Source organism: Pseudomonas sp. YeP6b (genome assembly GCF_025642995.1).
Classification (GTDB): domain Bacteria; phylum Pseudomonadota; class Gammaproteobacteria; order Pseudomonadales; family Pseudomonadaceae; genus Aquipseudomonas.
The window spans coordinates 1,064,846-1,177,962 of the sequence record NZ_CP080090.1; the positions used below are offsets into that span (position 1 = coordinate 1,064,846).

General features: G+C 59.6%; 103 protein-coding genes, 4 tRNA genes, 3 rRNA genes and 2 pseudogenes (1 of these 112 cut by a window edge). 50 read left to right on the forward strand and 62 right to left on the reverse strand.

Features of this window, described 5'->3' with window-relative positions:
• On the forward strand, window positions 1-851 hold the 3' portion of the coding sequence (locus KZH41_RS04665; RefSeq protein WP_263274451.1) for a multidrug effflux MFS transporter. Its footprint begins 343 nt before the window's first position; the window shows 851 of its 1,194 coding nt (coding positions 344-1,194); the start codon falls outside the window, past its left edge; its stop codon occupies window positions 849-851.
• Between the two features lie 9 nt (window positions 852-860).
• Here KZH41_RS04665 and KZH41_RS04670 read toward each other — a convergent pair whose 3' ends face one another.
• From KZH41_RS04670 to KZH41_RS04680, 3 genes are all read right to left on the reverse strand, one after another.
• Window positions 861-1,043: a hypothetical protein gene (locus tag KZH41_RS04670; RefSeq protein ID WP_094951762.1), complete on the reverse strand. Its 183-nt coding sequence runs from the start codon at window positions 1,041-1,043 to the stop codon at window positions 861-863.
• Window positions 1,044-1,189: 146 nt separating this feature from the next.
• Complete coding sequence (locus KZH41_RS04675; protein ID WP_263274452.1) at window positions 1,190-2,203, reverse strand: zinc-binding alcohol dehydrogenase family protein; 1,014 nt, start codon at window positions 2,201-2,203, stop codon at window positions 1,190-1,192.
• Between the two features lie 24 nt (window positions 2,204-2,227).
• Window positions 2,228-2,521 (reverse strand): putative quinol monooxygenase, encoded by a 294-nt coding sequence (locus KZH41_RS04680; RefSeq protein WP_094951764.1) that lies wholly within the window; start codon window positions 2,519-2,521, stop codon window positions 2,228-2,230.
• A 118-nt stretch (window positions 2,522-2,639) separates the two neighbouring features.
• On the opposite strand from KZH41_RS04680, the gene KZH41_RS04685 reads away from it, so the two are divergent.
• The 3 genes from KZH41_RS04685 to KZH41_RS04695 all read left to right on the forward strand — a co-directional run bounded on the left by KZH41_RS04685 (window position 2,640) and on the right by KZH41_RS04695 (window position 5,864).
• A complete protein-coding gene (locus KZH41_RS04685) occupies window positions 2,640-3,569 on the forward strand; it encodes a LysR family transcriptional regulator (protein WP_263274453.1) in 930 nt (309 codons plus the stop codon).
• 132 nt (window positions 3,570-3,701) lie between these two features.
• The gene (locus KZH41_RS04690; protein ID WP_263274454.1) at window positions 3,702-4,388 is read left to right on the forward strand and encodes an ArsR/SmtB family transcription factor; all 687 of its coding nucleotides are present in this window, start codon (window positions 3,702-3,704) and stop codon (window positions 4,386-4,388) included.
• 105 nt (window positions 4,389-4,493) lie between these two features.
• Entirely contained in the window at window positions 4,494-5,864 is a 1,371-nt protein-coding gene (locus tag KZH41_RS04695) for an MFS transporter (RefSeq protein WP_263274455.1), read from the forward strand.
• A gap of 130 nt (window positions 5,865-5,994) precedes the next feature.
• Here KZH41_RS04695 and KZH41_RS04700 read toward each other — a convergent pair whose 3' ends face one another.
• Window positions 5,995-6,948, reverse strand: coding sequence for an adenosine deaminase (locus KZH41_RS04700; RefSeq protein WP_263274456.1), 954 nt, complete (start codon window positions 6,946-6,948; stop codon window positions 5,995-5,997).
• A gap of 193 nt (window positions 6,949-7,141) precedes the next feature.
• Between KZH41_RS04700 and KZH41_RS04705 the strand changes: the two genes are divergently transcribed.
• A complete protein-coding gene (locus tag KZH41_RS04705; protein WP_263274457.1) occupies window positions 7,142-8,233 on the forward strand; it encodes a calcium:proton antiporter in 1,092 nt (363 codons plus the stop codon).
• A 153-nt stretch (window positions 8,234-8,386) separates the two neighbouring features.
• Here KZH41_RS04705 and KZH41_RS04710 read toward each other — a convergent pair whose 3' ends face one another.
• The 6 genes from KZH41_RS04710 to KZH41_RS04735 form a co-directional block, all read right to left on the reverse strand.
• Entirely contained in the window at window positions 8,387-9,745 is a 1,359-nt protein-coding gene (locus KZH41_RS04710) for an 8-oxoguanine deaminase (protein WP_242154222.1), read from the reverse strand.
• A 277-nt stretch (window positions 9,746-10,022) separates the two neighbouring features.
• Window positions 10,023-10,709, reverse strand: coding sequence for an SDR family oxidoreductase (locus KZH41_RS04715; RefSeq protein WP_242154225.1), 687 nt, complete (start codon window positions 10,707-10,709; stop codon window positions 10,023-10,025).
• A 57-nt stretch (window positions 10,710-10,766) separates the two neighbouring features.
• Window positions 10,767-11,348, reverse strand: a complete 582-nt coding sequence (locus KZH41_RS04720) for an IMPACT family protein (protein WP_094951771.1) — start codon at window positions 11,346-11,348, stop codon at window positions 10,767-10,769.
• A 12-nt stretch (window positions 11,349-11,360) separates the two neighbouring features.
• On the reverse strand, window positions 11,361-12,020 hold the full coding sequence (locus tag KZH41_RS04725) for a TetR/AcrR family transcriptional regulator (protein WP_094951772.1): 660 nt from the start codon (window positions 12,018-12,020) through the stop codon (window positions 11,361-11,363).
• An 87-nt stretch (window positions 12,021-12,107) separates the two neighbouring features.
• Window positions 12,108-13,502, reverse strand: a complete 1,395-nt coding sequence (locus KZH41_RS04730; protein WP_263274458.1) for a uracil-xanthine permease family protein — start codon at window positions 13,500-13,502, stop codon at window positions 12,108-12,110.
• A gap of 87 nt (window positions 13,503-13,589) precedes the next feature.
• The gene (locus tag KZH41_RS04735) at window positions 13,590-14,510 is read right to left on the reverse strand and encodes a LysR family transcriptional regulator (protein WP_094951774.1); all 921 of its coding nucleotides are present in this window, start codon (window positions 14,508-14,510) and stop codon (window positions 13,590-13,592) included.
• A 125-nt stretch (window positions 14,511-14,635) separates the two neighbouring features.
• Here KZH41_RS04735 and KZH41_RS04740 point away from each other — a divergent pair, with 125 nt between their 5' ends.
• The 10 genes from KZH41_RS04740 to KZH41_RS04785 all read left to right on the forward strand — a co-directional run bounded on the left by KZH41_RS04740 (window position 14,636) and on the right by KZH41_RS04785 (window position 27,192).
• Window positions 14,636-15,985 carry an aspartate aminotransferase family protein gene (locus KZH41_RS04740; protein WP_263274459.1) on the forward strand — a complete coding sequence of 450 codons (1,350 nt, stop codon included), beginning with the start codon at window positions 14,636-14,638 and terminating at the stop codon, window positions 15,983-15,985.
• A 39-nt stretch (window positions 15,986-16,024) separates the two neighbouring features.
• Window positions 16,025-17,518, forward strand: a complete 1,494-nt coding sequence (locus tag KZH41_RS04745; protein WP_094951776.1) for a CoA-acylating methylmalonate-semialdehyde dehydrogenase — start codon at window positions 16,025-16,027, stop codon at window positions 17,516-17,518.
• A 629-nt stretch (window positions 17,519-18,147) separates the two neighbouring features.
• Window positions 18,148-19,684 (forward strand): 16S ribosomal RNA (locus KZH41_RS04750).
• An 82-nt stretch (window positions 19,685-19,766) separates the two neighbouring features.
• Window positions 19,767-19,843 (forward strand) — tRNA-Ile (locus KZH41_RS04755).
• Window positions 19,844-19,873: 30 nt separating this feature from the next.
• Window positions 19,874-19,949, forward strand: a tRNA-Ala gene (locus KZH41_RS04760).
• Between the two features lie 251 nt (window positions 19,950-20,200).
• A 23S ribosomal RNA gene (locus tag KZH41_RS04765) occupies window positions 20,201-23,092 on the forward strand.
• A gap of 170 nt (window positions 23,093-23,262) precedes the next feature.
• Window positions 23,263-23,378 (forward strand): 5S ribosomal RNA (gene rrf, locus KZH41_RS04770).
• The 16S, 23S and 5S rRNA genes sit together here with 2 tRNA genes alongside, the layout of an rRNA operon.
• 248 nt (window positions 23,379-23,626) lie before the next feature.
• Complete coding sequence (locus KZH41_RS04775) at window positions 23,627-24,286, forward strand: paraquat-inducible protein A (RefSeq protein ID WP_094948839.1); 660 nt, start codon at window positions 23,627-23,629, stop codon at window positions 24,284-24,286.
• Window positions 24,273-24,896, forward strand: coding sequence for a paraquat-inducible protein A (locus KZH41_RS04780; protein ID WP_094948840.1), 624 nt, complete (start codon window positions 24,273-24,275; stop codon window positions 24,894-24,896). Before KZH41_RS04775 ends, KZH41_RS04780 begins: the two co-directional genes overlap by 14 nt.
• On the forward strand, window positions 24,889-27,192 hold the full coding sequence (locus KZH41_RS04785; protein ID WP_094948841.1) for a PqiB family protein: 2,304 nt from the start codon (window positions 24,889-24,891) through the stop codon (window positions 27,190-27,192). The genes KZH41_RS04780 and KZH41_RS04785 overlap by 8 nt, the downstream gene beginning before the upstream one ends.
• A 171-nt stretch (window positions 27,193-27,363) precedes the next feature.
• Here KZH41_RS04785 and mksF read toward each other — a convergent pair whose 3' ends face one another.
• Genes mksF through mksB form a run of 3 tightly spaced genes read right to left on the reverse strand, consistent with a single transcriptional unit; the run spans window position 27,364 to window position 32,175 of the window.
• Window positions 27,364-30,204 (reverse strand): Mks condensin complex protein MksF, encoded by a 2,841-nt coding sequence (mksF, locus tag KZH41_RS04790; protein WP_263274460.1) that lies wholly within the window; start codon window positions 30,202-30,204, stop codon window positions 27,364-27,366.
• Window positions 30,201-30,908, reverse strand: coding sequence for an Mks condensin complex protein MksE (gene mksE / locus KZH41_RS04795; protein WP_094948843.1), 708 nt, complete (start codon window positions 30,906-30,908; stop codon window positions 30,201-30,203). The genes mksF and mksE overlap by 4 nt, the downstream gene beginning before the upstream one ends.
• The gene (gene mksB / locus KZH41_RS04800) at window positions 30,898-32,175 is read right to left on the reverse strand and encodes an Mks condensin complex protein MksB (RefSeq protein ID WP_094948844.1); all 1,278 of its coding nucleotides are present in this window, start codon (window positions 32,173-32,175) and stop codon (window positions 30,898-30,900) included. Before mksB ends, mksE begins: the two co-directional genes overlap by 11 nt.
• 186 nt (window positions 32,176-32,361) lie before the next feature.
• Between mksB and KZH41_RS04805 the strand changes: the two genes are divergently transcribed.
• Both KZH41_RS04805 and rimI read left to right on the forward strand, forming a co-directional pair.
• Window positions 32,362-33,105, forward strand: a complete 744-nt coding sequence (locus KZH41_RS04805) for an energy transducer TonB (RefSeq protein ID WP_263275080.1) — start codon at window positions 32,362-32,364, stop codon at window positions 33,103-33,105.
• Complete coding sequence (gene rimI / locus KZH41_RS04810; protein WP_094948846.1) at window positions 33,098-33,550, forward strand: ribosomal protein S18-alanine N-acetyltransferase; 453 nt, start codon at window positions 33,098-33,100, stop codon at window positions 33,548-33,550. Before KZH41_RS04805 ends, rimI begins: the two co-directional genes overlap by 8 nt.
• Window positions 33,551-33,708: 158 nt before the next feature.
• On the opposite strand, the gene KZH41_RS04815 is transcribed toward rimI, so the two are convergent.
• Entirely contained in the window at window positions 33,709-34,113 is a 405-nt protein-coding gene (locus KZH41_RS04815) for a serine kinase/phosphatase (RefSeq protein WP_263274461.1), read from the reverse strand.
• A gap of 139 nt (window positions 34,114-34,252) precedes the next feature.
• Here KZH41_RS04815 and can point away from each other — a divergent pair, with 139 nt between their 5' ends.
• Entirely contained in the window at window positions 34,253-34,897 is a 645-nt protein-coding gene (can, locus tag KZH41_RS04820; protein ID WP_010213394.1) for a carbonate dehydratase, read from the forward strand.
• On the opposite strand, the gene KZH41_RS04825 is transcribed toward can, so the two are convergent.
• From KZH41_RS04825 to KZH41_RS04845, 5 genes are all read right to left on the reverse strand, one after another.
• A complete protein-coding gene (locus KZH41_RS04825) occupies window positions 34,894-35,418 on the reverse strand; it encodes an SET domain-containing protein-lysine N-methyltransferase (protein WP_263274462.1) in 525 nt (174 codons plus the stop codon). The two genes, can and KZH41_RS04825, sit on opposite strands and share 4 nt — an antisense overlap.
• 147 nt (window positions 35,419-35,565) lie before the next feature.
• The gene (locus KZH41_RS04830; protein WP_094948849.1) at window positions 35,566-36,735 is read right to left on the reverse strand and encodes a hypothetical protein; all 1,170 of its coding nucleotides are present in this window, start codon (window positions 36,733-36,735) and stop codon (window positions 35,566-35,568) included.
• A gap of 122 nt (window positions 36,736-36,857) precedes the next feature.
• The gene (gene acpA / locus KZH41_RS04835; protein ID WP_094948850.1) at window positions 36,858-38,558 is read right to left on the reverse strand and encodes an acid phosphatase; all 1,701 of its coding nucleotides are present in this window, start codon (window positions 38,556-38,558) and stop codon (window positions 36,858-36,860) included.
• Window positions 38,559-38,655: 97 nt separating this feature from the next.
• Complete coding sequence (locus tag KZH41_RS04840; protein WP_263274463.1) at window positions 38,656-38,946, reverse strand: hypothetical protein; 291 nt, start codon at window positions 38,944-38,946, stop codon at window positions 38,656-38,658.
• 221 nt (window positions 38,947-39,167) lie between these two features.
• The gene (locus KZH41_RS04845) at window positions 39,168-40,586 is read right to left on the reverse strand and encodes a short-chain fatty acid transporter (protein ID WP_122514145.1); all 1,419 of its coding nucleotides are present in this window, start codon (window positions 40,584-40,586) and stop codon (window positions 39,168-39,170) included.
• A 185-nt stretch (window positions 40,587-40,771) separates the two neighbouring features.
• Between KZH41_RS04845 and KZH41_RS04850 the strand changes: the two genes are divergently transcribed.
• The gene (locus tag KZH41_RS04850) at window positions 40,772-42,061 is read left to right on the forward strand and encodes an MFS transporter (protein ID WP_263274464.1); all 1,290 of its coding nucleotides are present in this window, start codon (window positions 40,772-40,774) and stop codon (window positions 42,059-42,061) included.
• A 3-nt stretch (window positions 42,062-42,064) separates the two neighbouring features.
• Here KZH41_RS04850 and KZH41_RS04855 read toward each other — a convergent pair whose 3' ends face one another.
• Entirely contained in the window at window positions 42,065-43,435 is a 1,371-nt protein-coding gene (locus tag KZH41_RS04855; protein ID WP_263274465.1) for a GntP family permease, read from the reverse strand.
• Between the two features lie 218 nt (window positions 43,436-43,653).
• Here KZH41_RS04855 and KZH41_RS04860 point away from each other — a divergent pair, with 218 nt between their 5' ends.
• The 4 genes from KZH41_RS04860 to KZH41_RS04875 all read left to right on the forward strand — a co-directional run bounded on the left by KZH41_RS04860 (window position 43,654) and on the right by KZH41_RS04875 (window position 50,188).
• Window positions 43,654-44,559, forward strand: a complete 906-nt coding sequence (locus KZH41_RS04860) for a cation diffusion facilitator family transporter (protein ID WP_094948855.1) — start codon at window positions 43,654-43,656, stop codon at window positions 44,557-44,559.
• Window positions 44,560-44,668: 109 nt separating this feature from the next.
• A complete protein-coding gene (locus tag KZH41_RS04865) occupies window positions 44,669-45,907 on the forward strand; it encodes a TolC family protein (protein ID WP_263274466.1) in 1,239 nt (412 codons plus the stop codon).
• A gap of 18 nt (window positions 45,908-45,925) precedes the next feature.
• Entirely contained in the window at window positions 45,926-47,035 is a 1,110-nt protein-coding gene (locus KZH41_RS04870) for an efflux RND transporter periplasmic adaptor subunit (RefSeq protein WP_263274467.1), read from the forward strand.
• Between the two features lie 18 nt (window positions 47,036-47,053).
• Window positions 47,054-50,188 carry a CusA/CzcA family heavy metal efflux RND transporter gene (locus tag KZH41_RS04875; protein WP_242154238.1) on the forward strand — a complete coding sequence of 1,045 codons (3,135 nt, stop codon included), beginning with the start codon at window positions 47,054-47,056 and terminating at the stop codon, window positions 50,186-50,188.
• Between the two features lie 126 nt (window positions 50,189-50,314).
• On the opposite strand, the gene KZH41_RS04880 is transcribed toward KZH41_RS04875, so the two are convergent.
• The 3 genes from KZH41_RS04880 to KZH41_RS04890 all read right to left on the reverse strand — a co-directional run bounded on the left by KZH41_RS04880 (window position 50,315) and on the right by KZH41_RS04890 (window position 54,051).
• Window positions 50,315-51,700, reverse strand: coding sequence for a heavy metal sensor histidine kinase (locus KZH41_RS04880; RefSeq protein WP_094948858.1), 1,386 nt, complete (start codon window positions 51,698-51,700; stop codon window positions 50,315-50,317).
• Window positions 51,697-52,371, reverse strand: coding sequence for a heavy metal response regulator transcription factor (locus KZH41_RS04885; protein ID WP_094948859.1), 675 nt, complete (start codon window positions 52,369-52,371; stop codon window positions 51,697-51,699). The genes KZH41_RS04880 and KZH41_RS04885 overlap by 4 nt, the downstream gene beginning before the upstream one ends.
• 360 nt (window positions 52,372-52,731) lie before the next feature.
• On the reverse strand, window positions 52,732-54,051 hold the full coding sequence (locus tag KZH41_RS04890; RefSeq protein WP_094948978.1) for an OprD family porin: 1,320 nt from the start codon (window positions 54,049-54,051) through the stop codon (window positions 52,732-52,734).
• Window positions 54,052-54,277: 226 nt separating this feature from the next.
• On the opposite strand from KZH41_RS04890, the gene KZH41_RS04895 reads away from it, so the two are divergent.
• The 4 genes and pseudogenes from KZH41_RS04895 to KZH41_RS04905 all read left to right on the forward strand — a co-directional run bounded on the left by KZH41_RS04895 (window position 54,278) and on the right by KZH41_RS04905 (window position 56,667).
• Window positions 54,278-54,610 carry a DUF2790 domain-containing protein gene (locus tag KZH41_RS04895; protein WP_094948860.1) on the forward strand — a complete coding sequence of 111 codons (333 nt, stop codon included), beginning with the start codon at window positions 54,278-54,280 and terminating at the stop codon, window positions 54,608-54,610.
• Window positions 54,611-54,804: 194 nt separating this feature from the next.
• Window positions 54,805-55,491: pseudogene (locus KZH41_RS30395) on the forward strand (PAS domain-containing protein); the annotation flags it as partial.
• Window positions 55,492-55,599: 108 nt separating this feature from the next.
• Window positions 55,600-56,031, forward strand: a pseudogene (locus KZH41_RS30400) (methyl-accepting chemotaxis protein); the annotation flags it as partial.
• Window positions 56,032-56,091: 60 nt separating this feature from the next.
• The gene (locus KZH41_RS04905) at window positions 56,092-56,667 is read left to right on the forward strand and encodes a flavin reductase family protein (protein WP_094948862.1); all 576 of its coding nucleotides are present in this window, start codon (window positions 56,092-56,094) and stop codon (window positions 56,665-56,667) included.
• A gap of 286 nt (window positions 56,668-56,953) precedes the next feature.
• Here KZH41_RS04905 and KZH41_RS04910 read toward each other — a convergent pair whose 3' ends face one another.
• Complete coding sequence (locus tag KZH41_RS04910) at window positions 56,954-57,763, reverse strand: AraC family transcriptional regulator (RefSeq protein WP_094948863.1); 810 nt, start codon at window positions 57,761-57,763, stop codon at window positions 56,954-56,956.
• Window positions 57,764-57,955: 192 nt separating this feature from the next.
• Here KZH41_RS04910 and KZH41_RS04915 point away from each other — a divergent pair, with 192 nt between their 5' ends.
• From KZH41_RS04915 to ddlA, 4 genes are read left to right on the forward strand one after another with little or no spacing between them, the layout of a single operon-like run.
• Entirely contained in the window at window positions 57,956-58,519 is a 564-nt protein-coding gene (locus KZH41_RS04915) for a DUF2975 domain-containing protein (RefSeq protein ID WP_094948864.1), read from the forward strand.
• A gap of 7 nt (window positions 58,520-58,526) precedes the next feature.
• Window positions 58,527-58,745, forward strand: a complete 219-nt coding sequence (locus tag KZH41_RS04920; RefSeq protein WP_094948865.1) for a helix-turn-helix domain-containing protein — start codon at window positions 58,527-58,529, stop codon at window positions 58,743-58,745.
• Between the two features lie 29 nt (window positions 58,746-58,774).
• On the forward strand, window positions 58,775-59,410 hold the full coding sequence (locus tag KZH41_RS04925) for a LysE family transporter (RefSeq protein WP_242154240.1): 636 nt from the start codon (window positions 58,775-58,777) through the stop codon (window positions 59,408-59,410).
• 44 nt (window positions 59,411-59,454) lie between these two features.
• The gene (ddlA, locus tag KZH41_RS04930; protein ID WP_094948867.1) at window positions 59,455-60,549 is read left to right on the forward strand and encodes a D-alanine--D-alanine ligase; all 1,095 of its coding nucleotides are present in this window, start codon (window positions 59,455-59,457) and stop codon (window positions 60,547-60,549) included.
• 101 nt (window positions 60,550-60,650) lie between these two features.
• Here the strand turns inward: ddlA and pgeF are convergent, their stop codons facing one another.
• The 7 genes from pgeF to KZH41_RS04965 form a co-directional block, all read right to left on the reverse strand.
• Window positions 60,651-61,373 carry a peptidoglycan editing factor PgeF gene (pgeF, locus tag KZH41_RS04935; protein ID WP_263274468.1) on the reverse strand — a complete coding sequence of 241 codons (723 nt, stop codon included), beginning with the start codon at window positions 61,371-61,373 and terminating at the stop codon, window positions 60,651-60,653.
• A gap of 23 nt (window positions 61,374-61,396) precedes the next feature.
• The gene (gene ggt / locus KZH41_RS04940) at window positions 61,397-63,226 is read right to left on the reverse strand and encodes a gamma-glutamyltransferase (RefSeq protein WP_263274469.1); all 1,830 of its coding nucleotides are present in this window, start codon (window positions 63,224-63,226) and stop codon (window positions 61,397-61,399) included.
• A gap of 36 nt (window positions 63,227-63,262) precedes the next feature.
• On the reverse strand, window positions 63,263-64,042 hold the full coding sequence (locus KZH41_RS04945) for a PhzF family phenazine biosynthesis protein (RefSeq protein WP_094948870.1): 780 nt from the start codon (window positions 64,040-64,042) through the stop codon (window positions 63,263-63,265).
• A gap of 101 nt (window positions 64,043-64,143) precedes the next feature.
• Window positions 64,144-64,977, reverse strand: a complete 834-nt coding sequence (locus KZH41_RS04950; RefSeq protein WP_263274470.1) for a DMT family transporter — start codon at window positions 64,975-64,977, stop codon at window positions 64,144-64,146.
• A complete protein-coding gene (locus KZH41_RS04955) occupies window positions 64,974-65,540 on the reverse strand; it encodes a GNAT family N-acetyltransferase (protein ID WP_263274471.1) in 567 nt (188 codons plus the stop codon). The genes KZH41_RS04950 and KZH41_RS04955 overlap by 4 nt, the downstream gene beginning before the upstream one ends.
• Window positions 65,541-65,635: 95 nt before the next feature.
• A tRNA-Met gene (locus tag KZH41_RS04960) sits at window positions 65,636-65,712 on the reverse strand.
• A 473-nt stretch (window positions 65,713-66,185) separates the two neighbouring features.
• Entirely contained in the window at window positions 66,186-66,737 is a 552-nt protein-coding gene (locus KZH41_RS04965; RefSeq protein WP_263274472.1) for an RNA polymerase sigma factor, read from the reverse strand.
• Window positions 66,738-66,999: 262 nt separating this feature from the next.
• On the opposite strand from KZH41_RS04965, the gene KZH41_RS04970 reads away from it, so the two are divergent.
• Genes KZH41_RS04970 through sctU form a run of 11 tightly spaced genes read left to right on the forward strand, consistent with a single transcriptional unit; the run spans window position 67,000 to window position 77,109 of the window.
• Window positions 67,000-68,055 carry a TyeA family type III secretion system gatekeeper subunit gene (locus tag KZH41_RS04970; protein ID WP_242154250.1) on the forward strand — a complete coding sequence of 352 codons (1,056 nt, stop codon included), beginning with the start codon at window positions 67,000-67,002 and terminating at the stop codon, window positions 68,053-68,055.
• Window positions 68,052-70,145: a type III secretion system export apparatus subunit SctV gene (sctV, locus tag KZH41_RS04975; RefSeq protein ID WP_263274473.1), complete on the forward strand. Its 2,094-nt coding sequence runs from the start codon at window positions 68,052-68,054 to the stop codon at window positions 70,143-70,145. Before KZH41_RS04970 ends, sctV begins: the two co-directional genes overlap by 4 nt.
• Before the next feature lie 37 nt (window positions 70,146-70,182).
• Entirely contained in the window at window positions 70,183-71,076 is an 894-nt protein-coding gene (locus KZH41_RS04980) for an FHA domain-containing protein (protein WP_263274474.1), read from the forward strand.
• Between the two features lie 8 nt (window positions 71,077-71,084).
• Window positions 71,085-72,431: a FliI/YscN family ATPase gene (locus KZH41_RS04985; RefSeq protein ID WP_218193652.1), complete on the forward strand. Its 1,347-nt coding sequence runs from the start codon at window positions 71,085-71,087 to the stop codon at window positions 72,429-72,431.
• Entirely contained in the window at window positions 72,418-72,855 is a 438-nt protein-coding gene (locus KZH41_RS04990; RefSeq protein WP_263274475.1) for a YscO family type III secretion system apparatus protein, read from the forward strand. Before KZH41_RS04985 ends, KZH41_RS04990 begins: the two co-directional genes overlap by 14 nt.
• Window positions 72,856-72,865: 10 nt before the next feature.
• Entirely contained in the window at window positions 72,866-73,285 is a 420-nt protein-coding gene (locus tag KZH41_RS04995; RefSeq protein WP_263274476.1) for a type III secretion system HrpP C-terminal domain-containing protein, read from the forward strand.
• Window positions 73,282-74,295, forward strand: coding sequence for a FliM/FliN family flagellar motor switch protein (locus tag KZH41_RS05000; protein ID WP_094948880.1), 1,014 nt, complete (start codon window positions 73,282-73,284; stop codon window positions 74,293-74,295). Before KZH41_RS04995 ends, KZH41_RS05000 begins: the two co-directional genes overlap by 4 nt.
• Window positions 74,292-74,945: a type III secretion system export apparatus subunit SctR gene (sctR, locus tag KZH41_RS05005; protein WP_242154258.1), complete on the forward strand. Its 654-nt coding sequence runs from the start codon at window positions 74,292-74,294 to the stop codon at window positions 74,943-74,945. The genes KZH41_RS05000 and sctR overlap by 4 nt, the downstream gene beginning before the upstream one ends.
• A 7-nt stretch (window positions 74,946-74,952) precedes the next feature.
• Window positions 74,953-75,216, forward strand: coding sequence for a type III secretion system export apparatus subunit SctS (gene sctS, locus KZH41_RS05010; RefSeq protein WP_003208363.1), 264 nt, complete (start codon window positions 74,953-74,955; stop codon window positions 75,214-75,216).
• Between the two features lie 10 nt (window positions 75,217-75,226).
• Window positions 75,227-76,015, forward strand: coding sequence for a type III secretion system export apparatus subunit SctT (gene sctT / locus KZH41_RS05015; protein WP_094948883.1), 789 nt, complete (start codon window positions 75,227-75,229; stop codon window positions 76,013-76,015).
• Window positions 76,012-77,109 (forward strand): type III secretion system export apparatus subunit SctU, encoded by a 1,098-nt coding sequence (gene sctU / locus KZH41_RS05020; RefSeq protein WP_263274477.1) that lies wholly within the window; start codon window positions 76,012-76,014, stop codon window positions 77,107-77,109. The genes sctT and sctU overlap by 4 nt, the downstream gene beginning before the upstream one ends.
• Window positions 77,110-77,213: 104 nt before the next feature.
• Here sctU and hrpT read toward each other — a convergent pair whose 3' ends face one another.
• From hrpT to KZH41_RS05100, 16 genes are all read right to left on the reverse strand, one after another.
• Complete coding sequence (gene hrpT / locus KZH41_RS05025) at window positions 77,214-77,417, reverse strand: HrpT family type III secretion system protein (RefSeq protein WP_094948885.1); 204 nt, start codon at window positions 77,415-77,417, stop codon at window positions 77,214-77,216.
• On the reverse strand, window positions 77,414-79,540 hold the full coding sequence (gene sctC, locus KZH41_RS05030) for a type III secretion system outer membrane ring subunit SctC (RefSeq protein ID WP_094948886.1): 2,127 nt from the start codon (window positions 79,538-79,540) through the stop codon (window positions 77,414-77,416). The genes hrpT and sctC overlap by 4 nt, the downstream gene beginning before the upstream one ends.
• Window positions 79,541-79,829: 289 nt before the next feature.
• The gene (locus tag KZH41_RS05035; protein WP_094948887.1) at window positions 79,830-80,063 is read right to left on the reverse strand and encodes a hypothetical protein; all 234 of its coding nucleotides are present in this window, start codon (window positions 80,061-80,063) and stop codon (window positions 79,830-79,832) included.
• A 90-nt stretch (window positions 80,064-80,153) separates the two neighbouring features.
• Complete coding sequence (gene sctL / locus KZH41_RS05040; protein ID WP_242154265.1) at window positions 80,154-80,759, reverse strand: type III secretion system stator protein SctL; 606 nt, start codon at window positions 80,757-80,759, stop codon at window positions 80,154-80,156.
• Window positions 80,737-81,318, reverse strand: a complete 582-nt coding sequence (locus KZH41_RS05045; protein ID WP_263274478.1) for a type III secretion protein — start codon at window positions 81,316-81,318, stop codon at window positions 80,737-80,739. Before KZH41_RS05045 ends, sctL begins: the two co-directional genes overlap by 23 nt.
• Entirely contained in the window at window positions 81,311-82,096 is a 786-nt protein-coding gene (sctJ, locus tag KZH41_RS05050; RefSeq protein WP_094948890.1) for a type III secretion system inner membrane ring lipoprotein SctJ, read from the reverse strand. The genes KZH41_RS05045 and sctJ overlap by 8 nt, the downstream gene beginning before the upstream one ends.
• Before the next feature lie 4 nt (window positions 82,097-82,100).
• A complete protein-coding gene (locus KZH41_RS05055; RefSeq protein WP_094948891.1) occupies window positions 82,101-82,466 on the reverse strand; it encodes a hypothetical protein in 366 nt (121 codons plus the stop codon).
• Between the two features lie 406 nt (window positions 82,467-82,872).
• The gene (locus tag KZH41_RS05060) at window positions 82,873-83,787 is read right to left on the reverse strand and encodes a sigma 54-interacting transcriptional regulator (RefSeq protein ID WP_094948892.1); all 915 of its coding nucleotides are present in this window, start codon (window positions 83,785-83,787) and stop codon (window positions 82,873-82,875) included.
• A gap of 300 nt (window positions 83,788-84,087) precedes the next feature.
• Entirely contained in the window at window positions 84,088-85,188 is a 1,101-nt protein-coding gene (ychF, locus tag KZH41_RS05065; RefSeq protein ID WP_094948893.1) for a redox-regulated ATPase YchF, read from the reverse strand.
• 21 nt (window positions 85,189-85,209) lie between these two features.
• Complete coding sequence (pth, locus tag KZH41_RS05070; protein ID WP_010213318.1) at window positions 85,210-85,794, reverse strand: aminoacyl-tRNA hydrolase; 585 nt, start codon at window positions 85,792-85,794, stop codon at window positions 85,210-85,212.
• Between the two features lie 168 nt (window positions 85,795-85,962).
• On the reverse strand, window positions 85,963-86,562 hold the full coding sequence (locus KZH41_RS05075) for a 50S ribosomal protein L25/general stress protein Ctc (RefSeq protein WP_094948894.1): 600 nt from the start codon (window positions 86,560-86,562) through the stop codon (window positions 85,963-85,965).
• Between the two features lie 139 nt (window positions 86,563-86,701).
• Complete coding sequence (locus tag KZH41_RS05080) at window positions 86,702-87,643, reverse strand: ribose-phosphate pyrophosphokinase (protein ID WP_003208392.1); 942 nt, start codon at window positions 87,641-87,643, stop codon at window positions 86,702-86,704.
• 46 nt (window positions 87,644-87,689) lie between these two features.
• Window positions 87,690-87,764 (reverse strand) — tRNA-Gln (locus KZH41_RS05085).
• A gap of 37 nt (window positions 87,765-87,801) precedes the next feature.
• The gene (gene ispE / locus KZH41_RS05090) at window positions 87,802-88,605 is read right to left on the reverse strand and encodes a 4-(cytidine 5'-diphospho)-2-C-methyl-D-erythritol kinase (RefSeq protein ID WP_263275081.1); all 804 of its coding nucleotides are present in this window, start codon (window positions 88,603-88,605) and stop codon (window positions 87,802-87,804) included.
• Between the two features lie 59 nt (window positions 88,606-88,664).
• Window positions 88,665-89,282 (reverse strand): lipoprotein insertase outer membrane protein LolB, encoded by a 618-nt coding sequence (lolB, locus tag KZH41_RS05095; protein ID WP_263274479.1) that lies wholly within the window; start codon window positions 89,280-89,282, stop codon window positions 88,665-88,667.
• Between the two features lie 4 nt (window positions 89,283-89,286).
• Entirely contained in the window at window positions 89,287-91,011 is a 1,725-nt protein-coding gene (locus KZH41_RS05100; protein ID WP_094948896.1) for a tetratricopeptide repeat protein, read from the reverse strand.
• Window positions 91,012-91,193: 182 nt separating this feature from the next.
• Between KZH41_RS05100 and hemA the strand changes: the two genes are divergently transcribed.
• The 6 genes from hemA (at window position 91,194) to KZH41_RS05130 (ending at window position 96,560) form a co-directional block, all read left to right on the forward strand.
• Window positions 91,194-92,483 carry a glutamyl-tRNA reductase gene (gene hemA, locus KZH41_RS05105; RefSeq protein ID WP_094948897.1) on the forward strand — a complete coding sequence of 430 codons (1,290 nt, stop codon included), beginning with the start codon at window positions 91,194-91,196 and terminating at the stop codon, window positions 92,481-92,483.
• A complete protein-coding gene (gene prfA, locus KZH41_RS05110) occupies window positions 92,480-93,562 on the forward strand; it encodes a peptide chain release factor 1 (RefSeq protein WP_094948898.1) in 1,083 nt (360 codons plus the stop codon). Before hemA ends, prfA begins: the two co-directional genes overlap by 4 nt.
• On the forward strand, window positions 93,563-94,393 hold the full coding sequence (prmC, locus tag KZH41_RS05115) for a peptide chain release factor N(5)-glutamine methyltransferase (protein ID WP_094948899.1): 831 nt from the start codon (window positions 93,563-93,565) through the stop codon (window positions 94,391-94,393).
• Window positions 94,387-95,142 carry a molybdopterin-synthase adenylyltransferase MoeB gene (locus tag KZH41_RS05120; RefSeq protein ID WP_242154271.1) on the forward strand — a complete coding sequence of 252 codons (756 nt, stop codon included), beginning with the start codon at window positions 94,387-94,389 and terminating at the stop codon, window positions 95,140-95,142. Before prmC ends, KZH41_RS05120 begins: the two co-directional genes overlap by 7 nt.
• On the forward strand, window positions 95,135-95,929 hold the full coding sequence (gene murI, locus KZH41_RS05125; protein WP_094948901.1) for a glutamate racemase: 795 nt from the start codon (window positions 95,135-95,137) through the stop codon (window positions 95,927-95,929). Before KZH41_RS05120 ends, murI begins: the two co-directional genes overlap by 8 nt.
• A 112-nt stretch (window positions 95,930-96,041) precedes the next feature.
• Window positions 96,042-96,560 (forward strand): acyloxyacyl hydrolase, encoded by a 519-nt coding sequence (locus KZH41_RS05130; protein WP_094948902.1) that lies wholly within the window; start codon window positions 96,042-96,044, stop codon window positions 96,558-96,560.
• A 133-nt stretch (window positions 96,561-96,693) separates the two neighbouring features.
• On the opposite strand, the gene KZH41_RS05135 is transcribed toward KZH41_RS05130, so the two are convergent.
• The 12 genes from KZH41_RS05135 to KZH41_RS05190 all read right to left on the reverse strand — a co-directional run bounded on the left by KZH41_RS05135 (window position 96,694) and on the right by KZH41_RS05190 (window position 106,700).
• Window positions 96,694-96,999 (reverse strand): YkgJ family cysteine cluster protein, encoded by a 306-nt coding sequence (locus tag KZH41_RS05135; protein WP_016977069.1) that lies wholly within the window; start codon window positions 96,997-96,999, stop codon window positions 96,694-96,696.
• 54 nt (window positions 97,000-97,053) lie between these two features.
• Window positions 97,054-97,545: a DUF2878 domain-containing protein gene (locus tag KZH41_RS05140; RefSeq protein WP_094948903.1), complete on the reverse strand. Its 492-nt coding sequence runs from the start codon at window positions 97,543-97,545 to the stop codon at window positions 97,054-97,056.
• Window positions 97,538-98,809 carry an SAM-dependent methyltransferase gene (locus KZH41_RS05145; RefSeq protein ID WP_094948904.1) on the reverse strand — a complete coding sequence of 424 codons (1,272 nt, stop codon included), beginning with the start codon at window positions 98,807-98,809 and terminating at the stop codon, window positions 97,538-97,540. Before KZH41_RS05145 ends, KZH41_RS05140 begins: the two co-directional genes overlap by 8 nt.
• Entirely contained in the window at window positions 98,796-99,605 is an 810-nt protein-coding gene (locus tag KZH41_RS05150) for a DUF1365 domain-containing protein (RefSeq protein ID WP_094948905.1), read from the reverse strand. Before KZH41_RS05150 ends, KZH41_RS05145 begins: the two co-directional genes overlap by 14 nt.
• On the reverse strand, window positions 99,602-100,849 hold the full coding sequence (locus tag KZH41_RS05155) for an NAD(P)/FAD-dependent oxidoreductase (RefSeq protein WP_094948906.1): 1,248 nt from the start codon (window positions 100,847-100,849) through the stop codon (window positions 99,602-99,604). The genes KZH41_RS05150 and KZH41_RS05155 overlap by 4 nt, the downstream gene beginning before the upstream one ends.
• Window positions 100,846-101,628, reverse strand: a complete 783-nt coding sequence (locus KZH41_RS05160) for an SDR family NAD(P)-dependent oxidoreductase (protein WP_094948907.1) — start codon at window positions 101,626-101,628, stop codon at window positions 100,846-100,848. Before KZH41_RS05160 ends, KZH41_RS05155 begins: the two co-directional genes overlap by 4 nt.
• A complete protein-coding gene (locus KZH41_RS05165) occupies window positions 101,625-102,047 on the reverse strand; it encodes a nuclear transport factor 2 family protein (protein WP_094948908.1) in 423 nt (140 codons plus the stop codon). The genes KZH41_RS05160 and KZH41_RS05165 overlap by 4 nt, the downstream gene beginning before the upstream one ends.
• A complete protein-coding gene (gene phrB / locus KZH41_RS05170; RefSeq protein ID WP_094948909.1) occupies window positions 102,040-103,482 on the reverse strand; it encodes a deoxyribodipyrimidine photo-lyase in 1,443 nt (480 codons plus the stop codon). The genes KZH41_RS05165 and phrB overlap by 8 nt, the downstream gene beginning before the upstream one ends.
• Window positions 103,483-104,412: a MerR family transcriptional regulator gene (locus tag KZH41_RS05175; RefSeq protein WP_242154275.1), complete on the reverse strand. Its 930-nt coding sequence runs from the start codon at window positions 104,410-104,412 to the stop codon at window positions 103,483-103,485. It abuts the gene before it with no gap.
• A gap of 17 nt (window positions 104,413-104,429) precedes the next feature.
• A complete protein-coding gene (locus tag KZH41_RS05180; protein WP_094948911.1) occupies window positions 104,430-105,389 on the reverse strand; it encodes a YbgA family protein in 960 nt (319 codons plus the stop codon).
• A 112-nt stretch (window positions 105,390-105,501) separates the two neighbouring features.
• A complete protein-coding gene (locus KZH41_RS05185) occupies window positions 105,502-105,717 on the reverse strand; it encodes a TIGR02450 family Trp-rich protein (protein WP_094948912.1) in 216 nt (71 codons plus the stop codon).
• On the reverse strand, window positions 105,714-106,700 hold the full coding sequence (locus tag KZH41_RS05190) for an NAD(P)/FAD-dependent oxidoreductase (protein WP_242154277.1): 987 nt from the start codon (window positions 106,698-106,700) through the stop codon (window positions 105,714-105,716). Before KZH41_RS05190 ends, KZH41_RS05185 begins: the two co-directional genes overlap by 4 nt.
• A gap of 212 nt (window positions 106,701-106,912) precedes the next feature.
• On the opposite strand from KZH41_RS05190, the gene KZH41_RS05195 reads away from it, so the two are divergent.
• A complete protein-coding gene (locus tag KZH41_RS05195) occupies window positions 106,913-107,812 on the forward strand; it encodes a TIGR01777 family oxidoreductase (protein WP_263274480.1) in 900 nt (299 codons plus the stop codon).
• Window positions 107,813-107,826: 14 nt separating this feature from the next.
• A complete protein-coding gene (gene hemH, locus KZH41_RS05200; RefSeq protein WP_263274481.1) occupies window positions 107,827-108,852 on the forward strand; it encodes a ferrochelatase in 1,026 nt (341 codons plus the stop codon).
• Window positions 108,853-108,991: 139 nt separating this feature from the next.
• Here the strand turns inward: hemH and KZH41_RS05205 are convergent, their stop codons facing one another.
• The 3 genes from KZH41_RS05205 to algW all read right to left on the reverse strand — a co-directional run bounded on the left by KZH41_RS05205 (window position 108,992) and on the right by algW (window position 113,083).
• Window positions 108,992-109,708, reverse strand: a complete 717-nt coding sequence (locus KZH41_RS05205) for a DUF4198 domain-containing protein (protein ID WP_263274482.1) — start codon at window positions 109,706-109,708, stop codon at window positions 108,992-108,994.
• Between the two features lie 12 nt (window positions 109,709-109,720).
• The gene (locus tag KZH41_RS05210; protein ID WP_263274483.1) at window positions 109,721-111,820 is read right to left on the reverse strand and encodes a TonB-dependent siderophore receptor; all 2,100 of its coding nucleotides are present in this window, start codon (window positions 111,818-111,820) and stop codon (window positions 109,721-109,723) included.
• A 108-nt stretch (window positions 111,821-111,928) separates the two neighbouring features.
• Complete coding sequence (gene algW / locus KZH41_RS05215) at window positions 111,929-113,083, reverse strand: Do family serine endopeptidase AlgW (RefSeq protein ID WP_094948918.1); 1,155 nt, start codon at window positions 113,081-113,083, stop codon at window positions 111,929-111,931.
• Between the last annotated feature and the right edge of the window lie 34 nt (window positions 113,084-113,117).

Consider the following 113,117-nt stretch of genomic DNA (forward strand, 5'->3'; position numbering starts at 1 on the left):
CAGTGGTCAGCGATAAATGCGACGCCGTGGGTTCGGCCAAGGTGTATTCGCAACTGATGCTGGTGACTGGCCTGGCGCCGATCCTCGCGCCGTTGGCGGGTGGGGTGATGGTCGGGTTGTGGGGCTGGCAGTCGATTTTCCTGGCGCTGTCGATCTTCAGCGTGATGGCGGCCATCGCGGTGGCGGTCGGCTTGCCGGAAACCTTTCCGGCCCATCAGCCGCGCCAGCCACTGTCCGGCTCGCTGCGCCGCTATGGCGCGCTGCTGTCTGACCGGGTTTACCTCGACTACGCCTTGACCGGCGGCATTTCGATTGCCGGGATGTTTGCCTACATCGCCGGTTCACCTTTCGTGTTTATCAAGCTCTACGGCGTGCCTGCGGAGCATTATGGCTGGCTGTTCGGCTCCAACGCGGCCGGCTTTATCCTGGTGGCACAGCTCAATGCGCGGTTGCTGGCCAAACGTGGCCCGGCGTTTTTGCTGTCGCGCACCGTGTGGGTCTACGTAGCGGCGGCGTTGTCGCTGTTGGGCATTGCTGCCTTGCGCACCGAAGCCCTGTGGCCGTTGCTGGTGCCGCTGTTTATCTGCATCGCGAGCTTAGGCTGCATTTTGCCCAACACCTCGGCGTGCGCCATGAGCGGCCAGGGTGCACGGGCCGGTAGCGCGTCGGCGCTGCTGGGCTGCATTCAGTTTGGCGTGGCAGCGGGTGCGGCGTCCCTGGTCGGCGTGTTGCACGATGGCACGGCGATGCCGATGGCGATGGTCATCAGTTTGTGCGGTGTATTGGCGGTGACCATTGCCATGTCGACCCAGCGCCTGCAACGGGCGCGGGCCGTGCAAGCGCAGGGCTGAGGTGTTCGATCAGCCGGCGGCGGCGCGCTGCTGGCTGAGAGGGATGCGGTGGGGCGCCTGGATACGGGCTTGCAGGGTGTCGGCAAAGGCGCGGGCCTCGGCCTCACTGCGGAAGGTGAACGCGTCGCCGTCGAGGCTGACCTGCCATTTGTTGCCGGGGGATTTTGCTAACGCTCTTATCAGGATCTTCATTGCTGACTTCCTCACGTAAAAGAATCGTGGCAAAGGCGGCCAATATAAACCCGAATGCGCTCACAAATATGACAAAGATCAACTCTCTGACTAATGGTGCCGTCCATTACTCACAGGAATAAAAGACGACACTGACAGAAGTTTTTTCAGAAACCTTCCAACACGATCTTGCCCTTGGCCTTGCCGCTTTCCAGCAACGCGTGGGCACGGCGCAGGTTCTCGGCGTTGATCACACCGAAGTGCTCGCCCACCGTGGTCTTCAGGGTGCCGGCGTCGATCAGCTCGGCCACACGGTTGAGCAGGTGGTGCTGTTCGATCATGTCCGGCGTCTCGAACATCGAACGCGTGTACATGAACTCCCAGTGCAACGACAGGCTCTTGCGCTTGAATTTGCTCACATCCAGCGCCTTGGGATCGTCGATCAGCGCCAGCTTGCCTTGGGGCTCCAGGGCCTCCACCAGTTGGTCCAAGTGATGGTCGGTCTGGGTCAGGCTGGCGACGTGGGTTACGTGTGGGTGGCCGGCGTTTTTCAGCGCTTCGCTGAGTGGTTGGCTGTGGTTGATCACCAGGTCGGCGCCGAGGGCTTTGGCCCACTCTTGAGTTTCCGGGCGCGAGGCGGTGCCGATGACTTTCAGCGCAGTGAGTTGGCTGGCCAGTTGCGTCAGGATCGACCCCACACCCCCGGCGGCACCGACGATCAGCAGGCTCTGGCCTTCATCCTCTTTGCCTTCACGCACCTGCAGGCGCTCGAACAGCAACTCCCAGGCGGTGATGGCCGTCAGCGGCAGCGCGGCAGCTTCGGCAAACCCCAGGCTCTTGGGCATGTGGCCGACGATGCGTTCATCCACGGTGTGCAGTTCGCTGTTGCCACCCGGGCGTACGAGGGAGCCTGCGTAGAACACCGTGTCACCGGCCTTGAACAGCGTCACGTCGCTGCCAACGGCCTTGACCACGCCGGCCACGTCCCAGCCCAGCACCTTGGCGGCGCCATTTTCCGGGGCGACGTTCTGGCGCACCTTGGTGTCCACCGGGTTGACCGAGATGGCTTTGACTTCCACCAACAGGTCGCGCGGGCCGGCGACCGGCGCCGGCAGTTCGATGTCTTGCAGGGATTTTGCATCGGTGATGGGCAGTGCGGCGTAGTAGGCAATGGCTTTCATAAGGGCTCCGGAAAAGGGCGTTGATCAGGCAAGAAATTTCAGGCGCTTGAGTTCGAAGTGTTCGATCACGTCAGCGGCCTTGGCGCGGAAACTCTGGATATGCGCGCTCTGGTCGTGGTCGGCCAGCGCCGCGTCGTCGCTCCAGCGTTCGAGCATGTAGAAGGTCTCGGGGTGTTGCAGGTCCTGGTGCAGGTCGTACTGCTCGCAACCCGCTTCCAGGCGGGTCGGTTCCAGCAGGCCGCGCAGCAGGGTTTCCAAGGTGGCCTGTTGGCCGGGTTTGGCGATCAGCGTGGCGATGACGTTAAAGGCAGCGGACATATTCAACTCCAAGCACGTGATGAACGGGATGGGCAGATGATTGGCTATTTCCCAGGAAGATAAAACCCGCTAAAACAGCAGTCTGTTTCAATAGAATTTTGATAATTGGCGAGAATGCATGCTGCGTTTTGATGATTTGCAGTTGTTTGTGCGCGCGGCGGACTTGGGCAGTTTGTCCGCCGCGGCGCGGGTCATGGACCTGTCGCCGGCGGTGGCCAGCGCCGCGTTGAAGCGCATCGAGCAGCAACTGGGCACGCGCTTGCTGGCACGCTCCACGCGTAGCCTGCGCTTGACCGCCGAGGGTGAAGGTTTTCTGGGGTACGCCCGCGCCGCGTTGAGTTCGCTGGACGAGGGGCGGCGCTTATTGGCCAGCGGCCAGGACCACGTCAGCGGCGTGCTGCAGCTGTCGGCGCCTTCAGACTTCGGGCGCAACCAGCTGCTGCCGTGGCTCGATGAGTTCCAGCGTGAATACCCGCAACTGACCGTACGCCTGCTGCTGGGTGACCGCATTGCCGACCTGTTCCGCCAGCCGGTGGACATCGCCCTGCGCTATGGCGAGCCCGAAGACTCGAGCCTGATCGCGCTGCCCATCGCCCCGGACAATCTGCGCGTGCTGTGCGCCGCGCCCAGTTACCTGGCGCGGCATGGCGAGCCGCGCCATCTGGAGCAACTGGCCCAGCACAATTGCCTGCTGTACATGCTCGGCAGTCGCGTGCACGACCATTGGAGTTTTCACGACGGCAAGCGCGAGGTCAGCCTGACGGTGACCGGCGACCGCTTCAGTGACGACGCCGATGTGGTTCGCCGCTGGGCGGTGGCGGGTGTCGGCATTGCCTACAAGTCTTGGCTGGACGTGAGCAGCGATGTGCTGGCCGGGCGCTTGCGCGTGATCCTGCCGGAGCTGCGCGGTGAGCGTACGCCGCTCAATCTGCTGTGCGCCCATCGCGCGCAATTGAGCAAACCCATCAACCTGCTGCGCGAAATGCTCGTGGCCCGTTGTGCGACATTGACCGCGCAATGGCCGGAGCGATTGAACGCGGCGCAGTAGCCTCCACCAAAGTAAGAAATTTCACTCAGAGCCTGTCCCTTTCCGCGCTGTCAGACGCCGCGGAGCGGGCGGTTTGCGCCCCTATACTTCGTTCCAACCGCAGCAGACAAATGCTTAACAAGGAATGAATACATGGAAGCAGCACCGTGCATCAGTCATATCGCCGGCTTGCTCTGCGAGCCCAAGCGTACCGCCATGCTTTGGGCCTTGATGGACGGCTCGGCCAAGTCCTCAGAAGAATTGGCGACGCTGGCCGGGCTGTCGTCGGCGTCGGCCATTGCACATTTGTCGCGGCTCACCGGGGGCGGTTTGCTACGGGTCGAGGCCCGGCGTGGCAAGCGGCTGTTTCGCGTGGCGGCCGCCGATGTCAGTGCGGCCATCGACGCCTTGGCCAATACCACCATGGCCAGTGCCGCACGCATGACGCCGGATGTTTTACCGAAGGCCCTGCTGGCGCCGGCGCCATTGCGACACGCCCGTTTGTGCCATGGGCACCTCGGCGGTGAGTTGGCGGCGGGGCTTTACCAGCAGATGGCGGATGCTGGCTGGATCGATCGCCATGAGCAGCGTACCGATATTACTGTCGCGGGTGCGCAGCACTTTGCGCGCCTGGGCATTTTTACCCAGGCGCTGGCATCGCCTGTGGTCTGCGACTGTTTTGACTGGAGCCAGCAGCAACCGCACCTGGGTGGCCCGTTGGGCGCGGGGCTGCTGCAACTGTTTTTACAGTCCGGCTGGATCAGCGTGGCCAACGAGTCCCACGCCTTGCAGGTTACCGGCATCGGGCATGTGGAAATCAACCGGCTGGTTGCGTTGTAGGCGGGCCATCGTCGTTCAGAGTTTCAGTCAGGTCGCATCCAGCAATTACCGGTGAAAACGATGCCGCACACTCGCTCTGGGGCTTTTTCACACAGGGGGTGCGGCATGGGTATGCAAGGCTATAGCGCAGCGGAACGGCTGGAACGGTTGCCGATCAGCGGTTACCACCGAGTCATCTTCATCATCATCGCCCTGGCGTTTTTCTTCGATTCCATGGACCTGGCGATGATGACGTTTCTCTTGGGCTCGATCAAAACCGAGTTTGGCCTGAGCACGGCCCAGGCCGGGTTGCTGGCCAGTTCGAGTTTTTTTGGCATGGTGATCGGTGCCTCTTTATCCGGGATGTTGGCAGATCGCTTCGGACGCAAGCCGGTGTTCCAATGGAGCATCGTGTTGTGGGGCGTCGCCAGTTACCTGTGTTCCACCGCGCAGACGGTGGAGACATTGACGCTGTTTCGCATCCTGCTGGGGATTGGCATGGGCATGGAGTTCCCGATTGCGCAGTCGATGCTCTCGGAGCTGATCCCAGCCAAGAGGCGCGGGCGCTATATCGCCTTGATGGATGGTTTCTGGCCGCTCGGTTTTGTGGCGGCGGGCGTGCTGTCTTATTTTCTGCTGCCGGTGATTGGCTGGCGCGACATCTTTTTGGTGCTGGCGGTGCCTGCGGTGTTTGTATTGGCGATTCGGTTTTTTATCCCGGAGTCGCCGCGCTGGCTTGAGCAGGCCGGCCGGCATGCGGCGGCGGATAAGGTGTTGCTGGGCATTGAGCAAAAAGTGCGCAATTCGCTGGGGCGCGCCGACTTGCCGGAACCGATTGCCTTGCCACGGGTTGAGAGCGTGCCGGGGACGTTTTTCTCGGCGTTTCAACAACTGTGGTCGGCGCAGTATCGCCAACGCACGATGATGATCTGGAGCGTGTGGTTCTTTGCCTTGCTGGGCTTTTATGGGCTGACGTCCTGGCTGAGCGCATTGTTGCAGCAGTCGGGTTTTGCCGTGACCCAATCGGTGTACTACACGGTGATCATTTCCCTGGGTGGGATTCCCGGGTTCTTGATGGCGGCCTGGCTGGTGGAGCGCTGGGGGCGTAGGCCGGTGTGCGTGGTGACGTTGCTGGGCGGCGGGGTGATGGCATTTCTGTATGGGCAGAGCGCGGTGTTTGGCGGCAACGTGGGGCTGCTGATTACCTCGGGGCTGTTGATGCAGTTCTTTCTGTTTGGCATGTGGGCGGTGTTGTACACCTACACGCCGGAGCTGTATCCCACTTCGGCGCGGGCCACTGGTTCCGGGTTTGCCTCGGCAATTGGCCGGGTTGGTTCGTTGCTGGGGCCGTTGGTGACCGGGCTGGTGTTTCCGATAACCGGGCAGGGCGGGGTGTTTGCCTTGGGCGCGCTGTGTTTTGCGGTGGCGGCGCTGGTGGTGTGGGTGTTTGGGATGGAGACGAAGGGTAAGACGTTGGAAGAACTGGCCGAGGCTTAGAGGGCGACATAGAACACGTGTGGGAGCGGGCTTGCCCGCGATGGCGGTCTGTCAGTCACCTTCACGGTTGACTGTTAAACCGCTATCGCAGGCAGGCCAGCTCCCACATTGTTAACGGGTGTTTATCCAGTTATGGCTTTACCAACCGCGCATCCAGGCTGTTCTGCGCCAGGCGTTTGGCCTGGTCCTGGGTCATGCCCAGCGAGGTGTACAGGGCGTGGAAGTTCTCGGTGACATAACCGCCGAAGTACGCCGGGTCGTCCGAATTCACTGTCACCTTCACGCCACGCTCGAGCATGTCGAGGATGTTGTGCTGGGCCATGTCGTCAAACACGCACAGCTTGGTGTTGGACAGCGGGCACACGGTCAGCGGGATCTGCTCGTCGATGATCCGCTGCATCAGGCGCTCGTCTTCGATGGCGCGCACGCCATGGTCGATACGCTGGATTTTCAGCAGGTCGATGGCTTCCCAGATGTACTCGGGTGGGCCTTCTTCGCCGGCGTGGGCCACGGTGAGGAAGCCTTCGTGACGGGCACGGTCGAACACGCGCTGGAACTTGCTTGGCGGGTGACCCATTTCCGAGCTGTCCAGGCCCACGGCCACGAATGCATCACGGAACGGCAGCGCCTGGTCGAGGGTTTTCTCGGCTTCGGCTTCGCTCAAGTGGCGCAGGAAGCTTAAGATCAAACCACTGGTGATGCCCAGTTGCTGTTCGCCATCTTTGAGTGCAGCGGCGATGCCGTTGAGCACCACTTCGAACGGCACGCCACGGTCGGTGTGGGTTTGCGGGTCGAAGAAGGGTTCGGTATGGATCACGTTCTGTGCTTTGCAGCGCAGCAGGTAGGCCCAGGTCAGGTCATAGAAATCCTGGGAGGTGCGCAGCACGTCGGCGCCCTTGTAATACAGGTCGAGAAACTCTTGCAGGTTGTTGAAGGCGTAGGCCTTGCGCAGGGTTTCGATGTCGTTCCAGGGCAGCGCAATCTTGTTGCGCTCGGCCAGGGCGAACAGCAACTCAGGCTCCAGCGAGCCTTCCAGGTGCAGGTGTAATTCAGCCTTGGGCAGGGCGTTGAGCCAATCGTACATTTGTAAAATCTCATCAGGTGCAATGGCGGCATTCTACAGGCCATCGCCGAAATAATCGGCAAAACCTGACCAGCAGGAGAGTATTGGATTTATTCACGCAAGGGCCGCGTGAACTAAGGTGTAACGAAACGTTAGCGGCGTGGCGCAGTCTGTACCCCATCAATGACTGATTAGCCGTATGAAAAGGCCCGGAATGCTCACATCCCTCAAGCAAGAAAAATACATGTTAGTGGCGCTGATTGCCGCCATCGCCGCTTACCCGTTGGAGCATTGGATGCTGCACAGCGGGCAAATGGTGGCGCTGCTGGCCGGTATCGGGCTGATCGGCTTTATCGTCGTGGCCTCGATGCGCGTGGCCCACCATGCCGAGCAGCTCGCGGAGAAGGTCGGCGACCCTTACGGCACCATGATCCTGACCCTCGCCGCCGTGCTGGTGGAAGTGGTGATCCTGGCGATCATGATGAGCAACGAGCCGTCGCCGACCCTGGTGCGTGACACCATTTACTCGGCGGTGATGCTCGATATCAACGGCATCCTCGGCCTGGCCGCGCTGATGGGCGGCATCAAGCATGGTGAACAGTCCTACAACGATGATTCGGCCCGCACCTACAGCGTGATGATCCTCACGGCGATGGGCGTGTCGATGGTGGTGCCGGAATTTATCCCCGAGGCAGACTGGAAAATTTACTCAGCCTTCACCATCGGCGCGATGGTGGTGCTCTATACCCTGTTCCTGCGCATGCAGGTAGGGCCGCACAGTTATTTCTTCAGCTACAGCTACCCGGAAAAGCGCCGCAAGAAACAGCCCGAAGAGCAACAAGAGCCGCCGATCAGCCTCGCGTTTTCCATCGGTACGTTGGTGTTTGGCGTCATCGTGATTGGCGCACTGGCTGAGGTGATGTCCAAGACCCTCGACCTCGGCCTGGAAGGCACAGGCGCGCCGCCGGTGATCACGGCGATTGTGGTCGCGGCGATTTCAGCCGCGCCGGAAATTTTGACGGCGTTGCGCGCGGCCCTGGCCAACCGCATGCAGTCGGTGGTGAACATCGCACTGGGCGCGTCCTTGTCGACGGTGATCCTGACCGTGCCGGTGATGGAGGCTATGGCGCTATACACCGGCCAGCCGTTCCAGATGGCGATGACACCGGTGCAAACCGTGATGGTGTTGATCACGCTGATCGTCAGCGCGATCAACCTCAACGATGGCGAAACGAACGCCATCGAAGGGATGACCCATTTTGTGTTGTTTGCGACGTTTATTATGCTGTCGCTGTTGGGTCTATAGAGACCGCAGAACTCAATGTGGGCGCTGGGTTTTGTGGGAGTTGGCTTGCCTGCGATGCAGACACCTCGGTTTTTCAGTTGCACCGAGATGATGCTATCGCAGGCAAGCCAGCTCCCACAGAAGCCAGTTCCCACATTTGCATGTGTATTTGGCTTAGGTTCCGGCGATCAGCTGTTTCGCCGCCTGGGTGTGATCGGCGATCAAACCTTTCAAATCCAGGCCTTCAACCTGGCCGTCAATCACTCGCCATTTACCCCCGACCATCACCCGATCCGCACGGTCGGCGCCGCACAGCAGCAGCGCCGAGATCGGGTCGTGGCTGCCGGAGAAGCGCAGCTCGTCGAGCTTGAACAGCGCCAGGTCAGCCTGTTTGCCGACCGCCAGCTCACCAATATCCGTGCGCCCCAGCAATTGCGCCGACCCTTTTGTCGCCCAACCCAGCACGCCTTCAGGCGTGATCTTTTCCGCGCCGTAACGCAGGCGCTGGATATACAGGGCCTGGCGCGCTTCAAGGATCATGTTCGAGGCATCGTTGGAGGCGGAGCCGTCCACGCCAAGGCCAATCGGCGCACCGGCAGCGAGCAGGTCCAGGGTCGGGCAGATGCCGGAGGCCAGGCGCATATTCGAGCTTGGGCAATGGCAGATACCGGTACCGGCGGCGCCGAGACGCGCGATTTCATCCGGGTTGAAGTGAATGCCGTGGGCCAGCCAGGTGCGTGGGCCGAGCCAGCCGACGCTGTCCAGGTAGTCGACGGTACGCAGGCCGAAGCGCTGCAGGCAGAAATCTTCCTCGTCCAGGGTTTCTGCCAGGTGGGTGTGCAGGCGCACGTCGAGGCTGTTGGCCAGTTCGGCGCTGGCTTCCATGATTTGCGGCGTGACCGAAAACGGCGAGCAGGGCGCCAGGGCAATTTGGATCTGTGCACCGTCGCCGCGCTGGTGGTAGGTGCGGATCAGGCGCTGGCTGTCGTCGAGGATCACTTGGCCTTGTTGCACGGTCTGTTGCGGCGGCAGGCCGCCGTCGGCTTCGCCCAGGCTCATGGAACCACGGGTGAGCATGGCGCGCATGCCCAGTTCGCGCACACTTTCTACTTGCACGTCGATGGCGTTTTCCAGGCCGTCGGGGAACAGGTAGTGGTGATCCGCCGCGGTAGTGCAGCCCGAGAGCAGCAATTCGGCCAGCGCGACTTTGGAGGCCAGGGCGAGTTTTTCCGGGGTCAGTCGAGCCCACACCGGGTACAGGGTTTTCAGCCAGGGAAACAGGGGCTGATTGACCACCGGCGCCCAGGCGCGGGTCAGGGTTTGGTAGAAGTGGTGGTGGGTGTTGATCAGCCCCGGCAGGATCACATGTTCGCGAGCGTCGAACACTTGTCCGCACGGCACGGCGGGCTCTTTGCCCCAGCCCAGCACTTCGGTGATCACACCGTCTTGCAGCACCAGGCCGCCACGGGCGTCGAGGCCATTGGCAGTGAAAATCGCGAGGGGGTTTTTTAACCAGATACGGGTCGCAGGCATTGGCCGGCTCCTCTGAATGATGGGTTCAGGTTTGCCAGCTCAGTGTTGCCCTGTCTGCTGATCCAGGGTCGCCGGTGAGGGCGAGGTCGGTAGATTACGTGGAGTTCTGAACCTGGTCCAGCGGTAGGGGCATCCCCAATGCCGTTCAGTTGAGCGCTGATCTCTTGTGGGCGCGGGCTTGCTCGCGAAAGCGGTGGGTCAGTCAACATTAATGTTTGCTGGGCTGACGTCATCGCGGGCAAGCCGCACCGCCGCCCGCATATTTTGATCCGTGGGGTTACCAGGCGATGGTGTTGCCTTTGTAGTCGATAAAGTGATGACCGCCCTTGCCGGTATAGGCATTCACTTGATCCACCAGGCCACGCACGCTGGTCTCCACATCAATGTGCGCGTTTTCACCGCCCATGTCGGTCTTCACCCAGCCCGGGTGCAGCGACAGCACGGTGAGCTTGTGATCACCCAGTTGGGTGATGAAGCTGTTGGTCATGGAGTTGAGTGCGGCTTTGCTGGCTTTGTACAGCGCCAGGTCCGAACCATCGGGCATGGTCACGCTGCCCAGCGCCGAGCTCATGAAGGCCAGCACGCCGCTGTCTTTGCGGATCTGCCCGACAAAACGCTGGGCCAGGTTGATCGGCGCCACGGCGTTGGTGAAAAACAGCTGGCCGACTTCCGCCAGGGTGGCGTGGCCCGGTTCCTGGTTGGCCGGGCCCTTGACGCCGGCGTTGACGAACAGCAGGTCGAAGGTGCGACTCTTGAGGCGCTGGCTCAGGGCGATCACGGCTTGCTGGTCGTCCATGTCGAGCTTTTCGATGTGTACCGGGCCTACGGCTTTCAGGGCATCCGCCTTGTTCGGGTCACGCACGGTGGCGGTCACGTCCCAGCCGTCCTGGAGCAATTGCTTGACCAGGCCAAGGCCCAGCCCGCGCGAGGCGCCGATGATCAGTGCAGTTTTTGGCGTAGGCATGCAGGGCTTCCTTTGACGTCGCGGTTCAGGGGCATTGAGCGAACAACATTAGCAGCTTCAGCGCTCCAGCAGGATGCGTCCACGGCTCAGGTCGGCGAGTTGGGTTTGCAGGGTGTCGATGTGCGCCTCGCCCAGTGCCAATTGCAGCTCCACGCCATTGGCGGTGAAAGTCTCCTCCACCACCAAGCCGCCGAGTTCGGCGACGCGCAGCTTCACCAGGTTCAACTCGGAGAATCCACAGGCGCAACTCAGCGGCACGCGGCTGATCAGTTCGATGCGTTCGGCATTCTGCAGGCATTTATTCGCGCCGCCGCCGTACGCACGGGCCAGCCCACCGGTGCCCAGCTGAATGCCGCCGTACCAGCGAATCACCAGCACGGCGACTTGATCAAACCCTTGGGCTTCGATGGCCGCCAGAATCGGGCGCCCGGCCGTACCACCGGGTTCGCCGTCGTCGTTGCTGCGGTACTGGTCGGCCAGTTTCCAGGCCCAGCAGTTGTGCGTGGCGTTGAGGTCGCTGTACTGCTCGAAAAACGCCTGGGCGTCTTGCGCGCTGGTGATCGGCGCCGCGAGGGTGATGAAGCGGCTTTTGCGTATTTCTTCACGAAATTCGCAAAGGCCGGTAAGGGTGAAAGGCATAAGTCGCTTCGTTTATAGGGCTGGCTTGACGCCACAGCCTTTGAGAATGATGTGGATCAGGTTGGTGCCGGCGTCTTCCATGTCTTGCTTGGTCAGCTTGGTGCGACCGGTGACGCGGCAGATCTGGGTGGCGAAGTCGGCGTAGTGCTGGGTGCTGCCCCACAACAGGAAGATCAGGTGCACGGGGTCGATGGGGTCCATCTTGCCGGCGTCGATCCAGGCCTGGAGTACTGCGGCGCGGCCGCTGAACCAGGCGCGGTAGTCTTGGCTGAAATATTCGGTGAGGCATTCGCCACCACTGATGATCTCCATGGCGAAGATCCGCGAGGCCTGCGGGTGGCGCCGGGAAAACTCCATTTTGGTGCGGATGTAGCGGGTGAGCGCCACGGCTGGGTCGTCCTCGGCGGTCAGCGCGTTGAAGGTGCTGTCCCACAGTTCGAGGATATTGCTCAGCACCGCGATGTACAGGCCGAGCTTGTTGGTGAAGTAGTAATGCAAGTTGGCCTTGGGCAGCCCGGCACTCGAGGCAATGGTGTTCATGCTGGTGCCTTTGTAGCCATGGCGCGCGAATTCATCTTCAGCAGCCTGGAGAATTGCTTGTTCATTCTTTTGCCGAATGCGGCTGGCGGGTTTACCGGCGTGGTTGCTGTGGGCAGGAACTTCGAGGCTCATGGAGGTTTCCGTGCTGATCGATAGAGACGACGTGTGCACAGATAACCCACCCTCAAGCCTCAGACAAGTCCCGATGCAATAAAACCGTCAAAGCGGTTCCAGCGTGTCGCTTTCCGGCGCGTGGTTTGCGCCAGCGCAGGTCACTTTGGCTTCCGGTAATAACAGGCACAACACGATGGCGGTCAGGCCGCCGCTGGTGATGGCGGAATCGAACAGGTTTTGCACCAGGGCTGGCATCAAGTGCAGCAGGCCCGGTTGGGCGGCAATGCCCAGGCCGACGCCGAACGAGGTGGCGATAATCAGCATGCTACGCCGGTCCAGCGGTGCCTGGGCGAGGATGCGCACACCGGCGGCGGCGACGCTGCCGAACATCACCAAGGTCGCGCCGCCCAATACTGGCTTGGGGATTTGCTGCAGCACGGCGCCAATCAGCGGAAACAAGCCGAGGCAAAACAGCAACACGCCGATGTATAAGCCGACGTAACGACTGGCCACGCCAGTGAGTTGGATCACGCCGTTATTCTGCGCGAAGGTGGTGTTGGGAAAGGCGCTGAATGTGGCGGCGATCATGCAACTCACGCCATCGCCCAATACACCGCCTTTGAGCCGGCTTATATAAGAAGGGCCGCTGATGGGCTGGCGGGCGATCATGCAGTTGGCGGTGAGGTCGCCGACGGTTTCGATGCTGCTGATCAGATAAATCAGCGCGATCGGTAGGAACGCGCTCCAGTCGAAGTTGAAACCGAAGCGAAACGGCAGTGGCACGCTGATCAACGGCAAGTCTGGCAAGGCTTGCGGGACCAGTTTGCCGCTGAACCACGCGGCCAGACTGCCGAGGGCCAGGCCGATGATAATTGCCGAGAGGCGCACCCATGGCGTGTTTGAGCGGTTGAGCACAATGATGGTCAGCACTACGAACACGCCCAGCGCCAGATTGATGGGCGCGCCGAAGTCCAGCGCGTTAAACCCGCCGCCTAGGTCGGTGATGCCGACTTTGATCAGGCTGATGCCGATCAGCGTGATGACAACCCCGGTGACTAAGGGCGTGATCACGCGACGCAGTTGGCCGATAAAACGGCTCAACACGATCTGCACGGCTGCGCCGAAAAAACACACGCCGAAGATCATCGCCATGATGTCTTCCGGGCTGCCGCCGCGTTGTTTCACCAAGAAACCCGCCGACAATATCGCGCCGAGAAACGCAAAGCTGGTGCCTTGCAGGCAGATCATTCCGGCGCCGATGCCAAATGGCCTGCGTGCCTGAATGAACGTGCCGACGCCGGAGACCATCAACGCCATGCTGATCAAGTAGGGCAAATGGGCGGTGAGGCCCAGGGTGGAGCCGATGATCAGTGGCGGGGTAATGATCCCGACGAAAGCGGCCAGCACATGTTGCAGTGCAGCCAGTAGGGCGGGCAGCGGTTTTGGCCGGTCATCGAGGCCGTAGATCAGGTCACTGGGGCTGGAGGATTCTGGTGGCATGGTGGGCAAACTCAAGGCGGACGGTTCAAGGTCCTGCTCTCTTGCAAAAAGCTGTCCAGTTGCTCAGCTTTTGGCGAGAGGCCCGAGTTAGCGCGTTGCCGCCAGACTCTCGAGAAAACTTTCCAGCACCAAATGAGGGCGACGGCCTTTGCGTGTGACCGATGCGAGGCTTAAATCGTAAAAACGTGTAGTCGGTTTCAGCGCGCGCAGTCGGCCTTGTTGCACCCACAGGCTGGCGTAGTGATCGGGCAGGTAGCCGATATAGCGGCCGGTGAGGATCAGGAACGCCATGCCTTCGCGGTCCGAGGCGCTGGCGGTGCAGGTGAGTGCTTGGTAATGCGCCTGGATGTCGGCGGGCAGGCGGAAAGTGGGGGCGATGGCGTCCTGGGTGTCGATGCGTGCGTCGTCCAGCTGTTTGTCGTCGGCATAAAACAGTGGGTGTCCAACCGCGCAATAGAGCAGCGAACGTTCGCTGTACAGCGGCTGGTATTCCAGGCCGGACAGCGCGCTGGCCTGGGGCACCACGCCGACATGCAGGCGGCCGTCGAGCACGCCTTGCTCGACTTCGTTGGGGGCGATCATGCGGATCTGGATTTGCACGTCCGGGCCGCGTTCCTTCAACTGTGCCAGGGCGTGGGTGATGCGCATGTGGGGCAGGGTGACGAGGTTGTCGGTGAGGCCGATGATCAACTCGCCGCGCAAATGCTGGTGCAGGCCGTTGACCTCGGTGCGAAAACTTTCCAGGGCACTTAATAGTTGCAGGACCGATTGGTAGACCTCGCGGCCTTCTTCGGTCAGGGAGAAGCCGGCGCGCCCGCGTTGGCACAGGCGTAAGCCCAGGCGTTGTTCGAGGTCGCTCATCTGCTGGCTGATGGCCGAGCGGCCGATGCCGAGCACGGTTTCTGCCGCCGAGAAGCCACCGCACTCCACCACGCTGCGAAAGATGCGCAGCAGGCGGATATCGAAGTCGCTGACTTGGGCCAGTGGGTCGGGTCGACGGCTGCTCATAGTTTAGTGAAGGCCTGACTGAAGGTTAGAAGAGTTGGATTTCACCGACTTTATCCCCATGGCAATTTAGCTGCAACAACGCGTTTCAATCCCGACGCTGCCTTTTGCCTTGCGAGGTTTTGCTGATGAACATGCCCGAAAACGCCCCTTCGTCCCTGGCCAGCCAACTGAAGTTGGATGCTCACTGGATGCCTTACACCGCCAACCGCAACTTCCAACGTGACCCGCGTCTGATCGTGGCGGCCGAAGGCAGTTGGTTGATCGATGATAAGGGCCGCAAGGTGTACGACTCGTTATCGGGCCTGTGGACCTGCGGCGCCGGGCACACACGCAAGGAAATCCAGGAAGCGGTCTCCAAGCAGTTGGGCACCCTGGACTACTCCCCGGGCTTCCAATACGGTCATCCGCTGTCGTTCCAGCTGGCGGAAAAGATTACCGACTTGACCCCAGGCAACCTGAACCACGTGTTTTTCACCGATTCCGGCTCCGAGTGCGCCGACACCGCGGTGAAAATGGTGCGTGCCTACTGGCGCCTGAAGGGCCAGGCCACCAAGACCAAAATGATCGGCCGTGCCCGTGGCTATCACGGTGTGAACATCGCCGGCACCAGCCTGGGTGGCGTCAACGGCAACCGTAAGCTGTTTGGCCAGGGTTTGATGGATGTGGACCACCTGCCGCACACCTTGCTGGCGAGCAATGCTTTTTCCCGTGGCATGCCGGAGCTGGGTGGTATCGCCTTGGCCGATGAGCTGCTCAAGCTGATCGAATTGCACGACGCGTCGAACATCGCTGCGGTGTTCGTTGAGCCGATGGCCGGCTCCGCTGGTGTGCTGGTGCCGCCACAGGGTTACCTCAAGCGTCTGCGTGAGATCTGCGATCAGCACAATATTCTGTTGGTGTTCGACGAAGTGATCACCGGTTTCGGCCGTACCGGCTCGATGTTCGGCGCCGACAGCTTTGGCGTGACCCCGGACCTGATGTGCATCGCCAAGCAAGTCACCAACGGCGCAATCCCAATGGGCGCGGTGATTGCTAGCAGCGAGATCTATCAGACCTTTATGAACCAGGCGACGCCGGAATACGCAGTGGAATTCCCCCACGGCTACACCTACTCGGCGCACCCGGTTGCTTGCGCTGCGGGCCTTGCGGCATTGGACTTGTTGCAGAAAGAAAACCTGGTGCAGAGCGTAGCCGAAGTCGCCCCGCACTTTGAGAATGCACTGCACGGTTTGAAGGGCAGCAAAAACGTGATCGATATTCGTAACTACGGCTTGGCCGGTGCGATCCAGATTGCCCCGCGTGACGGTGATGCCATCGTGCGTCCATTCGAGGCTGGCATGGCCTTGTGGAAAGCCGGCTTCTACGTGCGCTTTGGCGGCGACACGTTGCAGTTCGGGCCAACCTTCAACAGCAAGCCGCAGGACCTGGATCGTCTGTTTGACGTGGTCGGCGAAGTGCTGAACAAGATCGACTGATTTCTCCTTCTATATAGAACAACTTTTCAGGAGCCCTGCATGAGCCTTATCCAACATTTGATCAATGGCCAGTTGGTCAGTGAGTCCGGCCGCACCGCCGACGTGTACAACCCGTCCACCGGCCAGGTGATTCACCAGGTGCCGTTGGCCAGCCGTGAAACCATTCAAAGTGCTATCGACTCAGCCAAGGCGGCGTTCCCTGCCTGGCGTAACACCCCGCCGGCCAAGCGTGCCCAGGTGATGTTTCGTTTCAAGCAATTGCTGGAGCAGAACGAAGCACGTATCTCGCAGTTGATCAGTGAAGAACACGGCAAGACCTTGGAAGACGCCGCGGGCGAGTTGAAGCGTGGCATCGAGAACGTGGAGTACGCGTGCTCGGCGCCGGAGATTCTCAAAGGCGAGTACAGCCGTAACGTGGGGCCGAACATTGATGCGTGGTCGGACTTCCAGCCGTTGGGCGTGGTGGCCGGTATTACGCCGTTCAACTTCCCTGCCATGGTACCGCTGTGGATGTACCCGCTGGCGATCGTCTGCGGTAACTGTTTCATCCTGAAACCTTCGGAACGTGATCCAAGCTCTACGCTGCTGATTGCGCAGTTGTTGCAGGAAGCTGGTTTGCCGAAAGGTGTGTTGAGCGTGGTGCACGGTGACAAGGGCGCGGTGGATGCGCTGATCGAAGCGCCGGAAGTCAAAGCGCTGAGCTTTGTGGGATCGACGCCGATTGCCGAATACATCTATTGCGAAGCGACCAAGCGCGGCAAGCGCGTGCAGGCACTGGGCGGGGCGAAGAACCATGCGGTGCTGATGCCGGATGCGGACTTGGATAACGCCGTGAGTGCCTTGATGGGCGCGGCCTATGGTTCGTGCGGTGAGCGTTGCATGGCGATTTCGGTCGCCGTATGCGTAGGCGATCAGGTGGCGGATGCATTGATCGCCAAGCTAGTGCCGCAGGTCAAGGCGTTGAAAATTGGCGCGGGCACATCCTGTGGTCTGGATATGGGGCCGTTGGTGACGGGCCAGGCGCGGGATAAGGTCAGTGGCTATATAGAAGACGGCGTAGCGTCGGGCGCTGAGCTTGTGGTGGATGGTCGTGGGTTGAGTATTGCGGGCCATGAAGAAGGTTTCTTCCTGGGTGGCAGCCTGTTCGACCGCGTGACCCCGCAGATGCGTATCTATAAAGAAGAGATCTTTGGTCCGGTGCTGTGTGTGGTGCGGGTGAGCAGCCTGGAAGCGGCGATGCAGCTGATCAATGATCACGAATACGGTAACGGTACGTGCATCTTTACCCGTGACGGGGAGGCGGCGCGTCTGTTCTGTGACGAGATTGAAGTGGGTATGGTTGGTGTGAACGTTCCACTGCCGGTGCCGGTGGCGTATCACAGCTTTGGTGGCTGGAAGCGTTCGCTGTTTGGCGACTTACATGCCTACGGGCCGGACGGGGTGCGTTTCTATACCCGTCGTAAGGCGATCACCCAGCGCTGGCCGCAACGGGCCAGCCATGAAGCGTCGCAGTTTGCCTTTCCTAGCTTGTAAGGCGTTGTAGTTGAAAGCCGGCCCCTTGGGGCCGGCTTTTGCGTTTCTGGGGGGGGGGGTGACCGATATGACAGAAATGTGAAAAAAGGTGTTGACGGCAGATTCTGGAAGTCTATAATTCGCCCCACTTCCGGCGCAGTCGAAACGGAAAACTCCTTGGTAAACAAAGAGTTATGCAGAATTCGACAGCGGCTTGCTTCAGTTCGTCGAAGCCCAGAAGGAGTTGGTAGAGCAGTGTTGTTTGGCTCTATTAACGTTTCGATCTTCTCGGTCGAAAGCGGAGAAAAAGAGGTGTTGACAGCAGCGTGTAACGCTGTAGAATTCGCCTCCCGCTAACGAGAGATCGGGAGCGCAAGTGGTTGAAGTTGTTGAAGAAATCTTCGAAAACTTCTGAAAATAATCACTTGACAGCAAATGAGGCTGCTGTAGAATGCGCGCCTCGGTTGAGACGAAAGATCTTAACCAACCGCTCTTTAACAACTGAATCAAGCAATTCGTGTGGGTGCTTGTGGAGTCAGACTGATAGTCAACAAGATTATCAGCATCACAAGTTACTCCGCGAGAAATCAAAGATGTAACCAACGATTGCTGAGCCAAGTTTAGGGTTTCTTAAAAACCCAAAGATGTTTGAACTGAAGAGTTTGATCATGGCTCAGATTGAACGCTGGCGGCAGGCCTAACACATGCAAGTCGAGCGGTAGAGAGAAGCTTGCTTCTCTTGAGAGCGGCGGACGGGTGAGTAATGCCTAGGAATCTGCCTGGTAGTGGGGGATAACGTTCGGAAACGGACGCTAATACCGCATACGTCCTACGGGAGAAAGCAGGGGACCTTCGGGCCTTGCGCTATCAGATGAGCCTAGGTCGGATTAGCTAGTTGGTGAGGTAATGGCTCACCAAGGCTACGATCCGTAACTGGTCTGAGAGGATGATCAGTCACACTGGAACTGAGACACGGTCCAGACTCCTACGGGAGGCAGCAGTGGGGAATATTGGACAATGGGCGAAAGCCTGATCCAGCCATGCCGCGTGTGTGAAGAAGGTCTTCGGATTGTAAAGCACTTTAAGTTGGGAGGAAGAGCAGTTACCTAATACGTGATTGTTTTGACGTTACCGACAGAATAAGCACCGGCTAACTCTGTGCCAGCAGCCGCGGTAATACAGAGGGTGCAAGCGTTAATCGGAATTACTGGGCGTAAAGCGCGCGTAGGTGGTTTGTTAAGTTGGATGTGAAATCCCCGGGCTCAACCTGGGAACTGCATTCAAAACTGACTGACTAGAGTATGGTAGAGGGTGGTGGAATTTCCTGTGTAGCGGTGAAATGCGTAGATATAGGAAGGAACACCAGTGGCGAAGGCGACCACCTGGACTAATACTGACACTGAGGTGCGAAAGCGTGGGGAGCAAACAGGATTAGATACCCTGGTAGTCCACGCCGTAAACGATGTCAACTAGCCGTTGGGAGCCTTGAGCTCTTAGTGGCGCAGCTAACGCATTAAGTTGACCGCCTGGGGAGTACGGCCGCAAGGTTAAAACTCAAATGAATTGACGGGGGCCCGCACAAGCGGTGGAGCATGTGGTTTAATTCGAAGCAACGCGAAGAACCTTACCAGGCCTTGACATCCAATGAACTTTCTAGAGATAGATTGGTGCCTTCGGGAACATTGAGACAGGTGCTGCATGGCTGTCGTCAGCTCGTGTCGTGAGATGTTGGGTTAAGTCCCGTAACGAGCGCAACCCTTGTCCTTAGTTACCAGCACGTAATGGTGGGCACTCTAAGGAGACTGCCGGTGACAAACCGGAGGAAGGTGGGGATGACGTCAAGTCATCATGGCCCTTACGGCCTGGGCTACACACGTGCTACAATGGTCGGTACAGAGGGTTGCCAAGCCGCGAGGTGGAGCTAATCCCACAAAACCGATCGTAGTCCGGATCGCAGTCTGCAACTCGACTGCGTGAAGTCGGAATCGCTAGTAATCGCGAATCAGAATGTCGCGGTGAATACGTTCCCGGGCCTTGTACACACCGCCCGTCACACCATGGGAGTGGGTTGCACCAGAAGTAGCTAGTCTAACCTTCGGGAGGACGGTTACCACGGTGTGATTCATGACTGGGGTGAAGTCGTAACAAGGTAGCCGTAGGGGAACCTGCGGCTGGATCACCTCCTTAATCGACGACATCAGCTGCTCCATAAGTTCCCACACGAATTGCTTGATTCATTGAAGAAGACGATAAGAAGCAGCCCGAAATTGGGTCTGTAGCTCAGTTGGTTAGAGCGCACCCCTGATAAGGGTGAGGTCGGCAGTTCGAATCTGCCCAGACCCACCAATTTTGTGTGGGAAACGCCTGTAGAAATACGGGGCCATAGCTCAGCTGGGAGAGCGCCTGCCTTGCACGCAGGAGGTCAACGGTTCGATCCCGTTTGGCTCCACCACTACTGCTTCTGAAAGTTTTGAAAGCTTAGAAATGAGCATTCCATCGAGGTGATGGTGAATGTTGATTTCTAGTCTTTGATTAGATCGTTCTTTAAAAATTTGGGTATGTGATAGAAAGATAGACTGAACGTTACTTTCACTGGTAACGGATCAGGCTAAGGTAAAATTTGTGAGTTACTCGTAATTGAGTATTATCGAATTTTCGGCGAATGTTGTCTTCACAGTATAACCAGATTGCTTGGGGTTATATGGTCAAGTGAAGAAGCGCATACGGTGGATGCCTTGGCAGTCAGAGGCGATGAAAGACGTGGTAGCCTGCGAAAAGCTTCGGGGAGTCGGCAAACAGACTTTGATCCGGAGATGTCTGAATGGGGGAACCCAGCCATCATAAGATGGTTACCTTACACTGAATACATAGGTGTAAGGGGCGAACCAGGGGAACTGAAACATCTAAGTACCCTGAGGAAAAGAAATCAACCGAGATTCCCTTAGTAGTGGCGAGCGAACGGGGACTAGCCCTTAAGTGGCTTTGAGATTAGCGGAACGCTCTGGAAAGTGCGGCCATAGTGGGTGATAGCCCTGTACGCGAAAATCTCTTAGTCATGAAATCGAGTAGGACGGAGCACGAGAAACTTTGTCTGAATATGGGGGGACCATCCTCCAAGGCTAAATACTACTGACTGACCGATAGTGAACTAGTACCGTGAGGGAAAGGCGAAAAGAACCCCGGAGAGGGGAGTGAAATAGATCCTGAAACCGTATGCGTACAAGCAGTGGGAGCCCACTTTGTTGGGTGACTGCGTACCTTTTGTATAATGGGTCAGCGACTTATTTTCAGTGGCGAGCTTAACCGAATAGGGGAGGCGTAGCGAAAGCGAGTCTTAATAGGGCGTCTAGTCGCTGGGAATAGACCCGAAACCGGGCGATCTATCCATGGGCAGGTTGAAGGTTGGGTAACACTAACTGGAGGACCGAACCGACTACCGTTGAAAAGTTAGCGGATGACCTGTGGATCGGAGTGAAAGGCTAATCAAGCTCGGAGATAGCTGGTTCTCCTCGAAAGCTATTTAGGTAGCGCCTCATGTATCACTGTAGGGGGTAGAGCACTGTTTCGGCTAGGGGGTCATCCCGACTTACCAAACCGATGCAAACTCCGAATACCTACAAGTGCCGAGCATGGGAGACACACGGCGGGTGCTAACGTCCGTCGTGAAAAGGGAAACAACCCAGACCGTCAGCTAAGGTCCCAAAGTTATGGTTAAGTGGGAAACGATGTGGGAAGGCTTAGACAGCTAGGAGGTTGGCTTAGAAGCAGCCACCCTTTAAAGAAAGCGTAATAGCTCACTAGTCGAGTCGGCCTGCGCGGAAGATGTAACGGGGCTCAAACCATACACCGAAGCTACGGGTATCACTTAGGTGATGCGGTAGAGGAGCGTTCTGTAAGCCTGTGAAGGTGAGTTGAGAAGCTTGCTGGAGGTATCAGAAGTGCGAATGCTGACATGAGTAACGACAATGGGTGTGAAAAACACCCACGCCGAAAGACCAAGGTTTCCTGCGCAACGTTAATCGACGCAGGGTTAGTCGGTCCCTAAGGCGAGGCTGAAAAGCGTAGTCGATGGAAAACAGGTTAATATTCCTGTACTTCTGGTTATTGCGATGGAGGGACGGAGAAGGCTAGGCCAGCTTGGCGTTGGTTGTCCAAGTTTAAGGTGGTAGGCTGGAATCTTAGGTAAATCCGGGATTCTAAGGCCGAGAGCTGATGACGAGTTAACTTTTAGTTAACGAAGTGGTTGATGCCATGCTTCCAAGAAAAGCTTCTAAGCTTCAGGTAACCAGGAACCGTACCCCAAACCGACACAGGTGGTTGGGTAGAGAATACCAAGGCGCTTGAGAGAACTCGGGTGAAGGAACTAGGCAAAATGGCACCGTAACTTCGGGAGAAGGTGCGCCGGTGAGGGTGAAGGACTTGCTCCGTAAGCTCATGCCGGTCGAAGATACCAGGCCGCTGCGACTGTTTATTAAAAACACAGCACTCTGCAAACACGAAAGTGGACGTATAGGGTGTGACGCCTGCCCGGTGCCGGAAGGTTAATTGATGGGGTTAGCTAACGCGAAGCTCTTGATCGAAGCCCCGGTAAACGGCGGCCGTAACTATAACGGTCCTAAGGTAGCGAAATTCCTTGTCGGGTAAGTTCCGACCTGCACGAATGGCGTAACGATGGCGGCGCTGTCTCCACCCGAGACTCAGTGAAATTGAAATCGCTGTGAAGATGCAGTGTATCCGCGGCTAGACGGAAAGACCCCGTGAACCTTTACTATAGCTTTGCACTGGACTTTGAATTTGCTTGTGTAGGATAGGTGGGAGGCTTTGAAGCGTGGACGCCAGTTCGCGTGGAGCCAACCTTGAAATACCACCCTGGCAACTTTGAGGTTCTAACTCAGGTCCGTTATCCGGATCGAGGACAGTGTATGGTGGGTAGTTTGACTGGGGCGGTCTCCTCCTAAAGAGTAACGGAGGAGTACGAAGGTGCGCTCAGACCGGTCGGAAATCGGTCGTAGAGTATAAAGGCAAAAGCGCGCTTGACTGCGAGACAGACACGTCGAGCAGGTACGAAAGTAGGTCTTAGTGATCCGGTGGTTCTGTATGGAAGGGCCATCGCTCAACGGATAAAAGGTACTCCGGGGATAACAGGCTGATACCGCCCAAGAGTTCATATCGACGGCGGTGTTTGGCACCTCGATGTCGGCTCATCACATCCTGGGGCTGAAGCCGGTCCCAAGGGTATGGCTGTTCGCCATTTAAAGTGGTACGCGAGCTGGGTTTAGAACGTCGTGAGACAGTTCGGTCCCTATCTGCCGTGGACGTTTGAGATTTGAGAGGGGCTGCTCCTAGTACGAGAGGACCGGAGTGGACGAACCTCTGGTGTTCCGGTTGTCACGCCAGTGGCATTGCCGGGTAGCTATGTTCGGAATAGATAACCGCTGAAAGCATCTAAGCGGGAAACTAGCCTCAAGATGAGATCTCACTGGGACCTTGAGTCCCCTGAAGGGCCGTCGAAGACTACGACGTTGATAGGTTGGGTGTGTAAGCGCTGTGAGGCGTTGAGCTAACCAATACTAATTGCCCGTGAGGCTTGACCATATAACACCCAAGCAATTTGACTACTTCGGACTTGGAAACAAGTAGAGGCATCAGATTGCGGTGTGTGAAGACGATAGAACCGAAAGTTCGATCTCACAAAACACCGAAAGCTATCACATACCCAATTTGCTGAAGCGAGGCCATAAGGTCACGACTCAGTACCCGAATTTCTTGACGACCATAGAGCATTGGAACCACCTGATCCCATCCCGAACTCAGCAGTGAAACGATGCATCGCCGATGGTAGTGTGGGGTTTCCCCATGTGAGAGTAGGTCATCGTCAAGATTAAATTCCAGAACCCCTGTTTGCTAACGCAAACAGGGGTTTTGTTTTGGGCGGTCGGAAAGTGTAGAGGCAAGTTTGCTCGCCAAGCACGTTAACGTTAAGCGGCCAACTGATACTAAGCATCACCTAAGTGCCCCTCCGTTCTTGCATCTCAAATCCACCAATACCTCCCGACAAAATTGCACAGTTATTTCTGAACCAGACCACTAGAATAGGAACCTACCTTTTTTAGAGCTCGAGCCCTATCTATGCCCGATCCGGTTGATACCCTCGAGGTGTCGGACTTACCACTGGAGGATCTGGTGGCATGCCATGAGTGCGACTTGCTGATGCGCAAGCCCATACTCGCCCTCGGTGAAAAAGCCCAATGCCCACGCTGCGGTTACGAGCTCTATGCTCACCGCCACAACGTCGTTGAGCGCAGCCTCGCCTTGGTGCTGGCAGCGCTATTGCTGTACATCCCCGCGAACTTTTTACCCATCATGCAGCTCAATCTACTCGGGCAGTCCTCAGACGACACCGTGTGGAGCGGCGTTATCGGCCTGTTTGATACCGGTATGCAAAGTGTCGCGGCCGTAGTGTTTCTGTGCAGCATGGGCATCCCGCTGCTCAAATTGCTCTGCCAATTGGCCGTGCTGCTCAGCATTCGCTGGAAGATCGGCCGCAGTTATGGGCTGCTGCTCTACCGCATTTACCATCACCTCAAGGATTGGGGGATGTTAGAGGTCTACCTGATGGGTGTGCTCGTCGCGATCGTAAAGCTCGCCGACATGGCCTCCATCACCATCGGCCTCGGGCTCATTTGTTTCGTCAGTCTATTAATCGTTCAGGTACTGCTTGAGGTGGTGATGTCGCCCCACCAGATCTGGCAGGCGTTGTCAGGAGAGGATGATCATGCGGGCGATTGATGCGGGCATTCTGATTTGTACTGAATGCCACGAGTTGAACAAGCAGAAGACCGATACTGATGAGCAGCTCTGCACCCGTTGCGGCGCGCTGATCCATGCCCGTCGCCCCAACAGCCTCACGCGTACCTGGGCGTTGCTGATCACGGCGGCGATCTTGTATATCCCCGCCAATCTATTACCAATTATGACCGTCAACTCCCTTGGCCAGGGCGAACCCAGTACCATCATGGCCGGCGTGATCCAGCTGGTTCAGCACGGCATGTTCCCCATCGCTGCGGTGGTGTTTATCGCCAGTATCCTGGTGCCGACGTTCAAGCTGGTAGGCATTGGCCTGCTGCTGTTCTCGGTGCAGCGTCACCAACCGCTGTCCGCGCAACAACGCATTATCATGTACCGCTTTATCGAATTCATTGGCCGCTGGTCCATGCTGGATATCTTCGTGATCGCCATCCTGGTTGCGGTTGTTAACTTTGGGCGACTTGCCAGTGTCGAGGCCAATCTCGGTGCTGCAGCGTTCGCCAGTGTGGTGATCTTGACGATGCTTGCCGCAGTAACTTTTGATCCCCGACTGATTTGGGACAACACGGAGTCGGACGACGACCATGAGTGATTTGCCAAAAGCTAAAACCCGCCCAGCCTCCAACTGGTCGGCCATTTGGGTGTTGCCCTTGATTGCCCTGATCATCGGCGGCTGGCTCGGATGGCGTGCTTATTCCCAGCAAGGCATCGAGATCCAGGTGCGCTTTGAAAGTGGCGAAGGTATCCAGGTCAACAAGACCGAAGTGGTTTACAAAGGCATGACCGTCGGCAAGGTCAAGACCCTGGCGCTGGACGATGAGGGCAGCAATCGCGGGGTGATCGCCACCGTTGAGATGAACAAGGATGTCGAGCAATACCTCAAGACCAATACGCGTTTCTGGCTGGTCAAACCCAGCGTCAGCCTTGCCGGTATCACCGGCTTGGAAACCCTGGTCTCGGGTAACTACATTGCCGCCAGCCCAGGCGACGGTGAGCCGACTCGCAAGTTCAAGGCCCTCTCCGAAGAGCCGCCTTTATCTGATGCCAAGCCCGGCTTGCACCTGACCATCAAAGCCGATCGCCTCGGCTCGCTGAATCGTGGCAGCCCGGTGTTCTACAAGCAGATCCAGGTCGGCCAGGTCAAAAGCTATCTGCTGTCCGAAGACCAGAGCACCGTCGAAATCAAGGTCTACATCGAACCGACCTACGCCAGCCTGGTGCGCAAACATACGCGTTTCTGGAACGCCAGCGGCATCAGCATCGACGCCAACCTCTCCGGCGTCAAAGTGCGCAGTGAATCCCTTTCCAGCATCGTCGCCGGCGGCATCGCTTTCGCCACACCGGAGAATCGCAAGGACAGCCCGCCAACCGACCCGAGCCTGCCGTTCCGCTTGTACGAAGACTTTGACGCTGCCGCCGCCGGTATCAAGGTCAAGGTCAAACTCACCGACTTCGAAGGCCTGCAGGCTGGGCGCACCCCGGTCATGTACAAAGGCATTCAGGTCGGTAGCCTGAAAACCCTGAAGATCGACCCGGACCTGTCCAGCGCCAATGCCGAGCTGACCCTCGACCCACTCGCCGAAGACTACCTGGTGCAAGACACCCAGTTCTGGGTGGTCAAGCCGTCCATCTCCCTGGCCGGTATCACTGGCCTGGAAGCCTTGGTCAAAGGTAACTACATCGCCATTCGCCCCGGTGACAAAGGCAGCGCACCACAACGTGAGTTCGTTGCCCGGGCCAAGGCGCCACCGCTGGACCTGCGTTCCCCAGGCCTGCACATGGTGCTCTTCACCGATAACCTCGGCTCGCTGGATGTCGGCAGCCCGATCCTCTACAAGCAGGTCAAGGTCGGTTCGGTGCAGAGCTACCAGTTCTCGCGCAAGAACAAGCAACTGGTGATCGGCGTTCACATCGAGAAGGAATATGAAAACCTGGTCAACGGTTCGACACGCTTTTGGAATGCCAGCGGTGTCACGCTGACGGGCGGGCTCACCGGCGGCATCCAAGTGAAAAGTGAATCCCTGGCCAGCCTGATGGCCGGCGGTATCGCCTTCGAAACCCCGGAACCGAACGTGCCGCTGAAAAAACGTATTCCGCGCTTCCGTCTGTTTGCTGATCGCGAGGCTGCCAATCAACACGGCACCTTGGTAACCATCAAGGTTGATCGTGCCGACGGTTTGCGCCCCGGCACGCCGGTACGCTTCAAAGGCCTGGACGTGGGCAAGATCGAGAGCGTCGACCTGAGTGCCGACATGCAGTCGGTGTTGCTCAGCGCGCGCATCACCCAAGTGGCTGACCGGATCGCACGCACCGGCAGCCAGTTCTGGGTGGTCAAGCCAGAACTGGGCCTGATGAAAACCTCGAACCTGGAAACCCTGGTCACCGGCCAATACATCGAAGTACAGCCCTCCGCGAAAAACGCCGGGCCACAAAAAAGCTTCGTTGCGTTGGATAAGCCACCCGAGGCGGTCCATCAGGAGGAAGGCTTGAGCCTGGTGCTCAGCGCTGCACGCCGTGGCTCGCTGAAGGAAGGCGTCCCCGTCACCTACCGCGAAGTCACGGTCGGCAAAGTCACCGGCTACGAGCTGGGCCAGACCGCCGACCGCGTACTGATCCATATCCTGATTGAGCCCAAGTACGCGCCACTGGTACGCAGCGGCAGCCGCTTCTGGAACACCAGCGGCTTCGGGCTCGACTTCGGCCTGTTCAAAGGCGCGACGGTACGTACCGAGTCCCTGGAGACCCTGGTCGCGGGCGGCATCGCCTTCGCTACGCCAGATGGCGAGCGCATGGGCAACACTGCACGGCCGCAGCAAACCTTCCCGCTGTTCGACAAGTTTGAAGATGAATGGCTGACGTGGGCGCCTAAAATCCCGCTCGGCAAATAAACCGAGGCGCGGCCATCGCGGGCAAGCCCGGCTCCCACATTCAACCGCATTTAACTTTTAGGAATGCGCTCACCTGTGGGAGCGGGCTTGCCCGCGAAGAGGCCGTAACAGGCGACAAAAAAGGCCCCTGGATTCTCACCCAGGGGCCTTTTTGCATTTCAGTTCAACCGATCAAACCTCATCCAACTCCGGCTCATCCGCCTGCACATTCACCGTAGCCTTTACTGCATCGTGACGACGGATGTACTTCCAGTCCGCCTCATCAATGTAGATGCCATTCGGCCCGCTGCCGCCTTCCAGGTCGATCGCCACTTGGGCGGACACCTGCGGCTTCACACTGGCCAGAATCGGCACGAAGCCCAACTGCAAGCTGGTTTCCAGCAGCGCCGCCTGGTTCTTCTCATCGATGTCCGCCGCCTCGTCGAGGTAGTACGGCAAACGCACACGCCCGGCCTGATCACGGTCCATCAAGTGCAGCAACAAGTACATGTTGGTCAGCGCTTTGATGGTCATGGTGGTGCCGTTGGACGCCGCACCGTCGATGTCGGTGTGAATCACCGGCTGGCCATGCACCTTGGTGATCTCGAACGCCAGCTCGAACAAGTCCTTGAGGCCCAACTGGTTATGGTTGGCCGCCACCAGGCGCGCGAGGTATTCCTTGGCCTCTTCGTTCTTGTTGTCCTGCTCGGCGCTCTGGCTTAAGTCGAACACCGACAGGGTTTCGCCTTCTTCATACTGACCGGCACTGTGGATGATCTGGTCGATATGCTTGAGGGCTTCCTTGTTCGGCGCCAGCACGATGCGGAAGCTTTGCAGGTTGGACACCTGGCGCTTGTTGATCTCGCGGTTGAACAAGGCCAACTGGTGTTCCAGGCTGTCGTAGTCGCTGCGGATATTGCGCAGGGTCCGCGCGATGTCGGTCACCGCCGCACGGCGTGCCTTGCCGAGTGTCAGGGCTTCATCGGTACGGTGTGCATAGGCGTTGATCAGCAGGTGCAGGCGACGCTCCATATCATCTTCACTGTCGAACTTGGCCACGCCTTTGAGGCGCACCTGTGCATACAGTGCGTCGATCTGGCCATCGGCGCGCAGCAAACCTTGCCAGCTGTCCTGATAGTCATTGAGCAGCGGCAGCAGATTGTCCATGGAGTCGTCGACCGGGTCCATGAACGGCGTGCCGAACGGCAAGTCTGCCGGCAGCAACTGGCGACGGCGCAGCGCGTCATCCAGCGTGCGTTGCTTGGCTTCCATATCGCCGATCTGACGCCCAACCAATTGCAGCTTGGCCGACAGTTGCTGCACACGTTCGGTGAAGGCATCACTGGAGCGCTTCAACTCATCCTGCGCGGCTTCCATCTGCGCCAGGTTTTCCAGCTTCTCGCCTTCTTCGGCGCTCAAGGTCTGCGCACGACGGAAGTCTTCCAGCGCTTTCTGCGCATCCAGCACTTGCTGGTACAGCGCTTCGGTCTGGGTCTTGCTCGCCGCACGGTCAGAAGCTACAGCCTGCTGCGTCTTGAGCTGCTTGAGTTCTTTTTCCAGGCGCTCTTTCTGGTCGCGCAACGCCGCGCGATCCGCCAAGGCCTGCAACGCAGGTGGCTCGATGTGGGAAATGTCGATGGACAGCCCCGGCACTTCAAAATGCTCACCTTTGAAGCCATCAAGGATCTGCTCCAGGGATTTCACCCACTGGCCGTCCTCGTCCAGCGTGATGCCATGCTCGCCCAATGGCAGGCTGAACAACGAACTGTTGAACAAACGCATCAGACGCTCGACATCCTGCTGCGAAAACTCCTCGTGCAGTTTGGCGTAGCTGTTGTTGTCTGCGTGGTCGAGCTGTTGCTTGACCGACTTCAGGCGCTTTTCCAGGTCGCGCAGACGCTCGTCCAAGTCCTCGGCGCTGAACTGCCGGGACTGTGCCAACGCACCTGCCAACTCATCGTGGGCATCCTTGGCGGCCAGCAGTTGCTGCTCCAGCACCTTGACGTCATCCACCAGCGCAAAGCGATGCTTGAGCACCGACAGCTCGCCCAACCAACGCTGAATGCCACTGATTTCCCGCTCCAGGCGCATCAGCTCCTGGGTGCCGCCGCGCTGATCGTTTTGCAGCGCGTCCTGTTCATTGCGGTAGTGCTCGGCCTGGATGGTCAGCTCTTCCTTGCGCGCACTGGCGTAGTCCGACCAGGTGCCCAGCAACGAGTCCAGCAATGGCGACAGGCGATGCAATTTGCCGCGCAACGTGTCGCGCTGGCGAACGCCATTGGCCAGGGCTTCAACCAACGGGCCGGCAGCCACCAGCGAGTTGTAGTCCTGCTCCATGCGCCGCACATCGCGGAAGGCTTCTTCGCACGCGGCGATGTAATCGACACTGCCGGAACGCAGGCTGTGTTCGAAGGCATCCAGGAACAATTGCTTGAGTTTGGCCGCGGTGATTTCGCGCATGTGCAGCAGGTTGATAAACAGTGCGCGAAAGGTCTTCAGACTCTGCTCGCTGGTGGAGCGCAGCGGAATCAGGGTCAGGTCCAGCGGGATCGACGTGTGGCCGCCCACCAGCAAACGGCGCAGTTCATCCGGCTTGAGTTCGTAGGCTTTCAGGCCTTCGCGCTCAAGGTTGGTGAACAGCTCTTTCTGGCGCAGGCAGGTGTCGTTTTTCTGGTAGTGGGCCAAATCCAGCTTGCCGGCATAGGCAAAGAACTGGTGACCAAAACCACCGCCGGGGCCACGCCCGACCACGCCGATCACGTGCGGGCCGTGGGGCAGCGAGACTTCCACGAGGATGTAGCTGGTGTCGGTGGCAAAGTAGAAGCGCCGCGATTGCTCCAGGGTGTACTTGCCGAAACTCATGTCCGACATGCGCGCCAGAATCGGGAATTGCAGGGCGTTGATCGACGCGGATTTACCCAGGTTGTTCGCGCCATACACCGACAGCGGCTCTTCCAGCGGGAACAGGCCCAAACTGTAACCGGCGGTGTTCAATAGGGCGAAGCGGCGGATGCCGTAGCGTTCCTTACTCATGCATCGGTCTCCTGTTCTTCGGCAATGGCGCGGGCCATCGCGTCTTCTTCGCTTTCTTCTTCGAAGTCACTCAAATCCAGCGGGTCATCGGTCTTCAGCAGTTTCTCGTCGCTGTCTTCGTCGATGATCACCGGCGCCGGCAATGGCAACACGCTGTGCACGCTGGCCGCGAGGTCACGGTCTTGCTGCACCGACAGGCACACGTCGAGGAAACGGTGCATCGGCGGCAAGAAGCGGTACACGCCGTTGTCTTCGCTGGCAAAGCCCAGTTGGGTCATGCGGCGCATGATCTTTTCTTCGAGTTCTTCCTGGGTCTGCACTTCGGCCTGGATAAACAGGTCGCGGTACTTCTCCAGTAGCGAGGGCAACTCATCGCGGCCCAAGCTGCCACCGTCGAGCACGGCGATCGGGTCGCGGCCTTGGTCGGCCAAATGCTCGACGATGATGAAGGTGAACAGCGCCAGGCGCTGGGCGGTCTTGTTCACCTGCGCGCTGGCGATGGCGGAGTCCGGTACGAAGTAATAGAAACCACGGGTATCGCACACCAGTTCAAAGCCCAGGGCCTTGAACAGCGTGCGGTACTGGTCCTGGAAGTTCGACAATTGCGCGTACAGCTCCGGGTCGCGGCGGCTGACGTGATAACCCTTGAACAGCTCGCGAAAGATCGGCGCCAGCTGGGACAGTTCGGATAGATCAAGTTGCATTAGGTGTACTCGCAGAATTCTCGGCCGTATCAGAGCCGGCCGGGAGCAGGGCGAATGAGCGCAGGCTGACCTGGTGCTCGTGTGTGTGATAGTCGCGGCGTTCCAGGCGTTCGCGCTTGAAACGTTTCTCGCGTGAGAGTCGCGAGAACCAGTACAGCAATTCGTCGGTGGCGCCGTCCGGTTCCTGCTCCAGCAGCCAAGTCATCAGGTCCGGCATCGGCAGTGCATCTTCGCAGCGCTCGAGCATTTCCTTGACCGTGCGCGGTGCACGCTGGGCTTCGCCCTTGTGGGATTTGTGCGCCTTGGGGAAACGCGCCGGTTTCGGCTCGAAATTCGCCAGGGCATACACATAGGCCTCGACCTGGCTGGCACTGCCGAGGAAGGTGCTTTGCGGCCGGGTGAACATCGGCATCGCCGCCTGCGGCACCGCGTCCAGGCCTTTACGGCGAATGGCCGACAAGGCCAACGCCGCACCACGGGTCACGGCGTTGTGCCGGCGTGCTTCTTCACGCAGCGGCAACAGCAGTTCGCGGGCGTGACGCAAGGTCAGCTGGGCGCTGGTCTGCATTTCGAGGATGCGCGCGTGGGTACGCAGCAGCATGTCATCGTCCACCAGGTGGCCGAGGCGCTGCTGTTCGGTAAGCATGCGCAGCAGCACGTTCTCGACCTTGCGCACGCCTTGCTCGAAGGCACCGTCGGCGTTCACCAGTTGGATCATCGGTTCGACGTATTCGTCCCACGTCGCCAGGACCTCGGCGTAACGCTGGCGCAATGGGATCTGCCGGTCGCTGGTCTTGGCGCGGTCGGCCACGGCGGCGAGGGCTTGTTCGTCGTTGGCGAGCTTTTTCAGCACGTCGCGTACGCGCATATCCAGCAGGCGCAGTTGACGGGCCAGGTCGTGGCCATCGCGGATGTCGAAGGCGTCCTGGATATAACCGGCCAGGCGCTCAAGGTGGCGCAGGTAGGCTTCGATTTCCAGGCACAGGCCAAGCCGGTGCTCCTTGCGAAGATAAGCGAGGAAGTCGTGGATCTGTGCGTTGAGCTCGAAACGGTTCGGGCTCTTGGCGACAGGCACCAGGATATCCAGGCGAATCCACACGTCCAGCAGGCTGGTGATGTCCTGGGGCGTGCTGTCCAGTTGTTGGGCGGCCAATTGCGCGCGCAGCTCGCCCAGGCTCAAGGTGCCTTGGTCGAAGTGTTCGCACAGTGGCTCAAGTAAGGCCCAGTGTTCGGCGAGGGCGCGCAGGACGCGCTTGGGTTCGATCATGGAATGGCCGGCTGGTTGGCGATTAAAAGTCGCGATTGTACTGCATCAGGCGCGGGATTTATCCACAGCCGGTCAGTGCGCAGTGGGCGATTGTTACCGAACAGCGGTAGAATCCCCGCTCTTTACTTATCCACAAGTGGCCGAGCTGTGCTTATCGAGTCCCGACGTCGCGCTTACTTGACCGCCATGCAGGTGGTCAACTGGCTGCCCCGCACCGAACTGCCGTTCGCCGCCCCGTCGCGGCCCGAGCTGCTGCAAGCGCTTGAGCCCTCTGAGGCGTTCGAAGTTTCGGGGGAGGAGGCCGCCGCACCGGTGGCGGTGGTCAAGCCCGTCCCCGAGGCGCGTCCTGCCGTCGAGCGGGCGAAGATTGAAGTGCCGCGCCCCTCTGCGATGGTCAAGCCTGCAGTGGTTGAAGAGCCCGCGCCGGTCGCCAAGGCCCCGGTGGTGCCGCCGCCGCGCTTTGCCCTGCAATTGTTGCGCGCCGGGCGTTGCCTACTGCTGGTGGAATTGCCCACCGGCGAGCGTTTCCAGACCCGCGACCCGGCTTACATGCTGCTCAAAGACATGCTGCGCGCCGCCGGCCTGCCCGACAGCCCGCAAATTGTCGGCGACCCGGTGCGCTGGCCGCTGCTGGTGCGCGGCACCATGGACCAGGGCCCGGAAGCCGCGCGGGATTTTGTACAAGGTTTTGTTTCGGCACGCCTGGAAGACGAACCCTGCGTGTGCCTGTGGCTGATCGGCCTGCCCGCCGTGCGGTTTGCCGGCGAAGCGAATGCCGAAGCCTGGTACCGCGAACTGCAGGTCGAAGGCCTGGGCTCGGTGTGGGCCCTGCCGGGCCTTGAATTATTAATGGAAGAGCCACAGCGTAAGGCTGATGTCTGGCAAGCCATGCGCCGGCTGATGGCGCGCTGGAAAAGTACCGATGAGTGAAGCTTTATCCTTCCGCCCGATGACCGAGGCGGACCTCGACGCTGTACTGAAGATCGAATACGCGGCGTTCAGCCATCCCTGGACCCGTGGGATTTTTCTCGATGGGTTGGGCAAATACCAGATCTGGCTGATGTTCGAGGGCGAGCAGCAGGTGGGGCATGGTGTGGTGCAAATCATCCTCGATGAGGCGCATTTGCTGAACATCACCGTCAAACCGGAAAACCAGGGCCGTGGCCTTGGCCTGGCGCTGCTGGAGCACTTGATGTCCCGCGCGTATGCGGCCAGTGCGCGCGAGTGCTTCCTGGAGGTACGTGACAGCAACACCGGCGCGTTCCGCCTGTACGAGCGCTACGGTTTCAACGAAATCGGCCGCCGCCGCGATTACTACCCCGCTGTGGGCGGGCGTGAAGATGCGGTCGTCATGGCCTGCACCCTGATCGACTAAAACGCAGGCATCCCATGTGCAAGCAGGCCCCTGTGGGGGCTGGCTTGTCGAACCGCTGCGAGAGCCTCACCTCGGCCTCACTCGGGCACTGAGGCGCCTGCATCGCGGGCAAGCCCGGCTCCCACAGGGGCAGTGTTCACCGCTGGGCCTGTGGTGCGTCAGCGGTTACCGTCTACGGGATCGATATCGGCCAACTCGGCTTCATCCAGCCCATTCCCGCCGCCGATCTCATCTTCCTCGACGATGCTCAAATCGTAATCCGCCGGGTTGTCTTCACCCGCCTCCTGCGCATCCCGCGCGCCATCCTCATGGATCAGCGTTTCCGGGCTCATATCATCATCGGTGGACTCATGGTCATCCGTCGAAGCACCGGTCATCCCAGCTTCGCGTACCCGTTCGTCGGGCATCAGGTGCTCACGCTCGCGAGCTGGGATTTCATCGCCGATTTCTGCAGTCGGTGTCTCCTCGTCAAAGTCCAGCTCGCGCATCTCGCCCATGCGATCTTCGTTGTCATCAATCGGTTCCGGCTGTGTAGCGCCGTAGGGACGTCGTGATTCAGTCATGGCCAATCCTCATACTGTGGGGCTTATAGTGTGTGGACAGGCACGGCGCCCTAAAAATTCAAGCTAATTACGGCTTGGCGTGACCCGGACGAGCGGTTGTCTGTCACACAGCTGCGCATCATTCCTGAGGCTTTCCCTGATGAACGAACTACAAGACCTGCTTGATAACAACGAACGCTGGGCGGACGCGATCAAACAGGAAGATCCCGAATTCTTCGCCAAGCTCGCCCGCCAGCAAACCCCGGAATACCTGTGGATCGGCTGCTCCGACGCCCGGGTGCCGGCCAACGAGATCGTCGGCATGCTGCCGGGTGATCTGTTTGTGCACCGCAACGTCGCCAACGTGGTGCTGCACACCGACCTCAATTGCCTGTCGGTGATCCAGTACGCGGTCGATGTGCTCAAGGTCAAACACATCCTTGTCACTGGCCACTACGGCTGTGGCGGTGTGCGCGCCTCGATGCAGGACCGCCAGTTCGGCCTGATCGACGGCTGGCTGCGCACCATTCGTGACCTCTACTACGAAAACCGCGACCTGCTGGCCCAACTGCCGACCGAAGAAGAACGCGTGGACCGCCTTTGCGAGCTGAACGTGATTCAGCAGGTGGCCAACGTCGGTCATACCAGCATTGTGCAAAACGCTTGGCACCGTGGGCAGAGTCTGTCGATCCATGGCTGCATCTACGGCATCAAGGACGGTCGTTGGAAGAGCTTGAACACCACCATCAGTGGCTTCGAGCAGTTGCCGCCGCAATACCGCCTACGCCCGTTGGGTGAAGCTTAAAGGCGCGTCTTGTCGTCCCGTTGCTCCAGGAACAGCTTGCCTTCCAGGCTGAACTGTTCCTCCGGGCCTTTGATCCAGCCCCTGCAGTTGGGGCTGCCGCATTGGCAGGCGAACTGGCGGTGCAAGACGTCGCCGGTCTTGGCGTAATCGATGGTCAGCCACGTGCCGGCGGCAATCGGCATGACTGACCAGAGCTCCAGATAGGATGTATCGAGATATACATTTGGATCGCAGGAGTGATGCAGTTGGCCGCAGACCCACGGGTCGTACAGCCGGATGCGTGCCGAGATCTGGAAGGTATGCGGGCGCCGTTCGCTCAAGGCATAGCCGAACACGCGGGCAATGAGTGTGCGGCTGTCGAAGCCCACACGGGCTTTGATGCCGATGACCTCGCCGTGTTTGTCACGTATTACCTCAAATTGCCGGGACGACGGATAGCCGCACTCGGCCAGCGTTGTCGCGAAGGGGTACAGGCAGTCATCGTCCGCACTATTAGCCTTATCCATGGCTTGAGTTTTCATCACTCTCCTGTGGTGGGCTGCATCGACTTGCGAACGGTGTCTGACTGCCAGTCTTGCAGCGAATGGGCCTGGATCAAGACTCGCTGAACACGTCAGCGATTTCTACTGTCAACCTTCACAGTAGAACTCGCTGATTTTTTGTGCGCACTACAGCGCTGGCGCTGTGACTAGGGGGGCTGGGGCGGTGTTCTTGAGCTGTTTCAACTGTGCCTTGATGGCGGGCGTGGCGCATTTTGCGTTGGCCTGCTCCGGGGTCAGGCTGCGCACCGAGGTGTAGAACAACTCACAGGTCTGCTCCTTGCGCGTGACTTGCCAAGTGTTCATGCAGGCCTTGAGCAATACATTCGGGTCGCTGGCGGGTTTTTGCCCCATGCCGGCCTGCCAGCAGGCAGCGCTCAGATCCTGGCCCATCACCTTTAAACCAGCCTCGTCGGCCTTTTGTTCATTGCCGTCATAGGTGGCCGGGTCTGCCGCATACCAGATGTAGCTCGGATGGTTGGCGCCCAGTACCGACACGGTCTTGCCCGCTGCCGGGCTGATTTGCGCCAAGCCCAGCACGCTCACCGTCTGGCCGTACTGTTGCTTGATCCAGCTGCGCACCGGGGCACCGAACGCGACCATCGGCAACGAGCCGTTAGCGCGCAGGCTCAGTTCCTTGACCATGCGTGTCTGATAGTCGGCGAAGTAGCTGTAGACGTTTTCCAGGTCTTTACCCGCGTTGGACGGCGCGGCGATCGGTGCAATATCGATGATGGTCTGGTAAGCCGGTGTTTCGGTGGCCGGGATGCCATTGTCGGTGAGCAAGCTGGCCCATCGGTCAGTGGTGGCCGATTCCAGGTAATCCTGGGCCTGGGTCAGCGAATAGTCAGGCGGGAAGTGCAGCAACTCTATGCTTTTGCGGTGTTCCAGCGCCATGCCCAGCGGCAGGAACAGGTACCAGTTGTAGGCCCACTTGCCGTCGGCGTTGAGTTTGCTGGCGCCTTGGTAGGCAAGGTCAGCGGTATTGAGCAACGTGGTCAAAGGCTGCCCGTAGTGGTCCGGCACGCCGCTGAAGGTGGCTGAGACCTGGCCGTCGTGGGTCTTCACGCTGACCTTGGCACGGCTGTAGCCGTCGCGCTGAAGGCTCTGGTTCAAGTAGTGCTCGGCAGTCTGCTCCAGCGTCCATGGCCGAAAGCAGATCACGTTGCAGTTATTGGGGAACGCGAACAACTGGGTGACGCGTTGCGTGCTGCCCAGTGGTACTTCGATATCGGCCTGTACGACCGCACTGGCCAGCAGTGCGGCCAGGGTGAAGGACAGCCTGGTCGGTTTAAACATAGTTGGTTCCTTGTCAGCGAAAGCCCGTCTGCGCGGGTTGAAAGCCCACCTCCACACAGTAGCGGCTGACCAGGAAAATCGCGTGTTAAATCGCCAGGCGTGTCGCTATTGGATAAGAAAACCTACGCCTTGAATTCCAGCGCGTTGCTCAAGTCGCCCATGGGCTTCTGGCCGCGGGCGGTCATCGCGTCATCACGCAGCTTGAGGCCGTCCAGTTTCTCCAGCTGGAACACCCGGGTGATCAAACGCAGGATCGACGCCGTGTCGTACACCGTATGGTCCACCGTGCCTTTGCGCGCAAATGGCGAGACCACCACGGCCGGAATCCGCGTGCCCGGGCCCCAGCGGTCGCCTTTTGGCGGTGCAACGTGGTCCCACCAGCCGCCGTTTTCATCGACGGTGATGATCACCACCATGTTTTTCCATTGTGGGCTTTCCTGCAGCACCTTCAGGGCGCGGGTGATATGGCGGTCACCCGAAGCCACGTCGGCGTAACCGGCGTGCATGTTGAGGTTGCCCTGGGGTTTGTAGAAGGTCACCGCCGGCAGTGTTCCCGCCTGGGCATCAGCCAGGAAGTGGTTGGTGCTCGGTTCATCGCCCAGGCCGCCGTCGCGCAGGCGTTTCTTGCGCTCAACCGGGTTTTGCGGGCCTTGCTGCTTGAAGTAGTTGAACGGCTGATGGTGATACTGAAAACTCGGAATCTTCGGGATCGCTGCCGAATCCTTGTGTTCGTCGATCGTCGCCTGCCAGGCACCGCCATACCAGGCCCAGTCCACGTTTTTCTTCGACAGCTTGTCGCCGATGTGTTCGTGAGACTGCGGCACCAGCACGCTGGGCAAGTCGGGTTTGGCGTAGTCCGGGCGCTCCGGGTCGCGGATCCAGGTCGGCCAATACGGCGGCGCCATGGTGTTCACCGCGTAGCCGTCCGGCGTCAGCGCGCTGGGGCCGAATTGTGGCGGGCCAGTCATGGCACTGGCCGGGGACTTGTCCAGCGGCTTGAGGCGCGTGTCGGTCGGGTCGTCGCTCTGCAGCGTGGCGATCTGCGATTTGGCCACTGAATTGGCAGCATCCGGGTAAAACGGCACTTGAGCGCTGATCAAATACTGGTGGTTGAGGTAAGAACCACCAAAGGCGCCCTGGAAGAAGTTGTCGCAGAGCACGAACTCCTTGGCGACGTCCCACAGGCGCAGCGAGTAGCGCGTTTGCGGGTAATGGCCAAACGTCAGCGCGCCCGAGTCGGCCCAGGCGACAAACTGGTCGTTCTTGCCACCATTGATCTGCATCTGGTTCTGATAAAACACGTGCCACAGGTCGCGGGTGATCAGGCTCAACGGCAGGTCTTCGCCGTCAGGGCCTTTCAATGCGTAAGGTGCATTGGGTAAGTGTTCTTGATATTGGGTGGCGACGGGGTAAACCACGCCGTCGATCGTCTGCGGCCCAAGCTGAGTCACGCCGCCCCACACTTGCGGCAGCGTCTGCAGCAGGCTGCCGTCACGGTCACGTTGCTGGTAGTCGGCGGGTTTGAGCGCGGACAGCGGGCTCTCTACGCCGGGGAAGTCGGCAAACAGGTTGTTGAAGCTGCGGTTTTCACCGTAGATCACCACCACATTTTTCACGTTGTCGTGCAGGGCCTTGTCCAGCTCTTGCGGCGTGAGTGGGCGCACTTGCGGTTTGCCCGAGGGCTCGCCGGTATTGCCGCAGGCACCCAAGGTCGCGCCGACCCCCAGTACCGCTGCGCCTCCCAGGAAGCGCCGGCGGCTGGTATCCACCGGTGGTAGAGCTGTGGAATCGGAGGAAGGGCGGTCTTGGTGCTCGTCACTCATTACTGGGAGTCCCTGCTGGCTAGTTGTTGCAAGATGTTTCGCCAGGACGGTAGCAACCGAATATGACCGAACGAAGACAGCGAAATGAATCGGGCGATTACAACAGGCGCAGCGCCAATTGGCTACCCGCGCGCAAGTACTCAACCTGGGCCGTCACCGCATCCTTGACGATGGCTTCGCCGGTATCGGTCAACCTGGCTTTCTTCGCATCGATGACACTGGTCTGCAGCAGTTGCATGGCGACATCCATGGCTTTTTGGAAGGCTGTCACGTTGTTATGCAGACCAAACTCTTTGATCACGGCAGCCATGCGCCGATCGGCATCGTCTCGCAGGGTTGTGTACTCAACGACCGATACGTTGTCGTCCTCATAAATATCATTGATCAACTATTCCAGTGATTTGGACAGGGGCGTCATCGGATTTTCCTTGGCGATTGGTGAGTGGTAATCCGAGTCAGGTTAATCAAAGGCGCTGGCGATAGAAGTCAGGCGTTGTCGACACACAGAGTGGGACGAACCCCACACATTGCATCAGAACGGCAGCTTGCGGCTTGTCGTTAATAATGTGGGAGCGAGCCAGTCACACCGCCGCTCCCACACTGACCGCGTCAGGGCATGACGGGCGGCAAATACTTCAACGTCGTCCCCAACGCCCACAGCAGGAACAACACCAACGGCGTGTGCACCAGCAACTGCACAAACGAAAACCCGATCAAGTCCCGCGCCTTGAGCCCCAACACGCCCAGCAGCGGCAGCATATAGAACGGGTTGATCAGGTTCGGCAGCGCCTCAGCTGCGTTGTAGATTTGCACCGCCCAGCCCAGGTGGTATTGCAGGTCGTTGGCCACTTGCATTACGTAAGGTGCTTCGATGATCCACTTGCCGCCGCCCGACGGAATAAAGAAGCCCAGCACCGCCGAGTACACGCCCATTAATAGCGCGTAGGTGTCGTGGGAGGCGATGGACGTGAAGAAGGTCGAAATGTGGTGTGCCAGGGTCTGGCCGTCGCCGCCCTTGACCACGGTCATCAACGCGGCGATCGAGCCGTACAGCGGAAACTGGATCAGCACGCCGGTGGTGGTCGGCACGGCGCGCGCTACCGCATCCAGAAAGCTGCGTGGGCGCCAGTGCAGCAGCGCACCGACCATGATGAACAGGAAGTTGTAGGTGTTGAGCCCCGAGATGGCGCTGATTGCCGGCTTGGTTGAAAACTCATGGAACAGCCAGCCGGCCGCCAGCAGGGCCAGCAAAATGGTCAACAGCGGGCTGTGTTCCAGCCATTCGCCCGGGCGGGTTGGTGCTTGAATCTTGGGCAGGTTAAAGGCCGGGTCGACGCCGCAGGCTTTTGCATCACGGGCGCTGTTCGGCCCCGGCGCGGTAGCGTAGGCGATGATCAGCGACACCACGATCAGCGCCAGCAACAACACCCCGGATTGCCATAGAAAGATGGTATCGGTGAACGGAATCACCCCTGTAATCGACAGAATCGACGGCGGCAAGCTGGCCGGGTTGGCCTGCAATTGCGCGGCCGACGACGACAGCCCCAGCGCCCACACCGCGCCCAGGCCCAGGTAGGCGGCAGCACCGGCCGCGCGGTAATCCATGCGCAAATCCGTGCGACGGGCCAGTGCGCGCACCAGCAAACCGCCGAACACCAAGGACAAGCCCCAGTTGAGCAGGGAGGCAACCATCGAGATCAGCGCCACCCAGGCCACGGCCGAGCGGCCGTTCTTCGGGATGCGTGCCAGGCGGTCGATCAGTTTCACCGCAGGCGGTGAGCTGGCCACCACATAACCGCCGATCACCACAAAGGCCATCTGCATGGTGAACGGGATCAGGCTCCAGAACCCATCACCAAAGGCTTTGGCGGCTTCGGTCGGCGCGGCGCCCATGCCCAGGGTCGCCACGGCGACGATGATCACCGCAAGGGCGGCAAACACCCAGGAGTCTGGAAACCAGCGTTCGGCGAAATTGGAACAACGCAGGGCAAATCGGGCATAGCGGCTTTCTTCGATAGCATCGGCCACGAGTCTTTCCTCTTGTATTTATTATGGTGTTGGCAGTTTTACGGCATGTTCCGCTACGGCCATTGATATGGGAATGCAGTTATCTTCATCGATCCATGAGGAAAACAAATATATCTGTCGTGATTGCCATCATTGGGCTCAGCTCATAACCTGCACGCCATTTTGTTTGTCTGCCGAGCCTCCACATGACTGCCACCTTTTCTCCACAGGCGCAGCGTTTTTCCCGCTCCGACTACAAAACCCTGGGCCTGGCCGCCCTCGGCGGCGCCCTGGAAATCTACGACTTCATCATCTTCGTATTCTTTGCGCTGACCCTCAGCCAGCTGTTTTTCCCGCCAGAAATGCCCGAGTGGCTGCGCCTGCTGCAAAGCTTCGGCATCTTCGTCACCGGCTACCTGGCGCGTCCGCTGGGCGGCATTTTGATGGCGCACTTCGCCGATCACCTGGGGCGCAAACGCGTGTTCAGCCTGAGCATCCTGATGATGGCCTTGCCCTGCCTGCTGATCGGGATCATGCCGACCTACGCGCAAATCGGTTATTTCGCCCCATTGATCCTGCTGGTGCTGCGCGTGCTGCAAGGCGCGGCAGTGGGCGGCGAGGTGCCCAGCGCCTGGACTTTCGTCGCCGAACACGCGCCAACCCAGCATCGTGGCTATGCCCTGGGCTTCCTGCAGGCCGGCCTGACCTTCGGCTACCTGCTCGGCGCATTGACTGCCACCCTGCTGGCGCAAGTTTTCACCCCCGCTGAAATCCTCGATTACGCCTGGCGCTTCCCGTTCCTGCTCGGTGGTGTGTTCGGCGTGATCGGCGTGTGGCTGCGCCGCTGGCTCAACGAAACCCCGGTGTTCCTCGAAATGCAGGCGCGTCGCCAGGCCGCCGCCGAACTGCCTCTGCGCACCGTGCTGCGCGACCATCGCGCCGTGTTGCTGCCGGCGATGATCTTCACCTGCGTGCTCACCTCGGCGGTGGTGGTGCTGGTGGTCATCACCCCAACCATGATGCAAAAAACCTTCGGCATGAGCCCCAGCCACACCTTCGCCTTGAGCGCATTGGGCATCGTCTTCCTGAATATCGGCTGTGTCCTGGCCGGCCTGCTGGTGGACCGCATCGGCGCCTGGCGCGCGGTGCAGGTCTACAGCCTGTTGCTGCCGGTGGGCATTGCGGTGCTGTACGCCAGCCTGATCAACGGCGGCGTATGGCTGGGCGCGGCATATGTCGTGGCGGGCTTGAGTTGCGGCGTAGTGGGCGCGGTGCCGTCGGTGATGGTCGGCCTATTCCCGGCGCAGGTGCGGGTGTCAGGGATTTCCTTCACCTACAACATTGCCTACGCGTTGTGGGCGAGTACTACGCCGCTGCTGTTGATTGCGCTGATGCCTACCAGCCCGTGGATTTGCGTGGGCTATTGCGTGGTGATGGGCGCGGTGGGGGTGGCGAGTGTGGCGATTTTTGGTAAGCGCCACACCTTGGCCTCCTGAGGTTTAAGTCAGAAAGTGCCACAGCACCAACGTACCCACCAAGCCGACGACGGAAACGATGGTCTGCAACACCGACCACACCCAGATCGTCTGCTTCAGCTGCAAGCCAAAGTACTCCCGCACCATCCAGAACCCGGCGTCGTTGACGTGGCAGAAGAACACCGAGCCGGCGCCAATCGCCAGCGCTACCAATGAACTCTGGGTCGCCGCCAAACCCGCCATCATCGGTGCGAGAATGCCCGCCGTGGTAGTGGTAGCAACGGTCGCCGAGCCGGTGGCCTGGCGCAGGGCCACGGCGATCAACCATGCCAGCAGCAAGTAGGGCATGTGTGCGCCTTCGGCGACCTTGCTGATGGTCTGGCTGACGCCGGCGTCCAGCAGGGTTTGCTTGAGGCCGCCGCCGGCACCGATGGTCAACAGCAGCACGGCGATAGGCGCGAGGGCTTTGCGCAGGGTGTTGCCGACGTCGCTGCGTGGCATACCGGCGGCCCAGCCCAGGCAGATCACAGCGGCGATGACGGCCAGGCCAAGTGCGATCAGCGGCTCACCGAGGAATTTCAAGGTCAATGCCACCGGGTTTTCCGGCGACATCGCAACCTTGGCCAAGGTGCTGCCGAGCATCAGAATTACCGGCAGCAAGATGATCAGCAACGACACCCCGAAACTCGGCTGGCGTGGCGCCTTGGGCGGTGCGCTGAACAGCGCGCCGATGTCGGCCGGTTCATCCACGTGCAGGCGTTTGGACAGCCAGTTGCCGTAGAGCGGGCCCGCGAGAATCACCGCCGGCACCGCCAGGCAAAAGCCCAGCAGCATAGTCAGGCCCAGGTCGGCGTGCAGCGCGCTCACCGCAATCAGCGGCCCCGGATGCGGTGGCATCAGGGCGTGCAGGGTGGTCATGCCGGCCAGCGCCGGGATCGCGATTTTCAGCAGTGGTTGGTTCGAGCGTTTGGCCATCACGAAGATGATCGGCACCATCATCACCAGGCCGACTTCGAAGAACAGCGGCAGGCCGATCACCATGGCGACCAGCGCCATTACCCAGGGCAGCGACTTGCCTTTGCCCAGCCCGAGCAGGGTGGTGGCAATGCGGTCGGCCGCGCCGGATTCGGCCATCAACGCACCGAGCATCGAGCCCAGGGCGATGATGATCCCGGCTTCACCGAGGATCGCCCCGGCGCCTTTGCTGAAGGCTTTGGCGACTTCTTCCGGAGGCAACCCGGCGCCGACACCGGCGATAAACGTACCGATCAGAATCGACAGGAACGGCGGCAGCTTGGTCGCGCTGATCAACACAATGATGCTGACGATCGCCAGCAGCACGCAGAGCATAAGGCGGGTGTCGTGAACCATCCACGCGGCAGTCGATAACTCCAAAACGGGGCTCCTTATCGAACAGGTTGGCTAATTTGTTTCTTTTTGTTTCCTGCCCGAAAAGCATACCTGATAGAACCGTGCCACAGCGCTATTGCGCAGTTTTGGTGCGAGCCTGGTTAACGCTTGGCTGACAGCTGAATGACAATTTCGCAAGGCGTGCCGGTGCTATGGTTTTATGGCCCTATGATCAGCCCATTCCGTTATGACGAGGACATCACATGAGCGCCGGACACAATCACGCCCAGGTACGCGCAGGTCACGAACGCAAGTTGTGGATGGCGCTCGGCTTAACCGGGAGTTTTATGATCGCCGAGGTCATCGGCGCCTTCGTCACCGGCAGCCTGGCGCTGTTGTCCGACGCGGCCCACATGATGACGGACACCCTGGCGATGGCGATTTCCCTGGTTGCCATCCAGATGGCCAAGCGCGCCGCTGACCGTAAGCGCACCTTCGGGTATGCGCGTTTCGAAATTCTGGCGGCGTCGTTCAATGCGCTGCTGCTGTTTGCCGTGGCCTTTTACATTCTGTATGAGGCCTATCAACGGCTGCAGGCGCCGCCTGAAATCCAGTCCACCGGCATGCTGGTGATCGCGGTGTTGGGGCTGATCATCAACTTGATTTCGATGCGCCTGCTCAGTGCCGGCAGCGGCGAAAGTCTCAACGTCAAAGGCGCCTACCTGGAAGTGTGGAGCGACATGCTCGGCTCCATTGGCGTGATCATCGCGGCGCTGGTGATCATGCTCACCGGTTGGGGCTGGGTCGATTCCTTGGTGGCGGCAGGGATTGGTTTCTGGGTATTACCACGCACCTGGATCTTGCTGAAGGAAAGCATGAACGTGCTGCTGCAAGGCGTGCCCGACGGCATTGATATTGATCAGGTCGAGCAGGGCATCCGCAACGTGCCTGGGGTCAAGGACGTGCACGACCTGCATATCTGGGCCCTGACCAGTGGCAAGAATGTGCTGAGTGCGCACTTGGTGGCGGACTCGGCGCTGGGCACCGAACAACAAATCCTCACGCTGGTGACGGAGTTGCTGCACGAACAATTCGATATTTCCCACGTCACTTTGCAGGTGGAAGGCGAGGGGTTTGAGCACGATGAACATGACGACGTGCATGCCTGATCCCGGCTAACAGATTTGTAATGTTCCGCCCACCGCCCTGATAAGTACCGAAAGTTACATTGCCCTCGCTGGGAAACCTCAGCGACTTTCTGGGCCTGGAACTCTCGTTATGGCACTTTCCGTTAGAACACTGTTGGCCGTTAGAACACTGTTAGGGGCGACTGCGTTGTGGGTGGCAGCCAGTGCTGCTCAGGCGCAAACCCTCACGCTTGATGCAGCCCTGCAAGCTGCCTTCGCCAACAACCCCGACCTGGCTGCCGCGCAATGGGAAATCGAGATTGCCCAAGGCGGTCGCCAACAGGCTGGCTTGATCCCCAACCCGGTAGCCTCATGGGATGCCGAAGACACGCGCCGCAGCACGCGCACCACCACGATTAAACTCAGCCAAACCCTGGAACTGGGCGGCAAGCGCGGTGCGCGGATTGACGTGGCGACACGTGCCCAGGATGCCGCCGCGCTGACCCTTGAGCAGCGTCGCAATGGCCTGCGCGCCGATGTGATCGACAGCTATTACGGCGCGCTGCGAGCCCAGGAACGCCTCGACCTGGCGCAACGCTCGATGGCGCTTGCCGAGCGCGGCCTAGTGGTCGCCAAGGGCCGCGTCACCGCCGGCAAGTCATCGCCGGTGGAAGCCACGCGCGCGCAGGTGCAGCTGTCGGAGATCCGCCTGGAGTTGAACCGCGCGCAGGTCGGCCTGAGCGATGCCTATCGCCGCCTTGCCGCCAGCACCGGCAGCGCCACCCCCGACTTCCAGGCCGTGGCCACTCAAAGCCAATCCGCACCGCCCTTGCCGGCCTCCGCACAATTGCTGGCGCGACTTGAGCAAACCACCGAACTGCGCCTGGCCGACATGCAGATTATCCAGAGCGAAGCCAGCGTGGGCCTGGAAAAAGCCCAGCGCATTCCTGACCTCGATGTGTCGATCGGCAGCCAGTACGACGCCAGCGTGCGTGAGCGGGTGAACCTGGTGGGCGTGTCGATGCCGATCCCGCTGTTCAACCGCAACCAGGGCAACGTGCTCGCCGCCAGCCGCCGCGCCGATCAGGCCCGCGACCTGCGCAATGCCGTTGAGCTGCGCCTGCGCACCGAAACCCGTCAGGCCCTGGACCTGTGGCAAACCGCCAACACTGAAGTGCGCACGTTCAACCAACAAATCCTGCCTGCCGCCCAAAGCGCGGTGGACAGCGCCACCCGTGGCTTCGAGATGGGCAAGTTCAACTTCCTCGACGTGCTCGACGCCCAGCGCACCTTGATCGCAGCCCGCACCCAATACCTCACGGCGACCGCCCAGGCGACTGACGCCTGGGTACGCATCGAACGGATTTACGGCGACCTCGCCCGGTTTTGATTTTTTCTGGAGTCTTTTATGAAGCATAAACACGGTGTGGCGCTTGCCGTCGCCCTGGGCCTGATGCTGTCTGGTTTTGCCCATGCCGAAGAGGAAGAAGAAGGCAAACTCGAACTCACTGAGCAGCAGATCCAGGCTGCCGGTATCCAACTCGCCCAGGCCCAACCCCGCGCGATCAGCACCCTGCTGACGCTGCCGGGCGAAGTGCGTTTTGACGAGGACCGTACCTCGCACATCGTCCCGCGTGCGGCCGGTGTGGTGGAGGAGGTCAAGGTCAACCTCGGCCAGTCGGTGAAGAAAGGCGAACTGTTGGCGGTGATCTCCAGCCAGCAGATTTCTGATCAACGCAGCGAGCTGGCGGCCAGTGAGCGTCGTGTCGAACTGGCACGCACCACTTTCCAGCGCGAGCGCCAACTGTGGAAGGACGAGATCTCCGCCGAGCAAGATTACCTGCTGGCGCGCCAGACCTTGCAGGAAGCTGAAATCGCCTTGAACAACGCTCGTCAGAAGATGACGGCGCTCAGCGGCAGTGCCGTTCTGGCGGGCGGCAATCGCTATGAGCTGCGTGCGCCATTCGCCGGTGTGGTGGTGGAAAAACACCTGGGCGTCGGTGAGGTGGTGGGCGAAACCAGCAATGCCTTCACGCTCTCGGATTTGTCCCAGGTGTGGGTCACCTTCGGCGTGTTTCCCAAGGACTTGAACAAGGTGCGCGTCGGTAAACCGGTGAAAGTCACCTCCACGGAAATGGGCACTGAAGTACAAGGCACCGTGGCCTACGTCGGCAACCTGCTCGGCGAGCAGACGCGTACCGCCACCGTGCGCGTGACCGTGCCCAACCCCGACGACGCCTGGCGCCCCGGGCTGTTTGTCACCGTGCAATTGGCCACCGACACCTACCAGGCCAAGGTCACCGTGCCGCAAACCGCGATCCAGACCGTCGAGGACAAACCTTCGGTGTTTGTGCGCACTGCGGACGGTTTCATCACCCGCCACCTCGAACTGGGCGTGAGTGAAAACGGCTATGTCGAAGTACGCAAAGGCCTCGACGTCGGGGCGCAAGTGGCGACCGAAGGCAGCTTCATCCTCAAGTCCGAACTGGGTAAAGGCTCGGCCGAGCACGCCCATTGATCCTGCGAGTGATTTCCCATGTTTGAGCGCCTTATCCAATTCGCCATCGAACAGCGCATCATCGTGCTGCTGGCGGTGCTGTTGATGGCCGGTGTCGGCATCGCCAGCTATCAGAAGTTGCCCATCGACGCAGTGCCCGACATCACCAATGTGCAGGTGCAGATCAACTCGGCGGCGGCCGGGTTTTCGCCGCTGGAGACCGAACAGCGCATCACCTTTCCGATTGAAACCGCCATGGCCGGCTTGCCGGGTTTGCAGCAGACGCGCTCGTTGTCGCGCTCCGGCTTGTCCCAGGTCACGGTGATCTTCAAAGACGGCACCGACCTGTTCTTTGCCCGCCAATTGGTCAACGAGCGCCTGCAAGTGGCCCGCGAACAATTGCCCACCGGCATCGAAACCGCGATGGGGCCGATTTCCACCGGTCTCGGGGAGATTTTCCTATGGACCGTCGAAGCCGAAGACGGCGCACTCAAAGAAGACGGTACGCCTTACACACCGACCGACCTGCGGGTGATCCAGGATTGGATCATCAAGCCGCAACTGCGAAATGTGCCGGGCGTGGCCGAGATCAACACCATCGGCGGCTTTGCCAAGGAATACCAGATCGCCCCGGACCCCAAGCGTCTGGCGGCCTATAACCTGACGTTGACCGATTTGGTCACTTCGCTGGAGCGTAATAACGCCAACGTCGGCGCCGGTTACATCGAGCGCAGCGGCGAGCAACTGTTGATCCGCGCTCCGGGGCAAGTGGCGTCCATCGATGACATCGCCAACATCGTCATCACCACCTCGGATGGCACGCCGATTCGCGTGCGCAATGTGGCGCACGTCGAAATCGGCCGTGAGCTGCGTACCGGTGCCGCCACGGAAAATGGCCGTGAAGTGGTGCTGGGCACGGTGTTTATGTTGATCGGTGAAAACAGCCGTACCGTGTCCCAGGCGGTGGCGAAAAAACTGGAAGAGATCAACCGTTCGCTGCCCCAAGGCGTGGTGGCCGTCACCGTCTACGACCGCACCAACCTGGTGGAAAAAGCCATCGCCACCGTGAAGAAAAACCTCTTCGAAGGTGCGCTGCTGGTCGTCGCCGTGCTGTTCCTGTTCCTGGGCAACATCCGCGCGGCGTTGATCACTGCGATGGTGATCCCGCTGGCGATGCTGTTCACGTTTACCGGAATGTTCACCAACAAAGTCAGCGCCAACCTGATGAGCCTTGGCGCGCTGGACTTCGGCATTATTGTCGACGGCGCGGTGGTGATCGTCGAAAACGCCATCCGCCGACTGGCCCATGCGCAGCAGCGCCATGGCCGCCTGCTGACCCGCAGCGAACGCCTGCATGAAGTGTTCGCGGCCGCCAAGGAGGCTCGACGGGCTTTGATCTACGGGCAACTGATCATCATGGTGGTGTACCTGCCGATCTTCGCCCTCACGGGTGTGGCTGGGAAGATGTTCCACCCCATGGCCTTTACCGTGGTGATTGCCCTGCTCGGCGCGATGATTCTGTCGGTGACGTTCGTGCCAGCCGCGATCGCGCTGTTCGTCACTGGCAAGGTCAAGGAAGAAGAAAACCTGGTGATGCGCACGGCACGTCGGGTCTATGCGCCGGTGCTGGATTGGGTGATGGCGCGCCGCCCTCTGGTGTTTGGCTTGGCGGTGCTGACCATCGTCGCCTCGGGCGTGGTGGCCAGCCGCATGGGCAGCGAATTTATCCCCAGCCTCAGTGAAGGTGACTTCGCCCAGCAAGCCTTGCGTGTGCCGGGCACCAGCCTGACGCAATCGGTGCAGATGCAGCAGCAGCTGGAAAAAACCTTGATGGCTCAGGTGCCGGAAATCGAACGGGTCTTCGCGCGTACCGGTACCGCGGAAATCGCTTCCGACCCTATGCCGCCGAATATTTCCGACAGCTATGTGATGCTCAAGCCGAAGGACCAATGGCCGGACCCGAAGAAATCTCGTGAAGCGCTGATCGAAGATATCCAGCGCGCCAGTGCGATTGTGCCGGGCAGTGCGTATGAACTGTCGCAACCGATCCAACTGCGTTTCAACGAGCTGATTTCTGGGGTGCGCAGTGATGTGGCGGTGAAGGTGTTTGGCGACGACATGGCGGTGCTCAACAAGACCGCCGGGGAAATCGCCGAGACCCTGCAAAAGCTTGAGGGCGCCTCGGAAGTGAAGGTGGAACAGACTTCCGGGCTGCCGGTACTGACGATCAATATTGACCGCGACAAGGCCGCGCGTTTCGGCCTGAATGTGGGCGATGTGCAGGACACCATTGCCGTCGCTGTCGGTGGGCGCCAGGCCGGTACGTTGTACGAAGGTGACCGCCGCTTCGACATGGTTGTGCGTTTGTCCGACGCGTTGCGTACCGATATCGACGGGCTATCACGGCTGTTGATCCCGGTACCGGCGCTGGCCAGTAACGCGTCGGGGCAGTTGGGTTTTATCGCCTTGTCCCAGGTTGCCAGTTTGGATTTGGTACTCGGGCCGAACCAGATCAGTCGCGAGAATGGCAAGCGTCTGGTGATCGTCAGCGCCAACGTGCGCGGGCGGGATATCGGTTCGTTTGTTGATGAGGCCGAGACGGCCATCAGCAGCCAGGTGAAGGTGCCGGCGGGTTACTGGACGACATGGGGCGGCCAGTTCGAACAGTTGAAGGAAGCCTCCGAACGTTTGCGCATCGTGGTGCCGGTGGCGTTGCTGCTGGTGTTCGGGCTGCTGTTTATGATGTTCAACAACCTCAAGGACGGGCTGCTGGTGTTTACCGGGATTCCGTTCGCGTTGACCGGTGGGATCATGGCGCTGTGGTTGCGCGATATTCCATTGTCGATCTCGGCGGGGGTGGGCTTTATCGCGTTGTCGGGTGTGGCGGTGTTGAACGGGCTGGTGATGATTGCCTTCATCCGCAACCTGCGCGAGGAAGGGCGCTCATTGTCGGTGGCGATCAACGAAGGCGCGCTCACCCGTTTGCGCCCGGTACTGATGACGGCGCTGGTGGCATCCCTGGGGTTTATCCCAATGGCCCTGGCCACCGGCACCGGCGCCGAGGTGCAGCGCCCGTTGGCGACGGTGGTGATTGGCGGGATTATTTCTTCCACGTTGCTGACCTTGCTGGTGCTGCCGGCGTTGTATCAGTGGGCGCATCGCAAGGAGGAATGACGAGTAGGTGGTGAGCGGGCTTGCTGTGTTGAATGGACTTGCTGTGGCGAGCGGGGCTGTTGTGGCAAGCCCGCTCGCCACAACAGGTGCGCTTGCCACACCGAGCAGGCTCAGCCTAGAGGCGGCTTAGACTTGAGGAAACACCAGGCGGAACAAGGTAAAGCCACCGGGCAGGCTGCGCACATCAGCCTGCCCTTGGTGCAGGGTCATGATCGACCGTACGATCGCCAGGCCCAGGCCGGTGCCGCCCTCAGTGCGTGCGCGGCTGCTGTCGACACGGTAAAAACGCTCGAACAGGTACGGCAGGTGTTGCGCTTCGATCCCCGAGCCTGGGTTGCTGACGGACAACGAAACGTTGTTGTCGTAAGCCTCCACCAGCAACGAAATATGCGCGCCCGATGGGCTATGGCGGATGGCGTTGGACAGCAGGTTGGAGAGGGCACGTTGAATCATCAGGCGATCGCCGTGTACCTGGGCCTCGCCGCTGAGGGTCAGGGTCAGCTGTTTGTCTTCGGCACTCAGGGCGAACAAGTCCATCACCCGGTTTGCCTCAGCCGTCAGCGACACGGCAGTAAACGAAGCTCGCGCCGCCGGGTGGCTGACTTGGGCCAGAAACAACATGTCGGAAACGATACGCGCCAGGCGCTCCAGCTCTTCGGTGTTGGATTCCAGCACCGCTTTGTAGGCCTCCGGCGGGCGTTCGCGCGACAGCGTCACCTGGGCCTTGCCCATCAGGTTGGTCAGCGGCGCGCGCAGTTCGTGGGCGAGGTCATCGGAGAATTGCGACAGCTGCTGCACCCCGGCGTCCAGGCGGTCGAGCATCACGTTGAAGCCTTGCGCCAGCTCGCCCAGTTCGTGCGGCAGGTTGTCGACGGACAGGCGATGGGTCAGGTCCTGCGTGGTGACTTTGGCCGCCACTCGGCTGAACTGCTTCAGCGGCGCCAGCCCGCGCTGCACCAGCCACCAGGCGCCCATGCCGATCAATATCAAGAGCATCGGCAACGCGATCACCGTGGCGCGCAGGTAGGCACTGAGCAGTGCCTGGTCGTCCCTGCGGTCCAGGGACAGCAAAACGCGTACGCGTTCGCCACTGGCCAGGCGCATTAGGCTGGAAGCGCTGAGTACTTGGTTGCCATCGCTGTCGGCCCAGTTGAGGTAACCGAGAGTTTCACGCGGCGTGAAGTCGGTCAGCAACGGTTCCTGAGGCTTGGCGCCGGCGCTCAGTAACACGCTGTTATCGGGGGCCGTGCCGACAATGGTCAGGTAGAAATTGTCATGGCCGATCACCAGGTCCATCAGCGAGTGCGGGCGGGCGCGGATGCCGCTGGCGTTGAGGCCCTGTGACAGGCTGTGCTGGATCTGTTCCATCTTGCTTTCCAGGCCTTTGCGCGCCAGTTTTTCCAGCTCGTGGGTCAGGGCCAGGTACGCCAGGGTTGCCAGCAACAGCACCAGGCCCGCGCCCATCAGGCTGACCGTCAGCCCCAGGCGCATCGACAAACTGCTGACTTTCATTGCCGTGCCTCCAGCACATAACCCACACCGCGAATGGTGTGGATCAGCTTGACCTCACTCTGGTCATCCACCTTGGCGCGCAGGCGGCTGATGGAAACCTCCACCACGTTGGTGTCGCAGTCGAAGTTCATGTCCCACACCAGCGAAATAATCTGCGTGCGGGTCAGCACTTCGCCGGTCTGGCGCATCAGCACCTGCAGCAGCGCGAACTCCTTGGTGGTCAGGTCGATACGCCGACTGCCGCGGTACGCGCGATGGCGACGCGGGTCCAGTTCCAGGTCCAGCACACGGAACACGTCCGGCTGTGGGATATGCTCGCTGCGCCGCAACAGGGTGCGCACCCGCGCGAGCAATTCGGGAAACTCGAAGGGTTTGACCAGGTAATCATCGGCGCCCATGTCCAGGCCCTTGATCTTGTCGGCGAGCCGGCCACGGGCAGTCAGCATCATCACGCGTTGGCTGCCGTTGCGGCGCAATTGCTCCAGCACTTCCCAGCCATCCTTGCCCGGCAGGTTGACGTCGAGAATGACCAGCTCATAGGCGTGCTGCCCTGCCAGGTGCAAGCCATCGATGCCATTGGACGCGCAGTCGACCACATAGCCACTTTCGTTCAGGCCTTGCTGCAGGTAGTCGGCGGTTTTTTGCTCGTCCTCAACGACAAGGATACGCATGGGGTATTTACCTTTTTTAGGTGAAAGAAGGGCTCCATTTCCTTATGGAATCGGGTGCTTTGGGAGTAGGGAAAGTCTGAACGGTGAAGTAGCTTCAGGGTCAACTGCGACCATCGGTCGCAACGCAGTGCCGGTGCGCAAAAAAAAACGCCCCGAGGGGCGTTAAAAATTCATCTCTTTCCAAAGGAGCTCCAAAAAAGCTTCAGAGACGAATGTTGCTCGGTGCACATAAGTTGACGCGAGTATAGGCGTTCAACTTAACGGGAAGCTGAGGCTAATATTACAGTCTTGTTACTTGTGCATTTGTGAGCAAATGTTAGTTAAGGGCGAACGAATGTAAGCACTCACCGTGGTGATTATTCAGAGTGCCACCAGTGGGTATTCGGCAATCAAGCGCACTTCCTCCAAGTCCGACTCGAAAGTACTGGAGCGCACGGTGGCTTGGCGCAAGCGCAACGACAAATCCTTCAGGCTGCCACTTTGCACCACGTACTTGGCCTCGACGTTGCGTTCCCAGCGGCGTTGGTCCGTCAGCGGGTTGCCCGCCGAATCGCGGCGCATATACACCGAGTTGGCGTTGCTGTAATCGGCGCCGGAGCCTTTGGCGTAGCGGGTCATGAATGATAGGCCGGGAATGCCGAACGCCTGCATGTCCAGGTCGTAACGGGCCATCCACGAGCGCTCCTTGGGCGAGTTGAAGTCGCTGTACTGGATCGAGTTGTTGAGGAAGATCGAGTCCGATTGGCGCAAGTAATCGAAGTCGTCATCGCCGTTGTTGCGCTGGTGCGACACGGCCACGCTGTGGGCGCCGACCTTTACCCCAAGCCTGGCGCTCCAGATGTTGTTGTCGAACTCACCCAGCCGTTTTTTGCCTTCGTCCACGGCCTTGTAATAGTTGAAGTCGCCGAACAATGAGACGTCGTCGGTCAACGGGTAATTGGCGGCGCTGCCGAAGTAGTATTGGTCCCACGCGTCCTTCAAACGGCTGCTGTACAGGCTGACTGTCAGGTGTTTATTGACGGCATATTCACCGCCTAGATAGCCGATCCACGGCGAGTCGACCTTGCCCGCATAGAAGGTCGCAAAGCCTTTGTTCATGCCACTTTCACTGGGTTGGCTCATGCCGCTCAGGCGTCCGCCTTGCAGGCTCAGGCCCTCAAGGCTGGTGTTTTGCGCGGTGACGCCGCGAAAGCTTTCCGGCAACAAGCGCGAGTCGCCGGCTGCCACCACGGGGGTGGCGGGGAATACGTCGCCGGCCTTGATGACGGTGTCCAGCACGCGTAATTTCGCCGCGCCGCCGAATTTGCTGTAGCTGCTTTCGGGGCGGTTGTCGCTGTCCACCGGCAACACGCCGAACGAGCCCTTACCGCCGCTGCGGCCGGTGCCCGAGTCAAGTTTCAGGCCATACATGGCAAACGCATCCAGGCCGAACCCCACGGTACCTTGGGTAAAACCCGATTCGAATTTGCCGATCAAGCCCTGCGCCCAGGCTTCGGAATAGCCATTGCCGGTGGGGCTGGACTGGCCCTTGCGGTCATCACGGTTGAAGTAAAAATTGCGCGCCAGCACGCTCACGCTGCTGCCTTCGATAAAACCTTCGGGTTTGTCTTCCACGGCCACGGCGGCCAGAGGCAGTGCGGCAATCAGTGAAAAGGGTAGGGTGTAGTAAGCAATACTCATGTTTCGCTCCTGGGTGTCGGCAGTTTTCAGCTTTTTATAGGATCGGGCGTTCTTATTGATTTGGCCCAGGCTGATAGTTGCAAACCGCAGATAACGAACTCGTTGCGTGAACATTACAATTCTGGCAGCTCGCGACCACCTAACAGATAAGTAATGTTTCAGTGAACATGGCGACAGGGTTGGTTGATTAGTCTCGTTACTGAACTTTTCAATCGAGGAACCTGTTATGAACGCTTATAAAATTGGCTTGGGTGTATTAACGGCAGTCTTGTCATTTGGCGCGTTGGCCGAAGGCGGGGGTGATCGCACCTTTGCCCTGATGATGGAGCGCAATGAAAAAGCGATGGCGGCCTACGCCGAGAAAAAGGGCAAACCGATGCCCGAGGTACAGGCCTACCGCTATGGCATGAAGCTGGACATTGCCAACGTGGTCAACGTCACACCGCCGATCCGCTCGTGCAACCCGGTGCCGTCGCGCATGACCTATGAAGACTCCAGCGGCAAGCTCAATACCCTTGAGTATCAAGTGATGGGCATCTGCCGAAACAACGGTGGTTGATCGGGCCAAAAAACAGTTGGGGGCGGCGCAAAAAAGCGCTTCAGAAAACGCCGGCAGCGCCGATGCAGGTGAGAATCCTCTCCCAATATGACCATCGGTGCCCCATGTTCAACACCCGTTTGAAGCAGGAGCTGTCGGCTCTTCGTGAAGAGTTGTCCAGCTTGCAGCAGGTCAAGGAGAGCCTGGAAAGCGAAATGCTGTGCCTGACGCTGGACGCCGAAGGCCGGGTGGAGTGGGCGAACGCCAACTTCCTGCAAGAACTGTCGTACCAGGCTACAAACATACTGGGGCGCCACATTGATGAGCTGGTGCCCGCATATCTGCGTCAGGACGAATTCCAGCGGCGCTTCAAGAATGCCCTGGTGCGGGGCGAACACTTCGCCGGCACCGTGCGCCTGATGCGTGGCAACGGCAAGGAGGCGTGGCTGCGTTCGATCCTGCAGCCGGTGCGCAACTCGGACGGGTGCATCAAACATTTTTCGATTTATTCCAGCGACCTCACTCGCACCATCGAGGCGTCGCGCGAGCACGAAAACCTGATCACCGCGCTGGTGCGTTCCACCGCGGTCATCGAGTTCGACCTCGGCGGGCATGTGCTGACCGCCAATGACCGATTCCTGAGCGGCATGGGTTACAGCCTGGCGCAAATCCAGGGCAAACATCACCGTATGTTCTGCGAGCCACAGGAATACAACAGCCCGGAGTATCAGCACTTCTGGAAACGTTTGAATGCCGGTGAGTTTGTTGCCGCGCGCTTCAAACGGGTCGACAGCCATGGCCGTGTGGTGTGGCTGGAGGCGACCTACAACCCGGTGCTGGATGCCAATGAACGGTTGTACAAAGTGGTCAAGTTCGCCACGGTGATCACCGATCAAGTCAATCAAGAGCAAGCGGTGGCCGAGGCCGCCAACATCGCCTACAGCACCTCGCTGCAAACCGACGACAGTGCCCAGCGCGGCAGCACCGTCGTGACCCAGGCGGTGGATGTGATGCGTGATCTGGCCAAGCACATGCAACAGGCCGGTGATGGCATCGAGGCGCTGAACGCGCAGTCCCAAGTGATCGGCACCATCGTCAAGACCATCAGCGGCATCGCCGAGCAAACCAACCTGCTGGCACTCAATGCGGCCATCGAAGCAGCACGTGCCGGTGAGCAGGGCCGTGGCTTTGCGGTGGTGGCTGATGAAGTTCGTCAATTGGCCTCGCGTACCAGCAAGGCCACCGAGGAAATCGTCGGTGTGGTGCGTCAGAACCAGGACATGGCCCGCGATGCGGTGTCCTTGATGACTGAAGGCCGCGAGCAGGCCGAGCAAGGTTTAGCGCTGGCGGCCGAGGCGGGCACGGTGATTGTCGAGATCCAGGACGGTGCAAAAAAGGTGGTCAGTGCGGTAGGACAATTCGCAAATCAGCTGTCGACCTAACCCGTGGGACTTGCGCTTGAGGTATCGTAGGTTTTTTCTTGCTTGAAGAGCCGCCCCTCCATGAGCCCTACCCACCTTCTCCCCGTTCCGTTGTCCAAGGCTTACCGCTTGCTCAATCACGGGCCGACCGTGTTGGTGAGCGCGGCCCACGACGGCAAGCGCAATATCATGGCCGCTGCCTGGGCGATGCCGCTGGATTTTGAACCGCCGAAAGTCGCCGTGGTGCTGGACAAGGCCACCTGGACCCGCCAACTGCTGGAAGGCGCCGGCACCTTCGTGCTCCAAGTGCCTTGTGTGGCCCAGGCCGATCTGGTGCAGACCGTCGGCAACACCACGGGCTCAGACACCGACAAATTCGCCGCCTACGGCCTGCAGACGTTCAACGGTGAACACACCGAAGCGCCGCTGCTGGAAGGTTGTGTCGCCTGGCTGGAGTGCCGCCTGCTGCCCGAGCCCCACAACCAACAGGCCTACGATTTATTCCTCGGCGAAGTCGTGGCCGCCTATGCCGACGAGCGCGTGTTCAGCGAAGGGCACTGGCACTTTGAAGGGCATGATGAGTTACGCACCTTGCACCATATCGCCGGCGGCAATTTCCTCAGCATCGGCGAGCCCATTGTTGGGCGTCAGCTGTAAGCCTTACCCGCGTACGTCTGCCAGGCAGCGGATCGGCGGGGCGTTGGGCCTGGCGGTGCGGGTGTCGGTGGGGTCGAACGGCGTGATTTGCGTTGGTGGGCACGGTGTTGGCGTTGCGCCTCAAGCAACGCTCGCCCGAGCCGCACGCGATATTGGAAACAACATAGATAAAATGTGGGAGCTGGCTTGCCTGCGATAACGCCGGCTCAGCAACACATGTGTTGACTGACGCGCCGCTATCGCAGGCAAGCCAGCTCCCACATTGACTGCATTTCAAGCCAAAGGCTCAGCGCCCGAGCATCTTCACCCAACGCGACGGCGGCATGCCGTAGGTGCTGCGAAATTGCCGTGTCATGTGGCTCTGGTCGGTGAAGCCGGCGGTCAATGCCGCATCCACCAACGATTGGCCTTGGACGAGCAAGCTGCGCACCAGGTCCAGCCGCCGCATGGTCAGGTAGCGATAGGGGCTGGTGCCGAACAACAAGCGAAAATCCCGCGACAACGCCCAGCGATCACGGCCGCAATGGTCGGCCATTTCATCCAGGGTGATGCTGCGGCCCAAGGCGCTGTGGATAAATTCCCGGGCGCGCTCGGCGGCGACGTAATCGAAAGATTTACGGCTGATGATCACCCCCGATGCAGCGCTCAGCGCCTGGGCCAGGTCGTACAGAGCGTCCTGTTCCTGCATCGGGTCAATCGGGCAATCCAGGCTTTGCAGCAATACTTCGCTGGCGCGGAACAGTCGCGGGTCGGTTGATAATCCGTTGTGGATAAACGGTAACGGCCTGCCGCCAAGAATCTGTTGGATTAGCGCCGGCTCCACATAAATCATGCGGTACTTGAAGCCTTCTACACTGCTGGCGCGGCCGTCATGGCATTCATCGGGGTGAATCACCATGGTCGTACCGGGCAAGCTGTGGGTCATGCTGCCGCGGTAGTGATAACTCTGCACGCCGAACAGCGTGCGCCCGATGGCGTAGGTGTCGTGGCGATGCGGGTCGAACGCAAAGCCTGCAAAGTACGCTTCGATACGGTCCAGGCCGCTGGCGTGCGGGGCGCGGTGCAGCCAATCGAGGGTAGAAGTGGGTTGGCCCATGGTGACTGGTCACAAGTAGAGGTGGAAACACGTTAACCCAGTCTGGCGCGGGTTGTCTGCCGAGGTCTTGTACGATTGTGCGTGATCTGGATGAGCCTTTTTTAACGATTGCATTGCTTTGCGTTAAAAAATGATTGTTTTACGATAATTAATCTATTATTTTGTGCGCTCACTCATTCACCGAGGTTGTTTATGAATACCCAACGTCTGGCCCAGCTCAGTCAGCGCATGTCGCTGCTTACCCTCTTGCTGCTTGTCGTTATGCTGGTGCTTAACACTGCCGTGTGGCTGTTTCCGGTGCTGGGTTCCTCCGCCGATGGCCTGGGGTTTGGCTTTGCCTTGACTGACCGTCTGATCGAGGCGCACGCCGCTAAAGTTGCGCTGTTCCCGTGGTGGCAGACGGCGGGTGGCATTGTGCTTTCCACCATCCCATTGATGGCGTTGGCGTCAGGCTTGAACCATCTGCGCCAACTGTTTCGCAATTACGCTCGGGGTGAGTACTTCTCCAGTGCCGCGGCGCAGCACCTGGGCAAAGTTGGGCGAGCAGTGGCGATATGGGTGCTGCTGGACTTTTTATGCGAGCCGTTGCTCAGTGTCTGGGTCACGATGAATGAGCCGGTCGGCCAGCGATTGATTACGCTGAGTGTCACCGCGCCAAGCTTCGTCGCGTTGTTTCTCGCTGCCTGTATCGCGGTAATCGCGCGTATCCTGTGGCAGGCCAGTGAAGTGGATTCTGAAAACCGTACTTTTGTTTGAGATCGAAATGCCCATTGTGATTGAACTGGACGTTATGCTTGCCCGGCGCAAGGTCAAATCCAAAGACCTGGCGGCCGCCATAGGGATTACCGAACAGAACCTGTCGTTGCTCAAACAAGGCAAGGTCAAGGGCATACGGCTGGGCACGTTGGATGCTATATGTGCCTACCTGGAGTGCCAGCCTGGCGACTTGTTGGTGCACACGCCTGAGCCGGCGGCCGAATAGGTTTAACCACTGACGAAGAGGGACGCCCCATGCTGTTCTCCGACTTGCCGTACGCAGCACCGTTGCTGTCGCTGGGGCTGCTTTGGGCTGTCGCGGTGGTGACGCCGGGGCCGAACTTCTTCAACACTGCCCAACTGGCGGCGAGTTGCTCGCGTCGTCATGGCGTGGTGGCGTCCGCCGGGGTGGCCACGGGCACGGTGATATGGGGGCTGGCAGGCGGCTTGGGCATCAAGTCGCTGTTCACCGCTGCGCCCATGCTCTATCTGGCCTTCAAGATCATCGGCGGCTGCTACCTGATCTACCTGGGGCTGAAACTGTTCAAGCGTTCGGCTCCTATCAATCAAGCCGCATTGCCTGACGAGCCCCAGCGCTCGCTGTTCTCTGCCTGGCGCTTCGGTTTGCTGGGCAACTTGTCCAACCCCAAGGCCGCACTGTTCGTTGCCACGGCCTTCGCCTCGACCATGCCGCCGTCACCGTCGCCAACGTTGTTGGCGCTGGCGGTCATCACCATGACCACCTTGTCGTTCAGCTGGTACACCAGCGTAGCCCTGGTGTTTTCCAGCGAGCGCATGGCCAATCTTTACAGCCGTTCACGCAAGTGGCTCGACCGGTTTGCCGGTGGCTGCTACCTGTTGTTTGGCGCACATCTGGTAGCGAATCGCTGACCGCTCATGGTAAGAAGCCTTACTTTCAATAGTGAGGCCGAGTCATGAGCAAGGTGCGGGTAGGTATTATTTTTGGTGGCCGTTCGGCCGAGCACGAAGTCTCGCTGCAATCGGCGCGCAATATTGTCGATGCGCTGGACCGTTCGCGCTTCGAGCCCGTGCTAATCGGCATCGACAAGGCCGGCCACTGGCACCTCAACGACACCTCGAACTTCCTGATCAACCAGGAAAACCCGGCGCTGATCGCCCTCAACCAGTCCAACCGCGAACTGGCGGTGGTGCCGGGCAAGGCCAGCCAGCAAGTGGTGGAAACCTCGGGCCAGGGCCTGCTGCAACACATCGATGTAATCTTCCCTATCGTCCACGGCACCCTCGGTGAAGACGGCTGCCTGCAAGGCCTGCTGCGCATGGCCGACCTGCCTTTCGTCGGCTCCGACGTACTGGGTTCGGCCGTGTGCATGGACAAGGACATCAGCAAACGCCTGCTGCGCGATGCCGGCATTGCCGTCACCCCGTTCATCACGCTGACCCGTGGCAACGCGGCGCGCACCTCCTTTGAGGCTGCGGCGAACAAACTCGGTTTGCCGATGTTCGTCAAACCCGCCAATCAGGGTTCCTCGGTGGGCGTGAGCAAAGTCGCCGACGCCGCCGAGTACCACGCCGCCGTCGAGCTGGCCCTGGGCTTTGATGAAAAAGTGCTGGTGGAATCCGCCGTTCAAGGCCGCGAAATTGAATGTGCCGTGCTCGGCAACGACAACCCCATCGCAAGCGGCTGCGGCGAAATCGTGGTGAGCAACGGCTTCTATTCCTACGACAGTAAATACATCGACGACCAGGCCGCCCAAGTGGTGGTGCCGGCCGATATCAGCGTTGAGGCCAGCGAGCGTATTCGCCAACTCGCCATCGAAGCGTTTGAGGTGTTGGGTTGCGCCGGGCTGGCGCGGGTCGACGTGTTTCTCACCGACGACGGCGAAGTGCTGATTAACGAAATTAACTCACTGCCTGGCTTCACTCGCATCAGCATGTACCCCAAGCTGTGGCAGGCGGCGGGGATGAGTTACAGCGAGCTGGTAAGCCGGTTGATTGAGCTGGCGCTGGAGCGGCATGCGGGGCGGAAGGGGTTGAAGATAAGCCGCTGATTGTTGTGGCGCGCTACCTTTTGTAGCGCGCGACTTACTGTGGCAAGCTCGCTCGCCACAGTAAGCCGGTTAGCCTGCCAGCCATAGGGGACAGAGGCTCTTTAGGTTTTGCGAGCAATCCACGAATAGATCAACGTCTTCGCCTCCTCCGGGTGATGCGTCCTCCTGCGGTAGCTGGCGAAGGACGGTGATGTGCAGTAAGTGCACATCTCACTGACTTCGATCTGCTCACGCTTAACTCCCGCCGCTTGCAGCAGCATCATCCCGTATCCACTCAAATCAAACCACGCACTTCCCGTCTGCCGCGCATGCGGCGGTGCAATCTGCGGCGCCAGCCGTGGCGCCGGCTGCTCGAAGCACCACGGCGCCTGTCCGTCACGCCACAAGTGGCCTTGGTCCGTCTGAAACTGGGCGATAAACCCTTCGCTCACCTCGTAACAGCACGGCTTGATCGACGGCCCGATAGCGACCTGCAACTGGTCAACGGCAATGCCCTCGGCGGTAAATTGCTGCACGGCGTTGGCGATAATTCCGCTTTGCAACCCCTTCCAGCCGCCATGCACGGCGGCAACCATTTCACCACTTTTCGCGGCAATAAGAATGGGCAAGCAATCAGCGGTAATCACTGCGATTGGCGGGTGCGCGCGAGTGAGCACGCCATCGGCCTCAACGGTATTGGCCACCTGATCAGGCTGCCATTCGATCACCGTCGCACTGTGCACCTGCTTGCAGATGAACACCTCATCCGGTCGCAATGGATCATCGATCGAACAAAAACCGTGGTCGACGCCGGGGAGGGCGCCGAGATTGTTTGCCTGTTGCAAGGGGCTCTCTGCGCTCAATAAAGTCAGTCGCCGACCGCTTCGCCTTCACGCCGAGGATCCGCGCCGCCGCTCAGCGACACCTTACCCTGAGCATCGCGTGTGCGAACAATGGCCTGGATGCCGCTGGTCATATCGATCTCACTCAACGCATGGCCCTTGTCCCTCAGTGCCTGTTTCAACTCAGGGCTGAACAACCCTGCTTCCAGCTCGGTCGCACCGTTGCGGCTACCAAAGTTGGGCAGGCTGATGGCCGCTTGCGGGTCGAGCTTCCAATCGAGCATCGCCACCAGGGATTTGCTCACGTACTCAATGATCTGCGAGCCGCCCGGTGAGCCCACGGTGGCCAGCAACTCGCCGCTCTTGCGGTCGAACACCAAGGTCGGTGCCATGGCCGAGCGTGGGCGTTTGCCGGGCTCGACGCGGTTGGCCACCGGCTGGCCGTTTTCTTCAGGGATGAACGAGAAGTCGGTCATCTGGTTGTTGAGCAAAAAGCCCTGGACCATCACATGCGAACCGAATGCCGCTTCCACCGTGGTGGTCATCGACACAGCGCCGCCCAGGTCATCCACCGCCACCACTTGCGAGGTGGAGATGCGCAACGGCGAGCGGTCCGGCGCGTAGGCCACCTGAATGCCCACAGGCTGGCCTGGTTTGGCGATGCCCATGCTGCGTTCGCCGATCAGCGCAGCGCGCTTGGCCAGGTAGTCTGGAGCGACGAGGCCGGCGGTCGGCACCGGCACGAAGTCGGCATCGGCCACGTACAGCCCACGGTCGGCGAACGCCAGGCGACCCGCCTCGGCAAGCAGGTGCACGGCTTCGGGTGTGGGTTCAAGCCCTGCGGGCGATGCGCTTTTAATCGGTTTCATCGGCGCTATGGCCTGGCGTGGGGCGCGGGCTTCCACTGCCTGCAATGTGCCGAGGATCTGTGCGATTGCAATCCCACCCGACGACGGCGGTGGCATGCCGCACACCTGATACTGCTTGTAGTCGGTGCACAGCGGCGTGCGTTCCTTGGCGGTGTAGGCCTTGAGGTCGGCCTGTGACAGGCTGCCCGCATTGCGGTTGCCTTGGACCTTACGCGCGATCTCATCAGCAATCGGCCCGTGATACAGCGCGTCCGGTCCTTCCTTGGCGATGCGCTTGAACACAGCGGCCAGCGCCGGGTTTTTCAACAGGGTGCCGGTGGCTTTAGGCGTGCCGTCGGCATTCAGAAAATACGCCGCCATCTCGGGTGATTGCGCGATGTAACGGTCAGCCGCGATCAACGCGTGCAGGCGCGGCGAAATCGCGAAGCCTTGCTCCGACAAACGAATCGCCGGTTCAAACAGCTTGGCCCATTGCAGGTGCCCGGTCTTCTTGTGCGCCATTTCCAGCGCACGCAATACCCCCGGTGTGCCGACCGACCGCCCGCCAATCTGCGCCTCGGGAAACGCCATCGGCGTGCCGTCCGCTTTTAGGAACAAGCGCTCAGTTGCGCCGGCTGGGGCGGTTTCGCGGCCGTCATAGGCGTGCACTTTTTTGCCATCCCACAGCATGATGAACGCGCCGCCGCCAATGCCGGAAGACTGCGGCTCCACCAGCGTCAGTACGGCCTGCATGGCAATCGCTGCATCAATTGCCGAGCCGCCTTGGCGCAACATCTCGCGCCCGGCTTCGGCGGCCAGTGGGTTGGCGGCGGCGGCCATATGGCGCTCGGCGTGGCGGGTGTTGAGGTCGGTGCGGTAACCCGAGCCCAACTCCGGTGCCGGCGGCTGTTCATTGACGGGGGTGTGACAGCCGGCCAGGGCGAGGGCTGCGGCTATCACTGACAGTTGACGGCGGGAAATCAAAAACACGCGCTGAACTCCGTTCATTTTGAGAATGATCTGTTGTCCTTGGGGTGGTACTTTTTACAGGTAAATCACGCCTTGCAGGTAGAGCACCGCATGGCCCGAGATGATCACGCGGTCGCCCTTGAGCTCGCAACGCAGTTGCCCACGGCGCTTGCCGCCCTGTTCAGCAGTCAATTGCGACTTGCCCAAACGCTCAGCCCAGAAAGGTGCCAGCGAGGTGTGTGCGGAGCCGGTGACCGGGTCTTCATCGACGCCCACGTTCGGGCCGAACCAGCGCGAAACAAAATCAAACTGCGTGCTTTTGGCCGTCACCGCGATCCCGCGTTTGGGCAGGCCCTTGAGGCGCGCGAAGTCTGGCGTCAGGGCGGCGATTTGAGCCTCATCGTCGACCAGCACGATGTAGTCATCGGTGGCAAACACCTCGGCGTGCTCAATCCCTAATGCGCTCAACAGTCCACTGGGCGGCTCGCAGCGCTGAGGCTGTTTAGCCGGGAAATCCATCGCCAGTTCGTCGCCATTGCGCGTCACGCGAAGCTCGCCGCTGCGGGTGGCAAAGCGCAACACTTCAGGTGCGTCCGCCAGTTGATGAATCAGCACCCACGCCGCTGCCAACGTGGCATGGCCGCACAGGTCCACTTCGACTTGCGGGGTGAACCAGCGCAACTCATAGAAATCGCCACGGGGCACGAAATAGGCGGTTTCGGAGAGGTTGTTTTCCGCGGCGATGTCTTGCAGTTGTGCGTCGGGCAGCCACTCGGTCAGCGGGCAGACGGCTGCCGGGTTGCCACCGAAAGGATGTTGGCTGAAAGCGTCGACTTGGTAGATGTCCAATTTCATCGGGGGCACTCCGTCTTGTGGAGGCTGGACACTAACAGTGGGTCAGGAGGGCGTCAAAATACAGATACGCAGTTTTTTTGAGCGCACGCCCCCTGGCCTGCTCAGCCCAGGCGCAACAGCATCGCCCCGGCGGCAATGACACATGCGGCAACAATGCGAGCGCGGGTCAGATGCTCTTTCAGCACCCATGCCGAAATCCCCACGCCGAACAGGATCGACGTTTCCCGCAGCGCTGAAACGGTGGCGATGGGGGCAGGGGTCATGGCCCAAAGCGCCAGACCATAAGACGCTATCGTGCCCACACCGCCGACGATGCCCAGGCGCCAGTTACGGCTTACGTAGTCACGGAACACGCCGCGCCGGGCCGCTAAAGCCCATGCGGCAAGCGGAATGCCGGTCAGCAGGAAGATCCACAGTGTATAGGCCACCGGCGCGCCGGACTTGCGCACGCCCAAGCCGTCGATAAGGGTGTAGCTGGCGATCACCCCCGCGTTGATCAGCGCCAGAATCAAGCCTTTTCGCTGTCCTGATAACGGCGCTACAGCCATGCTCAAGATGCCCAGAGAGATCACCGCAATGCCGAGCCAGGCAAATGCCGACAATGGCTCCGCCAACACAAACACACTCACCGTCGCCACCACCAACGGCGCGGTGCCGCGCATGATCGGGTAGGTCTGGCTCATGTCGGCAATGCGGTATGTCGAGGCGACCAGCACGAAATACAGCACTTGGAGAATCACCGACGTGCCGATGAACGGCCAGCTTTCTGGCGCCGGCAGCGCCAGAAACGGGATGGCCGCCAACGCGATCAACGAGGCGACGGACGCAATCAGGCAGGTGGTCAACAGCTTGTCGACGCCACCTTTGACCACGGCATTCCAGGTGGCGTGGAGCGCGGCGCCCAGCATGATAATGGCGAATACGTGGAGGCTCATGAGGCGTGGCTTGCGCCGTTGATCAGCGCCGTCAGCACATGGTCCGCCCACACGCCATTGATCTTGAGATAGGCCCGCGCCTCACCCTCGCGCTCAAACCCTAGCCGTTTGAGCAGACGCGCACTGCGTTCATTTTCAGGCCGGTAGTTGGCCATGATTCGATGCAGTTTCATGTCATCGAACACATGGGCAATCGCGGCTTTCAGCGCTTCGTGCATCAGCCCCTGGCCCTGGGCAGATTCGTCGAGCGCGTAGCCCAAGTGACAGGCTTCAAATGCACCGCGCACGACGTTGGTGAAGTTGCAGACGCCGATGACTGTGCCGTCGTGCAGTATCAGCAGATGCAGCGCTTCGCCGCTGGCGGTTTTCTCGGCCATGGTTTGGAGGCGTTGGGTGATGGCGTCGAGTTCGAAGAAGTCATCGCCGTGCGTGGGTTCCCAGGGTTGAAGGTAAGCGCGGTTTCGCAGCAGATACGTTTGCAGGGCGCCAGCGTGAGACGGGCGAGCGGCTTGCAGCGACAGCCGTTCGGTGGTGATGCCGTGGGTGGGGAAGTGGGGGTTCACGTATCGCCTCCTTGTGGTTGGGGGCGAGTATGCCTCAGGGCTTTTCTTCAGGCATAAAAAAACGGCCTACCTTTCGGTAAGCCGTTTTTAGTACTTGGTGGCTACACAGGGACTTGAACCCCGGACCCCAGCATTATGAATGCTATGCTCTAACCAACTGAGCTATGTAGCCAAGTGGCGCGCATTATTCGCGTAGAACGGGAATGCGTCAAGCGTTTATTTTGAATTTTTATCTACGCTTTCAACTGTTTAACCGAAAATGCCGGGTCTGGCGACGAGTGGCTCGGGGATTTTCACGTCTCTGGGCTACACAAAAAACGCCTGTGGGAGCGGGCTTGACTGCGATTATGGTGGGTCAGCCGATGACGAGGTTGAATGTGCCGCCGTCATCGCAGGCAAGCCCGCTCCCACATTTGATCGGTGTTTAGCGTTACTGCGCGCGTGGTTGCGGGTGATCGCAGCAGTCGAGGCGTTGGCTGAGGTGCTGCGGATCAGGGGGAGAGGTAGAGCTGGGTATCTTCAACGCTGAGGTTTTCGTTGACGACGAGGCAGTCGGGCAGTTGGCGATCTAGTTGCCGCGCGTGCGCAGGTGTAATTCGGTTGGGCAGATATCCCTGCCGCCCAACGATTACCCTTTAGAGCGCCTTACGGTTGCGGCGGGTTGTGCGTGACGCGCTTGAGGTGTTCACGCGCCCGTGACAGGCGTGAGCGAACGGTGCCGATAGGGATGTCCAATACGTCGGCTGTGTCCTGGTAGCTGCCGTCGGTTTCCAGCGAGGCGTACAGCGTCTTGCGCATTTCTGCCGGCAGGTGGTCGATGGCCGTCAGGGTTTTTTCCAGCCGGCGGTTGATCTCGAACTCCCAATCCAGGTTGTTGTTTTCCTCCTGGCCATGCCACAGCGATTCATCGAATTCGCAATGCACCGGTTTGGCATACAGGCGCCGAAAATGGTTGCGGACCAGGTTCTGCGCAATGCCGCACATCCAGGTGCTGAGGGTTGCCTGTCCACTGAAACGCTCCCTGTTGCGCCAAGCTTCCAGGTAGGTCAGTTGTAGGATGTCGTCTGCATCTTCTTGGTTGAGCACGCGTTTGTGGATGAAGCGCCGAAGTTTTTTTTGTTGATCGTCTGTCAGGTGAAGCATGAATTGAGGCGAGCTGCCAACGAGGTGGGCTAAAGCTTCAATAGGGATATTCATGATTTTTTCCTCAGGGTAGACGCTATCGAAATGTTTACGATGCGAACCCCTTTTGCACTGGCTGTGCCAAAGGAAAAAAACTCTCAACTTTCTGATTTATATAAATAAATATATTGAAATGAAGCGTTTTTGCGCAGTAATTTGCAAAATGCGCTGATGATTTGTGCCGGTCTTTTCAAAAGTGTCGAAAGTCGAGTTTTGATGGAACCGTATCGGCAGGCCTCGCCACATAGGGACACACTCTTCCCTTCTTGGCATGCTTATGAAAGTCGAATCCCTTCAAGATGCGCCCTCTACCCAGCGCCTGGATCAACCCGCCGCTGCGCCTGTCTCGCCGCCCACCTCAGCGAAAGTCGATGAGCTTGCTCCGTTCTTCGACCAGGAAGTGATTGCCAGCAATCGGGCCTCGCGGTTGATGCCTATACACGTTCCGCCCGCCGAGCAGCTTGCTCAACTTTATGATCAGTTGGGCCATCCGGCCCAGGAATCCTTGGCGGCTATTTCTCGTCGGTTCAGGCACCAATTGCAGCACCATCCCAGTGTCGACAAGCTGCTGGAGCTTGCCGAGGGGGACCCCGCTCGTGCGTTCGTGGTGCTCAAGCATTTGGAGGCCCAGGCGAACAATGAAGTACGCCTCTCCGACGCTACCTTGGCGCGGGATGCGGTTGCCCTGCTGACGGTCAGCTTCAAAGGGGAAATCCAGGCGGGCCTTAAAATTGCCACGGCGTTGACGCAGGCCGGTGGTGATCCGCAGGAGCGCCAAGCGCTGCGGGCGCTCTACTACTCAAGCGTGGCCACCCGCCAGTCCCTGGTGACAATGATGCAGGCCTTGCTAGGTGTGTACGGTGGCGATACGTTTTCCGCCAGGCTCAGTAGCATGCGTAAAGCCTTGGCTGACGACATTGCGGTCCTCGTGTCGTCAATGACCACGCCGCGGTTGCGCACTTTGTTGCTGGCCCTGCAGAGCTGTGGGAAGTTGGGCTCCGTGTTGTCCGACTGCCAGGCGTTGATCCAGCGCCTGGGCATAAGCCATGACTCCGTGAGCCTTTTGCAGCGCCTGCTGGGGTATGCCGGCAGCGGTATCGATGCGGGTGAAATCCTGCGACTTGGGCATGATCTGGGCAGTGGCCTGACCATTCGGCAAGTGGTACTCCTCAACGCGCTTTACCCGATGATTCGGGAGTTGCCGTTGGCCTTGTGGCCCGACAGTCGCGTACGCCAGGGGGCCCTGGACAGCTTTTTGGCGGTGATGGGCGAACTGGACCGCGTCGAGCGCGGCCCCCTGAAGTTTGCCGGTGACCTGGGGACGCTGGCGTGACTGCACTGTCGGCCATCAACAACGTCTTGCTCAAAGTGGCACAGCGTGCCGAAGTGCTGGGCGCGGTGGTGGTCCTGGGCATTGTGTTTATCTTTATCGTCCCGCTGCCGACCTGGCTGGTGGACATCCTGATTGCGGTCAACATTTGCATATCGTGCCTGTTGATCGTGCTGGCGCTTTATTTGCCAGGGCCTTTGGCGTTTTCATCGTTTCCTTCGATTCTGCTGCTGACCACCATGTTTCGTCTGGCGCTGTCGATCGCCACTACGCGGCTGATCCTGTTGGAACAGGACGCTGGTGACATCGTAGAGGCGTTCGGCAATTTCGTGGTGGGCGGCAACCTGGCGGTGGGGATGGTGATCTTTATGATCCTGACCTTGGTCAACTTCCTGGTGATCACCAAGGGCTCGGAGCGGGTCGCCGAGGTAGCGGCGCGGTTCAGCCTGGATGCGATGCCGGGCAAACAGATGTCCATCGACAGTGACCTGCGTGCCGGCCTGATCGATGGTATGCAAGCGCGGGACAAACGTGAGCAATTGTCCCGCGAGAGCCAGTTGTTCGGCGCCATGGACGGGGCCATGAAGTTCGTCAAGGGCGACGCCGTCGCCGGTTTGATTATCGTCGTGGTCAACCTGTTGGGTGGTTTCACCACTGGTATGTTTCAACACGACTTGAGCGCTGCCGAGTCGATACGACTGTATTCGGTACTGACCATCGGTGATGGCTTGATTGCGCAGATTCCTGCACTGCTGATCTCCCTGACTGCCGGCATGATCATCACCCGCGTGGCGCCAGATGGGCGCAGGGGTATCACTAACATGGGCGCGGAAATCGCCCGGCAAATGACCAGTGAGCCCAAGAGCTGGATGATTGCATCGGTAGGGATGCTCGCGTTTGCAATAGTGCCCGGCATGCCCACGATGGTTTTTATTCTGCTCTCGGCTGTAACCGGCTCCCTGGGTTATTACTTGATGCGCCAACGTCAGCGAGCGGAAAAGCCCGCTGATGAGGCTGCCGAAGCCGTCCGGCCCGAAGAGAACGGGGAAGAGGACTTGCGCGGGTTCGATCCATCGCGGCCTTACCTGTTGCAGTTTCCCCCTGCCTTGCGAGGGACTCCCGAGGTTACGGATCTTATTCACGGAATCCGCCAGGCACGAAATTCGCTCGTCGCCAATATCGGCCTGACATTGCCGCCGTTCGAAGTCGAACTCGATGATTCACTGGCCGCCGATGAAATGCGTTTCTGCGTGCATGAAGTACCGATGGTCAAGGCATCGGTTGTCACCTACCTGGCCGTCGAGCGTAAGGCGCTGACGGTTGAGCCTGAGCACGCAATACGAGGGCTGGCCGAGCGTGATGAACAGGACTGGCTCTGGCTGGCACCTGATGACCCTCTGCTTGATGACCCGCAGCTGGAGCGCTTTACCGCCACGAGCCTGATCATCGACCGTATGAGACAGGCGATGATGCTCAGCGGACCGCAGTTCCTGGGCATTCAGGAAAGCAAGGCGATCCTCGGTTGGCTTGAGCACAACCAGTCGGAACTGGTGCAGGAGCTGCAACGCATCATGCCGCTCTCGCGGTTTTCAGCGGTGTTGCAACGCTTGGCCAGTGAAGGTGTTCCGCTGCGTGCCGTGCGGCTGATTGTGGAGTCGCTGATCGAGTACGGCCAGCATGAGCGTGAACCCGATGCCCTCGCCGACTATGCACGCATTGCCCTCAAGGCGCAGATCTTCCACCAGTACAGCGAGGAAGATGGCCTGCATGCCTGGTTGCTGTCGCCTCATACCGAGAACATCTTGCGCGAAGCGTTGCGTCAGACCCAGACCGGTGTGTTCTTTGCACTGGATAACGAAAGCAGCGCCGCATTGATCAACCTCCTCAACCAGGCCTTTACCTTACGCGCCAAGAGCAAGAGCGTGATGTTGGTGGCGCAGGACCTTCGCAGCCCCTTGCGCACCTTGCTGCTGGAAGAGTTCAACCATGTGCCGGTGCTGTCCTTTGCTGAGTTGGGAAGCACGTCCAAGGTGAAAGTATTAGGGCGCTTCGATCTTGGTCAAGATGAGCTGATGCGGGGTGCCGCGGCATGAATCGTCAGCCAGGTTCAACGCACGGGAGGGCTCGATAATGTTTGAGTTACGGGTGCTCAATGGTCTGAACCAGGGCGCTGCATTGCCGCTGTTTGGTGAGCAGTGGAGCATCGGTGCTCACCCTGACGCTGACCTGATGCTGAATGATCCGGGCATTGCCGAGCATCACGCGCGGTTACGACTGATCGACTCAAACTGGTCGGTGCAGGCCGAGGCCGGGCTGCTGCACGGCGATGAAGGACAAGTGCTGGCACAGATCGCGAGCCTGGCACTGAACGTACCGTTTTCAGTCGGAGCTATCCGACTGTGCGTCACCTTGGCCGATCAACCATGGCCTGAAGTACCCGCTCCAACACCCTCACCGCGCACTACTGAAGCGCCGCGGGCGCTGCAGTTATCGTCGATCCCGCACACGCAGCAAAAACGACTGATCAGCGTAGTGCTGGTGGTTGCAATCATCGTCGCAGTGGTAGGCATAGCCTCCTCGGTGGAGCGTGGGGCACAGGCCTCGTTGATGCCTCCCGTAGTAACCAAACACGAGCTGGCCACGCCGTTTGAAGTGCGCCAGCAGTTGGTGAAGATGCTCAGTGAGCGTGAGTTGGGCCAACGGGTCAGCTTGCAGGTGATCAATGGGCAAGTCGCGCTTAACGGCGACGTTTCCCAGGACGATGTGGAACTGGTGTCGCGCATGCTCAGCCGTTTTGGTGAGCTGTTTGACAGCGCGGTGCCAGTGATCAGCCGCGTACGTGTACGCGACGGAGCCCTGCCGTTCAAGATTGTTCAAATCGTCGGTGGGCCCAATGGCCATGTCGTGCTGGACGAGGGTAGCCGGGTGTTCGTCGGTGATGAAGTGGACGGCTTGCGCCTGGTGCAGATCGACAATAGCAAGGTGGTTTTCGATGGCGCGCAGCGTTACGAGGTGCGTTGGTGAACGAGCAAATGCAGGCGCGTCTTGATGCCTGGCAGGAGCGCCAGACGCAGGCGCTGGCCAACCTGATGCCGGTGACCATGCGCGGGCGCGTCCAACGCGTCAACGGCATGCTGTTGCAGTGCCGATTGCCCAGCGCGCGTATCGGTGACTTGTGCCAGGTTGAAAAGTCTGCCGACGAATACATGCTGGCTGAGATCATCGGTTTCGATCAGCAGGATGCCGTACTCAGTGCCTTGGGCAACCTTGAAGGGATACGCGTGGGTGCCAGTGTGCAGCGCCTGGGGGTGTCGCATCGGGTACGGGTCAGTGATGAGCTGTTGGGCCAGGTGCTGGATGGTTTCGGGCGGCCGATTACCGGCGTTGGCCCAAGCGCCTTCGTCGACACCGACGGCCCGGATGCGAGCATGGTGTTGTGTGAGGCGCCGTTGCCGACCGAGCGGCCGAGGATCAATCGGGCCCTGGCGACCGGCGTGCGCTCGATCGATGGTTTGCTGACGCTTGGCGAGGGCCAGCGTGTGGGCCTGTTTGCCGGTGCAGGTTGTGGCAAGACCACGTTGCTGGCGGAGATTGCCCGTAACGTGGAGTGCGATGTGATTGTGTTTGGTTTGATCGGCGAGCGTGGTCGGGAACTACGGGAGTTTCTCGACCATGAACTGGACGATCAATTGCGGGCCAAGGCCGTGCTGGTGTGTGCGACGTCCGACCGTTCAAGCATGGAGCGCGCCCGTGCAGCGTTCACCGCCACGGCGCTGGCTGAGGGCTATCGGCGTAAGGGTAAACGGGTGCTGCTGCTGATCGACTCCTTGACGCGTTTTGCCCGCGCTCAAAGAGAAATCGGCCTGGCGGCCGGTGAACCCCTGGGCCGCGGCGGCTTGCCGCCATCGGTGTACAGCTTGTTGCCGCGGTTGGTGGAACGTGCCGGGTTGACCCGCGACGGCGTTATCACCGCGATCTACACGGTACTCATCGAACAGGACTCGATGAGTGACCCCGTGGCTGACGAGGTTCGCTCGTTGCTCGACGGCCATATTGTGTTGTCCCGCAAGCTAGCAGAGCGCGGTCACTATCCAGCGGTTGATGTGCTGGCCAGCCTTTCGCGGATTTTGAGCAACGTCGCCACGCCTGAGCATATCCAGGCGGGCACGGGGCTGCGCCGCCTACTGTCGGCGTACCAGCAGATCGAGCTGATGCTGAAGCTGGGCGAGTACCAGGCCGGCAGCGATGCGCTGACTGACTTGGCGGTGGACAGCCGTTCTGCAGTGGATGGCTTTTTGCGCCAGGACTTGCGTGAGCCTTCACCGATGGAGACGACCTTGGATCAACTGACGGAGCTGACCGCCTATGTTCCTTTCTGAGTTGGAAACCCTGAGGCGTCTGCGCAAACACCGGGCGGACAGGGCCGAGCGCGCATTGGGTGAGGCTAAAAGGCAGCAACGGGCGTTGCAGTTGCAAGTTGAGCAGGCGCAGCAGGCCCTTGAGCAAACGCGTGTGCAGGAAGCTCAAGAAACTGCGCAGCTATTGAGCAAGCATCAAGGGCAAGTGCTCTCGTTTAGGGAACTCAAATCGTGGAGTGCCCAGGAGCGCACGTTGTCCGCCAGTACGCAGCGCGAAGAGGCGCAGTTGCATGAATTACACGGGCAGCGGAAGCAGCAAGTGGTGCACGTCGACAGTATGCAAATACAGGCCACCCGATACTTGCGCGAGGTTGAAAAACTCTCGGAATTATCCCAGTTACTGGTGCAGGAGAGTCATGAAACGATTACCTGTGAGCAGGTTTAACCGGCCCCGTATGCGTGAGACAAGGGAAGATCGTGAGGCCGGGGTTGAGGCCGTGGTGCCCTGGGTCCATGTGCAGTTATTCACCCAAATTTTCGCCAAGGATGATGGCCAAGGTGGTTACGCTTCCCGCTTGCCTGCGAAGAGTGCGGCGGCGGATAAAGTAATGCTCGAGGCATTGACGGAGCAGTTGGCGCTTCGCGTTCAGGGCGTCACGCAATGGCCATTGCTGGCGGTGCTTTACGTGCCACGGCTGGGGCGGATCAACGCCAGTGTCCAACGGCAGCCTGGCGCCTGGAACATCGAGCTGGAAGCCGAAGAACAACACACAGCGAATTGGCTCGGCACGGTGAAAAAGCGCTATCAGGACAGGCTGGTCGAGGCGTTGGGGCAGCCTGTCGATATCCACATCAAAAGCGCGGGCCCCGCATGATCATGTCCGCTTTGACACCGCCATTGGTTGAGGGCGCAAGGGTTGCGGCGTTGCATCGACTGGGGCGCGGGTTACGCATGCCGTTCCACGTGGGCGATCAAGAGGGGGCATTTGTGCTCGAACCCGGTCGCGCGCCTGAAGGGGTAAGCCCTTTGTGTGTCGAGAGTGCCCTCGGTGTGCTGGCGTTCTCGGAGCCCAATGCGATGTTCAGCCTGATGGGCGAATGCCCGGTAACCCTGGCAGAGGTTGGCAACGACCCGAAGTCCTGGTTCTGGGAATTGTTCCAGCATCACCTCAGCCCGCAGGTGCGGGCGTTGTTCGGTTATCTGCGCGTGCTGCCGGCGCCTGAAAAGTTGGGCTTTGGTTGCCGTTTTACCGTGATGTTGGGGCCGTCCAAGGTCGCAGGTTACCTGTGGCTGGCCCCGCAAAGCTTGCTGGCGATGTGTGCGGCTGGCGCTTGGCGGTCGACGGCCAGCCCATTACCTGCATCGTTTCCGCTGGCAATAGCCGTGACGTTGGGCCGCTTGAGTTTGCCCATTGCGCAATTGCGTGGCGTACGTGCGGGTGACGTGCTGATGCTTGAACGCGCCTTTTTTGATGTACAGGGCCGTGGTCATTTGAGTATCGGCAGTCAACGGCTGCAAGGGCGTATTGACGATGAGTCCGGTCCGTTATGCCTGAACCTTATTGCGATAGAGGAAGCGTCCATGGACGAAGAGTTTTTAATAGAAGAAGTCCCGGGGCCTGAATTTGATCAACCGGTGGAGGATGTTTTCGGCCGGGAGCTCTTTGATGACTTGAGTATGGCGCTGACAGTGCGCTGTGGTGTCCTGAACCTGACCCTGGGCGAACTGCGCAATCTTGCTCCCGGTGCGGTGTTGGGCATCAGCGGGTATGCCCCGGGCGTGGCCGGCCTGTATTACGGTGAACGGCCTATTGGCCAGGGGCAGTTGGTGGAAGTCGATGGACGTCTTGGCTTGAAATTGTCTCGCGTGGTGTTCTCCCGATGATACTCCAGGGCGTTGACCCGATTGTAATTGCGCTGTTTTTCGCGGCGCTGTCGTTGCTGCCGATGCTGTTGATCATTTGCACGGCGTTCTTGAAGATCGTCATTGTGCTGATGATCACCCGCAACGCCATCGGCGTTCAGCAAGTGCCTCCGAACATGGCTATCAACGGAATAGCGCTGGCCGCTACCCTGTTTATCATGGCCCCCATGGGTTACCAGATCGCCGAGAACCTAAAGGGGGCGCCCCTGGACATGAGCAATGTTCAGACGGTTCAAGCGACTGGCCTTGTGGCTATAGAGCCGCTACGTGCGTTTATGAAACGCAACACTGATCCGGATGTGTTGACCCACATGCATGAAAACAGCGTGCGCTTGTGGCCACCGGAAATGGCGCAAAGCACCCAGCGCGACGACCTGATCCTGCTAATCCCCTCCTTTGTGTTGTCGCAGGTGCAGGCGGGGTTTGAGATCGGCTTCCTGATCTACATTCCGTTCATCGTCATCGATTTGATTGTGTCCAACCTGCTCTTGGCGTTGGGGATGCAAATGGTCTCGCCCGCGACCATTGCCCTGCCGCTCAAATTGCTGCTGTTCGTGATGGTCTCCGGATGGTCGCGGTTGCTCGACAGTCTTTTCCTTTCATACCTTTGAGTAGCCCATGGAACCGATCGTGCTTTTCAAGCAGGGCATGCTGCTGGTGGTGGTGTTGTCGGCACCGCCGCTGATCGTAGCGGTGGTCGTCGGCGTGCTGACGTCCCTGGTTCAAGCCCTGATGCAGATACAGGACCAGACGTTGCCCTTTGGCATCAAGCTGGTCGCGGTGGGTATCACACTGATATTGACGGGACGCTGGATCGGCGTGGAGCTGATTCAACTGATCAACCTGATGTTCGACATGATCGCCCGCTCGGCGCTGAACTGAGGGCCTGCACGTGCTGCCTTATCTTGACTATCTGCCAAGCCTGCTGGTGGCCATGGCGAGGATCTACCCCTGTGCCATTCTGGTGCCGGCGTTCTGCTTCCAACATATACGCGGCATGCCTCGGCACGTCATCGTGATGGTCATGGCATTCATTCCGGCGCCAGGTATCCATGCTGTACTGGTGGACCAGGACTACTCCGCGCTGATGATCATCGGCCTGATATTCAAGGAGGCCGCTTTGGGCATTTTGCTGGGTGTCCTGTTGGCTATGCCTTTTTGGATGTTCGAGTCAGTCGGCGCGCTGTTGGATAACCAGCGTGGCGCCCTGGCGGGTGGTCAGCTCAACCCTTCACTGGGGCCGGACGCAACGCCCATCGGGCATCTGTTCAAGCAGTTGGTGATTTACTTGTTGATCGCTGTCCTGGGTTTGAGCGTGCTTACCCAAGTGATCTGGGACAGTTATTTGATCTGGCCGGCCACGGCCTGGGTGCCGCTGCCGGCAGTCAATGGTTTCAGTACGTTCCTTGGCATACTCGGCGATACCTTTACCCACATGATGCTTTACGTTGCGCCCTTTATTGCCGTGTTGTTATTTCTGGAGTTCGGTATCGCACTACTGGGGGTCTACAGTCAGCAATTACAGGTGAGCACGTTGGCACCACCGCTCAAAAGTCTGGCGGGTATCGGTATTCTGTTGTTGTACTTTGCGTTGCTGCAGGACCTGATCGTCGGGCGCTTGAACCTACTGGGTGACCTCAAGCACTCACTCGGAGTGATGTTCCAGGTCTCGACGCCATGAGTGACTCCGGTGAAAAGAAGCACCCGGCGTCTGCCAAGAAACTGCGCGATCAACGCAAAAAAGGCCAGGTTTCCCAAAGCCAGGATGTCAGCAAGTTGCTGGCGCTGACAGCGATCAGCGAGGTTGCTTTGTTCACCGCCGAAACGAGCTTGCAACGCTTTCAGCAACTGATGGTGTTGCCGATGTCGAGCATGGCTCAGCCCTTCACTCGAGCGCTGGAGGAGGTGCTGTTTGAAGGGTTGTTGATGTTTTTCTCGTTCGCCCTGTTGATGGTTGGGATGGCCATTGCCGCGAAGCTGATCAGCAGCTGGATGCAGTTCGGGTTCCTGTTTGCGCCAGAGACCTTGAAGCTGGATTTCAATCGTCTCAACCCTCTCAAGCAGCTCAAGCAGATGTTCTCCGCCCAATCGGTCATGAATCTGTTGATGAGCATTACCAAGGCGGTGCTGTTAGGGGTGGTTTTGTACGTGGTCATCAGGCCTTCATTGGGCACATTGATTAACTTGGCCAACAGCGACCTGCAAACCTACATCCTTGCGCTGATCATTCTGTTCCGCCACTTGCTGCATACCTGCCTGGGGCTATTGCTGGTGTTGGCGCTCATTGACCTGACGATGCAAAAGCACTTCTTCGCCAAGCGCATGCGCATGACCCAAGTCGAGGTGGTTAAAGAGTACAAGGATATGGAGGGTGACCCCCATGTGAAGGGGCAGCGCCGCGCGTTGGCGCAGCAATTGGCCCAGGAGGAACCGAAGGTCAAATTGCCCAAGCTGGAGGAAGCCGACATGCTGGTGGTCAACCCGACACACTTTGCTGTCGCCTTGTATTACCGCCCCGGTAAGACGCCGCTGCCGATGTTGATCAACAAAGGCACGGACGACGGGGCACGTGAATTGATTCGGCAGGCGAAGGCTGCCGAGGTTCCGGTGATTCAGTGTGTATGGCTGGCCCGCACGCTCTACACGAACAAACTGGGAACAAGCATCCCTCGCGAAACCTTGCAGGCGGTGGCGCTGATCTATCGCACATTGCGTGAGCTTGATGATGAAGCCAAGCGCGAAACCCTGGAGTTGCCGGAGCTTGAGCAGCGCTGATCGGTGCCAGGTGTATACCGCAAGCAAGAACGGGTGAGCAGCAATGCTGCTCACCCGTTAGCCCAGGAACACCTGGTGTTGATCGTTGAGAAGTAACCGAAGGTTCAGCGTTCCAGCGAGATCGTTTGGTAGTCCGCCCGTTCACCGGAGGGCCCTGGCTCGACGCGCATCTGCGGTGGCCACCAGATCACCATTTTATCCTTGGTCGCTTGCGGGCGTGAGCAGGAGTCGCCTCTGCAGGTGGGGCTGCAGCCGGCGATGAGCAGCACGGTGCTGATCAGGGTGAGGCACAACAAACGGCGTTTCATGGCTTGGCCTTTTGAGCGGGAGTGATCAAGGAGGGACGGGGCACGCCGATGTGTTCATCCTTCACCACCGGACGCATGGCGATAAATACCTCGGCTTCTTCACCCGGTTTAAGCCACGCACGCGGCCACACGGTGACGGCCAAGGTTTGCGAATTGCTGCACTCCTTTTCGTCGATCCGCACCGTGCGCTTGAACTGGTTACGCAGCACTATCACCGCCACATTGAACTGCGGGCCGGCATACCACTGGCTGCGTTCGGTGTTCATTGCCAGTAGATCGCGGGTGTTGCACAAGGTGCCCAGGCCCAGCGGCATGGGGGCCGCCTTGAATGCCAGGGGAACCTCCCCGCTGACGAGATGCGCCAGGGTGCTGGTGATGTCACTGCGTTTGATGACCGGCTCGTGTGCGGCATAACGCCTGGCCAGTGGCTTGAGTGCGGCTTGCAGCTCTGCCTGGTCGTCCTGCGGCAAATAACGTGAAGGGTCAGCTTGGTCACCGATCACGCGTGGCGTCAGGATAAACAGGCGTTCGCGCCGGTTGTTCTTGCGTTCGGTGGAGGAGAACAACGCCTTGCCCAACAGCGGTATATCCCCCAACAGGGGAATCTTGTTGCGCTTGTCGGTGCTTTCGGTGACATGGAACCCACCGATCACCAGCGAGCGCTGTTCCGCCATGACCGCCTGGGTACTGACATTGCCCCGGCGTACATCCGGGCCTTTGCGATCCGGGTTTGACTCGTCGAAGTTTCCGTCTTCGATATCGACCAAAAGGTGAACCTGATGGGTGCCTCGGGTGGTAATCACCCTCGGTACCACCTGTAGGCTGGTACCGACAGTGATGGGCAGGATGCTCGCAACCTCTGTGCCTGCCGTCAGGTATTGGGTGCGGTTGAAATCAATCACTGACGGCTGGTTTTCCAGGGTGAGGACCGACGGGTTGGACACCATGGTTGCCAGGCCACGTTGCTCCAGTGCGCGTATCTTGGCAAAGAAAAGATCACGGTTTGTGATCGACAGCTGCGATGAACTCCCAGGCGATATTCTCGTGTCGCTACTGAAGTGACTGTTGCCCCAGTTGACCCCGAATTCGCGCAATTGGGTGCGCTCTATATCGAGGATGATTGCGTCGATCTCCACCATTTTTCGCGCCACGTCGAGCTGGGCAATCAGCTCGCGGTACATCGCCTGCCGTTCCGGAATGTCATAGATCAATACGGCGTTGTTGCGCACATCGGCTTCGACGCGGATTCTGCCGGCAGACACCGGCGCTCGCGGGGTGAGTGTCGCGCCGGTTTCCAACTGCCCCTGGTTCGCTGTCTGTCCAAGCATTTGCCCCAATAGTGGGTTGTTCAACCGGGGAAAGTTGGGTGTGATGGGAGAGGGCTGTGAGCGGCTTGGTGGCGTGGTCGAAAGGGAGGAGGCGGACCGAGGCTCCAATAACCCACGCAGCATGCTGGTAACGCCTGGGATGGTGATTTTGTCGCCGCGATAATCGATCTGGCGATCCCCTGCGTTGGCGAATTTCAGCGGGTAGCTGAGCACGCTCTGCTTTTCGTCGGGTGTTTTACGCTGGCTGCTGAATTGCTTGATCTGTTCGATGTAGCGCTTGGGGCCAGAGACCAGCACAACTCCATCATCAGGCAGTTCACCCCAGCCGAAACGGCTATCGAGCAAGCCGATATCGAGCAGCGCTCGCTTAAGGTCGGCGACGGTCTCGGCAGAAACTTCCAGGCGCGCGGACTCTTGCAGGTCGAGGGTGCTGATATAGAGGGTGTTGTTGTACAAGTACCACTGGAAACGGTGTTCTACCGCCAGCCTGTCGAGCATTGACTGGGGAGTATTGGCGCGTATCTTGCCATTGACGATCCCGTCCAGGAGGCCGTCCACTTGCAGTTGGGTGCCAAACGTCTGAGCGAAGTCCTCCAGTACATCGCGTAGGGGCTTATGCTCGGCTTCATAGGCATAGGCCGTGTTTTTCCATTCGGAGGGGATAGCGGCGAGGGTGCTGTGCAGCGGCGCCAACAACAAGGGCAGCGCGAGCACACAACGCCAGTGAGCGCGTTTTGCCAGAGCAGCGGGCGAGTTTAAACGCAAGCTGGTGTGCTTGTTGATCTTGCTATACATGACTGGTTCTCTGTTTCAGTGCGGTAGCTTACGTAGGGAAGTGGGCCGGAGTTTGCGCCCAGCCTTTATCAGGCGTGCAGTTACGCTGCGCCAGGTGTTACGTTGGTTGAGAGGTGCCTCAGGGGATTTCAGCGGGTGTTCCTGACCTGCAATCCCGTGCCGGCATTGCACCAACCAGAGATGGCCTATGTCTGGAGCCAAGGCAATGCTGACCTCATCGCCTGTTCAAACCGCAGAGTATTCTGCTCGCGGCTATTCAAACGCTCGGTCAGCTTTTGCTGGCCTGCCACTAGACGACATTGATACTCGACTTAATTGTTTCGTGCTTAAAGCTGAGGTAGGTCGAGCTCACGGCATAATTGTTAATAAGCTTGGCCTTTTCTTCATTCAGAAGCTCCAAGAACCTATTGGTGTCCTCGATCTCTCCGCTGTATGAACTATCGCTACCAATGCTTGCGATATCTTTTTCGGAGCGGGCTTGCTGCCTGTAGAAGCTATTGAGTACGCGAGTGTCACCATTCATCGCTTTACCTCCAGTGAGTTGTATCCCTGTGTGGCGCCAGATTGATGACCAGTTCCATCAACTGCCTGTTTTGTAAAAAAAGAAAAGCTTTTACCAAGAAAAGTTGTCACTTGATTTGGCCTGGGGTGGGATCGCCACCAGGTTGTCGAGGGCATGCGCCCAGTTGATGTGAAAGCCGCCATCTTCGGTCTCAAGCAACAGCGACTGTGCAGCACGCCCTTCTTCCACTCGAAGTGTCCATGGCACGCCACAGTGGAGGCTGAGCCATAGCTCGACATGTTCACGGTCCTGCGGGCTGCACATTAAGTGTGCCTCGACGGTCGGCAATTGCGCCTCCAACAGTTTATTGAGCAGTGCAGAGAGGCGTTGAGCGGGTACGGTGTCCTGCAAGAGGCTTCGGATGGCCGTGTTGATGACGCAGGTGGCGGCCTGTTCCAGGTTCTCGGCCATCGCCTGGCGTTCTGACTCCCAGCGCTGCAGTTGGGCATTGGCGAGTTGCCAGAACTCGTCACTGGCACTTTCAAGTATCGTCTCGCATTGCGCCTGGGCCTGGCTTATGAGTACCTGCGCCTGGGTTTCGGCGTGTTCAAGCAATTGCCGGGCCTGGGTGTAGTCAGAAAGCATTTCCCTGGGAATCAGGGCCGTCGGCAGATTATGGGCGAGGGGGTTCAGCTCAATCTTGTGGGCGCAAAACATGGTCGGACTTCTCGTTTGGGGCGTGTGGCGCGTCGCCGACTGCGGTAGAGGTTGCGCGCCAAATAGTGGCTTTCCACAGGGTATCCAACCGACCATGCGTGTCCGCCAATTCAGGATGCTGCTCCACCTCAAGCACCGTTGGTCGAGCAAAGCTCAAGCGTAGTCGGCGCCAGATTTCGGGGGAAACCCACGCGCGCAGAGCGTGCAAGGGGTCTTCGATGCCCACCGGTATTGAGCTAGGTGGCAGTGCCTTGGCCAGGCGCTGGCACCATAGCCGCTGATCTTGATTCAACCGGCTGTCGTGGCGCGCGTTGTACACCTCACTGACCAGTGTCAATACCAGGTCTCGTTGTTGGGCGCTGCTCAGTACCAGTTGGAGTAAGGCCGGCGACGTGAGAGGAGGAAGCTCGGGTTCGATGCCGAACAGGCTACTCACCCGGCTATGATGGCTGTATGAGAGCGCTGTGGTATCGACAAAGCCCGTTTGCGTTAGCCAGTCGATATGGGCGTTTTTCCATGGAAACGCCCACCATCTTATCCAGCTGAGATCTTCACTCATGAGCGTTTGCTATCGCCGGGGCGGGTGCGGGTGTAAGCGTTTTCCTGCGTCGCCAGAACATCCAGGCAATGCCTCCCAGCGGGAGGATAGCCAGGGGCGCTATGAAGCTGGCGCGCCAGAAGCCAAGGTCCTGCTCTGGCACCAGAAAAGGGCCGAGATAGGAAAGTTGTCGCTGCTCGGTGTAGGCCGCGGCGGGTACAAAGATGACGGTCAGTTTTGTGGTGTTGTCCAGGGCTGAGGCCATGCCCGGAATGCTGCTGGCCACCATCCTGCGCACGCGCGGGTTAATATTGTCTGGTTCCAGTCGCGGGTCGTGCTTGATGAATACCGAGGCGGAGGCCGGCTGTACCGGCTCACCTGGCGCTACGCGCTCAGGCAGTACCACGTGAACCCGCGCGACGATAACACCATCTATGTTTGACAGCGTCGATTCCAGTTCCTGGGACAGGGCGTAAATATAGCGTGCGCGCTCTTCCAGTGGCGTGGAGATGACACCTTCTTTGCGAAAGATATCCCCCAGTGTCGAGCGGGCTGTTCTGGGCAGCCCCGCGGCGTCCAGGGTACGGACAGCCCGACTGATGTCACTGGACTTGACGCGAACTGCGACGCCATCTTTTCCTGGAATCTTCTGGGCACGTATTTGCTTGTCTGCCAGTTCCGCGACGACTTCATTGGCTTCCTGCTCAGAAATATTGCGATGAAGTTCTACGCTGTCACCACAGCCAGACAGCATCAACACCGATGATAAGAGCACTAGGGTGGACAGATGACGGAGCATGCATCTAGCCCATGCTTGAAATTTTATCGATGCCTTTTGCGAGAGCGCTAATGACCTTGACACGTGACGTCAATTCAATGTGCGCTTCGGCGAGCAATTGGGGGAACTCATTTGCCTCCGTGGTCTTCTTGTTCTGACTCGCGTCCCGAAATGCTTTGGATACGCGTCTGGATAACGTAGCCGACTCGGTAGAACCCCATGAAAAAGAGGGTGATGCCATGGCGGGAACGATTCCTTTGCCGGAGTGTTCGGTCTGGCTCACTTGAGCGTTAAAAAAATTGATGTCAGACGTTCGGTTGATCGCGGCAGGCATTTCAGCCTGAGGGGTAATGTTTTCGTTTACAGCGAAACCTTTGTTGGTGATGTACATTGGAACCTCTATCGATTGTTACGCCTGCAATGACAGTGAAAACCTCCTCGGCCTGTCAAGCAGAGGAGGCTGGCATTTTTTAACCGAACCGGATCTTGCCACAACGAGCGGCCGCCGCAGTACACTTCTCATTTTCGATACCGCGCCTGGTCTCTTCTACGAGTTCTAGTCTTTTTTGGTTATCGAGTTGGTTAATTTGAGCTTGGGTTGATGAGGCGTTGCTGCCGGAGACTTGAGACATAGGCCACCTATTTGAGTGAGAAATAATGACTGTCAGCTATTGTTAGCTGCCTGTGGTGTAATGAGCAACTTGTAGGTTGCTCATTTGTTGTGTGGCCAAAGGAAGTGAAAGCGTTCCATATTCGTTGTGTTTTTTTTCTCACCTCTCCAGAATGCTCGTTAGTTGTTATATTGCGAGTTGTTTCATGCGGTAGTAAAGAGTGCGCTTGGCGACCTTCAGCTCAATTGCCACGTTATCGACACAGTGGTCGTTACGTCGCAGCGACTCTTCAATCAGGGCTTTTTCAATTTGCTGCAGGCGAGCCTTCAGGCTCATTTCGCTGTCCTGTGGTTTGCCCTTGGGAGTTGAGAGCGCTGGCAGACCTAGCACAAACCGCTTGGCCGTCGAACGCAATTCGCGGATATTGCCCAGCCAGGAGTGGCACAGCAATTGTTGCAATAACCCACCAGGCGGGGTCGGGGCAGGGCATTTGAAGTGGTCGGCTTCTTGCTGGACCATCGTCAGGAACAGCGGAATGATCCTTTCTCGCTGGTCGCGCAGAGCTGGAAGCTCGAGGCTGACCACATTCAGACGAAAGTACAGGTCGCGCCTGAAGGTGCCCTGTTCGACCATTTGGTGCAGCGACTGCTGGGCTGATGCAATAACGCGCATGTCTACCGGGATGAAGCGCGTTGAGCCCAGGCGCTCGACGCCACGCGACTCTAGCACTCGCAGCAATTTGGCTTGCAGGTTCAAGGGCATGCTGTCGATCTCATCGAGGTACAGGGTGCCCAGATGAGCGGCCTCGACAAACCCGGCCCGCGACTGCATGGCCCCGGTAAAGGCGCCGCTGTTGACGCCGAACAATTGGCTTTCAGCGAGGCTTTCGGGGATGGCCGCACAGTTCACCGCAACGAAGTTACCTTTTCGCCTCGACAAGCGATGAACCCGTTGGGCCAGCGTATCTTTGCCTGTACCGGTCTCGCCGAGTAGCAGGATGTCAATATTGAGTGATGCGGTGCTGTTAAGCGTGCTTTCAATGTCTGAACCTTCAATGATTGAAAGGTCCGTTTCAATTTCCCTGGGGTAGGAGTCCGACATCAAGTAGGTGCTCCATTATCACTGTGTATTTGTCAGGAAGCGGTCAGCAGAACGAGATTATAGATTTTATATGCTCATTTTTAAGTAGGAACTTGCGCGGATGGTGTAGGAAAAGTTAGATGGTTTTAGGGTTTATCTTTCCCAGGTTTTAATGCGGATATGCTTGTAGGGTTAATAAGAAAAGTCTTAAAGAATGAGATGTTTGGATATAAAAAGTACTGTTTTTTCTTAAGCAGTCGCCCACAAAAAAGCCGATGCAATGCATCGGCTTTTTGTTTGCGGTGAAACCGCGGGCGTTACTTACACGTTAAAACGGAAGTGCATCACGTCGCCATCTTTAACGATGTATTCCTTGCCTTCCAAGCGCCACTTACCGGCTTCCTTGGTACCGGCTTCACCCTTGTACTGGATGAAGTCGTTGTAGGCGATGACTTCGGCGCGGATAAAGCCTTTTTCGAAGTCGGTGTGGATCACGCCGGCAGCCTGTGGCGCGGTGGCGCCGACTTTGACGGTCCAGGCGCGGACTTCTTCGACACCGGCGGTGAAGTAGGTCTGCAGGTGCAGCATTTCGTAGCCGGCGCGGATCACGCGGTTCAAGCCAGGCTCTTCCAGGCCCAGGGCCTCGAGGAACATGTCTTTCTCTTCGCCGTCATCGAGCTCGGCAATTTCCGCTTCGATCTTGTTGCACACCGGCACCACGATCGCGCCTTCTTCCTCGGCGATGGCCCTGACCACGTCGAGCAATGGGTTGTTCTCGAAGCCGTCTTCAGCGACGTTGGCGATGTACATCACCGGCTTGGTGGTCAGCAGGTGGAAGCCCTTGATCACCGCTTTTTCGTCAGCGTTCATGCTCTTCATCAGGCTGCGCGCGGGCTTGCCTAAGGTGAAGTGAGCGATCAACTGCTCCAGCAGGCCTTTCTGAACCACTGCATCTTTGTCACCGCCTTTGGCGTTACGCGCGACTTTCTGCAACTGCTTTTCGCAGCTGTCGAGGTCGGCGAAGATCAGTTCCAGGTCGATGATCTCGATGTCGCGTTTCGGGTCGACGCTGTTGGAGACGTGAATCACGTTCTCGTCTTCAAAGCAGCGGACCACGTGAGCGATGGCATCGGTTTCACGGATGTTGGCCAGGAACTTGTTGCCCAGGCCTTCACCTTTCGACGCGCCGGCTACCAGGCCTGCGATGTCGACGAATTCCATGGTGGTCGGCAGGATGCGCTTGGGATTGACGATGGCCGCCAGTTCCTGCAGGCGCGGGTCCGGCATGGCCACGATGCCGCTGTTGGGTTCGATGGTGCAGAAGGGGAAGTTCTCCGCCGCAATACCGGACTTGGTCAAGGCGTTGAACAGGGTGGATTTGCCGACGTTGGGCAGGCCGACGATGCCGCAATTGAATCCCATGGTGTTTCCCCTCGGTAAGAGTCAGGCCTTCTGGCTGTGCAGGTTTTTCATCGCACGGTTCCATTCACCGGCGAAGATATCCGGCAGCACGCCGAGGGCAAAGTCGATGCTGGCATCGAGTTTTTCCTGTTCGGCGCGTGGCGCACGACCCAGGACGAAATTTGAAACCATACTGGCAACGCCTGGGTGGCCAATGCCGAGCCGCAGGCGGTAAAAATTATTCTGATTACCCAACTGCGCGATGATGTCGCGCAGGCCATTGTGCCCGCCATGCCCGCCGCCGAGCTTGAGCTTGGCAACGCCGGGTGGCAGGTCCAGTTCGTCATGGGCCACCAGGATTTCTTCGGGTTTGATCCGGAAGAAGCCCGCAAGCGCCGCGACAGCCTGGCCGCTGCGGTTCATGTAGGTGGTGGGAATCAGCAGACGAACATCCTGACCCTGATGCGAAAAGCGCCCGGTCAGGCCAAAATACTTGCGATCGGCCACCAGGTTTACACCTTGGGCGTGGGCGATACGCTCAACAAAAAGGGCCCCCGCGTTATGCCGGGTCTGTTCGTATTCGGCGCCTGGATTTCCCAGGCCAACGATCAGTTTAATGGCAGTCACGACAGGGGCCCTTCCTTTGGAGTTGTGGATAACATCGCCGCGACCAACGTGCGGCGAAAGTGGACAACAAAAGATCATTTACTCAAGAGTAAACGCCGCGTTATCGCCCGCTTTCTCGCTACGTTTCGGTCCGCGATGTTTCCTCAAGCTCCGGCAGTACAGAGTGAATTACTCTGCAGCGCCTTCTTCAGCTTCTGGTGCAACGCGTGGAGCGTGAACGTTTGCAACAGCTTTGTCATCACCGTGAGCCAGTGCGACAAACTCAACGCCTTTAGGGGCTTTGAGGTCGGACAGGTGGATGATGTCGCCGATTTCAGCAGCCGACAGGTCGACTTCGATGAACTCAGGCAGGTCTTTCGGCAGGCAGGTCACTTCGATCTCGGCAACAACGTGCGAGATTTCGCCGCCTTTCTTGACCGGAGCAGCTTCGCCAACGAAGTGCACAGGCACGATAGCGGTCAGTTTCTGACCGGCTACTACGCGAACGAAGTCAGCGTGCAGCACGTGGCCTTTAGCTGGGTGACGTTGCAGTGCCTTGATGATGACGTTCTGCTTGGAGCCACCAACGTTCAGCTCGATGATGTGGCTGTAAGCCGCGTCGTTTTCGAGCAGTTTGGCAACTTCTTTAGCCAGCATGCTGATGGATTCAGGGGCTTTTTCGCCACCGTAAACTACAGCTGGAACCAGGCTTGCGAGACGACGCAGGCGGCGGCTCGCACCTTTCCCCAGGTCGGAACGCAGTTCAGCATTCAAAGTAAATTCGTTCATGTTGTATCTCCAAAATAACCACATTCGCCCCAGCGTTTGCGACCAGCGCTAAAGGCGATATGGGCAAAAAAGCCCCGCCCCAACAGTAGGTTGGGGCGGGGCGCTTTTCGTCAGTGGGATGTTTCGTAAGGTTTGACCCTTAACGGAACATCGCGCTGATCGATTCTTCGTTGCTGATGCGGCGAACCGCTTCGGCAACTACCGGTGCGATATCCAGTTGACGGATACGCGAACAGGCTTGAGCTGCTGCGGACAACGGGATGGTGTTAGTCACCACCAGTTCGTCCAGCATGGAGTTCTCGATGTTCTCGATCGCTCGGCCCGACAGCACAGGGTGTGTGCAGTAGGCGAAGACTTTTGCTGCACCGTGCTCTTTCAAGGCTTTAGCCGCGTGGCACAGGGTGCCGGCGGTGTCGACCATGTCATCAACCAGAATACAGGTACGCCCTTCGACATCACCGATGATATGCATCACTTCAGAGTGATTAGCTTTTTCACGGCGTTTGTCGATGATCCCGAGGTCCACGCCCAGGGATTTGGCAACAGCCCGTGCACGCACGACGCCACCAATGTCCGGGGACACGATCATCAGGTTTTCAAAGCGCTGGTCTTCAATGTCATCCACCAATACTGGGGAGCCGTAGATGTTATCTACCGGAATATCGAAGAACCCTTGGATTTGGTCAGCGTGCAGGTCAACCGTGAGAACACGGTCAATGCCTACCACGGTGAGCATGTCAGCCACGACTTTCGCGCTGATAGCTACACGTGCAGAACGCGGACGGCGATCCTGACGGGCATAACCAAAGTAGGGGATTACAGCTGTGATTCGAGTCGCTGAGGAGCGGCGGAAGGCATCAGCCATCACGACGAGTTCCATCAGGTTATCGTTGGTCGGAGCGCAAGTCGGCTGAATAATGAAAACGTCTTTACCGCGGACATTTTCATTGATCTCGGCTGTAATTTCGCCGTCGGAAAATTTACCGACAGAGATGTCACCGAGAGGGATATGCAGCTGACGTACGACACGTCGAGCCAGATCGGGGTTGGCGTTCCCCGTAAAGACCATCATCTTGGACACGCGCAGTACCTAGAGGCTGAGGGTAACCTGGATGAGTATTAGAAAATGGCAGGGGCGGCTGGATTCGAACCAACGCATGGCAGGATCAAAACCTGCTGCCTTACCGCTTGGCGACGCCCCTGTATTTGTTGCAACGAGTACCCAGTACTCGGTTCCTTTTAGAGCAGACTTTGCAGCTTGCGATGCAACATCGAAACGTTGCTTCCCTTTGCTACAAACCCTGTAAGGGTCTCTGTAAGAAGGGCCGAGACTTTATCAGCTTCAGCTTTGCTTGGGAAGCCCCCAAACACACAACTTCCAGTTCCGGTTAATTTTGCTTCGGTAAATTTACCTAACAAATTCAAAGCGTTACGTACCTCTGGATAACGCCTTGCTACAACCGGTAAGCAGTCATTTCGACTGTTTCCCTTGGGAACGGGGCGCACTTTAATGGGAGGAGAGTTACGTGTCAACAGTGGATCTGAAAAAATTTCTGCTGTACTTACAGATACTTGCGGAACAAGCACGACATACCACGGCTCTTCGGGGTATTCCGGGGTGAGTTTCTCGCCCACGCCCTCGGCAAAAGCTGCATGCCCACGCACGAAAACCGGGACGTCGGCGCCCAGTGTCAGGCCCAGTGTGGCCAGGCGATCGTGGTCCCAACCCAGCTGCCACAAATGGTTCAGGCCGAGCAGCGTGGTCGCGGCATTTGAGCTGCCGCCACCGATGCCGCCGCCCATGGGCAGGATTTTATCGATCCAGATGTCGATGCCGAGCGGGCAACCGGATTGCGCCTGAAGTTTTTTTGCGGCCCGCACAATCAGATTGTTGTCGTGGGGCACGCCTTCGAATTCGGTGTGCAACTGGATCACGCCATCATCGCGTACGGCGAAGGTCAGTTCATCGCCGTAGTCGAGAAATTGAAACAGTGTCTGCAACTCGTGATAGCCGTCTTCACGGCGACCCAGGATGTGCAGCATCAGATTGAGTTTGGCGGGGGAGGGCAGAGACAGCGTGCGAGTTTCTGAAAAAGACACGGTTATTGCCCCAGCTTGCGCGGTTGCCAGTCCTTGATCACCAGCGTGACATCAAGGTTGGTGCCGTGCAGCTTGATGCGTTCGGGCAGCCAATAACCGCTTTGTTGTACGTAGCTGAGGTACTCGACCTGCCAGCCATCCTGTTCAAGGGTGGTCAAACGGCTGTCGCCATTGAGGCTCAGGCGGCTTTTGCTGCCTGGCGCAGGCAACCCGCGAACCCACCACACCAAGTGCGAAACCGGCAGCTTCCAGCCCATCTGCTGTTCCAGCAGTTCTTCCGGCGACGCCGCTTCATAGCGTCCCTGGTTGGCCACTTCCAGGCTCACTTGGCCCGGTCGGCCGGTCAGGCGCGCGGCGCCTCGGCCCAATGGGCCAGACAAGCGAATGTCGTAATAGTCCTGGCGTTGCAGCCAGAACAAGGTGCCGCTGCCGGAATCTTTCGGCGCGCGAACCCCGACCTTGCCTTCGATCTGCCAGCCGTCGATGCTGCTGAGCTGGTCCTTGTGCTGTTTCCATTGCGCCGGGGTGCCCTGGCCTTCAACGGATTCGCGGCTGCCTATGCCCGCGCAACCGGCGAGCAAGGCGATGAGGCTGAAAACAATAACGTGGCGCAAGAACATAAGCTTAAAGGGTCTCGGATCCGGTCAGGCGCTTGATGGTGCCGCGCAGGATGGGGCTTTCGGGTTGTTCCTTGAGGAATTTTTCCCAGATTTGTCGCGCTTCGCGCTGTTTGCCGTTGGCCCAGAGCACTTCACCCAAGTGGGCGGCCACTTCCTGGTCGGGAAAGCGTTCCAGTGCCTGGCGCAGCAAGCGTTCGGCTTCGTCCAGGTTGCCCAGGCGGTAATTCACCCAGCCCAGGCTGTCGAGCACCGCCGGGTCTTCCGGGTTGAGCTTGTGGGCTTGTTCGATCAGCACCTTGGCTTCGGCGTAACGCGTTGTACGGTCAGACAGGGTGTAGCCCAAGGCGTTCAGCGCCATGGCATTGTCCGGGTCGCGCTTGATGATCAGGCGCAGGTCTTTTTCCATCTGCGCCAGGTCATTGCGTTTTTCCGCCTGCATGGCGCGGGTGTACAGCAGGTTCAAATCATCGGGGTACTGCAGCAAGGCTTGTTGCAGCAGTTTCCAGGCGCGTTCGCCCTGTTTGTTGGCTGACAAGGTCTCAGCCTGGATCAGGTACAGCTGAATCGCGTAGTCCGGTTCGGCAGCGCGCGCAGCCGCCAGGCGTTTTTCCGCCTCGTCGGTGCGGCCATTGCTCATCAGGATGTCAGCTTGGCGCAATTGGGCCGGCAGGTAGTCATTGCCGGGGCCGACCTGGGCGTATTCAAGCAGGGCGGCCTGCGGGTCGTTGTGCTCTTCAGCGATACGACCGAGGTTCAGGTGGGCCGAATCCACATGGCTTTCGCGCTGAATCAGCTCTTCCAGATAACCCTTGGCCTCGTCCCAGGCCTTGGCCTCCAGGCACACCAGTGCCAGGGAATAGCGCAATTCATCGTCTTCCGGGTATTGCTGGACCAGGTTGGCGAACTGCACTTTGGCGTCTTCCATGCGGTCCTGCTCAACCAGCGTGCGCGCATACGTCAGGCGCAGGCGCTTATCGTCCGGATACTTCTTGATGCTTTTTTCCAGCAACGGAATCGCTTCCTTGCCGCGATTAAGGGTCTGCAGCAAGCGTGCGCGCAGCAAAATCGGCGCGATCTCGCCGTCGTCCGGTGGGTTCTGCTCCAACAGCTTCAATGCGGCGTCAGCTTCGTCATCCTGTTGCAGCAGCAACGCTTTGCCGAAAATCAACTGGCTGTTCTTTGGGTGCTTTTGCAGCAGGCGGTCGAAACTCTTCATCAGGCCATTGCGCGTGTCCTGATCGGTGTCGGCGGCCGACAGCGCGAGGAAGTCGAAATGCGTGTCGCCCTTGCCCTGCAGGACCCTCTCCATATAAACCATGGAGTCGTCATAGCGCCCCGCGCGCGCCAGCTGAATGGCTGCGGCCCGCTGCGCTTCCAAGTCGTCCGGCGCGTTTTTCGCCCAGATCAGCGAGGTGTCCAGCGCTGCCTGGTCGGCGCCCAGGTATTCGGCGATGCGAAACGCGCGTTCCGAAATGCCCGGGTCCTGGGTATTGATGGCCTGGGTCACGTAGTTATCCAGAGCAATATCGAAACGATTGCGCTGGCCGGCGAGTTCCGCGGTCAGCAGGCTGTAGATCGTTTCTTCATTGAACGAGGAATAAACCTTGGGCTTTTCAGGGGCGGGGGTGCTGTCTTCGACCGGCGGCGTACCGTCCGGCGACACGGGTGCCAAGGCCTGGCAGCCGCTGAGGAAGACAAAAGCAAGGAGCAACGCGGAAGATCTATTCATATAGGAAGAGGACGACTAACCTGCGGTCGGATCATCATGACACAAGCCTTCGGCCAAACATAACCGAGTCTCAGTTGGCGCCTTTATAGGCATAAGCTACTAGGACAATAGACGACGGTGGTTGTTCTGGGTCTTTCGAAGTAGGACAATTGTCGGCTTCCCGACATCATCAGCGATATTGAATGGCCTTCCTTGCACTCGGTATTAACCACAAGACTGCATCCGTAGACGTGCGCGAGCGCGTGGCGTTTACGCCAGAGCAGTTGGTTGAGGCCTTGCAGCAGCTCTGCCGGCTCACCGACAGCCGCGAAGCTGCGATCCTTTCGACCTGCAATCGCAGTGAGCTTTATATAGAGCAGGAACATCTTTGCGCGGATGTGGTACTGCGCTGGCTGGCCGATTACCACCATTTGGACCTCGATGACCTGCGCGCCAGTGCGTATGTGCACGAAGAGGATGCGGCAGTTCGTCACATGATGCGCGTCGCCGCAGGGCTCGACTCGCTGGTGTTGGGCGAGCCGCAGATCCTCGGCCAGATGAAATCTGCCTACGCCGTCGCGCGTGAAGCCGGAACCGTAGGGCCGCTGCTGGGCCGGCTGTTCCAGGCCACGTTCAATTCCGCCAAGCAGGTGCGTACCGACACGGCCATCGGTGAAAACCCGGTGTCCGTCGCGTTTGCCGCCGTCAGCCTGGCCAAACAGATTTTCAGCGACTTGCAGCGCAGCCAGGCGCTGCTGATCGGCGCCGGTGAAACCATCACCTTGGTCGCCCGTCATCTGCATGAGTTGGGCGTGAAACGTATTGTGGTCGCCAACCGTACCCTGGAGCGCGCGAGCATCCTGGCCGAGCAGTTCGGCGCTCACGCCGTGTTGCTGTCGGATATTCCGGCCGAACTGGTGCGCAGTGATATCGTCATCAGCTCCACCGCCAGCCAGTTGCCGATCCTCGGCAAGGGCGCGGTCGAGAGCGCGCTGAAGCTGCGTAAGCACAAACCGATTTTCATGGTAGATATCGCCGTTCCTCGGGATATCGAGCCGGAAGTCGGCGATTTGGACGACGTTTACCTCTATAGCGTCGATGATTTGCACGAAGTGGTCGCCGAAAACCTTAAGAGTCGCCAGGGCGCAGCCCAGGCCGCTGAGGAAATGGTCAGCGTCGGCGCCGAAGACTTTATGGTGCGCCTGCGTGAATTGGCGGCGGTCGACGTGCTCAAGGCGTATCGTCAGCAGGGCGAACGCCTGCGTGACGAAGAGTTGATCAAGGCCCAGCGTTTGCTGGCCAACGGCAGCAGCGCCGAAGAAGTGCTGATGCAACTGGCCCGTGGCTTGACCAACAAGTTGCTCCACGCCCCCAGCGTTCAGTTGAAAAAGCTTACCGCCGAAGGCCGCCTCGATGCGCTGGCCATGGCCCAGGAACTCTTTGCCCTCGGTGAGGGCGCGTCAGATAGCTCTTCGGATAAAAAACCGCAATGAAAGCGTCACTGCTCAATAAACTGGACGTGCTCCAGGACCGTTTCGAAGAACTGACCGCCTTGCTCGGCGATGGCGAGGTCATCTCCGATCAGACCAAATTCCGTGCCTATTCCAAGGAATACGCCGAAGTTGAGCCGATTGTGGCCACCTACAAGCACCTGACCAAGGTGCAAGCCGACCTCGAAGGCGCCCAGGCGCTGCTCAAGGACAGCGACCCGGACATGCGCGAAATGGCCGTGGAAGAAGTCCGCGAAGCCAAGGAAAAACTGGCTGAGCTGGAAGGCGACCTGCAACGCATGTTGCTGCCCAAAGACCCTAACGATGGGCGCAACGTGTTCCTCGAAATCCGCGCCGGCACCGGTGGCGACGAGGCGGCGATCTTCTCCGGCGACCTGTTCCGCATGTATTCGCGTTTTGCCGAGCGTCGCGGCTGGCGTGTCGAGATTTTGTCCGAGAACATCGGTGAACACGGCGGCTATAAAGAAGTCATCGCCCGGGTTGAAGGCGATAACGTCTACGGCAAGCTCAAGTTCGAATCCGGCGTGCATCGCGTGCAGCGGGTGCCGGCGACTGAATCCCAGGGCCGTATCCACACCTCGGCATGCACCGTGGCCGTATTGCCCGAGCCGGACGAGCAGGAAGCCATCGAGATCAACCCGGCGGACTTGCGTGTCGACACCTACCGCTCATCGGGCGCCGGTGGTCAGCACGTCAACAAGACTGACTCGGCGATCCGTATTACGCACTTGCCGTCGGGCATCGTGGTGGAGTGCCAGGAAGAACGTTCCCAGCACAAGAACCGTGCGCGGGCCATGTCCTGGCTGTCGGCCAAACTCAACGACCAGCAGACCAGCGCCGCCGCCAACGCGATTGCCAGCGAGCGCAAATTGCTGGTGGGGTCGGGCGACCGCTCCGAGCGCATCCGCACCTACAACTTTGCCCAGGGCCGGGTCACCGACCATCGGGTCAACCTCACGCTTTATTCCCTCGACGAGATTCTCGCCGGTGGCGTCGACGCGGTAATCGAGCCGTTGCTCGCCGAATATCAGGCCGACCAATTGGCGGCGATAGGTGAATAAATGACCATCATTGCCAGCCTGCTGCGCGCCGCCGACCTGCCTGACTCGCCTACTGCGCGCCTGGATGTGGAACTGTTGCTGGCCGCTGCCTTGGGCAAATCGCGCAGCTACCTGCACACCTGGCCGGAAAAAATCGTCAGCAGCGAAGCTGCGCTGACCTTTGCCGACTACCTGCAACGCCGCCGTGGCGGTGAGCCAGTGGCGTATATCCTCGGTCAGCAAGGCTTCTGGAAGCTGGACCTGGAGGTCGCGCCTCACACGCTGATCCCGCGTCCGGAAACCGAGCTGCTGGTGGAAGCCGCTTTGGAATTGTTGCCTGCCACGCCGGCCAAGGTCCTCGACCTGGGCACCGGCAGCGGCGCTATCGCCCTGGCCTTGGCCAGCGAACGCCCGGCCTGGCAGGTCACGGCGGTCGACCGCGTGCTGGAAGCCGTGGCCCTGGCCGAACGTAATCGCCAGCGCCTGCACTTGAAAAACGCCACGGTGTTGAACAGCCACTGGTTCAGCGCCCTGCAAGGCCAAACGTTCGACCTGATCATCAGCAACCCGCCTTACATCGCCGATAACGATCCCCATCTGGTGGCCGGTGACGTGCGTTTTGAACCGGCCAGTGCGCTGGTGGCGGGGCATGATGGCCTGGACGACTTGCGGCTGATCATTGCCGACTCGCCAGCCCACTTGAATTCGGCTGGCTGGCTGTTGCTCGAGCACGGTTACGATCAGGCTGCGGCCGTGCGTGACCTGTTGCTTGGCGCAGGCTTTGAAGACGTACACAGCCGCATCGACCTCGGTGGCCACGAGCGCATCACACTGGGACGTCGCCCGTGCTGAGCGATCATGAACTGTTGCGCTATAGCCGACAGATTCTGTTGCAACATGTCGACATCGACGGCCAATTGCGCCTGAAAAACGGCCGCGCGTTGATCGTCGGCCTCGGTGGGCTGGGCGCGCCAGTCGCGCTGTATCTGGCCGCCGCCGGCGTCGGCGAGTTGCACCTGGCCGATTTCGATACCGTCGACCTCACCAACCTGCAACGCCAGATCATCCACGACACCGACAGCGTCGGGCAGACCAAGGTCGACTCGGCCATGCGCCGTCTGACCGCGATCAACCCCGAAGTCACCTTACTCGCCCATCGCACGGCCCTGGATGCGGACTCACTCGCGGTGGCAGTGGCAGCGGTCGACGTGGTGCTCGACTGCAGCGACAACTTCGCCACCCGTGAAGCCGTCAATGCCGCCTGTGTCGCCGCCGCCAAGCCATTGATCAGCGGCGCGGCGATCCGCCTTGAGGGCCAGTTGTCGGTGTTCGACCCGCGCCGCGTCGACAGCCCGTGCTACCACTGTTTATACGGGCACGGCAGCGACACCGAACTGACCTGCAGCGAAGCCGGCGTCGTTGGCCCATTGGTGGGCCTGGTCGGCAGCCTGCAAGCGCTGGAAGCCCTGAAACTGCTGGCCGGTTTCGGTGAGCCATTGGTCGGCCGCTTGTTGCTGATCGATGCGTTGACCACGCGTTTTCGTGAATTGCGGGTCAAGCGTGATCCTGGCTGCAGTGTCTGCGGGACGCAGCATGGTTAAGAGCGCGCCCATCGGTGTGTTCGACTCCGGTATCGGCGGCTTGACCGTGCTGGACGAAATTCAGCAGTTATTGCCCCATGAGTCGCTGCTGTACGTGGCCGATGGCGGGCATATCCCTTACGGCGAGAAAACCCCGGCGTTCATTCTTGACCGCTCCCGGCGCGTCGCCGAGTTTTTCCGCGAGCAAGGCGCCAAGGCCTTTGTGATTGCCTGCAATACGGCGACCGTCGCGGCTGTTGCCGACTTGCGCCAGGACTATCCCGACTGGCCGCTCGTAGGCATGGAACCCGCCGTCAAACCCGCCGCCGCCGCCACCCGCAGCGGCGTGGTCGGTGTACTCGCCACCACCGGCACCCTGCAAAGCGCCAAGTTCGCCGCCTTGCTCGACCGCTTTGCCACCGATGTGCGCGTGATCACCCAGCCCTGCCCGGGCCTGGTGGAGTTGATTGAAAGCGGCGATCTCAATAGCCCCGAACTGCGCCAGATGTTGCACGGCTATGTCGAACCGCTGCTCAGCGCCGGTTGCGACACGATTATTCTCGGCTGCACCCACTATCCCTTCCTCAAGCCGCTCCTGGCGCACATGCTCCCCCCGAGCATCATCCTGATCGACACCGGCGCCGCCGTGGCGCGTCAGCTCAAACGTCTATTGGGCGAGCGCGACCTGTTGGCCACCGGCAATCCTGAACCTGCCCAGTTCTGGACCAGCGGTCACGTCGACCACCTGAGAAGTATCCTACCGACACTATGGAAACATCCTGGAGTTGTGCGAAGCTTCGACGTGTGAAAATTTTGTGAAATAACGCAATAAGACGCTGAACTTCTGACTCTACGTCGGCTTCTATAGCGAGTTAGTCTGTGCAAAAACATACAACCTCGTTCTCAAAGGACTGTTTCTTATGAAGCGCTTGTTCTGTTTGGCTGCGTTTGCGGCCGTGGTGGTAGGACACTCTGTTTCGGCCCAGGCCGCCGGCCTGGAACTGGGTGTGGGGAGCACCGGCGATTCGACCATGACCTATCGGTTGGGGCTGACGTCGGATTGGGATAAAAGCTGGTGGCAGAGCGACGTAGGTCGACTGACCGGCTACTGGAGCGGGGCCTACACCTATTGGGATGGCGACAAGCGCGCCAGTGTCAGCAGCCTGTCGTTCTCGCCGGTGTTTGTGTATGAGTTTGCCGGTGAGTCGGTAAAGCCTTACATCGAAGCGGGGATCGGCGTAGCGGTGTTCTCACGCACGCGGGTTGAAGACAACAATATCGGCCAGGCCTTCCAGTTCGAAGACCGCCTGGGCTTTGGTTTGCGCTTTACCGGTGGGCATGAAGTGGGCATTCGTGCCACGCACTATTCCAACGCGGGCATCAGCAGCAATAACGACGGGGTAGAGAGTTACTCGTTGCACTACACCTACCCGTTGTAAGCCATCAGGCACCTGCTGACTAATGTGGGAGCTGGCTTGCCTGCGATAGCATCACTTCGGTGTAACCGACAGACCGAGGTATCTGCATCGCAGGCAAGCCAGCTCCCACAGTTGATTAGCGCCACCTTCAGGTTCAGCGATACGCCGTCGCAATCCCTTCACGCTCGGTCAAGCACTCCGGCGCGCCCATCTCGAACTCCCGGCAGATCAGCGGTCGTCGCTCGTAAATCGTGCACATCATCGTGTCCCGATCCAGCGCCGCGCACCAACCGTCGTCCAGGCGCAGCATCACTTCGCCGCCCCAGTCGTCCGTATCGATATAGCGTTCCGGCACGCCGGTGTCGGTGATCAGCATGACTTCCAGTTGGCAGCAGCAGGCCGCGCACGTTGAACAGGTCACGGCGGGTTCGGTGATTTGAGTGTGGGGGATGTTGGTCATAGGCGCGCAGTGTAAGGCAAGCACGTCGGGTAGGTGTGAACACTCTGACAGACGTCAGTGCCCCAGTTGCCGGGCGATCCAATGCAGCATGGGGAACAGCAGCGCCCACAGCAGCGCCAAGCCGATCATCGTCGGCACTGTGCCATAACCGAAACTCACGCCGGCCAATTGGCTGCCGGCGTAATAAGACACTGGCCCGCCGACTGCACCTAATACGCTGGCGCGCCACCAGGGCTGTGCGCTCCAGGCCAGGCAATGGCGCAGCGTGGTGGCGAGCAACGCCCACAGCAGCATCAGCCAGAACGGAATCAGCGGCCCCGGAACGCTGAAATGAAACACGCCGAAGGTGCGCAACGAAGTGTCGACCACTGTACCCAGCAAGGTCACGGCGAGGATCACTTGCCCTTCGGCAGACCATGAACTTATCCACAGCAGGTGGATGGCCAGTACGGCGGCGGCCACCAGCAGCCAGCGGCTGTCGCCACCGAGCACGCAGGCAAACCAGCCGCACTGGAACAGTACGGCATTGGCCAGCGGTTTAAGCATTGAAACGCCCGAGCAACGGCGGGTTGATTGCCGCCGGCTTGGCCAGTAGTAGCTGCGCGGTACCAATCGTACGTTCCATGAAGCCACCTTCGCAGTAGCACAAGTAGAATTCCCACAAGCGCAGGAAGTACTCATCGTAGCCCAACTCTGCAAGACGGCCATGGGCGCGGCGAAAGTTCTCGTGCCACAGGCGCAGGGTTTTCGCGTAATGCAGGCCGAAGTCCTCCATGTGCAGCAGGTTCATGTCGGTGTCGCGGCTGACGATGTGCAGCATGTTCTGCATACAGGGCAGAGCGCCACCGGGGAAGATGTAGCGCTGGATAAAGTCGACGCTGTTCTTCGCCTGCTCAAAACGCTGGTCACGAATCGTGATGGCTTGCAGCAGCATCAGGCCGTCGCTCTTGAGCAAGTGCGCGCACTGCTTGAAGTAGGTCGGCAGAAAGCGATGGCCCACCGCTTCGATCATCTCGATGGACACCAGCTTGTCGTATTGGCCGCTCAGGTCGCGGTAATCTTGCAGCAACAACGTCACTTGGTCCTTGAGCCCCAGCGCCTCGATGCGTTTTTCGGTGTAGGCAAACTGCTCTTTGGACAAGGTGGTGGTGGTGACCTTGCAGCCGTAATGCTGCGCCGCATACAGCGCCATGCTGCCCCAGCCGGTGCCGATTTCCAGCAGGTGGTCGGTAGGCTTGAGCGCGAGTTTCTGGCAGATGCGCTCCAGTTTGTTCAACTGTGCCTGTTCCAGGGTGTCGTCGGGCGTCAGGAACTGCGCCGCCGAATACATCATGGTCGGGTCGAGGAATTCTTCGAACAGGTCGTTGCCCAGGTCGTAGTGGGCGGCGATGTTTTTCTGCGAGCCTTTGCGCGTATTGCGGTTGAGCCAATGCAGGCCTTGGGTGAACGGGCGTGCCAGGCGCGCCAGGCCACCTTCCATGGCATCGAGCACCTCCAGGTTGCTGACCATCACCCGCACTACCGCGGTCAGGTCCGGGCTGGTCCAATAACCGTGGATAAACGCCTCGCCGGCGCCGATCGAACCGTTGGCCGCCACCAGGCCCCACACCGCCGAATCGAGGATCTGGATCTCCCCCAGCAGGTGCGCTTCGCGTGCGCCGAACACTTGGCGTTCGCCATCCTCGATCACCACCAGCTGGCCGTGGCGCAGTTGGCTGAGTTGGCGCAGCACGGCCTTGCGCAGCAATGCGCTGGTCATGCCATTGACATTCAGGCGGCTGGTTTTGACCGATAAGCTAGGGGATTTCATGGCGGCGATCCTTGGTATACCCGACTGCGGTGCGAGAGGCGCCATCGGCGGCCTGATGGGAAAAAATCGGAGTGCGTTTGAGCAACAAGCGCATGGCCTGCCAGTAGATCGCCAGGCAAGTCTTGGCGGTCATCCACGGGAAGCGCCACAAGTAGCGATGCAGGCTGGCGCGGCTGAGCGCTTCTCTGTGCAGGCTCAAGGTGGCGTCAAAGACTTTCACCTCGCCCTGCCAGTCGGCCATGTGCACGCCGAGCTTGGCGGCGGGCGGGCTGAAGCTCATGCGGTATTCCAGGTCGCGCGGCAAAAACGGCGACACATGGAAGGCCTTGGCCACGGCGAAGTGCTGATGCTCATCGGCGCCAAGGGCCTGGGCCGGCAGCACGTAGTGATAGCGCTCACGCCACGGGGTGTTGGTCACTTCACACAGGATCGCGGCCAGTTGCCCATCGGCCTCGAAGCAGTAGAAGAAACTCACCGGGTTAAAAGCCAGGCCCCAACTGCGGGCCTGGGTCAGTAGGCAGATAACGCCCTGGGGCTCACGCCCCAGCGCCTTGCCAACTTCCTGGCGCACGGCATCGCTCAAGCTCATGCCGTGGCGCGTGAATTCACGCAGGTAATCCTGCTGGCGAAAGCCGAAGGGTGCCAGGCGGCCTGCGCCGGCCAGGGGCGAGAGCCCGAGCACTTCGTCTTGTTCGCTCAAATCCAGGTACAGCAGGCCGATGCGGTAGCGAAAGGCGTGGGCCTTGGGCGCAAACCGGCGATGGGCGATCCAGCCGCTGTACAGGGCGCTGTTCACAAGGTTTCTCCAAAGGCCTGGGCCACGCGCAATGCGCTGACCACGCCATCCTCATGGAAACCGTTGGCCCAGTAGGCGCCGCAATAAAAGGTGTTGCGTGCGCCGGCCAATTCTTCCCAGCGCGCTTGGGCAGCTACCGCCGCGAGGCTGTATTGCGGATGTGCGTAGGTGTAGCGCGCGAGGACCTTCATCGGGTTGATCATCGACGTCTGGTTAAGGCTCACGCAAAAGGTCGTGGCGCTGTCGATGCCTTGCAGGATGTTCATGTCGTAAGTGACGGCGGCCTGGGTCTGCGCGGTGCCGGTCAGCCGGTAGTTCCAGCTGGCCCAGGCGAGTTTGCGGTCGGGCAGCAGGCGCGTGTCGGTGTGCAGCACCACGTCGTTGTCGGCGTAAGGCAGGGCGCCGAGGATCTCCTGTTCGGCCTGGCTTGGGTCGGCCAGTAAGGCCAGGGCCTGATCGCTGTGACAGGCAAACACCACCCGATCAAATGTCTCGCTGCCGGCGGCGCTGTGGATAACTACGCCGTCGTCGGTGCGCTCGACGTTATGCACAGGGCAATTGAGGCGCACCTGTTCGCGAAAGCTGCGCGTCAGCGGCTCGATGTAGCTGCTCGACCCGCCTTCGATCACGCACCACTGCGGCCGGTTGTTCACAGAGAGCAAACCGTGGTTCTTGAAGAACCTTACAAAAAATTGCAATGGAAAACCGAGCATGTCCGCCAGGGACATCGACCAGATCGCCGCGCCCATCGGCACGATGTAATGCCGGATAAACCGCGGGCCGTAACCCCCGGCTTCGAGGTAATCGCCCAAGGTCATGTCGGCGCTGATGCGCTGTTCTTGCAGGTCCAGCGGCGCCTGGCGGTTGAAGCGCAGAATGTCGCGCAACATGCCCCAGAACCCCGGCGACAGTATATTGCTGCGCTGGGCAAACAGGCTGTTGAGGTTATTGCCGTTGTACTCGAAGCCTTCGTTCTGGTCGCACACCGAAAAGCTCATCTCGGTGGGTTTGAACTTCACGCCAATTTGCCCCAGCAGGCGAATGAAGTTGGGGTAGGTCCAGTCGTTGAACACGATAAAACCGGTGTCCACCGCATAGCTTTTACTCTCGACCGTCACGTTGACCGTGTGGGTATGCCCGCCGATGCGCACGCCGGCTTCGAACACGGTGATGTCGTGGCGGCGGCTGAGCAGGTAGGCGCTGGTCAGCCCGGCGATGCCGCTGCCGATAATGGCGATTTTCACAGGTTGTCCTTCTGCGGCGGCGGGCTGCGCAACATGCGCTTGCCGATGAACAGTTGCGCGCGGTTGGGCAGCTTCGACAACGGCCACAAGGTGGCGATAAACATAGCGGGGAAGGCAATTTCCAGCGGGCGCTTGTCCAGCTTGGCGAAGATATGCCGCGCGGCCTTGTCGGCCGACCAGCTCAAGGGCATCGGGAAGTCATTGCGTTCGGTCAGCGGCGTGTCGACAAAGCCCGGGCTGATCACCGTGACGTCGATGTTCTCGGGCGACAGGCTGATGCGCAGGGATTCAAACAGGTAGCGCAGCCCGGCCTTGGAGGCGCCATAAGCTTCAGCGCGTGGCATCGGCAGGTAGGTTACGGCGCTGGCCACACCGACCAAGTGTGGGGTGAGCCCTTTGCGCAACAACGGCAGCGCCGCTTCGATGCAATAGCTGCTCGCCAGCAGGTTGGTGCGTACCACGTGCTCGACGATAGAGGCGTCAAACTGCCGAGCGTCCACGTATTCACAGGTGCCGGCATTCAGGATCACCGTGTCGAGTGAGCCCCAGACCACACCGATATGCTCGCCGATCTCACGCACGGTCTGGCTGTTGGTCAGGTCGCCGGCTACCACCAATACTTGCCCCGGGTAACGGTGGGCGAGTGCTTCCAGTGGGCCTTTGGTTCGCGAGCTGAGTGCCACATGGGCGCCGCTGTTGAGCAACTCCACGGCCAGCGAAGCACCGATGCCACTGCTGGCGCCGGTCAGCCAATAACGGCGGGGTGGTGTAAGGCTCATCCCATTCTCCTTTTCAGCCAACTGACTACGCGGCCGAGTACTGGCAGGTGTTCGTAGAGCAGAGCGCCGGCATCGAAATAATCGCGATGGCGGTAGACCTTGTCGCGCCACAGCAGGTGCGAGCAGCCTTCCACGCGGATCAGCTTGCCGCTGTTGAGCCGTGGGTGGCAGAAACTCATTTTCCAGCGCAAATAGCCTTCACCTTCGGCCACTTGGTCGAAACCGTGGAAGTCGAAGCGTAGCTGGCTGACATTGCCGTACATCTCGGCGAAGTAGCGGCGCAGCGCGGGCAACCCGTGCACTTCATGCAGCGGGTCGGTGAAGGTGATGTCCTTGCTGTACAGGCTGTCGAGCCGGTGCAGGTTGTGCTTGTCCAGGGTCGCAAAGGCCTGGGCGAACCTGGGCAGGAAGTCACTCATGCTCGGCAACCTCCTGACGTGAAGGCAGGCTGCGGAAGGCTGCCAACGCGCGTTCGCGGGATTTTTTCAGGTCGACAATCGCACGCGGATAGTCCGCCACGCCAAACAGGCCGCCGACTGCCTCGGGGTTGTGCACTTCCTTTTTATTCAGCGCGGCCAGCTCTGGCAGCCAGTGCTTGATGAACACGCCTTCGCTGTCGAATTTCTCCGATTGGCTCAATGGGCTGAAAATCCGGAAGTACGGGGCCGAATCGGTGCCGGTGGAAGAACTCCACTGCCAGCCGCCGTTGTTGGCCGCCAGGTCGCCGTCGATTAAGTGGCGCATAAAGAAACGCTCGCCTTCGCGCCAGTCGATCAGCAGGTTCTTGGTCAAAAACATTGCCACCACCATGCGCAGGCGGTTGTGCATCCAACCGGTTTCGAGCAACTGGCGCATGGCGGCGTCGATGATCGGCAGGCCGGTGCGCGCTTCCTGCCAGGCGGCGAGGTCTTTGGGCGCATCGCGCCACGCCACCGCTTCGGTCTCGGGGCGAAAGGCGCGGTGGCGGGACACCCGTGGGTAGCCTACGAGGATGTGTTTGTAGAATTCGCGCCACAGCAGCTCGTTGATCCAGGTGATCGCGCCTATGTCGCCGCTTTCGAACTCGCCCTGGTTGGCTTGCAAGGCGGCATGCAGGCACTGGCGCGGCGAAACCACACCGGCGGCGAGGTAAGCCGAAAGCTGGCTGGTGCCGGGTTTGGCCGGGAAGTCGCGCTCGTCTTTGTAGTAGCTGATTTGTTGATCGGCGAAGGCATCGAGGCGGCGGCGCGCTTCGTCTTCACCGGCCGGCCAGAGGGCGCGCAAGCTTTCGCTGGGTGGCGCGAACCCTTCGACCTGCTCAGGGACCGGGTCGCTTTTCAGCTCGGTGGGCGCCTGGGCGTTCGGGGTTGCCACCTGACGCGGGAGGGCGCTGTGCAGGCGGTTGTAGCAAACCTTGCGGAACTGGCTGAACACCTGGAAATAAGTGCCGGTCTTGGTCAGCACACTGCCGGGTTGGAAGAACAGTTGGTCCAGGTAACGGTGGAACGTCACGCCATCGGCTTCCAGCGCCTGGGCCACGGCGGTGTCGCGACGGCTTTCGTGGATGCCGTACTCCTCGTTGACGTGCACCGATTCAACCGACAGTTCCCGGCACAGCGTACTCAATACGCCGGGTACCTGGTCCCAGGTCGCGGTGGTGCGGATCAGCAAGGGAATGTTCAGCTCGCCGAGCGCCTGGCTCAGGTGCCGCAGGTTGCGCAGCCAGAAGTCGACTTTGCACGGCGCGTCATCGTGGGCCCGCCATTGTTCGGGGGTGATCAGGTACACGGCTGCAACGGGGCCTCGCTGGCTTGCGGCGGCGAGGGCGGTGTTGTCGTGTAGGCGCAGGTCGGTGCGCAGCCAGATCAAGTGCATTTAAACAATTCCACGCTGGATCAGTATCTGGTGGGCCGACAACGGGTCTTCGGCCACGAACAATTCAGGGGTGTCACGGGTTAATACGGCCAACTCTGCCTGGTGGATGCATACCGTTGGTCCGGCAATCAAGGTTGGGCAGCGGACACCGCCCAAAAGTTTACTGAGTGCCGGCACATGGATAGCCTTGCTCGAATACAGCAGCACGGCGCGCGGTTGCAGGTGTTCCACCGCCAGGGCCAGCTCGCCCGCCGGCAATGGCCAGTCGAAGACTTCCACCGGGCAGTCGGCGCTGCTGGCCAGCCAGGCGCTGAGCCACAGGTGCGGCTCCAGCGGCAGGTCGGAGTGGTTGACCAACAGCAACGGGGCGCCTTGCAGTTGGCGGTTGTTGTGGTAGATGCGCGCGCCAAACTTGCTGCGCAGCCAGGACAGGAAAAACACCCGCTCCATCTGCGCGCCGAACTGGCCTTGCCAGCGTTGCTCCAGCGCCTTGAGCAGCGGCAGCATCAATTGCCCGCATAAGGTACGCGGTGGGTACAACGCCATGGCTTGGTTGAAGGCGTCGTCGACCCTGCGTTCGGCCAACTCGCTGATCGCATTCACCAGGTTCTGGCGCAGGGCGTGCCATTCGTTTTCGACGGTGTCGGGGCTGGCTTGGGCGGAGTCGATCAGGCTTTTCACCTGGCTGACCGGTACACCGCGGTTGAGCCAGGTGAGGATGGTGTGGATGCGTTGTACATGTTCGGCACTGAACAGCCGATGACCCTTGGGCGTGCGCTGCGGCACGATCAGGCCATAGCGGCGTTCCCAGGCGCGCAGCGTTACGGCGTTGACGCCGGTCTGGCGCGCCACTTCGCGTATTGGCAGCCAGCCGTCTTGGAGGGCTTGGGCGATGTCTACGCCGGGTTCGTCTTGGGGGGCTGCTTTCATGATGGTCTTTTCATGGGTCAGATCGCATTACGCAGGCTGAGGTTTTCCGGGTGCGGCTGCAGGTAGGCCTGCTGCGCAATGTAGCGATCAGGGTGTTGGCGAAAGTGGTGTTTGAGCAGGGTCAGCGGCACCACCAACGGCACGATGCCGCTGCGGTATTGGCTGATGACGGTTTGCATTTCCTGCTTGTCGTCAGCGCTGATGGCCTGCTTGAGGTAGCCGCTGATGTGTTGCAGCACATTGGTATGGGTGCCACGGGTGGCGCACTTTTTCAGGCCGGTCATCAGCTCGCTGAAATAGTTGGCGGCTAGCGCGTCCAGATCAGTGGCCTTGCCCATGCTGCCGAGCAGGTGGCCGAGGCTTTTGTAATGCACCGGGCTGTGGGCCATCAGCAAGTATTTGTAGCGTGAGTGAAAGGCCAACAGGCGGTGGCGGGTCAGGCCCTCAGCCAGCAGTTGCTGCCAGCTGGCGTAGACGAAGACCCGGGTCAGGAAGTTTTCCCGTAACACTGGGTCATTCAGTCGGCCGTCTTCTTCCACCGGCAGGTTGGGGTGGCGCGCGCAAAACGCCTGGGCGTAAATGCCACGCCCGCCGCCGTCGACGGGCGTGCCGTTGTCGCGGTAAACCTTGACCCGCTCCAGGCCGCACGACGGCGATTTCTGCATGAAGATGTAACCACACAGGTCAGTGTGTTCCTGGGCCATCTGCTGGCCGTAATCGTCCAGCGGCTGGGTGACATTCAGCTCACGGCGCACCGTGCCGACGGCCTGCGGCCGGGCCGGGTCGCCTACCAGGCGAATCGGTTCGCGGGGGATGCCCAGGCCGATCGCGACTTCGGGGCACAGCGGCACAAAGTCGAAGTAGTCGGCGAGGGTTTGGCTGCACAGCAAGGATTGTTTGTGTCCGCCGTTAAAGCGCACGTTCTCGCCCAGCAAGCAGGCGCTGATGGCAATCTTTGGTTTGACGGTGCTGGACATGGCCGAACCTCTGCATAATTCCTGTACACGCTATAAAACTTGTACAACGAAATCTCATCATAGATTCGAAGCTGTACAAGTCAAATAGTTTGTATAAGTATTTTCGGCTGAGCTATTTCCAGCCGATTCGCCAGTCCTCAGCGTTCTGCAGGGTTTGCCAGGTCAGGCGTTCCGCACGGCGGGTCATGACAGCTTGCAGCTCGATTTCGAGCACGGTGCCTTCTTCATCCCGAAACAGTTCGGTGACCAGAAAGTGTTTTTCCTTATTGCGCGGGCGCGCTGCTGTCCACTTCGACAGCAGCAATTTAGCGGGATTGATGCGGTTCATTGCAGGTGCTCGATCAAGCGGCGCGCAGCTTCCTGGCCGCTGAGCCAAGCGCCTTCGACGCGCCCGGACAGGCACCAGTCGCCGCATACATACAAGCCCAGGTCGGCGTCGGCCAGCACCCCGAATTCATGGGCGCTGGAAGGTCGGGCGTAGAGCCAGCGATGCGCCAGGCTGAACGACGGCGCGGGCATGGCGCTGTGCAGCAATTCGGCGAAGGCACCGTGCAGGTGTTCGATCACGGCTTCCTTGGGCAGGTCCAGGTTCGCCTTGCTCCAGGTGCTGGTGGCATGCAGTACCCAAGTGTCGAGGGTGGTGTCGCGCCCAGGTTTGCTGCGGTTGCGCGCCAGCCAATCGAGGGGGCTGTCTTGCACGAAGCAGCCTTCCATCGGTGTATCCAAGGGTTTGTCGAAGGTCAGGGCGATGGCCCAGGTCGGGTCCATTTTTACCCCGGCGGCGGCACTCGCCAGCTTGGGCGCGGCGGCCAGCAGGGCGGTGGCCTGGGGCGCCGGCGTGGCGATGACCACATGGCTGAAGGGGCCGTGATTGCCGCCGTCGGCGTCGAGCAGGTTCCAGTGCTGTTTGCCTTGGAACACTTCGGTGATGCGGCAACCGAACTCCACCGGCAAGTCGTCGAGCAATGCGCGGGTGATCGCGCTCATGCGCGGCGTGCCGACCCAACGTATTTGCTCATCGGGGGAGGGCGTGAGTTGCCCGGACTTGAAGTTGTACAGCTGCGGCTTCCACTGCTCGGCCCAGCCGTGGCTTTGCCAGCGCTGCACTTCGTTGACGAAGCGCCGGTCGCGGGCGGTGAAGTACTGCGCGCCCATGTCCAGTGCGCCAGCGTCGCTGCGCTTGCTGGACATGCGGCCACCGCTGCCGCGGCTTTTATCGAAGAGTTGTACGACGTGCCCCGCGTCTTGCAACGCTCGGGCGGCGGAGAGACCGGCGATGCCGGTGCCGATGATCGCGATGGGAACAGTCATGGGAGGCCTCGTTTTACCGTTGGGTACAGACTACGCCGACACCAATAGCTGTACAATATTGTTTTTTGGTATAAGTTTTGGCGTACCTGTTCTTACGGCGTGGCCTATGGTTAAAGCGTGGGCTTAAACGAAAAGCCGCGCCGTACTACAAATGATCCCTGCTTATAAAATAGACCAGTGATCGGCGGCGAACGTTACATGAGGAGTGTTCCATGCACATTTTGCTGACCGGCGGTACAGGCTTGATCGGTCGTCAGCTCTGCCAACGTTGGCTTGCCCAAGGGCATCGCCTGACCGTGTGGAGCCGCGAACCGGACACCGTCGCCAATTGGTGCGGCCCTGAGGTGTTGGGTGTCGGCCGCTTGCAAGACGTAATCGGCAACGTGGATGCGGTGGTCAACCTGGCCGGTGCACCCATCGCCGATCGCCCGTGGACCAAAAAGCGCAAGGCGTTACTGTGGAGCAGCCGCATCAGCCTCACCGAAACCCTGCTGGCGTGGATGGACGGGCTGGCGCAAAAACCGGCGGTACTGATTTCAGGTTCGGCGGTGGGCTGGTACGGCGACGGTGGCGAACGTGAATTGACCGAGGCCAGCGGCCCGGTGCAGGACGACTTCCCCAGCCAGTTGTGTATCGCCTGGGAAGAAACCGCCCTGCGCGCCGAAGCCATGGGCATCCGCGTGGTGCTGGTGCGCACCGGCCTGGTGTTGGCGGCGCAGGGCGGCTTTTTGTCGCGGCTGCTGCTGCCGTTCAAACTGGCGCTGGGCGGGCCTATCGGCAATGGTCGGCAGTGGATGCCGTGGGTGCATATCAAAGATCAAATCGCCCTGATTGATTTTCTTCTGCACAAGGACGATGCCAGCGGTCCTTATAATGCCTGCGCGCCACACCCGGTGCGTAACCGCGAGTTTGCCAAGACCTTGGGCCGGGTGCTGCACCGCGCTGCGTTCATGCCGATGCCGGCATTGGCCTTGAAGGTCTTGCTGGGCGAATTGTCCGGGTTGTTGCTGGGCGGGCAGAGGGCCGTTCCCGAACGGCTGCTGGCTGCCGGTTTCACTTTTCAGTTCACTGAGTTGCATGCGGCCCTGGAAGACTTGTCCAGCCGCCTCTAGCCATAGGATGTTGCATGACGGATCACGCGTTGTTACTGGTCAACCTGGGTTCACCGGCGTCCACTTCGGTGGCCGATGTGCGCAGCTACCTCAATCAGTTCCTGATGGACCCTTACGTGATCGACCTGCCGTGGCCGGTGCGGCGTTTGCTGGTGTCGCTGATCCTGATCAAGCGCCCCGAGCAGTCGGCGCATGCCTACGCGTCGATCTGGTGGGACGAGGGCTCGCCGCTTGTAGTCCTGAGCCGCCGGCTGCAACAGCAAATGACCGCGCAATGGACTCAGGGCCCGGTGGAGCTGGCGATGCGTTATGGCGAGCCATCGCTTGAAACGACGTTGACGCGCCTCGCGGCCCAGGGCATTGAGAAAGTCACCCTGGCGCCGTTGTACCCGCAATTTGCCGACAGCACCGTGACCACGGTGATTGAAGAAGCCAGGCGCGTGGTGCGTGAGAAAAATCTCAAGGTGCAGTTCTCGATCCTGCAACCTTTCTACGATCAGCCGGAATACCTCGATGCGCTGGTCGCGAGCGCCCGGCCGTACGTAGAACAGGATTACGATCATTTACTGCTGAGTTTTCACGGCTTGCCTGAGCGCCATCTGAAAAAGCTCGACCCTACCGGCGGGCATTGTTTCAAGGATGCCGACTGCTGCCAGAACGCCTCGCCTGAGGTGCTTGCTACCTGTTATCGCGCCCAATGCTTCAGCGTTGCACGGAACTTTGCCGCGCGCATGGGCTTGCCGGAGGGCAAGTGGTCGGTGGCGTTCCAATCGCGCCTGGGCCGGGCGAAGTGGATCGAACCCTACACCGAAGCCCGCCTTGAGGCGTTGGCCCAGCAAGGCGTGAAAAAGCTGCTGGTGATGTGCCCGGCGTTTGTCGCGGACTGCATTGAGACGCTGGAAGAGATTGGTGACCGCGGGTTGGAGCAGTTCCGCGAAGCGGGTGGCGAGGAGTTGGTGTTGGTGCCGTGCTTGAATGATGACCCGCAGTGGGCGGCGGCGCTGAACACCTTGTGCGAACGGGCGCCGTTGGCACTCTAGCCCAGCCGAGTGAGGACTAAATGTGGGAGCGGGCTTGCTCGCGAATGCAGTGTGTCAGCCACCTAATGTATTGGCTGACCCACCGCCTTCGCGAGCAAGCCCGCTCCCACACTGACTGTGCCCACTCTAGATTTTGGTGTTATTCGTGATGCGGTTCACCGAGGAACGTCAGCGAAGTGAACAACCCGCGCGTTGCCACATCAGCATCTTTTAGCGGCAGCTCCACCTGCGCCGTAATCACATTCAACCCTTCATTACGCACCAGCACCTCGGCCCGGCCATCCTTGTCGGTCTCGGTGCTCAAGGTGTTCGGCGCATTGCGATAATCGCCCACCAACTTTATCCCCGCCGCCGGCTTGCCATCCAGCAGCACCCGCACCGGCAGTGACCTGCCCGGTCCTACGGTCAGCGGATCAACTTCCGGCAGGATCAGCAGCTTGATCTGATCCAGCTTCGGCAACTTCGCCCCCGGCTGGTAAATCGCCAGGCTGTATTTGAAGGTCTGGGTCGACTCAATCGCGCCAGGCACTTGGCTACGGCCCTGGTTGATCCACTTCTTGTCTGGCGTCTGCGACCACATCCCGTTATCCAACGCCACGGCTAAAACGGCGGGCGATTTGAGCGGCTTGAGGCGTGCGTGGTCGGCGAGGCGCTCCACGGTGACCGGGATCATCTTGCCGCTGGCGTCATACGCCCAGGCACCGCTGATTTTCTGTGCCTTGAAGGCATTGTCTTCGGCGCCGTGGCCGTAGATCACTTCGATATTGCCGCGCCGTAGTTCGGTCCACAGGCCGTGGGCCGAGACTTGGCTGGCAAACAGCAGGCCGATCACGGCCAAGGATTTGAAGGCTTGCATGGGGGCGTCCTTTTACAGGTTGAGGGTCAGGCTGACGGTGACGTTGCGCGGCTCGCCGGGCGTGACCCAGTAGTTGCTGTAGGAGCGCTCGTAGTACTTTTCGTCGAATAGGTTGTTGAGGTTCAGGCCCACCGTGACGTTGTCGCTGGCCTTGTAATGCGCCAGCAGGTCGACGGTGTGGTAGGCGGGCAGTTCGAACTGGCTGCCGGCTTCGCCGGAGCGATCACCGACGTAGGTGAACGCCGCGCCGAGGTCCGAGCCACGTAGCGCGCCATCCTGGAATTCATACACGCCCAGCAGGCTGCCACTGCGCTTGGCCACGCCGAGAATCCGGCTGCCGGTGGGGATGGCTTTGTCGCCCTTGGTCACTTCGGCGTCGATGTAGGCGAAGGCGCCGATGACCCTTACCGCGTCAGTCACTTGCCCGCTCAGTTGCAGGTCAAAGCCCTGGCTGCGCGCCTTGCCTATGGCGCGGCTGTTGTTGATGGTGGCCGGGTCCAAGGCCAGGACATTTTCCTTTTCGATATGGAAGGCGGCGAGGGTGGTGCTCAGGCGGTCGTCGAACAGCTCGCTCTTGATCCCCACTTCATACCCCACGCCTTCTTCCGGCGTGAAGGATTTGCCGCCGGCGTCCAAGCCGTTGTTGGGTTTGAACGAGGTTGACGCGTTGGCGAACACACCGACTTGCGGCGTGAGTTGGTAGAGCAAACCGGCGCGTTGGGTGAGGGCGTCGTGGGTTTTCCGGCTCTTGGCGTGGTTGCGGGTGAAGTCGACGGTGCTTTGCTCGACGTGTTCGAAGCGCGCACCGAGCATGCCGCGCAGGCGGTCGGTGAAGACGATCTGGTCTTGCAGGTTCAGCGCCTGGCTTTTCGTCTGTTCGAAGGCGTTGGTGCCGGTGCGTGCGCCATTGGGTTTGGTCTGGCCGTAGATCGGTTTATAGATGTCGATGGGGTAGAGGCTGCCGGCAATCGCCGACACGCGCTCCTTCTTGCGGTAGTCCTCGTATTCGCTGCCGATCAACAGTTCGTGCTGCCAGCTGCCAATGTCGAACAGGCCGCGCAGTTCCAGCTGGGTGATGCTGTCGTGCCAACCGGTGGAGCGTTCGCGGTAGCGGCGGTTGACGGTATGGCCGTCGGCATTCAGCGCACGACTTTCCGAGGCGTCACCCCACAGGCTGCCTTGTTTGTAGTGGCTGGCCAGGCGCAGTTTCCAGGCGTCATTAAGGTGATGCTCCAACGCGGCCTGGATGCGGTTGTTGTGGTTGCGGATATTGCCGTCGTTGGGCTCGCCGAGGAAGGTGGAGCGGGACATGCCATGGTTGGCGACGATGCCTCGGTCGAAGGTGGAGCTGTGGCGCACGAACTCGCTTTCTACGAGAAGGCTGGTGTCCGGGTCCAACTGCCAGCTGAACGACGGCGCGACGAATACACGCTTGGCGTCGACGTGATCACGGAAGCTGTGGTTGTCTTCCACCGCCAGGTTCACGCGCGACAGTAGGCGGCCTTCGCTGTCCAGCGGGGTGTTCACATCCAGCGCGGTGCGATAGCGGTCCCAACTGCCGGCACTGGTTTGCACGGTGGTGAAGGCTTGCGGCTGGGGTTTTTTGGTGACGATATTCACCGTGCCGCCGGGGTCGCCGCGCCCGTAAAGGCTGGCAGCGGGGCCTTTGAGCACTTCAATGCGCTCGATGTTGGCCGCGTCCGGCGTGCTCGGGTAGCCACGGTTGGCGCTGAAACCGTCCTGGTAGAACTCCGATGTGGTGAAGCCGCGCACGCTGTATTCGTAAAGCGTCAGGCCGCCGAAGTTGTTCTGCTTGGACACGCCGCCGGCAAACTCCAGGGCGCGTTCCACGCTGGTGCTGCCCAGGTCTTTGAGCACCGTGGCAGGAATCACGCTGATTGATTGTGGGATGTCGCGCAGTGCGGTGTCCGTCTTGGTGGCGCTGGCGGAACGGGTGGCGCGATAACCTGTGACCGGGCCGGTGGCGGATTCATAGGCGTCGCTGGTGACGTTGATAGTGTCCAGTTCTACAGTGTTGTCGTCGGCGTAGGCGGGGTCGAGCAGCAAACCCAAGGCCAGGCCAGCCACGGGGGCGAATCTTCGAGACGGCATGATAGAGCGTTCCAATAGCGATATTGAAACAATATAACATGACTGATGAGAATGGATTTCTTTTGAAATATTAGGTAACAGGAGCCCGCGAACGGGCTCCCGCAGCTGTCATTCCTCTTCTTTCACCGGGGCAGGTGGTGGGCGCAGACCGATCTCTGCCGACAGCTTGATCTCTTTGCCGTTGCGCATTACCAGGATCGACACCTTGTCGGTCGGCTTGATCCGCGCGACTTGGTTCATCGACTTGCGGCCATCACCGGCGGGTTCGCCGTCGATGTTCAGGATCACATCGCCCAATTGCAGGCCGGCTTTCTGCGCCGGGCCGTCGCGGAAGATACCGGCGACGACGATGCCTGGGCGCCCGGTCAAGCCGGACGACGCGGCCAGGTCCTTGGTCAGCGGCTGTACTTCGATGCCCAGCCAGCCGCGAATCACCTGGCCGTGCTCGATGATCGATTTCATCACTTCCATCGCCAGCTTCACCGGGATCGCAAAGCCGATGCCCTGAGAGCCGCCGGACTTGGAGAAAATCGCCGTGTTGATGCCGGTCAGGTTGCCATTGGCATCCACCAATGCGCCGCCGGAGTTGCCCGGGTTGATCGCCGCGTCAGTTTGGATAAAGTCTTCGTAGCTGTTGAGCCCCAACTGGTTACGCCCGGTGGCGCTGATGATGCCCATGGTCACGGTCTGGCCGACGCCGAACGGATTGCCGATGGCCAGCGCGACGTCACCGACGCGCAGCCCTTCGGAGCGGCCAATGGTGATCGAGGGCAGGTTCTTGAGGTCGATCTTCAGCACCGCAAGGTCAGTTTCCGGGTCGCTGCCGACCACGCGGGCCAGGGTTTCGCGGCCGTCACGCAGGGCCACCACAATCTGGTCGGCGCCGGTGGTCACATGGTTGTTGGTGAGGATGTAGCCTTCCGGGCTCATGATCACCCCGGAACCGAGGCTGGATTCCATCCGGCGCTGCTTGGGCCCGTTGTCGCCGAAATAGCGCCGAAACTGCGGGTCTTCAAATAACGGATGCGCCGGTTTGTTGATGACCTTGGTGGTGTACAGGTTAACCACGGCGGGCGCGGCGATGACCACGGCGTCGGCATAGGTCACCGGGCCTTGCACCACCGAGTTGGTCTGCGGGGCCTGTTGCAGGTTCACATCAAGGCTGGGTAAGCCCACCCATTGGGGGTAACGCTGAATAATCATCATCGCGATCAGCACGCCAGCCAACAATGGCCATCCAAAAAAACGCAGTGCCTTGAGCATCAAGTAAGTCCTGACAGGTTGCAGGGGGCGGGAG

Coding starts and splice junctions, on each gene's coding strand:
- KZH41_RS05185 (WP_094948912.1), bottom strand. CDS start 105,717: ATGAACCGCATCAATCCCGCTAAATTGCTGCTGTCGAAGTGGACAGCA.
- KZH41_RS04705 (WP_263274457.1), top strand. CDS start 7,142: ATGCTCACATCCCTCAAGCAAGAAAAATACATGTTAGTGGCGCTGATT.
- KZH41_RS05140 (WP_094948903.1), bottom strand. CDS start 97,545: ATGCTTAAACCGCTGGCCAATGCCGTACTGTTCCAGTGCGGCTGGTTT.
- KZH41_RS04680 (WP_094951764.1), bottom strand. CDS start 2,521: ATGTCCGCTGCCTTTAACGTCATCGCCACGCTGATCGCCAAACCCGGC.
- KZH41_RS04880 (WP_094948858.1), bottom strand. CDS start 51,700: ATGAAAGTCAGCAGTTTGTCGATGCGCCTGGGGCTGACGGTCAGCCTG.
- KZH41_RS04830 (WP_094948849.1), bottom strand. CDS start 36,735: ATGTTTAAACCGACCAGGCTGTCCTTCACCCTGGCCGCACTGCTGGCC.
- KZH41_RS04785 (WP_094948841.1), top strand. CDS start 24,889: ATGAGTGATTTGCCAAAAGCTAAAACCCGCCCAGCCTCCAACTGGTCG.
- KZH41_RS04690 (WP_263274454.1), top strand. CDS start 3,702: ATGGAAGCAGCACCGTGCATCAGTCATATCGCCGGCTTGCTCTGCGAG.
- KZH41_RS04925 (WP_242154240.1), top strand. CDS start 58,775: ATGCTGTTCTCCGACTTGCCGTACGCAGCACCGTTGCTGTCGCTGGGG.
- KZH41_RS04780 (WP_094948840.1), top strand. CDS start 24,273: ATGCGGGCGATTGATGCGGGCATTCTGATTTGTACTGAATGCCACGAG.
- sctJ (WP_094948890.1), bottom strand. CDS start 82,096: ATGCTCCGTCATCTGTCCACCCTAGTGCTCTTATCATCGGTGTTGATG.
- KZH41_RS04950 (WP_263274470.1), bottom strand. CDS start 64,977: ATGAGCCTCCACGTATTCGCCATTATCATGCTGGGCGCCGCGCTCCAC.
- KZH41_RS04915 (WP_094948864.1), top strand. CDS start 57,956: ATGAATACCCAACGTCTGGCCCAGCTCAGTCAGCGCATGTCGCTGCTT.
- sctS (WP_003208363.1), top strand. CDS start 74,953: ATGGAACCGATCGTGCTTTTCAAGCAGGGCATGCTGCTGGTGGTGGTG.
- KZH41_RS05000 (WP_094948880.1), top strand. CDS start 73,282: ATGATCATGTCCGCTTTGACACCGCCATTGGTTGAGGGCGCAAGGGTT.
- sctR (WP_242154258.1), top strand. CDS start 74,292: ATGATACTCCAGGGCGTTGACCCGATTGTAATTGCGCTGTTTTTCGCG.
- KZH41_RS04865 (WP_263274466.1), top strand. CDS start 44,669: ATGGCACTTTCCGTTAGAACACTGTTGGCCGTTAGAACACTGTTAGGG.
- KZH41_RS05195 (WP_263274480.1), top strand. CDS start 106,913: ATGCACATTTTGCTGACCGGCGGTACAGGCTTGATCGGTCGTCAGCTC.
- KZH41_RS04985 (WP_218193652.1), top strand. CDS start 71,085: ATGCAGGCGCGTCTTGATGCCTGGCAGGAGCGCCAGACGCAGGCGCTG.
- KZH41_RS04775 (WP_094948839.1), top strand. CDS start 23,627: ATGCCCGATCCGGTTGATACCCTCGAGGTGTCGGACTTACCACTGGAG.
- KZH41_RS04965 (WP_263274472.1), bottom strand. CDS start 66,737: ATGAATATCCCTATTGAAGCTTTAGCCCACCTCGTTGGCAGCTCGCCT.
- KZH41_RS04995 (WP_263274476.1), top strand. CDS start 72,866: ATGCGTGAGACAAGGGAAGATCGTGAGGCCGGGGTTGAGGCCGTGGTG.
- KZH41_RS04730 (WP_263274458.1), bottom strand. CDS start 13,502: ATGCCACCAGAATCCTCCAGCCCCAGTGACCTGATCTACGGCCTCGAT.
- algW (WP_094948918.1), bottom strand. CDS start 113,083: ATGCTCAAGGCACTGCGTTTTTTTGGATGGCCATTGTTGGCTGGCGTG.
- KZH41_RS04990 (WP_263274475.1), top strand. CDS start 72,418: ATGTTCCTTTCTGAGTTGGAAACCCTGAGGCGTCTGCGCAAACACCGG.
- KZH41_RS04860 (WP_094948855.1), top strand. CDS start 43,654: ATGAGCGCCGGACACAATCACGCCCAGGTACGCGCAGGTCACGAACGC.
- KZH41_RS05045 (WP_263274478.1), bottom strand. CDS start 81,318: ATGAGTGAAGATCTCAGCTGGATAAGATGGTGGGCGTTTCCATGGAAA.
- KZH41_RS04745 (WP_094951776.1), top strand. CDS start 16,025: ATGAGCCTTATCCAACATTTGATCAATGGCCAGTTGGTCAGTGAGTCC.
- KZH41_RS05135 (WP_016977069.1), bottom strand. CDS start 96,999: ATGACCAACATCCCCCACACTCAAATCACCGAACCCGCCGTGACCTGT.
- KZH41_RS04685 (WP_263274453.1), top strand. CDS start 2,640: ATGCTGCGTTTTGATGATTTGCAGTTGTTTGTGCGCGCGGCGGACTTG.
- KZH41_RS04725 (WP_094951772.1), bottom strand. CDS start 12,020: ATGAGCCTCGAAGTTCCTGCCCACAGCAACCACGCCGGTAAACCCGCC.
- phrB (WP_094948909.1), bottom strand. CDS start 103,482: ATGCACTTGATCTGGCTGCGCACCGACCTGCGCCTACACGACAACACC.
- hemH (WP_263274481.1), top strand. CDS start 107,827: ATGACGGATCACGCGTTGTTACTGGTCAACCTGGGTTCACCGGCGTCC.
- mksF (WP_263274460.1), bottom strand. CDS start 30,204: ATGAGTAAGGAACGCTACGGCATCCGCCGCTTCGCCCTATTGAACACC.
- KZH41_RS04920 (WP_094948865.1), top strand. CDS start 58,527: ATGCCCATTGTGATTGAACTGGACGTTATGCTTGCCCGGCGCAAGGTC.
- KZH41_RS05165 (WP_094948908.1), bottom strand. CDS start 102,047: ATGAGTGACTTCCTGCCCAGGTTCGCCCAGGCCTTTGCGACCCTGGAC.
- KZH41_RS04895 (WP_094948860.1), top strand. CDS start 54,278: ATGAACGCTTATAAAATTGGCTTGGGTGTATTAACGGCAGTCTTGTCA.
- sctL (WP_242154265.1), bottom strand. CDS start 80,759: ATGTTTTGCGCCCACAAGATTGAGCTGAACCCCCTCGCCCATAATCTG.
- KZH41_RS04875 (WP_242154238.1), top strand. CDS start 47,054: ATGTTTGAGCGCCTTATCCAATTCGCCATCGAACAGCGCATCATCGTG.
- rimI (WP_094948846.1), top strand. CDS start 33,098: ATGAGTGAAGCTTTATCCTTCCGCCCGATGACCGAGGCGGACCTCGAC.
- KZH41_RS05055 (WP_094948891.1), bottom strand. CDS start 82,466: ATGTACATCACCAACAAAGGTTTCGCTGTAAACGAAAACATTACCCCT.
- KZH41_RS04670 (WP_094951762.1), bottom strand. CDS start 1,043: ATGAAGATCCTGATAAGAGCGTTAGCAAAATCCCCCGGCAACAAATGG.
- KZH41_RS05075 (WP_094948894.1), bottom strand. CDS start 86,562: ATGAACGAATTTACTTTGAATGCTGAACTGCGTTCCGACCTGGGGAAA.
- KZH41_RS05160 (WP_094948907.1), bottom strand. CDS start 101,628: ATGAGCCTTACACCACCCCGCCGTTATTGGCTGACCGGCGCCAGCAGT.
- KZH41_RS05035 (WP_094948887.1), bottom strand. CDS start 80,063: ATGAATGGTGACACTCGCGTACTCAATAGCTTCTACAGGCAGCAAGCC.
- KZH41_RS05190 (WP_242154277.1), bottom strand. CDS start 106,700: ATGACTGTTCCCATCGCGATCATCGGCACCGGCATCGCCGGTCTCTCC.
- KZH41_RS04885 (WP_094948859.1), bottom strand. CDS start 52,371: ATGCGTATCCTTGTCGTTGAGGACGAGCAAAAAACCGCCGACTACCTG.
- lolB (WP_263274479.1), bottom strand. CDS start 89,282: ATGTTCTTGCGCCACGTTATTGTTTTCAGCCTCATCGCCTTGCTCGCC.
- KZH41_RS04715 (WP_242154225.1), bottom strand. CDS start 10,709: ATGCCTACGCCAAAAACTGCACTGATCATCGGCGCCTCGCGCGGGCTG.
- KZH41_RS05180 (WP_094948911.1), bottom strand. CDS start 105,389: ATGTCCAGCACCGTCAAACCAAAGATTGCCATCAGCGCCTGCTTGCTG.
- KZH41_RS04850 (WP_263274464.1), top strand. CDS start 40,772: ATGACTGCCACCTTTTCTCCACAGGCGCAGCGTTTTTCCCGCTCCGAC.
- ggt (WP_263274469.1), bottom strand. CDS start 63,226: ATGAACGGAGTTCAGCGCGTGTTTTTGATTTCCCGCCGTCAACTGTCA.
- murI (WP_094948901.1), top strand. CDS start 95,135: ATGGTTAAGAGCGCGCCCATCGGTGTGTTCGACTCCGGTATCGGCGGC.
- ychF (WP_094948893.1), bottom strand. CDS start 85,188: ATGGGATTCAATTGCGGCATCGTCGGCCTGCCCAACGTCGGCAAATCC.
- KZH41_RS04695 (WP_263274455.1), top strand. CDS start 4,494: ATGGGTATGCAAGGCTATAGCGCAGCGGAACGGCTGGAACGGTTGCCG.
- KZH41_RS05060 (WP_094948892.1), bottom strand. CDS start 83,787: ATGTCGGACTCCTACCCCAGGGAAATTGAAACGGACCTTTCAATCATT.
- KZH41_RS04740 (WP_263274459.1), top strand. CDS start 14,636: ATGAACATGCCCGAAAACGCCCCTTCGTCCCTGGCCAGCCAACTGAAG.
- KZH41_RS04700 (WP_263274456.1), bottom strand. CDS start 6,948: ATGTACGATTGGCTCAACGCCCTGCCCAAGGCTGAATTACACCTGCAC.
- KZH41_RS04805 (WP_263275080.1), top strand. CDS start 32,362: ATGCAGGTGGTCAACTGGCTGCCCCGCACCGAACTGCCGTTCGCCGCC.
- KZH41_RS05210 (WP_263274483.1), bottom strand. CDS start 111,820: ATGCCGTCTCGAAGATTCGCCCCCGTGGCTGGCCTGGCCTTGGGTTTG.
- KZH41_RS05145 (WP_094948904.1), bottom strand. CDS start 98,809: ATGAAATCCCCTAGCTTATCGGTCAAAACCAGCCGCCTGAATGTCAAT.
- KZH41_RS05100 (WP_094948896.1), bottom strand. CDS start 91,011: ATGAATAGATCTTCCGCGTTGCTCCTTGCTTTTGTCTTCCTCAGCGGC.
- KZH41_RS04815 (WP_263274461.1), bottom strand. CDS start 34,113: ATGACTGAATCACGACGTCCCTACGGCGCTACACAGCCGGAACCGATT.
- mksB (WP_094948844.1), bottom strand. CDS start 32,175: ATGATCGAACCCAAGCGCGTCCTGCGCGCCCTCGCCGAACACTGGGCC.
- KZH41_RS05130 (WP_094948902.1), top strand. CDS start 96,042: ATGAAGCGCTTGTTCTGTTTGGCTGCGTTTGCGGCCGTGGTGGTAGGA.
- KZH41_RS04890 (WP_094948978.1), bottom strand. CDS start 54,051: ATGAGTATTGCTTACTACACCCTACCCTTTTCACTGATTGCCGCACTG.
- prmC (WP_094948899.1), top strand. CDS start 93,563: ATGACCATCATTGCCAGCCTGCTGCGCGCCGCCGACCTGCCTGACTCG.
- KZH41_RS04945 (WP_094948870.1), bottom strand. CDS start 64,042: ATGAAATTGGACATCTACCAAGTCGACGCTTTCAGCCAACATCCTTTC.
- mksE (WP_094948843.1), bottom strand. CDS start 30,908: ATGCAACTTGATCTATCCGAACTGTCCCAGCTGGCGCCGATCTTTCGC.
- KZH41_RS05205 (WP_263274482.1), bottom strand. CDS start 109,708: ATGCAAGCCTTCAAATCCTTGGCCGTGATCGGCCTGCTGTTTGCCAGC.
- ispE (WP_263275081.1), bottom strand. CDS start 88,605: ATGCTGCACATCCTGGGTCGCCGTGAAGACGGCTATCACGAGTTGCAG.
- sctU (WP_263274477.1), top strand. CDS start 76,012: ATGAGTGACTCCGGTGAAAAGAAGCACCCGGCGTCTGCCAAGAAACTG.
- KZH41_RS04675 (WP_263274452.1), bottom strand. CDS start 2,203: ATGAAAGCCATTGCCTACTACGCCGCACTGCCCATCACCGATGCAAAA.
- acpA (WP_094948850.1), bottom strand. CDS start 38,558: ATGAGTGACGAGCACCAAGACCGCCCTTCCTCCGATTCCACAGCTCTA.
- KZH41_RS04720 (WP_094951771.1), bottom strand. CDS start 11,348: ATGCCTTTCACCCTTACCGGCCTTTGCGAATTTCGTGAAGAAATACGC.
- KZH41_RS04970 (WP_242154250.1), top strand. CDS start 67,000: ATGAAAGTCGAATCCCTTCAAGATGCGCCCTCTACCCAGCGCCTGGAT.
- hemA (WP_094948897.1), top strand. CDS start 91,194: ATGGCCTTCCTTGCACTCGGTATTAACCACAAGACTGCATCCGTAGAC.
- ddlA (WP_094948867.1), top strand. CDS start 59,455: ATGAGCAAGGTGCGGGTAGGTATTATTTTTGGTGGCCGTTCGGCCGAG.
- KZH41_RS04905 (WP_094948862.1), top strand. CDS start 56,092: ATGAGCCCTACCCACCTTCTCCCCGTTCCGTTGTCCAAGGCTTACCGC.
- KZH41_RS04710 (WP_242154222.1), bottom strand. CDS start 9,745: ATGCCTGCGACCCGTATCTGGTTAAAAAACCCCCTCGCGATTTTCACT.
- KZH41_RS04735 (WP_094951774.1), bottom strand. CDS start 14,510: ATGAGCAGCCGTCGACCCGACCCACTGGCCCAAGTCAGCGACTTCGAT.
- prfA (WP_094948898.1), top strand. CDS start 92,480: ATGAAAGCGTCACTGCTCAATAAACTGGACGTGCTCCAGGACCGTTTC.
- KZH41_RS04980 (WP_263274474.1), top strand. CDS start 70,183: ATGTTTGAGTTACGGGTGCTCAATGGTCTGAACCAGGGCGCTGCATTG.
- KZH41_RS04910 (WP_094948863.1), bottom strand. CDS start 57,763: ATGGGCCAACCCACTTCTACCCTCGATTGGCTGCACCGCGCCCCGCAC.
- KZH41_RS04870 (WP_263274467.1), top strand. CDS start 45,926: ATGAAGCATAAACACGGTGTGGCGCTTGCCGTCGCCCTGGGCCTGATG.
- can (WP_010213394.1), top strand. CDS start 34,253: ATGAACGAACTACAAGACCTGCTTGATAACAACGAACGCTGGGCGGAC.
- KZH41_RS04825 (WP_263274462.1), bottom strand. CDS start 35,418: ATGAAAACTCAAGCCATGGATAAGGCTAATAGTGCGGACGATGACTGC.
- sctC (WP_094948886.1), bottom strand. CDS start 79,540: ATGTATAGCAAGATCAACAAGCACACCAGCTTGCGTTTAAACTCGCCC.
- KZH41_RS05175 (WP_242154275.1), bottom strand. CDS start 104,412: ATGAAAGCAGCCCCCCAAGACGAACCCGGCGTAGACATCGCCCAAGCC.
- hrpT (WP_094948885.1), bottom strand. CDS start 77,417: ATGAAACGCCGTTTGTTGTGCCTCACCCTGATCAGCACCGTGCTGCTC.